Source organism: Rhodospirillales bacterium (assembly GCA_023898785.1).
In the GTDB taxonomy this organism is placed as follows: Bacteria; Pseudomonadota; Alphaproteobacteria; order Micavibrionales; family Micavibrionaceae; genus TMED27.
In genome coordinates this window covers 1,150,634-1,265,976 of the sequence record CP060239.1, presented here as the reverse complement: position 1 = coordinate 1,265,976, position 115,343 = coordinate 1,150,634, and the positions used below count along the sequence as shown (strand labels likewise).

The window sequence follows — 115,343 nt, the reverse complement described above, 5'->3', positions numbered from 1 at the left end:
CCGGGGGCTATGATTGGCGAAATGGCCATTTTGGACGATGCCCCGCGCACAGCCACTGTGCGCGCGACGGAAGATTGCGAGCTTCTTGAGATTACCAAAGAGGATTTCGCATTGCGGCTTGAAAATGCCGACCCTATCTTGCATATGATGACAAAAGTCATCCTCGCCCGCTACCGGGATATGCTTCAACGCTCTGAAATAACTGGAGAGCCGCCGAAGCTCAACGCGGCAGAGGATTTGGAACTTACTTATGCGGAAGGTTCCAGCGCTGTTGAAACGATTAAAATCACCAACGATTTTGAATCCGCTCTTAAACGTCATGAAATTTCACTATATTACCAACCTGTTATTATGCTGGATAGCGGTAAAATCGCAGGTTTTGAAGCGCTTATGCGTTGGGAACATCCTGAAAAGGGCTTCATCTCGCCTGCGGTATTTATCCCTATCATTGAAGATAGCGGCCTGATCGTCAAAGCTTCAGCCTGGGCGCTGAAAGAATCGCTGATGGCTTTATCACGCATTGAAAACCGCGCGGGATATGACCATGAGCTTTTTATGAGCGTAAACTTCTCCGGTAGGGATTTTGCTGCGGATGATTTTGTTGACAGTGTTTATGAAACAATCAGCCTCAGTGACGTCAGTGCGTCGCAGGTGCATCTGGAAATCACTGAGCGGCTGCTGATGGGCCAACCGGATAATGCCAAAGAAACCCTATCCATGTGCCAAAAGGCCGGAATGAGCATTTCAATCGATGACTTCGGAACAGGTTATTCCTCATTGAGTTATCTGCATTATTTCCCGATTGATACTCTCAAAATTGATCGTAGCTTTGTTAAAGACATGCTGGCAAATAACGGCTCGGCAGCACTGGTCAAAGCGATTATCGGTCTTGGAAAGAGCCTGAACATGGATATTATAGCAGAAGGCGTTGAAAGTCAGGAAGAGGCTGTCGCCCTTCGTGATCTGGGATGTGACAAAGCGCAAGGGTATTATTTTGCGAAGCCGATGCCGGAAAAAGAGATTGTAGATTTCATTATCAAGAATCGAAAAATAGAATTTTAGATCCGTTGATTGCGGACTTTATTTTGTCTTGGCTTCAAAAACACCGGTCCACTCTTGCTTTGGCGGATTCTTTAGAAGATCTTTAATCCGCTGCTTATAAAGATCATAGGCGACAGATAAACTATAAATATCCAAATTTTGGCAGGTTTTGAGCATAGCCTGCGCCTTTTTAAAATCTCCAGCCTGATAGGCTGTAATCATCTCAATATGTTGCTGTTTCAATGCCCTAAACTCAGAACTTGTTGCCATCCGCTCATCGCCGAGCAACGCGTATACACGCACGGGCTGCGTTTTTCCTTTGACTTGAATCAGGTCCATCTCCAGCGTTGCAAGATCCGGCACATGCGCGCAGGTATCTTCGCCAATTAAAGTCTGCACGCCGTAATTCTTGGTCTGACCTTCAAGGCGCGATGCCAAATTGACGGCATCGCCCAGCGTGGAATAGGCAAAGCGCTGGCGTGAGCCCATATTCCCGACCGCACACTGGCCGGTATTTACACCGATTCCTGCTTGCAATAAAACCGGCTCCTTAGCGTCTTCCTTTGCTTTCTCACTCAAGCTCTCATTGATGGGTTCCAGAGCTGCTTGCATTTTCAACGCAGCCAGGCAGGCGGCGCGTTCATGCGTTTCTACATCTTTAGGCGCGTTCCAAAACGCCATCATGGCGTCGCCCATGTATTTGTCGATCGTACCTTGATGTTCCATGACGATGTCGCTCATCGCTGTTAAAAACTCATTCATGAGATGAATAAGTTCCTCTGGTTCCAGCCCTTCTGAAATGGTGGTGAACTGGCGAATATCCGTAAACATCACCGTGAGGTCTTTATTCTCCCCACCAAGCTTTAGCTTATCGGGATTTTTTTCTAGATCGCGCATCACGTCTCGCGAGACGTACATACCGAAGGCGTTGCGCACCTGATGCTTTTCGTTTTCCACGCGCAGGTAAGTCAGAAGCGCCGACACCATAAAAATCACGAACACGGACAGGCTGGGGTAAAAGGGATCGAGCAGGATTTTGTAATCAACATAAGCCACAGTGGCTCCAAAAAATGCCAACGCGATCAAGCTTATACAAACCAGCCCTAGAAGTATCGCGTTCACAAAAGGCACCAGCGCAATCATCATCAATCCGACTATGAAAATAAAGATCGCCTCAACTCCGGTCATAATATCCGGGCGCAGAAGATACTGCCCTTGAAGAATCTGCTCGATAATATTGGCGTGTATTTCTACGCCGGGCTGAAATGTTTCCAACGCTGTCGTGCGAAGATCCTTGAGACCCTCAGCGCTGGAGCCAATGAGAATATATTTGCCCTGCAGCCTTTTTCTGATCTCGTCGTGATAGTTTGGTTCTATGACCTTATATGCCGATAAATAGTCCTTGCCATTTTCGTCAAAACGGCGGTAATAGGGGCGAAGAATTCCGTCTCTTTCAACAGGAATGATGTGATCGCCGACGGTTATAAGATAGCGCGTATTGATCTTTTTGATTTTGTAATCGGGATTTTCTTCAATCCTGATATAGGATTTGGGGTCGTGAGCGACACGCAAAGTCTCGAGGCTTAAAGACGGATACAGTTTTTTTCCATCGTTAAAAATCATACCCGTGCGGCGCAAAACTCCATCAAAATCCGGGCTGGCCATAAAGCTGCCGTTCCCGGCAGAAGCTTTTTCGAGGTTTGGCAAAAATACTGCAGCTTTTTCAAAACCTTCCGAGTGTTTTAGAAATTCTTGCTCTTGCGTTTTTTTTACCAATATCTGTTTGGATAATCTGGGTTTACGGGGGGTCTGAGAATAGGTTGCATAGGTAAAAGCAGATATAAAAATTCTGGAGTCCTTTATAGCCTTAGCCAGAATATCGTCATGATCGGGCAGTCTCCTGATCTCTTCTTCAAGAGCCTTAAAACGTTCTTCGCGCGGCAAGTTCTGCGCAACAAAACGCGGTGAAGAGCGATCGGCTTCGGCCAGCACACCATCAAAAGCGATGGCCTTTGCTCCTAATGTCGTAAGGTTCGTAACTAAATCTGCAACATAGGTACGTGGCCACGGCCATTGGCCGATTTTCATCAGGGAATCGTCGTCGATATCAATGATCAGCACCTGCCCGCTTTCTTCGCGCGGATACATGGTGTTCAACTCATCAAAAACCAGTGCCTGCATTTCCTTGCGCCAGCGGGCTTGTGAGCCGCTGTAATAGACCGCGCCAAGCAGGAGGACAAAAAGTAATATAAAGTGTATCCAGCGATGTGTGAGAAGACGACCCATCGTGCTCTATTGCTCCGTAAAGGCGCGCTGGCGGGCGCGCAGAACGGGCTTAAGAAGATATTCAAGGATCGTACGCTTGCCGGTGATCACCTCGACATCGGCGACCATACCAGGCGTTATCGGCAATGGATTTTTTGCGCTGCCAAGATAGTTCTTGTCAGTGCGCACTTCGATTTCGAAAAACGTTCCCCCCTCCCGATCACGGCCTGAGGTCGCGCCAATACGCACTAACTCTCCTTCTAGTGCCCCATATTTTTGTGGATCATAGGCCGTGATTTTAACCTTGGCGGGCTGGCCGGGGCGAATGAAGGCGATTTCATTGGGCTGGATGCGGGCGATGATTTTAAGCTCTTCATCAACGGGTACGATTTCGACCAATTGCATTGCCGGTTCGACCACGCCGCCGAGCGTTTTGACGGCGATATTATTGACAATGCCATCAACAGGGGCTTTAACCTCGCGCCTATCAACGCGATCGCCAATGGATTTGAGACTTTCGCGCAGTGAGGAAATTTCGGTTTCAACGGCGCCCAGTTCGCCTAAAGCCTGCGAACGAAACTTATCAAGCTGGCTTTCGCGTTCTTTTTTCGCCACGGCCAGTTCAGCCTGCAAGGATTTGCGGCGTTGACTTTGCGCGTTGATCTGGCCGCTTATATCGGCAATTTCGCGGTTCAGGCGAATTTCGTCGAGCTTTGGCACGGCGCGTTTTTTGACCAGATCGCGCGTGATGGCAAGTTCATCATTGAGCAATTTACGGCTGGAGGAAAAGCGATTGATCTGCGCGTTTACTTCCGCCATATCAGCATTGGCCTTGGCGATGCGGTCATCCAGAATCGCGTAGGCATTTTGCAGTTCTTTTTGTCTGGACTCGTAGAGCGCTTTTTCATTCTCTGCGACTTGCGGCGCTTTTCCCGCGACCTTTGGCGGCACTTTAAAATCTTCACCACTGGCCTCAGCAGTGAGGCGCGCCTTCTTAGCCTCCAGTCCCAAGAACCGGGCTTCGGTGCCGCGTGCTTCGGATGAGAACTGCACGTCGCTCAGACGCATGAGCACTTGTCCTTTGCTTACAAGATCGCCAGGCCCTACTAACAACGCTTCAACAATCCCACCTTCAAGACTTTGAACGATCTGAACATCCTGAGATGGAACCACCTGCCCCTGCCCGCGGGTCAAAACCTCAACATGGGTAAGCCCGGCCCAGACAATTCCGAACACAACCAGCGCCATAATGGAAAACAACATTAATGTCGCTGAAGTCGCAGGGCGCATTTTCGTGGCCGCGTCGAGTTCGGACATGAAATCGGTTTCTTTGATTTTCGGTTCAAACAGGCTCATCCTTGCACCTGCACTTTTCCAGATTGCAGCGCGGCGACGACCTCTTCACGCGGACCGTCCATAATCAGCCGCCCCTGATCGAGCAAAATCAGGCGATCAACCATTTCTAACATTGTGTGTTTATGGGTGATCAGGATAAAGGTTTTGCCCTCAATTTCATTTTCAACATAGGATTTGAATGCGACCTCGGCCTGCATATCCATAGCGTTTGTCGGCTCATCGCAAATCAGGACTTTAGGTTTGATCAGCATGGCGCGGGCCAGTGCGATGGCCTGGCGCTGTCCACCAGAAAGCCCTTCGCCATGTTCACCGACAGGCGCATCGTAGCCCATCGGATGGCGGGAGACGAATTCATGCACACCTGCGGCCTTGGCGGCGGCAAGAATGTCCTCTTCACTGGCCGAAGGGCAGCTGGCAGCAATATTATCGCGCACAGAGCCGGTAAAAAGCACGACATCCTGAGCGATATAGGCCAAAGAGCGCCGCAGATCCGCCGGGTCGATCTGCTGGTAATCAGTATCATCGGCGAGAATGTGCCCGGCGGTTGGTTCGTAGAGCCCCATCATTAGCCGCGCGGTTGTGCTTTTGCCAGAACCGATGCGGCCAATAATTGCCACGCGCTCGCCGGGATTGATGGTGAAGCTGACCTTATCGAGCACGGCGCGTTTAACTCCGGGATATTCAAAACCAACCTGATCGAAAGTGATCTTTCCTTTAATGTCAGGGCGATGCAGAAAGTTGCGGCTTGCAGGACGTTCCACCGGCTTGTTCATAATGCCATCGAGCGTCGCCAAAGCGCCGCTGGCTTGATGGTAACGCGTGAGCAGGTTGGCAATCTGGCCGACAGGGGCAAGAGCGCGGCCCGAAAGAATGACGCAGGCAATCAGTCCGCCAACGGTCAGCGCTCCATCGGCGACCAAGTACATCCCACTCAGCACAATCACCACAGAGGCGATTTGCTGAATAAAGGTGGCCGCGTTAATCCCCAAGCCAGAAACCATACGCGAAGATTGACCGTAAGCTGCGTTTTCTCCAACCAGAGCACCGTAGCGTGCACGGAACGCTCCGTCGGCGCCGATGGCCTTAATCGTTTCCAGCCCGTGAATGGTTTCAACAAGCATACCGTGCTTGGCTTCGGCAGATCGCGCAGCCTTGCGTACCAGTGCTTTTAACGGGACTTGCAGAATGAGACCAATCACTGATACAGCGCCCAGCAGACCGAGCAAAATAAAAGCGATGATGCCGCCGAGCTTGTAAATAATGAACAAGAAGAACAACGTGAAAGGCAAATCGACCAGCGCGGTGATGGTGGCAGAAGTAAAGAAATCGCGGACCGAATCAAAATCGCGCAACATATTAGCAAACGCGCCGCTGGATTTAGGCCGCTCGCACAAACGCATATTCAGGACCTGATCGTAAATCCGGCGCGTGGCGATAACATCCACCCGGCGACCGGCCAGATCGAGGAGATACGCACGAAGGGAGCGCATAATCAAATCAAATACGAACACAACCAACGCACCAATGCCCAGAGCCCAACCGGTTTCGATGGCATTGTTCGGGATAACGCGATCATACACATTCATAATAAAGAGTGGGCTAGCCAGACCGAACAGATTAATAAAAACCGCGCCAAGCAGCACCATAGCAAAAATGCCTTTGTTCTGATTGATCAGTGACCAGAACCAGTGCCGGTGATCCTCTTCAGAGGCGGCGGCATAAGGATTTGTGAATTCGGGCAGTGCCTGAGTGAGGATGCAATACCCGGCGTAGTCTTGCTGAAGCTCGCGCAGTTTGACCTGTTTTTTCCTCCCCGTACCAGGGTCGTAGATTTCCGGTGTTCTGGAACCGGAAAGCAGCACACAGGCACGCTTGCCTTGCAAAATTAATACTGCAGGCAGTACAGCTTCGGATATATCGGTGATTTTCGCTTTTTTTACCACTTGTGTGCGCAAGCCTAACCGCTGCGCCGCTTCAGTGAAAAGGTCAGGGTGCATAGAGTGCCCGTTGTAGGCCAGCCCCGAGGTCAATGCGCGGGCGGATTTGGCGCGGCCATAATGCGCTGTCAAAAAAACCAAACACTCTAAGAGGTCGTCTGTTTTTTGCGACGGCTTCTTTTTTTTATCTTTTTTATCTGGCGCATTTTTTGTCATGGATTCTTAAAAAAGCCAGACGGCCCCTTATTTTAGACTTTATTTTTCATGGCGCGGATGCGAAGCGGCAAGCTGAATATTCATCGCCTCTTGCAAGCGCCCCATCGCCGCCAATATACCATATTGTGCAATCAAAACGCGGCTTTTCGCGTTTTCTGTTTCCAGCTTGGTGAGCAGCGCCTGATTGTCAGCCTGCATCAATTGCAGCACCGAAATACGCGCGCCTTCGAACTGCACCTCATAGGTTTCAAGGAGTTTTTTGTTCAGGTCCTGGCGCCGTTTCTGGTTTTCAAGCTGGCGCTGTGCAGTCTCTTGCTCTGCATAGGCCTGACGAATTGCGCGTTCAACCTGACGCTCAATCTCCGTGATACGTGCCTGTGATTCTTTGTAATCGTAGGTGCGCTGCTTGATGCGCGCCTTTTGGGCGCCTCCGGTCTCAAACCCCCAATTCATGCGTACAACGGCTCGCCCGTCTTCGACTTCACCGCCTATCACATCGGCTTTATCACTTTTCAGAAACGAGAGCTCCCCGTCAAATTTTGGGACATAGGTGCTTTTTTCCGCCTCCATGCCCTGCTCGGCCGAGCGTGAGCGGAACTGCGCCGCGCGCAACAGTGGATGTTTTTCTTTTGCAAAGATCAAGGCGTTTTCAAGGTCTTGCGGAATCTGATCAACGGCAAGTTCAGGATTCGTCAATGCGCTTTCCGGCAAATGACCGGTCAGTTCCAAATAATCAGATTCGAGCGCTCTGGCCTGTCCTTCATAATCGGCAATAAAATTATCAAGGATGATAGAGACATCGCGCGCCTGCTGCAGTTCCGCCTCATCGGCAGCGCCATCCTCAACCATCGTGCGGATGCGCTGTAGATATTCGGCAACGGTTTTTTGCTGACCATTGAGCAACGCGAGTCCTTTTTGTACACGCAGCAGGTTTAGATATGTTTGCGCCGTTTGATAGGCCAGATTTTCACGCACATCAACCAGCGCCAGTTCAGCGGCTTTGACCTGAGAACGCGCCGCGCCAACGCGGTTACGGGTTTCCATACCGTCAAAAATCTTTTGGCGCGCAGAAACAGAGCCTTCCCACAAGTAAGAATAACCCGTACCTCGCGTGACGCTTAAACCCCGAGAGGTACTATTGTCACCATAAATCCGTCCACCTGTGGCTGTAACGTTTAGCTCAGGAAAATAAGCGGAGAATTCTTCCTTTTGCTCTTGCTGGGAACGGCCAAAAGCAGCCTGCGCGCTTTCCACCTGCGGATGCTGCGAAAGTGTGATGGACACGGCCTGTTGGAGTGTTTCTGCGAAAGAGGTGCACGGCACACCCACAAGGCATACTCCACTGAAAAGCGATAAAAATTTTAAACGCATATTAAAAACAACGCACGTTAGACATAAACCAGAGCAGTTTAATGAAGCGGAGGCGAACGCCCATCGCTATATTAGAATCTAAATAAAAACGCACCGTTTTACAAGGGCTAAGGCACATGAACATCTATAGCGTGTATTATGTTGTGCCAGCGCAGATCTAAAATAAGGCTTGAATTGGTCTGGATATATTTTGTTTTGCCCCTTCACAAAGCTATAAAGATCGGGCATCTTTTACCTCATCTCCGTAGAAACTCTAAGTGCATGTAACTGCTCTTAAACTTAACAAGGACTAATTACCGTGGGATTAAAAATCGCCATACCAAAGGAAACGGCTGCAAATGAAAAACGCGTTGCGGCTTCTGCTGAGACTGTTAAAAAGCTCAAAGATATGGGCGCACTTGTTATGATAGAAAGCGGTGCTGGCGAAGCCGCGTCTATCACGGATGAGACTTATAAAGCCAGTGGCGGCACAATCTCAAAAGGATTGGAAGATTTATACAAGAATGCCGATATTGTTCTCAAGGTACAGGCCCCTAATGAAAACGAACTTAAAAGCATTCCCAAAGGGGCACTCCTCATTGCTTTACTTGCGCCGTACAGCAATGCCGATCTTGTCTCCAATTTAGCCAGAGCCGGGATTAACGCCTTTGCGATGGAACTGGTGCCGCGCATATCACGCGCGCAGAGCATGGATGTTTTGTCATCCCAGTCCAATCTGGCCGGGTATAAGGCCGTTTTGGATGCTACTGAGCATTATGCGCGGGCATTTCCGATGATGATGACAGCGGCAGGCACTATTCCTCCAGCCAAAGTTTTTGTGATGGGTGCAGGTGTTGCGGGCTTACAGGCCATTGCAACTGCGCGCAGGCTTGGCGCGGTTGTCAGCGCTACGGACGTGCGCCCGGCGGCGAAGGAGCAGGTTGAATCACTCGGTGCGTCTTTTGTCGCTGTGGAAAATGAAGAGTTTAAGGAGGCTGAAACTGCCGGTGGTTACGCCAAGGAAATGTCGAAAGACTATCAGAAGCGGCAGGCCGAACTGGTTGCCGGGCATATTGCCAAGCAGGATATTGTGATTACAACAGCGCTTATTCCTGGGCGCCCTGCCCCACAACTCATTGATGAGCCTTCCGTTAAATCGATGAAGCCCGGCAGCGTCATTGTGGATTTAGCCGTTGAGGCCGGCGGCAACTGCGCCGGTTCAAGCGTGGGCAAAGTGGTGCAGAAACACGGTGTTTCTATTGTTGGTCACGCAAACGTACCGAGCCGATTGGCGGCAGATGCCTCTGCTTTATATGCCAAGAATTTGTTCAATCTTTTAAAACTGATTATTGATTCTGAAACTTCCAAGCTTGCGATTGATTGGGACGATGAAATTATCAAGGGAATCGCCCTGAGCAGAGATGGCGAGATTATTCATCCTAATTTTGCGGTTAAAAAGGCTGAAGCCAAAACAGCTAAAAAGCAGGCCTCTGAAGAAAAGCCATCCGAAAAGAAAACAAAGCCAGCGGCTAAAAAAGCTCCTGCGAAGAAAACCTCCGCCAACAAAAAGGAGAAAAAATAATGCCTGATACTCAACGCACACCAAGCGAAAGCCTTAAAGAGCTTATAGAACAGGGCAATGCGGTTAAGGACCAGATTGAACAGGCAACGATTCAGGCGGCTGAAGCTGTGCAGGCTGACATGGTTCACGGCCAGCCGTTTTTGATTACAGGCCTGACGGTTTTTATTCTGGCATGTTTCGTCGGCTATCATGTTGTGTGGCGGGTAACGCCTGCCCTTCACTCACCATTGATGGGGATTACGAATGCGATTTCTTCGGTGATTATTGTCGGGGCGATTATGGCCGTCTGGCCCAAGGAAGAAGGCTTTTCGCTGCTGGGGTTTCTGGCCGTGATCTTTGCTTCGGTGAATATTTTCGGCGGTTTTATTATTACGCGCCGGATGCTGTCGATGTTTAAGAAGAAGGGATCATAAGCGATGGAAACCTTTTCAGCTCTTGCCTATATCGCTTCTGCCATGCTGTTTATCCTGGCTCTGCGCGGGTTGTCGCATCCTGAAAGCGCGCGTCAGGGCTTAACTTTTGGCATGATCGGCATGGCGCTGGCGATTGTCACGACATTGTTATTGCCGCAAGTTGGCGGCACATTCTGGATTTTGATAGGAATCGGCATTGGCGGCGCTGTTGGCGCGCATATTGCCCGCACGATCGACATGACCAATTTACCGCAACTTATGGCCGGCTTTCATTCACTCGTGGGATTGGCTGCGGTGTGCGTGGCGGCGGCGGCCTTTTACACACCAGAAGCCTATGGGATCGGCACAAAGAACGATATTCATTTTGCGAGCATGGTTGAAATGTCTTTGGGGCTGGCGATCGGGGCGATTACCTTTACCGGCTCGATCATTGCCTGGGCGAAGCTGGAGGGGCGCATGTCAGGCAAACCGATTACATTCGGCGGGCAGCACGCACTGAACGGCATGTTGGGCGCGCTGCTTTTGCTACTCATCCTTATCCTGTGCACCACTGAGAGCAGCTTTATATTCTGGCTGGTGGCCCTGCTGTCTATGGCTTTGGGCGTTTTGATGATTATCCCGATCGGCGGGGCGGATATGCCCGTGATCGTGTCGATGCTGAACTCCTATTCCGGCTGGGCGGCGGCCGGGATCGGCTTTACGCTGCATAACAATTTGCTGATTATCACCGGCGCACTGGTCGGGGCATCCGGGGCAATTCTATCCTACATTATGTGTAAGGGTATGAACCGGAGTTTCATGAACGTTATTCTTGGTGGGTTTGGCGGTGAGCAGTCGGCCAGTACCGAGCACGATCATGGGGACCGTAATGCCAAAATCGGCTCAGCTGAGGACGCGGCCTATATCATGAAAAATGCCTCGAAAGTTATTATCGTTCCCGGCTACGGCATGGCAGTGGCGCAGGCTCAGCACGCTTTGCGAGAAATGGCGGATATCCTTAAAAAAGAAGGGGTGGATGTCAAATATGCGATTCACCCGGTGGCGGGGCGTATGCCTGGGCATATGAATGTGCTGCTGGCCGAAGCCAACGTGCCTTATGACGAGGTGTTCGAGATGGAAGACATCAACCGTGACTTTGCACAGGCAGACGTGGCTTATATCATCGGGGCAAACGACATCACTAACCCTGCGGCCAAAAACGATTCGGGTTCGCCGATTTATGGTATGCCGGTGCTGGACGTAGAAAAAGCTCGAACAGTCCTGTTTGTGAAGCGCTCCCTGGGCAGCGGTTATGCCGGAATCGACAATCCGCTCTTTTTTGAAGACCAGACCATGATGCTCTTGGACGATGCCAAAAAAATGACCGAGAATATTATCAAGGCTTTAGAGCATTAAGCTTAAATTTTGGGGCTGAAGTAGCTAAGACCTGATCAAGGTTGTATAAATGGCTACGATGTACGAACGCAAAAGCAGATTAACGCCCCGCCAACAGGCAAGGTTGATAGAACATTTCGTTGCTGGTTCAACGGCACGTGCGGCAGCGGAGATTGTCGGCGTTCAGGCCAACACAGCGATCCGTTTTTACATGCGTCTGCGCCAACTGATTGCGAGCAAGCAGCCAAGTTATGATCTGTCTGATGAAGTCGAAGCGGACGAGAGTTATTTTGGCGGTGTACGCAAAGGCAGACGCGGTCGTGGCGCAGCAGGGAAAGTTGCGGTTTTTGGCTTGTTAAAGCGCGGCGGCAAGGTTTACACCGCCATTATTCCGAACGCAAAGACGGAGACGTTGCTACCGATCATTCAGGAAAAAGTCACGCCCGACAGCATCGTTTATACAGGTGCTTTCAGGGGGTATAACGCACTTGATGTATCAGATTTTCATCACCGGCGCATCAATCATTCAAACCTGTTTGCAGACGGACGCAACCACATCAACGGGATAGAAAATTTTTGGAATCAGGCCAAGCGCCAGATGCACAAATTTAACGGCATCAAACAGGAGAATTTTTACTGGTTCTTGAAGGAGGCAGAATGGCGCTTCAATGGCGGCAACCACGAACAGCTTCTAAAGCAGCTAAAATACTGATATAAACACTCTAAACATTAACTCTTAAATACTTTAGCCCCAACACTTTTTCTTGTATGATCGTAAAAGCGGGATTGCATTACACATCTTGCCTTGGTTACCTTGAATAAAGTTTTAAACACGTAAATCATAAAAAAGATTTTTACCGTGAAGCGCCGTACAAAAAAAATTGGTGGTGGGTTAGGTTCAAAAGCCTTTTCAGGTGTAGCGCTCCCTCCTTTATTCTCTGCCGTAGGGGCGACGGGGCTTCTGGTTCTAATGTCTGTAGGGTTGCTTGCGGTCTCAACATTTCACCCCCAAGCGCTTTCTGGTCTGCGTGTGAACGCGGCAGATGCGGCGGCGCCCGTCCTGAACATTGTTTCTGCGCCCCTGCAAAAAGCGGCCATTTTCGTTCGCGATGTCACCGGGCTGGCCGCGCTCCAGGCTGAAAATGCCCGTCTGCTTGAAGAAAACACCAAGCTGCGCGAATGGTATCAAACCGCGCTTTTGCTCGAAGCGGAAAACAAATCCCTGCGCGAACTCATGAATGTAAAACTCGATACGCCGCACACATACATCACCGCGCGCATTTTATCGGACAGCACGAACACCTTTGCCAAAAGCCTGCTGGTTTCCGCCGGACGCGTCGATGGCGTACAAAAAGGTCAGGCCGTTATAGCCGCCGACGGCCTGATTGGCCGGGTTGTTGAGGCGGGAGAACGCAGCGCCCGTGTATTGTTGATCACCGATATGAACTCGCGCGTACCGGTTCTTGTGGAAGGCAGCCGCCAGCACGCGATCTTCGCCGGGCAGAACGACCAAAAAGGCACTCTGGTTCACTTGCCACCCGAAAGTAAGGTCTCAAAGGGTGCGCGGGTGGTGACATCCGGCGTTGGTGGCGTATTCCCGGTCGGCTTGCCCGTTGGTGTGGTCAGCGACACCCGGGGAGAAATCGTGATCGAGCCGTTCGCCAATTTCAACCGCCTGATGCATGTGCGCATTGTCAATAAACCCGAAGATCCGAACTTGCGCCCCGGTGGGTTTTAGGAATATTTCATGCTATACAAGGAGAGACTTGTCTATATTTATACACACCAAAATAATACTGACATGTGCGCTTTCAATAGCGCTCTTTATTGTATCTTCGGGAACAGTCGAAGCGGAAGATAAAACTAGCGACTATGTGTTTCTCTATCTTCCAGACCCTGTTATGAAATACCGGTTAAGCGATCAAGCTGCCCATCTTGACTATGTTGCAAAAATAGATCGTCTTCTGCACTCAGAACTCGAAAACATCCAATCTGAACCTGTTTCTGGCGCGATCATCATTACTTCGCGTCCGAAAAACGAGAGTAAGGTCTGGTAGAGGTGGTCCCAAGAATTCGGACAGTGAGTTAAGCTACGATCTATGACCGAAGGAGGGTCATGGATTATGAGTAAGACAAGGAAGAACTACCCGGCGAAGTTTAAAGCGCAGGTTGCGCTGGCGGCGTTGCGGGAGGACGCGCCGATCACGGAGCTGTCATCCCGTTACGGGGTGCATGCGACGGTCATTCACCGTTGGAAGAAGGAGGCTCTGGCTGCGCTGGAGGCGGGTTTTGCGGGCAAGCTGGAATCGCGAGCGGACGCGCATAACGCCGAGGTCAGGGACTTGCACGCCAAGATCGGACAGCTGACAGTGGAACGTGATTTTTTAGCCGATGCCTCCGCCCGGTTGCGGTCCGGGGGCGGCAGGAAATGGTAGACCCGTCCAATGACAATATCGGCATCGCGGCGCAGTGCCGGTTGCTGGGGATCAGCCGCTCTGGCTGGTATTACGAGCGGCGCGGGGAGAGCGCGGACAATTTGGCGCTGATGCGGCTGATTGACGCGCAATTCCTGCAAACCCCGTTTTACGGGTCCCGTCAGATGGCCCGGCATCTGCGCCGTCAGGGGTACGAGGTAGGCCGCACCCGCGTGCGGCGTCTGATGCGCCTGATGGGAATCGAGGCGGTCTATCAAAGGCCGCGCACTTCGATGCCGCATCCCGGCCACCGGATTTATCCCTACCGGCTCAAGGGGCTCACGATCACCCGCCCGAACCATGTATGGTGCGCGGATATCACGTACATCCCTGTCAAACGCGGGTTTTTGTATCTGGTAGCGATCATGGACTGGGCCAGCCGGAAGGTGCTGGCCTGGCGGCTGTCGAACACGATGGAAACGCGCTTTTGCGTGGAGGCGCTGGAGGAAGCCATCGCCCGCTACGGGCCGCCGGAGATCTTCAATACCGATCAGGGCAGCCAGTTCACGGCGGACGCGTGGACGGGCGTCCTGAAAGAAAACGGGATCGCGATCTCGATGGACGGCAAGGGCCGCTGGATGGACAATGTGTTCATCGAGCGGCTGTGGCGGAGTCTGAAATATGAATGCGTGTATCTGAACGCGTTCGAGAGCGGCCTGCAAGCCAGGCGGGATATCGGGCGCTGGCTGGCGTTTTACAACGCGCAGAGGCCGCATTCGGTATTTGATGGACAAACCCCGGACGACGTTTATGATGAACGAAATTTTGTTTCTCCGGCCTCGGGCTTGCCGCCTCCGCCTAACGGCTCCGGCGGCCGCGCCCTTCACCCGGAGAAACAAAACCACAGGCAGGCGGCATGACAATAACCAACCGATCGTAGCTTAACTTCGCCGCAAAGCTGGCCGAAGAACCGAGACCACCTCTGTTGTCGAAGACAAAACACATAAATACGCATTTAATTTTACACCTGATGGTGAAAAACTTTTCTGGATAGAAAATATAAGCACGCCTTGTATGTACTTTGCCCAGAGCGGGAAAAGTTTGACACCTTGCATGTGTATGGATGTCACGGACGACTACCAACCTGTTTTCACCAAACCCGAAAATAGTTGTCCTTAACACTCGCATCATGAGGACCTGTTACAAAATTATCCTACTTTTGCAATAGGCTTAGTGTGAGAGTTGACAGGACTTTTTTAAAACCTTTTTCAATGAAAAATCGTCGAGAGCCTGATAGGCTCTTTTTTATTGTCCAAAACCTGAGCAGGCAAACTTGATATGGGCCCTTATGAATCCCTGACAGACAAAATGGAGTTCATCGCGCGCATGCTCGTGCCCTACGCCGTGCTGGCGATGATCTTCATTCTCAGTGTTGTGAGCGTTCCCTACCCATTGGCCGTTTTTTTTCAGGCGCCATTATTGTTGATGGCAATTTATTACTGGTCTGTTTACCGCCCTACATTGCTGCCGCCCTGGCTCGTTTTTGCTATAGGCCTGTTGCTTGATCTCATCACAGGCATGCCATATTTGGGTTTGAGTGCCATTTTGTTCCTGCTGGGGCGCATAGTCGTCGTCGATCAAAGACGATTTCTGACCGGTCAGTCCTTCATGGTTATATGGATGGGCTTTGCCGCATTGGCAGCAATCTTCCATATTTTTCAATGGAGCATGTCATGTTTACTAAGCCTGCAATGGATGCCCGTGCGCGATTTCGTCTCATCCTATGTTCTGGGTATAGTACTCTTTCCGGTGCTGTATCTGTTCTTGCATCTTTCACACAAGATTTTGCCCGCACCAATCAGCCGCAGTAAAACCAGAATAGGGTCGCAAAAAACCGATATGACCTTATAATTAGACACATGAAAAAAAATCAGGATCAGGTTCGGGTTTTTACACGCCGCGCATTTGTCATCGCCGGATTGCAGGGCGCACTGCTCGGCGTACTCGGCGGGCGGCTGGCGTGGCTGCAGATTTCACAGGGAGCTCGCTACAAAACCTTATCCGATAAAAACAGAATCAACCTGAAAGTGCTCTCACCCGTGCGCGGTGAAATTGTCGACCGTTTTGGTGTGCCTCTGGCGGTCAATGCCCAGAATTTCAGGGCGCTGATTATTCCCGAGCAGGCCGCGAATATCGAGCAAACGCTCCGGCGCTTGCAAGGGATGATTGAGTTGTCCGAAGACGATATTCAGGCCGTTCTTAAAGAAGCCGGGAAAACCGCAAAATTCGTGCCGATTGAAATCACCGATGATTTGAGTTGGAAGGATGTCGCAAAAATTGAGGTCAATTTGCCGGATTTGCCAGGCTTAAGCACCGATGCAGGCAAACGCCGGACCTATCCGTTTAAGGAGGCTACAGCCCATTTGGTCGGCTATGTCGGCGCAGTCAGCAAAAACGATGTCGGTGATGATCCGCTCTTAAGCCTTCCTGGCTTTAAAATCGGTAAAACCGGAATCGAAAAGCGCTTTGATCTGGAAATGCGAGGGAGTGCCGGTCAGGCTGAAGTCGAAGTGAACGTCGTTGGACGTGAAGTGCGCGAGCTTAAAAAAAATCAAAGCCGCAACGGTAAGCGCATAACGCTCACGATTGATGGCGAGCTTCAACGTTTTATGCAAGGACGTCTGTCACAGGAAAAAAGCGCCTCGGCTGTGGTCATGGATGCCCATAGCGGCGCAGTTTATGCGCTGGCCTCCGCACCGTCTTTCGACCCCAACGCTTTTACCTCGCGCATTTCGGCGGCCTTTTGGGAGGAGTTGCTGGCTAATCCCGCCCATCCGTTGACCAACAAGGCCGTTTCAGGGCAATACCCGCCCGCATCAACCTTCAAAATGATCAGCCTGCTGGCGGGGCTGCAAGCAGGCGCCGTAACAGAAAACACCACAGCCTTTTGCAAAGGCCATTACGAACTCGGGAGTGATCGCTTTCACTGCTGGAAGCGTGGAGGCCATGGTTGGGTTGATTGTCGTAAAGCGCTGCAAATGTCTTGCGATGTATATTTTTACGAATTGTCGACAAAAGTCGGGATAGACAAAATTGCGCATGTCGCCCGCATGATGGGTTTGGGGCAAAGTCTTGACTTTGAACTCACCGAAGAACGCGCCGGGCTGGTGCCTGATAAGGCTTGGAAACGCGGCAAAATCGGTCAAAAATGGCAGCCAGGTGAAACCGTTGTGGCCAGCATCGGTCAGGGGTATTTGCAGGCTACACCGCTCCAGCTTGCTGTTATGACCGCGCGCCTCGTTAATGGCGGTTATGCCGTTAAACCTTGGGTCACGGCCGATGGGCTGGCGAAAAATATTATGCCTGAAAGTGGGTGGCCAAAACTGGGTATTAGCCCGGAGCATTTGAATTTGATCAAAACCGGAATGGACCGCGTGGTTAACGATGAAAAGGGCACAGCCTATGGTTCACGCGCAGAGGATCCGGCATTGGCCTTTGGTGGAAAGACCGGTACCGGACAAGTTCAGCGCATTACCATGAAGCAGCGCATGTCCGGCATTAAGAATGAAGAACTACAATGGAAAAGCCGTCATCATGCGCTGTTTGTCGGCTATGCGCCGCTGGAAAATCCCCGTTATATAGCCTCTGTCGTGGTAGAACATGGCATTGGTGGCTCGCGCACGGCGGCGCCTTTGGCGCGAGACCTGCTGATTGAAACGCAAAAGCGCAATCCTGGCGCCACGCCTGTTCACGGGCAGACGCAAGGTACCGCATCGCGGCTCAAATCGAAGGAGCCAGCATAATTATGCGCCATTCCATCAGACTCCACACCGATCAAAACATGTTCGAAAAACTCAAGCATCTCAATTGGGGGCTTATACTATTAATTACAGCGGTATCTTGTATCGGTTTCGCTGCACTCTATTCTGCTGCGGGGGGCAATTTTTCACCTTGGGCATCCAAACAGATGATGCGCTTTGGCATCGCAGCAATAGGGATGGTGATCATTGCGATGATCGACTTGAAATGGTGGTTCCGTTTGACATGGCCTTTGTATTTTCTGGGGTTGGGACTGCTGATTATTGTTGAAATTATGGGCCACGTTGGCATGGGCGCGCAGCGTTGGATTAATCTGGGTTTTATGCAGCTTCAGCCATCTGAACTTATGAAAATCGTGGTGGTTATGGCCCTGGCACGCTACTTCCACGCGGCCACGATTGACGATATGCGCCGCTTGCCGTTTCTGGTGATCCCGACACTGATTATTCTCGCGCCTGTTGCACTGGTGCTGTTACAGCCGGACCTGGGAACTTCACTGATGATTGTGATGGTTGGTGCGGCCATGCTATTCATGGCCGGCGCTTCAATCTGGCTTTATATCGGCGGTGGCGTTTTGGCGCTGGCAAGTATTCCGGTAGCTTGGCATTTTATGCATGATTACCAGAAACAACGCGTGCTGACTTTCCTCAACCCGGAGAGCGATCCGCTTGGCGCCGGCTATCACATCACCCAGTCGAAAATTGCGCTCGGCTCCGGCGGGATAAACGGCAAAGGCTTCTTGGAAGGCACGCAAAGCCGCCTCAACTTCCTGCCTGAAAAACAAACCGATTTTATCTTCACGCTTTGGGCGGAAGAGCAGGGGCTCTTTGGTGGAGTAATCCTGCTTATGCTCTTTGGTTTGATTTTGCTCTACGGGTTGTTGATCGCACTTAAATCGCGCCAGAATTTCGCACGTTATCTGGCACTGGGCCTGAGTGTGAATTTCTCGCTCTATGTGTTTATCAATATCGCAATGGTGATGGGGTTAATCCCGGTTGTCGGCGCGCCCTTGCCGCTGATCTCGTATGGAGGTACCTCAATGCTCGCTGCGCTCATCGGTTTCGGCCTGATGATGAGCTGCAGTCTGCATCCCGATACGAAGGTGAGCCGTTAGGCGGCTTTAACGCCTTTTTCATCGAATAGATGCTGTAGTTCGCCGCTTTCATACATCTCGCGGACAATGTCGCACCCACCGATAAACTCGCCCTTCACATAGAGCTGCGGAATAGTCGGCCAGTTGGTAAAATCCTTGATCCCCTGACGTAGATCGCTGTCTTCCAGCACGTTGATGTCTTTAAACGGGACGCCTAGCTGCGAAAGAACCTGCACCACCAGAGAGGAAAAGCCGCATTGTGGAAAAGCCGCTTCACCCTTCATGAACAAAACCACATCATGATCATCCAGTTCCTTTTGAATGCGTTCAAATAAAACATTTTGCATCGTTAAAATTCTTTCCTTGTAAGTGTTAACCTTCTTTTGGAGCGCACGTTTTGATCGACAGCGCATGGAGATCGCCCCCCATTTTACCTTTTAGGGCCCCATAAACCATCTGGTGCTGCTGTATCCGGCTTTTACCCGCAAAACACGGTGCCGTGATATGAGCCGCATAATGATCGCCATCACCGCGCAAATCTTCAATACGCACTTCTGCGTCCGGAATATTGGCGGTGATCATGGTCTTGATCGCTTCTGCATCCATAGCCATGGTATTTTCTTTCACGTAAGGGCTTGTATCATCAAAAGATGTAAGGTGCTTCAAGCGTAATGACAAGTCAAATGCAAAACGTTTTTATGCGAACCGAATAAAAAATGCAGAAGAGTGTTTAAATTATAGAATTTAACTAAACCATTCTATTAAAATATATTTTTTATTGCTTCTATAAATTGGAAAGAGTATAAAGACACTGCAACATGTAAAGAGTAAGGCAAAAAGCTAGGCGTGTTGAATGGGGAGATTACCCGATCTTATTGCAACCAAGTGCGGCAAGATTGGGTTTGAGTGGGAAAAATAAAAGCCTCGAAATTTTCGAGGCTTTTTTGATGTTTAAATGCGGAAATGGGATGATGGCGCTTTTCATGCGCCTTCCTCCTTAATCTGCTTCCTCGCTTTTTCAAGCGCAATATCAAGCTGTGTGTTGAGCATATGATCCGATATTTCAATGTCTTTTCCTTCGAGATCGCCTTTTACCTTGCGTAAAACATCATCAAAGCCGGGCTCTTCAAGATTGGATTCAACAACCTCCATCGCATATGTCTTAGCATCCGCACCCTCAAGACCAAATTGCTCGGCCACCCAAAGGCCAAAAAGCTTCGAACAACGGGCTTCTACAGCAAAATCCAGTTTTTCTTCATGCGCAAATTTATTTTCAAATGCGTCTTTCCGTTCGTCAAATGATGACATTTCTACCTCTTGAATGTGCGTTTATCACTGAAAATAACATTCTAACATGGTTTGTAGCATTGGAATCGCCTAAAATCCATTGTTATATACATGTAAATGCTTTAATGATGCAGCCTTGGAACAAAGAAGGAGCGAGCTATGCCGCGCAGAAAAATGATTTATGATGGCAAGGCCAAAACGCTTTATGAGGGGCCGGAGCCGGGCACGGTTATACAATACTTTAAGGATGATGCGACTGCAGGAAACGGCGCAAAACATGACGTTATCGCGGGCAAAGGCGTATTGAACAATCGCATTTCCGCACATCTGATGACAAAGCTTGAAGGTATCGGTATCCCGACGCACTTTATGCGCTCCATTAATATGCGCGAGCAACTGGTGCGCGAAGTGGAAATTATCCCGCTTGAGGTGGTTGTACGGAATATCGCCGCCGGGTCTTTGTGTAAGCGCCTCGGCGTGGAAGAGGGCACAATCCTGCAACGCCCGCTGGTTGAATATTACTACAAGAAAGACGAACTGGGCGATCCGATGGTCAGCGAAGACCACATCATGACCTTCGGTTGGGCCGATCCTTACGAGCTTGAAGAAATGGTCGCAATGGCCTGGCGCGTCAATGATTACCTCAATGGCCTGTTCTCCGGCATCGGTCTGCGGCTGGTTGATTTTAAACTTGAATTTGGCCGCATCTATGGTGAGCATGGCGAGCTTTATATCGTGCTGGCCGATGAGATTTCACCCGACAATTGCCGTCTCTGGGATGCCAAAACAGGTGAAAAGCTGGACAAAGACCGCTTTCGTTTTGATCTCGGTGATCTGATTGAGGGCTACCAATATATCGCCCAAAGGCTCGGTCTGATCCCCGAAGGCGGCATCGTCAAAGGCGGCAGCATCAATGAACAACTTGCCGAAAAACTCGAACTGATAGAAAACGAACTGGCCGAAAAACGCCGTATGCGCGACGTCAAACCGGGTAAACCGCGGAAAGCTTAATTTTTTCCATGTCATCCCGAGCGTCTCGTTCTGCGGACCCCGGACTTGATCCGGGGAAAGCAGAAAGCCGAGGGATCTTATCCGCTATCAGTTTGATAAGATTCCTCCACGCGCTGTCGCTCGGTCGGAATGACAAAAGAGAGTTAACTAAAAAACGTTTTTAAAACCCTTGGAGTATATAACATGCATGCACTACTAGGTGTTGTAGGGGAGTTTTTGTTAATAGGGTGGGCTTTTACAGCCGTCACCGCGCCATTGCGATGTATCATTTCTGATGAATACAGAACCCGGCGTTTTAAACAAAAAAACTACGCTTCCCAAAAGAGATTTTACGCTGGCTTGGCGATCGAGTTTGTATTTGGAAGTTTGTACTTTTTGTTTATAGGCGCTGTAGCGTACATCATTATTCACGTCTTATAAAAACGCCAGAGTACGAACAAAAATCTTAAGAAAAAAACTGTTCCTTGAAAATCCTTTCTTGCAGCGGGTTTTCAGGATCGAAGAGCAGCGTTTTCGAAATCTTTTTAGATTCGTGAATGTCGACGCTTTTCACATCGCGTACCTCTTTGGAGTCGGCTGTCGCACTGACCGGGCGTTCAATAGACTGCAGAATTTCAAACGTAATTTTGCTCTTGTTGTGGAGCAGTGCACCCGGCCAGCGCCGTGGCCGGAATGCGGAAATAGGCGTCATGGCAACAATATTGGATTGCAGCGGCAAAATCGGCCCGCCCGCAGAGGAGTTATAGGCCGTGCTGCCCACTGCCGTAGAAACCATCACCCCGTCACAAACCAGCTCTTTAATCCGCACGTCATCATTAACATGCACTTTGATCTTGGCTGAGTTGTGAGTTTCACGCAAAAGCGAGACTTCATTAAACGCCACCTCGTTATGCTTTTGACCATCGCGGTCGATCGCTTCCATCACCAGTGGATGAATGGTAAAACGTTTGGCGTTTTCCAGCCGCTCTTCCAGACCGCCTGTACGGCTTTCATTGAGCAAAAACCCCAGCGTACCCAGATTCATGCCGAACAACGGCGCCTGATAATCGGCAAAGGCATGCAAGGCGCGCAGCATCGTGCCATCGCCCCCCAAAACGATAATCGTATCGGCTTCTTCGGGCGGCACAGACCCATAAGCGCTTTTCAACTCTTCTAACGCTTTTTGCGCGCGCGGTTTTTTTCCGGCAAAAAATCCTAATTTCATGCAGCGCCCTCTTGATGAGTAGGCTCCCAGCTTTCCGGATCGTTCAAAAACGCATCAACGGACGCCAGAGTTTCCTTGTCAAAATAGTTTTTCTCTTTGGCCATTGCCAGCACATCCCACCATGTCGCCAAGGCGTGCAGCGTAATGCCCATATCTTTCATATTTTGTTCGCTGGCAGCAAAAATCCCGTAATGAAAAACGACAAAGGCATGTTCAACCTGTGCGCCTACTTCACGCAATGCGTCAACAAAGATCTTTTTACTGCCACCATCGGTTTGTAAATCTTCAATCAGCACCACTTTTGGCGTACCTTTATCCGGCAAGTGCCCTTCAATCTGTGCCATGCGCCCATAGCCCTTAGGCTCCTTGCGCACATAAATCATAGGCTTTTCCAACCGCTCGGCCACAAACGCACCATAAGGAATCCCGGCTGTTTCTCCGCCTGCAACCACGTCTATATTTTCTACGCCGATGTCATTGGCTAGCATCTGCGCGCCCGCATCCATCAGGAATCTACGCTCTTTTGGAAAAGAAATCAGCCGGCGGCAATCAATATATACCGGGCTTGCACGGCCTGATTTGAGTGTGAAAGGCTCGCGCGCATTAAATAAAACCGATTTTGTGTTGAGCAAAATCTGTGCGGTTTTTTTGGCTATTCCTTCCTTGTCCATGGCCGATATGGCCTTATAGTGTTCGTCATCATCATCAATCAGCGCGATAAATTCACTCATCGTCGCGCCCGTTACAGACAGGATCTTAGAGATACTTTCCGTCGAAGGCCAGCGCGGTTTTTCATCTGGGCTATGGCGCTTGCTTTTATTAAAAGACGTGGGGTCTAGCCCGGCCTGCTTGGCCAGTCCCGATGGGGAGTAACCAAATGCATTGGCCAGTCTGTCGATCGCCAGCCAGATTTTCTTGTGAGTCAACATAGGACAATAGTCCCATTTGCACGCGCAAAAATAAATAGGAATAAATTCTTATTTTATTCTTGACTCATAACAAAATTTATAGCACAAACGAGAACATAAAGGGAACAGTTATATCTAAAATAAGGGGGAAGAATGCAGATGAGTTCAGAAAATAAAACAAAAACAGAAGGCTGCAACGCTTCGCACACTGTACCATTTCACAATGCGGAAGAAGCTTGGTTCTGGTTTATCGCCGCGCAGGAAGCTCGCACCGACGGCGCACGTTTTGTCGCCGGGCAAAGCCTGTATCCGCGTCCTTGCGAACCGCTCGATATTTTGAAAGTACTCGACCGGCTGTATCGCCAGCGCCGTTTGCTCCGGGATCACTTGCTGGTCCTGCGTCATTACGGGCGGCGGCATTTGGCGCCGGATGATCGCCGCGTCAAAGAAGCCCGCGCATTCCAGCTCTGGCACGAGGCTTTAGAGCGAATAGGCGTAGTCCTCGAAAAGAAAGGCATCATCGAGCCTGGGCCCAGCGCCAGCCGGGATTGGATGCAAGATGCCATGCTCTATGAGAATTATCATTTGAATTTAGAAGGCGCCGTACAATGAGTTCGCATGCTGAATCACAAGCCACGACCAAAGCCTGGGTCATGTTTAGTGGCCATGCCGACCTAGCATGGCTGAAAATACTCAAACCGGGTTTTCGTCATTGTGCAGTTTTACTGAATGACGGTCACAACTGGATAACCATTGATCCGCTGTCGAATTATACCGACATCACCGTCCACCGTGTGCCGCTGGAATTCGATCTGCCGCTCTGGATGAAAGACCGTGGTCATAAGGTTGTGCCCGCACCGATTAATCGCACGCCGCGCCCAGCGCCTTTCGCTGTTTATAGCTGCGTCGAGGCCGTCAAACGTGTGCTGGGGATTCACCAGCGCCTGATCCTGACGCCCTGGCAGCTTTATCGCTATTTAAAACGCATTCAAACCGTTCAGACATTTACCCCGAAAGGAGATTTAGCATGGGAAGTTTAAGTTCAAGGTCAAGTGTGCCAAGGCCAACGCCGCAAGTCGTCTATGTTCCGCAAACCACCAACACGACCACAAGCGCGGCTGAAAGTGCCGCCAGCGCGGTAAGCGTCGGGGAAATGGCATCGCAGGTACGCACCCAGAATTTACTGGGTCGTGAACGCAGCCGTTTCGGCACCGTTCTGACTGGCTTTCGCGGTCTGCTCAGCACACTCGAAGATCATAGTCCGCGTAAAACTTTGCTCGGCGAATAGGAAAGAGGTTTAACCAATGCAAAACACTATAATAACAAAAGACCAACCTTTGGAACCCGAAGAAATTCAGGCCCGGCTGGCGCTCATGTTAAATCGCTTCAAAGCCGCGCAAAAGAAACGAAGCAATTGGGAAAGCCTGTGGGAGGAGTGTTATAATTACGCTCTGCCGCAACGCGGCGGTTTTACCGGCCAGCCAATGGCAGGTCAGCGCAAAACTGATCAGATTTATGACGCCACCGCCATGGATGCCGCCGATCAACTGGCTTCCAGCATGCTCGGCAATTTGACGCCGACATGGTCGCAATGGTTTGGTCTGAAGGCCGGCCCGGATCTAAGCGATGAGGAATCTGAACGCCTCGCCCCTGTGCTCGAAAAAGCAGCCAAGACCATTCAGGATCATTTCGATCGTTCAAACTTCGCCGTCGAAATCCATCAATGCTATCTTGATCTTATCGTCGGCGGCACCGCTTCGCTAGTGTTTGAGGAATCACAGCCCGGCAGTTTTTCAGCCTTTAAATTTTCCTCCACGCCGCTCACCCATGTGGTGTTGGAAGAGGGCGATAACGGCCATCTCGACGGTGCATTCCGGTTGATGAAACTCACGCTGGAGCAAATTAAATCTCGTTATCCGGCCTCTGAGCTTCCCTCTGAAATTATGCGCCGCGCCGCGCGCGATCCGCAGGAGCGTTTTAAAATTCTCGAAGCCGTCCTACCAGATGGGCTGATTTACAGCTATCATGCGTGTTTGATTGAACAGGACGATCAACCTGTCTTGCTCAGCGCCGGGTCGTTCGAACAATCGCCGATGATTTCTTTCCGCTGGCTGAAAAGCCCTGGCGAAATCTATGGTCGCTCACCGATTATGAAGGCGCTGCCCGACATTAAAACCGCAAACAAAGTCGTCGAGTTGATCCTGAAAAACGCCTCTATTGCCGTGACCGGAATCTGGCAAGCCGACGATGACGGCGTACTTAATCCAGCCAATATTGAACTCACTCCCGGCAGCATCATCCCCAAAGCTATTGGCTCCAAGGGATTGCAGCCTCTTGATATGCCGGGGCGCTTTGATGTCTCACAGCTTGTTCTCGATAGTTTGCAGGCTCGCATCCGTCATGCCTTGCTTGCGGATCGTCTCGCGCCGATTGCTTCGCCCAAAATGACAGCTACCGAAGTGCTGGAGCGTAGCGCCGAAATGTCGCTTTTGCTGTGCGCAACCTATGGTCGTCTGCAATCCGAGCTTCTAACGCCGTTGATAAAACGTGCCTTTATGATCCTTAAGCGCCGCGGTGAAATCCCTGATATTGCACTCGATGGTCGCCTTGTCGCAGTCGATTACCGCTCACCGCTTGCGCGCTCTCAAGGGCAAAAGAATGTCCAAAATACGCTGAGCTGGATTTCTTCCGTACTGGCCATGGGGCCGGAGGCCAGCGCCGCAATTAACCTGCCGCAAGCAGCGCGTTTCCTCGGCGATGCGCTGGGAGTACCCAACGATTTAATCCGCAAGGATATCCAGCAGATTGATCTGTCACAGTTCATACAACCCGCGCCAGTCGTTGAGCCGCCGCCCGTTGATGACACGCCCCAACAACAAGGAGACCAAGCATGATATTCGACATTTTTAAAAAAGACACCGCATTGCCCATGACTGCCGCCGAGCGCGGTCTGGTTTATACCCCGGCTGAACCGGGTAAAACGGAGCTGCGCGAAATTGAAAAGGCTTTTGCACGCCTGTTTTCATCCGACGACGGCCAAAAGGTGCTGGCACACTTACAGGTCGTGACGTTTCAACGGGCTCTGGGGCCGGGGGTCGGTGACGATCAACTGCGCTACCTCGAAGGCCAGCGTGCCATGGTTGCCACGATTTTACGCCTCATCGACCGTGGCCGTAAGCCGCAATAATTTTCTGACTGTCAAATAAGGAGACTAAAAACCATGACTACCAACCTACTTATCGAAGATATCGACCCGGAGATTATTCCGGAGAAATTCAAAAACCCGGAAACCGGCGCACTTCGCCTGGATGCGCTGGTCAATTCCTATGCCGAATTGGAAAAGAAAATGTCCGCCGGTCCAACTGCACCAAAATCACCGGAAGAATACTGTGTGAATTGTGATCATGGCCTGTTTGAACCCGACGGCGAAGTGAACCGGCGTCTCCACGCCAAAGGTATGACCCAGGAGCAAGTGCAGGAAGTCTATGACTTGGCTGCAGAAAAAATGGTGCCGATGATCAAGACCGTCGCCACGGATTTCAGCGCCGATCGCGAAGTGGAAAAACTCGTGAATCATTTCGGCGGCCCGGAAGCATGGAAAGAAGTTTCGCGTCAATTGCTGGCGTTCGGTCAGAGAAATGTTCCTGCCGATGTTTTGGAGAATCTTTCCAGTTCCTACGAAGGGGTGCTTGCGCTCTATAAAATGATGAAGTCTGAAGAGCCAAGCCTCAAGAAGCAAAGCGAAAATCCTTCTGTGCTAGGCGAGCAGGATCTTCAATCCATGATGCGCGACCCAAAATACTGGCGCGATAAAGACCCTGCGCATATCGCCAAGGTTACCGAAGGCTTTAAGAACGTTTATGGCGAATAGAAATTAAGACATGGGGCGCGGATTTAATCGCGTCCCTTTTTAAAGCGTTTAACGAAACTGACTTTGCGAGGCGGCAAACTGGGAAGCAACGTGATCATCAACGACATTTTGAAAATTACTGCGTATCTGTTGTGTTAAAGGCTTGAATCGGAATGCCACTTTGTTTTTGGTCTTGCGCACAACTTCGGCGGAGTGGGGTACATCAATGATATTATCCCGTAAACGAAACCGCATTGTCACGCCGACTTCATCTTCAAGGCCGAACTGGCGTTCGTCGGAACTGATAAGAACGCCGCCCAAAGACCAATTCTCAACCGGGTAAGTTTGTCCGTTGATAACCGTAACGCAACGATCGCAATCACGGCGCGCATGACGTCTGCGCACACTTTGCTCTTCGTTGTTATTATCAGCCTTAAGTGATGAAAATAATCGACCAAACATTTTTTATATCCCTGTCCTCTCAGAGCACAGTCTAAGCGTTTTTAGTAAAAATTACAATTCTATACAGTGTCTAGTATCCACATAATTATGGCAATTATAGGGCTTGTGTTAGAAAAAAGTCAAATACGGGCTTAATTTCTCCTTGACAATAAAGGAATAAATTCCTACAATATATTCAATCAACGCCAGGAGTCTATCCCGTGGCGTCTTTATAAGAATTCACCCCAGGACAACATAAGGTGCTGTAATAGCATAAATATGCCTTGCGGGTCCCGTGATAATGGCCGTTCACTGCGCTGAGCGACAACCTGTTTTGAGGGCCGGGCCTCAAACTCCTTTAGCAACTTTAAAAGAAAAGGTTATCGCCTATGTCTACAACAATAGATCAGGCTTTCATCAAGCAATTCGAACGCGAAGTGCATGAAGCCTACCAGCGTCAGGGTTCCAAACTGCGGAACACAGTGCGCACAATTTCCAATGTCAACGGTTCATCAGCGGTCTTTCAAAAGATTGGCAAAGGCACCGCCTCCACCAAATCCACCCACGGCATGGTGCCGGTGATGAATTTGGATCACTCCAACGTCGAAGTCACATTGCAGGACTATTATGCAGGCGACTGGATCGACCGTCTTGATGAACTCAAAGTCAATATCGATGAACGTCAGGTGATCGCCAGCGCCGGTGCTAACGCGCTGGGTCGCAAAACCGATGAACTGATCATCGATTCTTTGGCCAGCGCATCGGCCAGCACGATTGCCGATGGCAATGTCGGCATGACCAAGGATAAAATTCTCGAAGCTTTCGAAACTTTCGGTGAAAAAGATGTGCCTGATGATGGCCAGCGTTTCTGTGTCGTCGGCTGGAAACAATGGAGCGAATTGCTTGCCATCGATGAATTTGTCAACGCAGATTACATCGGTGCTGATGCGCTGCCATTTGCGTCCATCACACAAGCCAAGATGTTCCTCGGAACAATCTTTATTCCGCATTCCGGTTTGCCGGTCGATGCCAACGATATCCGCTCTTGCTTCTGGTATCATAAAACTTCCGTCGGTCACGCCGCAGCCCAAGATGTTGAAACCGATGTCTCGTGGCATGGCGACCGCGCCGCCCACTTCGTCAATAACATGATGAGTCAGGGTGCAGGTTTGATTGACGAAAACGGCATCATCACCATCGATTGTGATGAAACACCCGACTAATCGCGCAGTACACAACTTCAAACATTAAGGAGATAAATCAATGTCTTTTACAGCATCTGATTTGAGCGTGCTCGCGTACGCCAACAATTTCACACTTTGGCACTATGTCACCATTGATGCAGATGTCACGGTAGCTTCTTACTTTGATAAGGCTTCCGATATGCTGCGTGTGAATGATCTGATTATTGCGAATGTCGATACCGATGGAACCCCTGTGACGAAATTCTACATCGTCACGGCCAATTCCGGCGGCAGTGTCACGATCGCAGCCTATGCGTAAAACATAGCTGCGGATCGTTTTCTCTCTGTTGTAAAACACTGCTTAAGGCTTTGAGCGCTGGCCATTATCCGGCTTGCACAAATGCGCTCGCCAAGCCCGGCTTTAGTGAGTTTCAGGAAGTATCGATCATGAAGCAAAACCGGAGATTTTGTTCGTTTCTTTTAGACGCAAACAACTACTCTGGACTCGCTTCGCAAGGGTGCAGTCCACGCTCTTGCCTTTCCTCTTCATGGCAAAGGCGGGGCTGCACCCACCCTTTAACACATAAAGAATTTGGAGATTTCCCATGGCTCTCAATGATGTCGCGCTGGCTTCGCGCGCACTTATAAGAATTGGCGCCGCGCCAATCACAAGCTTTGACGACGGCACAGCCGAATCCGAAATCGCCGGCGCGCTCTATGCCCCTGTGCGCGATGGCCTGCTCTCTGCTTATCCGTGGACCTTCGCCACCGGCCAGGTCGCGTTGACCCAGCTAAGCACAGCCCCCATCGCCGATTACAGTTTCGCCTTCGGCCTGCCTAACGATTATCTGCGCGCGATCAGTGCCGGAACCGGCACAAAAGGACGCGGCCTCAATTATCGCATAGCCAACGGTGCGCTGCACACAAACGCCAGCGCCGTTGTGCTGACCTATGTTTTTCTTCCTGATGAAAGTGAATTTCCACCGTTTTTTGATCAGGCGCTCATCGCAAGACTATCGGCGGAATTTACAATTCCCGTGACGGAAAGTACATCCCGCGCCGAGGCGCATTTCCGCATCGCCGATCAGGAATTCCAGCGCGCCCGCCAGATCGACGCCCAGCAAGACACCCCCAACAAAATCGAAAGCTTCACCCTTGTCGATGTGCGGAATTAAATATTGGACATAACATCGATGGATTCACGCCCCTGTTATTCGATAAGAGAATTTTTACGCCGGGCTGAAATGGCAGGGGCAGCAGGACTTGAACCCGCGACCTACGGTTTTGGAGACCGTCGCTCTACCAACTGAGCTATACCCCTTTAAACGGACTTCACAGATAAAGGATTAAGGGACAAAAAGTCAAGCATTGCTCCTTTTAAGACAGAGATTTTTATTACCAAAGCGATCTAGAGATGGATTGCCGCGCCGAGGCACATTTCCGCATCGCCGATCAGGAATTCCAACGCGCCCGCCAAATCGATGTGTAGCAAGACACCCCCCAACAAAATCTAAAGCTTCACGCTTGTTGATTACGGGGATAATAATTTAACATAATTATTGACTTCGTGCTTCATATGTGCTAGCGTGCCTCATCGTAATAAACAGCACGGAGAGCGTAATGGCGCATTTTTTGAGAAATGCAATTTTAACAGCCACGTTGACACTTGGTACAAGCGCAGCTTTGGCTCAAGATCAGGCTAACGATGGCAGCGCCAAAGGAAACCATCTATCCAGACAATTTACCCCTTGCACAGGAGGATCGGCTGCGGAAAATGAGGCATGCCAAAGAGTGCATGATGCACAATCAGAGATTGAACGACAAGTCGTAAAAAGAATTGGTGAGTTGAAAGCATCCGATAATTGGCCTCCTAAAGTTGGCATAGAACTTCTTGAGAGAATGTTAAAATCGGAATGCAGGGGAGTTAAACCCGCAAAAGATGGTCAGGAAGCTACAGAACATTCTCCATGTCTACCTGGGCCTTTTCAGTATTGAAAATTTTTAGAAGTTAAATTCCCCAAACCCGCCCCTCGGCAAAAGAGCGGCGGGTTTTTTGTTGCCCCATTTTTGTCATCCCCGCTTTATGCGGGGATCCGGATGCCCGCGTAAAGCGGGCATGACACCTTAAATTTAAAGGAAAAACCATGACACGCATACGTGAAATCAAAACCAACTTCACCGCTGGTGAGATCAGCCGTGAGCTTTTGGGACGCGGGGATTTGCGCGCCTATGACAATGGTGCCTTGGCCCTGCGCAATGTTTTTATCCAGCCCACCGGGGGCGTGACGCGCCGTTCTGGCCTGGCCTATATAGACACCGCCGCCGGCGACGGCAAGCTGATTGCCTTTGAGTTTAACACCCAGCAAACTTCGCTGCTGGTTATCACCGATGAGCAGATCGATGTCTACACAAATGGCGCCAAAGAAACCACCATCATCGCGCCGTGGACGAGTACCCAAATCGCGCAGCTCGCCTGGACGCAAAGCGCCGATACGCTGCTGCTTACCCACCCGGATGCGCCGCCGAAAAAACTCACCCGCTCGGGCGCGGGCACATGGGCGCTGGAAGACTGGAGTTTCTTCACCGATGGGGGGATCATCGCCCAGCCCTATTTCAAATTCGCTGGCTCCGAAGTCACCCTCACGCCGAGCGGAACAACAGGCTCTATTACGCTCACGGCTTCGGCTGATGTATTTGCGCTGGGCCACGAAGGCACTCGCCTGCGCGTACATGGTAAAGAAGTCGAAATCACAGATTACGACTCCCCCACGGTCGTGACAGTCACAACCATAGAAGACCTGCCAAATACCGATCCCACAATCGACTGGTTCGAGCAGGCCTTTTCCCCTGTGCGGGGATATCCGGTGACGGTTGCTTTCCATCAGGACCGCCTTGTCATTGGCGGCAGCCGCGATTTGCCCAACCGCCTGTGGTTTTCCAAAAGCGGCGATCTGTTCAATTTCGATCTTGGCGAAGGCCTCGATGATGAATCTATTGAGTTCGCCATCCTGTCCGATCAGGTCAACGCTATTCGCGGTATCTTTTCCGGGCGGCATTTACAGGTCTTCACCTCCGGCGCGGAATGGCAGGTCACCGGCGACCCGCTCACCCCCGCCAGCGTCCAGATCCGCAGGCAAACCCGCATCGGTTCGCTGATTGATCGCTATATCCCGCCGACCAATGTCGATGGTGCAACGCTCTTTATAGCGCGCAATAAACAAGAGGTGCAGGAATTCCTCTATACCGATTTGGAGCAGGCTTATAAATCATCTGACCTCGCGCTGCTCTCAAAGCACGTGATCACTGGCCCCGTCGATATGGATTACGATTCACGCCGCCGCTTGTTATTTTTAGTTCGCGAAGACGGTCAGTTTGCCGCGCTCACTGTTTTTCGCGCTGAGGCTGTTGCCGCCTGGACCCTGCATAATACCGATGGCGCAGTGAAATCGGTTGCTGTCGTTGGTGATGAAGTCTATATGCTGATCCAGCGCGGCGGCGATTATTTCGTAGAGCAATTCGACGATGCGCTCAATCTCGACTCTGCATTGACCGGAGAAGTCGGCAGTCCCGCAACCGTATGGTCCGGCCTTGATCATCTTGAAGGGCAAAGCGTTTCAATCGTTGCCGACGGGCAGGTCGTTGCCGATCAAACCGTCACCGGCGGGCAGATCACACTCGCCGAAGCCGCCAGCACCATCGAGATCGGGCTGCCCTATACGCATATCGTTGAGCCCCTGCCGCCCAGCGAATTGGGAAGCGCCGGAGGAGGGCGGCGTGTGCGCCTGATTGAAGGCATTTTCCGCCTTCAGGATACGCAAAGCCTGCGGCTTGATATTGGACGGGGATTATCAGACATTGCCCTGCGTCAGCTCGGCGAAGATGAAATTCTCGATGCGCCGCCGCCAAAAGTCAGCGGCGATATCAGCGTCCGCAGTCTCGGCTGGCAAACCGATAGAACGAAGGCCCTGTGGCGGATCGAGCAGGATGTGCCGTTAAGCTTCACCCTGCTGTCCGTAACAACGCAATTAAAAGTTAATGATTAGCTTATTAATGTAGTTCAGCTATAAGCTTCGTTGTTGCCGCTTCTTCTTGATCACTCCCAGGGGAGGAAGCCCAGATTGTGCGCGCAGGCTTTTGAATGGCTTTTGTCCGAGAATTTCTGTCAAAAGCATCGTTTACTCTAACGGGCGTTTCAATTTTGTCACAACTCACACAGCTAGGAAGGCGTCCACTTGTCCATGTCATCGTTTTTTCCTCTCTTAAGGTTATAGGATGCAAATTATTTACCATAATAATGTTCTGTGTGTCAATATAAAAAAGAGCATTCGATGTATTTTAAATACCGTAAAGATTTTTTATAAAAAAAACAACCGTAAAACCGCAAGATTAATTCAAAAATATAAAATTATTCACAATAATCGGAAAGGAGGTTCCCATGGGAGCCATTACCCCCATCGCCAGCAGCCTGTCCGCCGCTGTCAGTACACTTAACACCGTCGGTCAGGTCGTCGGCGCGGTCCAGACCTTAAGCGGCAACAGCAACGCCCGCCAGGAGCAGGAACTTGCCCTGCGTCAATTACAGGAGCGCCAGAAATTGCAGGCCGCGGGGCTAGCCCAGTCCAATGCTTTGGAACGCGAAAAAATCGCCGCGCAGGCCGCGCAAGATGAGGAAGAACGCCGCAACGCTCTGCGCCGGGCGGTCGCACGCCAACGCGCGCAATTTGGCGGATCAGGCGTCAGCGCCAATAGCGGATCGGCCCAGGCCGTCCTGCTCGGCCTGTTCGACGAAACCGAAGACGAGATCAATCGGCGTACACAGCTCGACTCTTTACGGACCCGCGCACTCGATCTGAATGAAACGCAATCCCGCAGCCTCAACCTCCTGCAAGCCACCCAGCTCCAGCAGCGCCAGAAGCTCAACGATCAGGTCACACTCTTCGACCGCTTGTTTTAACCCGCCGTCATTGCGAGGAGAACCGATAGGTTCGACGCGGCAATCCATATCAACTGGATTGCTTTGCGAAGTTTATGCCCTGTGGGTACTCGCAATGACAGATACAAAACCAGTTTTAAGGAAGCCTCCCTTCATGACCGAACACATCAAAATGCCGGACGTAACGCCAATTGTGCGTTATGTCGCTAATGGCACGCAAGACACATTCACCTACCCGTTTCCCATTTTTGCCAGCGAGGACTTGAGCGTCTATATAGACGGCGCGAAGCAGACCAGCGGTTTCACCATTAACGGCGCGGGGAATACGGCGGGCGGCGATGTCACTTTCGACACCGCTCCTGCAATGGATACCATCATAACGCTCGCCCGCGAGCTGCCCATAGAGCGCGTAACCGACTTTCTCGAAGGCGGGGACTTCTCCGCCCAATCCATCAATAACGAGCTTGATTACCTCATCGCCGCGCTCCAGCAGGTCAGCCGCGAAAACGACCTCATGCTCAAATATGGTGACCACGAAACCCCCGGCAATGTAGAGCTGCCATCGCGCGCCACCCGCGCAAATAAAGGCCTAGGCTTTGACGGAAGCGGCAACCCCGTCGCGCTCGATCTCTCCGGCGCTTCCGCCTCGCCGGATTTTACCCCTACCGGCACCGGCGCGGCCACGCGCACCGTGAATGACAAGCTCGCCGATGCGATCTCAATCAAGGATTTTGGCGCTGTTGGTGACGGCCTCACCAATGACACGGTCGCTATCCAAAATGCAATAGCCGCGCACGATATGGTTTATATCCCGCCCGGCGAATATCTGATCACGGGAACAATCACCCTTACCGCGCGCAAAGCCCTGATCGGCGCGGGCCAGAAATCCGTGCTCAAATGCAACGCGCAAACATTCAACGCCATTGAGATCACCGAGGATCATTGCACCGTGCATAATTTCCGCATTGAAGGTGGAGATATCGGAATTAAGCTTTACGGCGCAACGCGTCCGGTCGTGCAAACGTCCGTGAGCGACATCACCATCGTTTCGTCCAATATCGGCGTCCAGCTTGATGGCGGCGCGAACCCGAGCTTTCCATGTTACTGGAACAATTTTGACCGCGTGCTGGTTGAACAGTTCGCCGTCCATGGCTTTCACCTCTATCGCAGCGGGGCAGGGGATACGCCCAACGCCAATAAATTCCATGCTTGCCGCGCCTATTCTCTGGGCACGACCTGTACGGGCGCCGGGTTTTATATCGAAGAAGCACGCTATAATAACGCCTTTGTCGATTGCGAAGCCAATGTCCACGGCTCCGCGCAAGGCTGTTTCATCATCGGGTCTGGCTGCGATAAAACGCTGCTCATCAACCCCTATGCCGAAAGCTATAACAGCGTCCCTAATATCAAACTCGAAGCCGGCTCCATTGAAACCTCTATCTTTAATCTACTCTCCGCCAGCGACGGCGCGGCGATCTGGGATCTTTCAGGCGGCGAATACACCGCCTATAACGCAGGGTATCCGAATAAGAACCGCCTGCAAAAAACCACCTGTATCGACATGAACGCAACGCTCCAGCGCTTCGATACCGAATATATCAATAGCGCCGGGACCATCACGCTCGACACTTCACACTCCGTGCATCTGGTTTCCAGCTTTGGCGGGGCCCTGACGGTCAATCTGCCCGCCGCCGCCGATGCAACGGGCGCGATGATGGTCGTTAAGAAAATTGACAGCTCCGCGAATGTTATCACCATTAAGGAAGTCAGCGGCAATGGTCCCGATGCGCGCGATTATTTTTTAGGGGCGGAAAATGATTACATGATGGCGCTGTCCAACGGCGCGGAATGGTTTGTCATTGCTTCCAACCGCTCCCCCGGCAATACCCGCTATTTCGATGGCACTGGCACCTATGACATCGATATGGCCGTAGATACTTATTTGCTCTCCAGCTTTGGTGGTGCGCTCACCGCTCGTCTGCCCCCGGCCAATTCCTCCCAGGCTGTCGGGCGCACTGTGACCATCAAAAAAACCGATGTCTCGGCCAACACCATCACGGTGAGCGAGCAGGGCGGAACCGGCCCCGACGGCTTCGCTCAACCCTTAAACGCGCAATACAACGCCATCACTGTCGTTTCTGATGGCGGCCAGTGGTTCATCGTCAATAAATTTTAATTTATGCGTCATTGCGAGGAAGGCCGAAGGCCTGACGCGGCAATCCAACTCCTATAGATGGATTGCTTCGCTGTCGCTCGCAATGACGTCAAGGGACCACATTGTGGTTCAAAAACCAACAAGGAAATTATATGGAGAACTATACGAAACGCATCAAAACCCGCATTGCACAATTTCTCAACAGCGCCACGGCAGTGGTCGTGCAATCCTACGAACGTTATCTCAGCAGCGATTTGCCAAAAAATCTTGATGATGAAAGTAAAGGCCCGGCGGAATTTAAAAAATTCCACGATGCCGGGAAATCCGCTGCCTCCCATCTCGAAAGTCTCCTCAAACTGGCCGATGCCACGGACGACAGCGAACAGCAGGAAAAAATCGCGTCCAGGCGCGAAGAGCAGGAAAACATACAAGCCCGGATACAAAGCGCCCGCGCAGAATTGGAGGAGGGCGATGAATGAACGAAATCGTAAAGCCGACCAGCCTGCAAAGCACGAAATTCGACATCAGCGAAGCCGATTTCCCGCTCTTCGTGGTGCTGTGGAACCAGCGCATGGGGCTGCGCACACCACAAATCCACCTGAAAATGGCGCGCTGGCTGGAATGGAATTGGACCCGCAAGAATACACGGCTTCTCCTGATGGCCTTCCGCAGCGCAGGCAAAAGCACGATCACCGGCCTGTTTTCGGCCTGGCTTTTATATCGCAAGGCGGATTTGCGTATCCTTGTGTTGGCGGCGGATTTTACGCTGGCGAAAAAGATGGTGCGCAACGTGCGGCGCATTATCGAGCGCCACCCGCTGACCACAAAAATGAAACCGGAAAACGCCGACCAATGGGCCTCCGACCGCTTCACGGTCAAACGCACTTTTGAAGCGCGCGACCCCTCCATGATGGCCAAGGGCATCACCGCCAACATCACCGGCTCACGCGCCGATATTGTCATTTGCGATGATGTCGAGGTTCCCAACACCTGCGACAGCGCCGAAAAACGCCGCGAATTGCGCGAGCGCCTGGGCGAGATGGAATATGTCCTCGTCCCCGGCGGAACGAAAATTTACGTTGGTACGCCGCATAATTACCACACGATCTACGCTGATGAGCCGCGTACGCAACTGGGCGAGGAAAAAGAATTCTTAAACGGCTTTGAACGTCTCAAAATTCCTATTCTGGACGAAAAAGGGCAAAGCGCATGGATTGAGCGCTATAGCGAGGCCGATATCGCCGGTATGAAGAGGGCCGCCGGGCCGAATAAATTCGCCTCCCAGATGATGCTTCAGCCCGTGAACATTGCCGAAGGGCGATTAAATCCCGATCTGCTGCGCCATTATGATGAACCGCTGGATTACTGTAAGGAACTGCAAACCCTGTTTTTGGGCCAAACAAAGATGGTCTCCGTCAGCGCCTTTTGGGACCCGGCCTTCGGCGCAGCTAAAGGCGACCACAGCGTTATGGCCGTCATATTTAGCGATGCGGAGGGGAATTTCTACCTTCATCACATCGAATATATTCGCACCGACGCTGGTAATGAGCAGGACGAAGCAACGCAACAATGCCGTATCGTTTCGCAGATTGCTAAAAATCATTACCTGCCCGCCATGACAGTTGAGACGAACGGCATCGGGCGGTTTCTTCCCGGCATCTTGCGCAATGAGCTTGCCAGGGCCAAAGCGCCGTGCGGTGTACAGGAAACCAGCCAGAGCCGTGCCAAAGATCTGCGTATTTTGGAGGCCTTCGATGCCGTGCTCGCCGCCCGGCGGTTGCACATTCACAAATCGATCCTAAGAACGCCCTTCATGACTGAAATGCGCGAATGGCGGCCCGAAAGTAATAAAGGGCATGATGATGGACTCGATGCCGTTGCAGGTGCGCTTTCCCAAGCGCCTGACCGCCTGCCGCGCCTCTACGGCCGTGGCGGCCATAACTGGATGAAATCCGCCCGGACTCACAAGGCGGACACTGATTTCAGAGTTTAGGAGTGGTCGCCGGGAGTACAGTTAGCAGGCAGTGTGGTGCAATAAACGAGTTCTCTTTTAAAACAATTGATCCAGCGTTGTGCCTCCCGACCGCAATGGCGGTTAAAAGAGGCTTGAAGAACACGGAAACTCAAAGGGCTGGAGCCTTGTGAATGGATCTCCATGAAATCAACGGCTTCCTGAAGTTGGTCATTAAAAGGAAGGCCTGCGTCTTTCGCGACTTGGACATAGCCATGCGCACGGCTCAGAAATTCTTTTGTTCGTTTGTCACCGGGAACAAGCACGGACGTATTAGGCATTTTAATCCCCTTTAAAAAAGTAGCCAAAAATTAACATAACAAAACATTTTATACAAGAAAAAAGATAAGGGAAATTATGAACCTGCTTTCACAAGATCTGGTCTGGTGGATCACAATTTTCGATCTGCCGGCCATGGCCGGCCTTTTGGCTTTTTCCTGGCGGACGCGCCGCGAAGCCGAAAGAGCCATCAACAATTTAGAGCACATGCTTGAGCACCGCTCGGATCAGCTCCGCGATGCGCTCAGCGGATTCAAACTTGAAGTTGCCAAAACTTATGCCTCGCAGACCGATTTACGGGCGCTCGAATCCCGGCTGGTGGAGCATTTGCTGCGCATCGAATCCAAACTCGACGCCACCGCTCTTAAGGCCGAGGCTCTTAAGGCCAAATCTGAATAACCCCCGTCGTCATTGCGAGGAAGGCCGTAAGGCCTGACGCGGCAATCCAGCTCTGAAATTCGCGTAAGAGATGGATTGCTTCACGAAGTTTATGCCCCAGAGGGTGCCCGCAATGACGCAGAACTTAATTACAGGAGAACACAATGAAAAAACCAACCCTGACTGCAATTGGTGGTTCAGACGTGCGCCCGCGCGCTGACGCCGAAGAATTTTACCGCGCACTTGAAATTGATGTTCTGGCGCGCACTCTCTGGGGTGAAGCCCGGGGACAGGGTCATATTGGAATGGAAGCGGTCGCCAGTGTTGTGCTCAACCGCGTGAAAGTCGCGCAAGGTCATGGCGGTAAATACTGGTGGGGAGGCAATATCATTCAGGTCTGTCAAAAACCGTATCAATTCTCGTGCTGGAATCGCTCTGACCCAAATTTTCAGAAATTACAGGCCATCGATGATAAAAACCTTTATTTCGCCAGCGCCCTGCGCATTGCCCGGCGTGCCGTGGCCGGGGTTTTGCCGGATCATACTGGTGGGGCTACCCATTACCATGCCGATTATACCTCGCCATATTGGGCACGCGATGAAATCCCCAGTGCCAAAATCGGCCATCACATCTTTTACAAATTGCAGGAGGCCTGATCCATGCTCGAAACCATACTCGCCCGCATCGGTCTACCGCTGCTGATCACCTTCGTATCAGGAGCCTTAAAACAGATCAACACGCCCGTCACCAAAAGTGCGGCAAAAGCTTTAGAAGATGTTGATAAAGCGCTGAAAGCAGGAGATATTTCACCGGAAGCTATAGCGGAATCGAACAGGCACATGGAGGCACTTTCTCTAATGAAATCAGAGGAATACCGTGAAGCTTTTAAACAGGTTAATGAATCGCTGCGCACCGAAATTGCCTCCTCTGATAAATACATTCGGCGGATGCGTCCCACTTTCGGCTACCTGATGGCCATCACCTGGGCCGCGCAAATGCTGGGGGTTGCATACATTATGATATTCGATACGCAACGTGCCGGATATATAATGTCGTCTATGTCATCGCTCAGCGCAATCTGGGCTGTCGGCCTTTCTGTGTTGGGTATTTACGTTTATAAACGTAGTGAAGATAAAAAGCTTGTCTCACCCGAAACCATCTTTTGGAATGCATCGCGTTAATGTGTTGGTGCAGGTTCCTCAATATGTGTCGTAACATCAATTGCATGGATCGAAACATTCATTAAATGAGAATTAATGAGGAAATGTACACCGATCGCCGAGATATATCCCAAAACGATAACCGGCGTCCATTTCAGGTGGCTCATAAATGTATATTGCCCACGCGCCACACCCATCAACGCTACGCCCGCCGCAGAACCAATAGAAAGCATGCTGCCACCTACGCCTGTGGTCAGAGTAATCAGCAGCCATTGGAAATGATCCATTTCCGGATTCATGCTCAGCACCGCGAACATCACCGGAATATTATCAATTATGGCAGAAGATACCCCCAAAACGATATTTGTCGCGCTTGCGCCAAACTCCTGATACATCGCAGCAGAGGCCAGCTCCATATACCCTAAAAAGGCCAGGCCGCCGACAGAGAAGATCACACCAAAGAAGAAGAGCAGCGTATCCCATTCCGCCGCCGCGACATTTTCAAGAATGTCAAAATCCTTATCTTCGTCTTTGTTGACCCACACGTGCCGGATGACGTAAGCAGCGATCATCAAGAAAGACAGACCAAACATCATGCCGACAAAAGGTGGCAGACCAAGTGTCTGTTCGAACCCAACGGCCATGGCAATGGTGAAAACTCCCAGGGCGATAATCATCCGCGCCCCATGGCGAAGCGATACGTCTTCTTTCAGGGCTTCCGGATAATCACGCGGAATGAAAACGCTCATAATGGCAGCCGGTATCAGGAAGCAGATAACGGAAGGAAGGAATAAATTAAAGAATTCAAAGAAGGAGACGTTCCCGGACTGCCAGACCATCAGCGTTGTAATATCACCAAACGGGCTGAACGCCCCCCCTGCATTGGCAGCACTAACCACATTAATACAAGCCAGAGAAACAAAGCGCGGATTATTGCTACCCACGGCCACAACCACAGCCCCCAACACCAATGCTGTGGTTAAATTGTCCGCCACTGGAGATAAAAAGAAGGCGATAAGTCCTGTCGCCCAGAAAAGCTGTCTAAAATTCAGCCCCGACCGGATCAGGTTGCTTTTTAATACGGCAAAAACATTGCGCTCTTCCAGTGCGCTGATATAAGTCATTGCGGCAAGAAGAAAAAGCAGCAAACTCGCATATTCTTCCAGCCCGTGAAAAATCGCGCTATGAAGGGTATCGTGGTCAATGCCGTAAGACGGCGCGATCATGCCGATAATGACCCAGATCAAGCCGGCGCCCAACAGCACAGGCTTGGATTTACGCATGTGGGTGTATTCTTCCATCAACACCGCAACATAAGACAAGACGAAAATAACCAGACACAAAATTGCCGCCGGGTGCGTAACAGCGTTCAGGGTTTGGGCCGAGGCATTGCTGTTTGATGCCGCCCAAATCGAGGCGGTAGGAAGGCAAACAGCAAATAATGTAGCGACGATTAAAAGAGATAAATATCCGGCGCGTTTGAGCATGTGTGGGTTCCCCAAAAGTATCAAGCGGTAAAGATCACGCCAGTGTAACTGGCTATTCGCATTTGATGCTTCTTATATCATAAAAAAAAGCCCGGGGAAATGCCGGGCTTTTTTAAGAGAAAGCTTTATACCGCAATCATGCGTGCAATCTAACCGTGATGCTCCGTTTTTTCCATTGCGTGAGCCGCTTTTTCATGCATCTTGGCCGCGTGCATCTCCGCCGTCGGCAGGGGATGAGCGAAAAAGGGGAAAAAGAGCCACATCGCCAGCGAACAAACGCACAGCGTCAACAGCATGACCGGCGTACCTTTGCGAAACCATACGCCTGGCGTTATGCGCAAAGAAGGCTTGTTCTCCTGTTGGGCTAGGCGTTCGCTCAGTGTCACGATGAACACGTTTGCGGTAGAGCCGAGGTGAGAACCGTTACCGCCCATACCTACGCCGATCGCCAACGCCCACCATAATGGTGTGACTGGAATGCCTTGCGCCTCCATGCCCATGATGATCGGGATCATAGCTGCTGTGAACGGGATGTTATCGATCATGGCCGAAAGGATTGCCGCGACCCACATCAGGACCAGACAGGCCAGCAGCATGTCTTCACGTACGATCGGGGTGATGAACTGACCGATCCATTCCAGAAACTGCGAGCCTTCAACCCCGCCGACGATTACGAACAGGGAAACGAAGAACATGAGCAGCGAAAGCTCGACTTCCGTCAGGTATTTGTCCGGATTGGCTTTGTAGGTCAGAGCCAGTAAAACCGTCAGCCCCAGGCAGGCCACGACCCACGCTTCCCAGTGCAGCGCGCCGTGCATGACAAAGAGCACGACCATCACGCCTAAAACGGCCAGGGAGGAAAACCATGTTTTCTTGTCGGTGATCATGTCCTCGGATTCAAATTCCGGTTTGTCCGGCGTTACAGACAAGGTCTTGCGAAAAAGGAGTTTCAGACCGAACAGGGTCACGAGCCATGCGGCGAAGACGATCCCACCCATACGGATGAAGAAGGTATTGAAGTCGATATCCGCGGCCGAGCCGATCATTAGGTTGGGCGGATCCCCGACCAGCGTGGCCACGCCGCCCGTATCGGACAGAAGCGCGGCGGCCAGAAGATAGGGAATCGGGTTGACCTTCAGCGCCTGGCAGATCAGGACGATCAGCGGGCCGAAAATCACCACCGTGGTCACGTTGTCCAGCAGCAGGGAAATGACCGTTACGGCCGTTCCCATCAGGGCCAGAAGCAAAAACAGCCGCCCCTTGCTGAAATCCGCGATCCAGTAGGCTATGGCCTGAAACCCACCCGTCGGGATCATGATGGCGACGATGGTCATCATCGCGCCGAGCAGGAACACCACGTTCCAGTCGATGGCTTCAATGGCTTTTTCCGGGTTATAAAACCCGAAGACCTGCCCGATGATCACCATGGCCGCTGCGCCGAGCATCGCGATTTTTGTGCGGTGGATATGGTGAAGTCCTTCGGTAAAAATGCCTGCAAAGGTCACGATCAGAATGATCGCAGAAATAAGCATCGGCGTATCAAATACTAATTCATGCATTATCTTGTGACTTTCTTTTTTTGTTTTGAATTAAACGATTTCCAAACTTTGAGTGCAGTTTATTCGTGCACTTCTTTGCCTTTTTCCAGATGTGAAGCGATTTCCGTTAGAACGCCAAGCACGGATTGGGAGGAAATCAGGCCGACCAGTTTCCGGTTTTTTTCGTCCTCCACAACCGGCAGGGGGCTGTCATATTTAACCATCAGGCGAATGCCTTCGCGTATCGGTGAGTCGACCCGGACGCAGACGGGATTTTTTAACATGACTTCTTCCATCGTTTTCGGCAAAATAATGTTCAACCGTTTTGCAACCCAGGGAGAAGCGCCCAGCAGGTGATCGAGACTAATATCCATGTGTTTGAGCCGCATCATGTGATCGCCGAGCGTCGCCGGAACGGGAAGTAGGCTGTACAACAGGTGCGAAAAGCTGAACAGGCCGACAACGCTCCGATTTTCATCAACGATGGGAACGCTTCGGATATTGTATTTGCTAAAAAGTTCGAGCACCTCGGAAACTGTTTGGTTTGGACGGGCTGTCACGACATCTTCAATCATTGCATCATTGCAGGGCATGATATTTTGCCTTTCTTTTTTTGACGTTAATATCAAATGAATTTAAAAATTATCGCGGAACATGCTCCTCTTAACATTGCAATGCAACAGAAAATTAAACGTAATAACAGATTTTTCCGAAAAATCTCGAATGTGTCTGTATGAAAAGAAATAAAAACGCTTAGATTTATGCCGCTATGATGCTACGATTCTCAGGCGAATTTTCAGGTTCTTTAAGGGGAAAACAATCATGACCAAAACACCAATCACAGTAGCGCGCGGCGATGGAATCGGTCCGGAAATCATGGACGCGACTTTGCAAATTCTTGAGGCTGCCGGTGCGCAGCTTGAGATTGAAGAAATAGAAATTGGTGAAGCGGTCTATAAATCTGGAATAAAAAACGGTATCGCAGAAGAATCATGGGAATCCCTGCGTCGGACAAAAGTGTTCCTCAAAGCCCCCATCACCACCCCCCAGGGCGGCGGTTTTAAATCCCTCAATGTGACAGTCCGCAAATCCTTAGGGCTTTTCGCCAATGTACGCCCCTGCGTATCTTACCACCCGTTTGTACGCACGAATCATCCGAAAATGGATCTGGTGATTATCCGCGAAAACGAAGAAGATCTTTACGGCGGCATCGAATACCGCCAGTCGCGTGACGTAATGGCTTCGCTCAAAGTTATCTCCCGTCCCGGTACAGAGCGCATTATGCGCTACGCTTTTGAATATGCCCGCGCCAATAATCGCAAAAAAGTTACCTGCATGTCCAAAGACAATATCATGAAGATCTCGGACGGTCTGTTTCATCAGGTCTTTGATGAAATTGCCGCCGAATACCCGGATATTGAAAATGAACACATGATCATCGACATCGGCACAGCTAAAGTCGCCAACCGCCCGGATTTATTCGATGTCATCGTTACCACGAACCTGTATGGCGATATTATTTCCGATGTAGCCGCCGAAGTCACCGGCTCCGTCGGTCTTGGCGGTTCGTCCAATATCGGTCTTGATTTCGGCATGTTCGAAGCCGTCCACGGCTCTGCGCCTGACATTGCCGGGCAGGGCATCGCCAACCCCTCCGGGCTTATTCTCGGCTCCGTCATGATGCTCACTCACATCGGCCAAGGCTCCGTTGCAGCCAAAATCCACAACGCTTGGCTGCGCACAATCGAAAATGGTGTTCATACCGGCGAGATTTACCGCAAAGGTATTTCAAAAGAACAGGTTGGCACCGAAGGTTTCACCAAGGCCGTTATTGAGCGTCTGGGACAGGAGCCGGAAGTTCTGCCTGTCAAATCCTACCCCGATGTTGCCGGCGGACTCAAATTGCCGCCGCTTAAACCATCCGTCGAAGTTTCGAAAGAACGCGTTGGCGTCGATATCGGCATCAACTGGGATGGCAGCGCCGATGACTTGGCCGCCGCTATCAATGCTTGCGTCAATGACAATCTTAAGCTCCAGATGATCTCCAACCGCGGCACCAAGGTCTGGCCCGACGGCCAGCCTGAAACATTCTGCGCCGATAACTGGCGCCTGCGCTTTATGTCCGACAACGGCGAAACCGTAAAAACTTCGCAGGTCATCGCTCTGATGGATCGCATGAACAAGGCCGATCTCAACTTCACAAAATCGGTCATGCTGCATAATTACGACGGCAAACCCGGCTTCACGGTCGCCCAAGGGGAATAAGCGCTGTTGGCGATCACCGTCAAAAACCTGTACAATATATGCATGAGACATCTACTCTACGCATTGATAGCACTGGGCTTATTGGTATCGGGGTCTATGACACCTGCATCGCAGGTTTTCGCTCAAAATGGTCCGGCTTACAGATCATTCCAGAAGGCAACGCCGCAAACGCTCGAAGAAGCCATGAGGGCCCCGCGGGTTCCGGGAATGCCCCAGCAGCTCAAATTCCCTTATAAACAACCCCTTGAACCGGTTTTTGACAAGGTCCGCTTCATCAAGCAGGAACCGCCAAGCACGTTGCGCGAGCGTATTGAGCGCCTTATTCACGGCATCTATGTGGATATTCCTCCCGAATATGACCTCTATGGCTATGAAATTCGGCGCTATATGGCCCATATCGGCGGACAGGCCGTGCTCAATTCGTCTCAAAACATTCAAGGGCAGCTCAAAAATATTAAAACAGCAGAAATCATCCTTAGATATTGGCATAAAGAAATTGATAAAGAAGCCAGTGCCATTGAGGCTGAAATCGAAGAGACGAAGGCTTCCCCTTCCATTCGTAGCTCTTTTAAGTATCATCGCGGTGTAGCGCAGGCCTTCTTTGTCGAGGCCAGTAGCTGGCTGGGCAATAACCGTAAACTCCTCGAATATCTTGATGGCATTGGTGTAGACGCATACGAGTTCAAAGATCCGGACATGACATTCAAAAATTTCATGCAGCTACAGCAATATGCCATCCACCTTAAGGCGCGCAACGATGCCCTTGAACAAATCCAGGGCTACACCCCGTTCCTGAGAATGGTTTATTAATGCGGATGTGACAAAGTAAAGCCACTATCCGCTGATTTCAAAAGATTATTGAGATCGCGCGCGAATTTATCCTGCTGATCATGAGCGACGATTTCATAAAATTGTTCAAGATAAGCCAAGCGTATACCGAAAGGAATTGTCGCACCCTGTTCCTTAAATGTTGCATAAAGCTTGGCATCTCCAGCCAAATTCCCCAAATTGCCTTTCTTTGTGTAACAGGCAAAAGCCAGTTGAAAAATCTGGTCATGGACGCCTTCGTGAAAAACGATGCTCAAAGCCTTTAAAGGGTTACGAAAGCCGGCATCGTCATGCGTATTAATCTTAATTTTTCTCGATCCGGTTTTCAGATTACAAGCAGAGGAGCCATTTAAGATACGAATCGCATTGGATTGTTTGTAGTAACGCTTCGCTTCTTCAAAAAATACAATATTCGTCTCCCCAAAATCAAAATCGCTTGCTTCGCAGGACGCAGCAGCCTGATATAAATTCACGGCTTGAATAACCGCTTTTTGATCATTCTCACAAGAAACCGGATAATGCACTATGCTTTCAAGAAGACCACGGTCATCTTGAATCGAGCGTAAAGTAAGATCGCGGCTGTTTTCCAAAAAATCCAGATACGTCTGAGAATGGCGGATTGTTTCCGATATATGCAGCATCGCTTCTACATGAGGGCGTACATTTTTATGCTTGTCCCATGGGTCAACGGCAAAACCGGAATCTTCTGAAAATTCCGGAACATTGTTCCTTACACCTCTGACAAGAGTAGCAATATCGGAAAAACGCTGGGAAAGTGGACGCTCGCTAAGCGCTTTTTTACTCATTGATGTTATGGATCGAATAAAAGCTTTACTAGCCATGGCACATTATAAACATTTACATAAAAACAATGTTTATACAGGGCGAAACACATAAATAGCAAGAAAAAGATTTCGGCTAAATCATTGAAAGATGCTATGCGCCCTCAATTTTTAGCCTTTTTCGCGGCTTCGACGGTGTTTTTCAGCAAGCACGCAATCGTCATCGGCCCGACGCCGCCCGGCACTGGCGTAATTGCGCTCGCTACGCCGCGTGCCTGTTCATAATCAACATCACCGCATAATTTCCCGTCATCCTGGCGATTAATGCCCACATCAATCACAATCGCGCCCGGCTTAATCCACGCACCCTGAACCATTTTAGGACGCCCGACGGCGGCCACCAGAATATCGGCCTGCTGGCAAATCTCCGGTAAATTTTGCGTTCGTGAATGCGCGCTTGTTACCGTACAGTTTTCGGCCAAAAGCAACTGCGCCATTGGCTTTCCAAACAATAAGCTTCTCCCGATCACCACCGCATGTTTGCCGCTCAAATCTTCCTCAACACTCTTGATGAGCATCATCGAGCCTTGCGGCGTACACGGCACCAACCCGCTTTTATCGCCTGCAATCAACTTGCCCTGATTAATGAATGTCAGCCCGTCCACGTCTTTTTCCGGCTTGATATGCTGGATCAACACATCGGCATTCAGCGGGTAAGGCAGCGGCAATTGCAGTAAAATCCCGTGCACATCCTTATTATCATTAAACGCTTCGATTTCGGCCATAATCTCCGCTTCTGTGGCCTGTGCAGGCAACCGCGATTCAAAGCTTTTAATTCCGCACGCCTCACAAGCCTTAATTTTGTTGTGTACATAAACCTGAGAGGCTGGGTCCTCGCCGACCAAAATCACAGCCAAACCGGGCTGTATATTCAGCCCCGCGACTTCATCTGCCAGTTCCTCGCGCAGGGTCTTGGCCACCGCCTTGCCGTCAATATTCTGTGTCTCGCTCATGGCGTGTGCCTCTTTCTTTGCCAGCATTATATCAAAACCCCTACAACGATATTTTGTAACAGTGATAGCCCCAAAATAACCACAATCGGAGTGACATCAATGCCGCCAATCGGCGGGATATACTTCTGTAAGGGTTTGTAAATTGGATCAGTCGCACGTTTCAAAAGCGCAACCAGGTTTTGCGCCTGCGCGTTTTCAGCATTGATGACGTCAAAAATAATCAGCCAACTCACCACGACCTGAATAACAATGATGCCAATATAAATGTCAAAGGCCAGACTGACCAGATATGCGATCATGCCCATGGTGCAACCTCCTGAATTTCTTCAAATATTAACCTTTTTCCTGATATACTATTCGGAAGAGTTTAACAAGAGCAAGCAGACAGCATGATTCCTTTTGACCCTGTAACAGCAGGCACGGCCTTAATTCTTGCGGTATCCAGCCCGCAAATTTGCCAAATGACGACGTCGGCTGATATCTCTGTTGTGCCCAAAACCGCTGAATTAGTAATAGACACCTCACGTAGCGCTGCATCGCTGCAAGGCCAAAGCATCGATACGATTAACCCTTATGGCTACAACAACGTTACGCATACGAACGGTTTTATGGAGGGGCAAATCAATATGCGCTCATCTGTAGAGCTTGATTACAAGCTCACATCAAGGGCAAACGCCTATTGCATCTATTATAAAAAAGTCACCATAACGCTCGATATTACGCCTAAAATTGTAATTGCGAAGGAAGTTTCAGAAGATTCCTGCATGTATGGCGCCGTGCTTGAACATGAAATGAAACACGTTAATGCTGATCGCAAAATCGTCAATAAATATGCGCAAACGATCGGAAAAAAAGTTTTTGACGGGCTCCGGCAGCGCGGTTTTATTGCCGGGCCCATTGCAGCGGAAAATGCGCAAACCATCATGGACAGAATGAAAAACACCGTTGCTCAGCTTGTTCAGTTTGAATATAAGAAAATGGAAATCGAACGCACAGAAGCCCAGCAAGCTATAGATAATTTGGCCGAATACCAGTTTGTGCAGGGCCAATGCCCGGATTACGAATCACCTTTAGCTGCCAGCAGAGGGCAATGATTTACCAAACGTCATTGCGAGGAGGACTTAGTCCGACGCGGCAATCCACTTAGATTGCTTCGCTTCGCTCGCAATGACGATAAAATTAAGCAACGTTGAGCGCCGCTTCCAAATCACTTAATAAATCATCAATATGCTCTATCCCCACGGACAGGCGCAGAAGATTATCGGTAACGCCAGCTTTTGCACGCGCTTCAGCGCCCATAGAAACATGCGTCATGCTGGCTGGATGGTTGATCAGGCTCTCCGTCCCGCCCAGCGATTGCGCCAGTGAAAACATCTCAAGCTTTGACAAAAACCCGTCCATATCGCCTTCAAGCGTAAAGCTCAGCATTGCCCCAAAACCTTCCTGTTGGCGTTTTGCGATCTCATGGCCCTCATGGCCGGGCAAACCGGGATAAAAGACTTTGGAAACTTTAGAATGCTCTTGCAGATAATGCGCAATCGCTGCGGCGTTCTCTTCTCCCCGGTGCACCCGCACCTCCAGCGTTCGCATCCCGCGCAGCGTCATATACGCATCAAACGGCGCCCCGATGGTGCCCAGCGAGTTGTTCCATAAATGTAAATCGGCCAAAAATTGCTCATCATCTTTCACGATCACGCAGCCCCCCACAACATCGCTATGGCCGTTCAGGAACTTGGTGGTGGAATGAAAAACGATATCCGCGCCGAGCTTTAAAGGATTTTGCAAAATAGGAGACAGGAATGTGTTATCACACACTGTGAGTGCACCGCAGGCCTTCGCTCGTTTGGAAATATCTGCAATATCGGCAATCCGCATGACCGGGTTGCTGGGCGTTTCTAAAATCACCATGCGCGGGTTTTTGTCAAAGGCTTGCGTCAAGGCGCCTTCGTCGTAACAATCGATAAACTTCAGCCGGAAATGCTTTTTCTCCGCCAGTGCGCGCAAAAGCCAATAAGAGCGCCCATACATATCATAAGGTGCCAGCACCAGATCATCCGGCCCTAACAAATGCAACAAGAGCGTCAACGCCGCCATCCCCGAAGCTGTAACCGCACAACCAATACCGCCTTCAAGGGCTGCCAAAGCGTTGGCAAGTTCATCGCGCGTCGGGTTGCGCGTGCGCGAATATTCGTAATCCCCGCGCTTGTCGAGCCCGTCAATCTGAAAGGTGGAAGATAAATAAAGCGGCGGCATCACCGACCTATAGGCCGGGTCCGTCCCCACGCCTGCTCGAACGGCTGTTGTGCGTCGTCTTTTATGCAAGGGCTTTTGAATGCTCATAAATATAGTTGTATCCACGACGGCGCTCCCGCGTCAATCCGCTTCGCGATAATTATTGACATATTTGGAGTATTTATTGTAATAAACTATGCGCTTACAGCAACAAGCAGGCAGATGTAAAAACATGTCAGACGAAACAGCAGATAAAAAGTCAGAGACTTCCGATACAGATAAAAAATCGGTGCCGGAAAGAGTGTTTAAAGAGTATAATTTGAAACGTATCCAGGCAGAATCCGTCAAGATAACGGCCGAAAGGGCTATTGAGATAATTCCAAAACTCGCTGAAAATAAAACGCGTATAATACCGTTTAATATTGCAAAAATATTTAGTTTTAATGCGCCGCTTTTGCAAAATGATGCCGTGCGTCATTGCACGATTGAAGCGTTCAAAAATTTTCCAGGCGCGGCGTCTCACGTGGCAGGTTTACTGAGTATTGAAGGTGAATATTTGAACCTGGCTGCGCTTTATTCCAGGGAGAGCTTCGTTCAAACGCACGAGGATGATTATATTGCAGCCTTGCAGGACATTGGCGGAAAAGAGGCTGTACAGGAATTGGCGACCACTATTGCCAGATGGTGCCCGGAAAAAGCTATTGCCGCTCTTGAAACCATGGATGATGAAAATGCGCCAGAAGCGATCTTCCTGAGCGGTAAAGTCGATTTTGAAGCGGGCCTTGGTCAGCATAATGCGGATGCGCTCGGCGCTATGGCCTTGCTCCACAAAAGAGCAAAAGCCGGAGAATTTAGGAGCATTAGCACCGATAGCGTTCAAAACTTTACACGGGCGCTGGTCAAAAGCCTTCTTGATGCACCGTCGCTTCTGAAGGCGCTTGAGGGTTGCCGACCGTATCCTTCAAAAGGATCATATAGCAGTTTTGACATTGATGATCGTGAAGATATCCCTGTTCCGGACGAATTAATTGCAAGTTTTAAGGCCGCGCTAAAAGCGGTAGATGATCAGGGAATGCTTTCCCGAAAAGTATCCCGCGTTTTTAGTGACGTTGTCAAACACCATAAAAGAACGCAAAAGTCTGAGAACAGTCTGCAAAGCCGAATTGAAAAGATGGAGCTTTAAAAGTCTGCCCAAAACGTAAAACCGCCGGGGTGGTAAGGCCCGGCGGTAAAATTACGGTAGTGAGCTAATTTAGACAGTAGAGGTCTGAATTCTTCTAATTCCGATCTGGTTTGTCTATACTTTAAAGTATCTCTTCCAAATGTGGCAAAAAAAAGGGCAGACTATGCTCATTTTAAGGATTTTCATAACACATTGAATTCTCACGTATTTTTACAGATTTTAAACCATTTCAACTCATGATATGCTCTTGCAACGGTCTAATTCAGGCTCAAATTTCAAGGGATAAAAAAATGACACGCACCGGCCACGATTCTCTGCAAACACGTAAAACACTCGAAGTTGATGGAAAAAGCTACGATTATTTCAGCCTTAAAGCCGCCGCAGACAAGATTGGCGACATATCGCGCCTGCCTTATACCCTCAAAGTCCTGCTCGAAAACCTGCTCCGGTTTGAAGATGGCCGTTCTGTAACAACAGAAGATGTGCAGGCGCTGGCCGATTGGCTCAAGGCCAAAAAATCAAGCCATGAAATCGCCTACCGCCCCGCGCGCGTATTGATGCAGGATTTCACCGGCGTCCCTGCGGTGGTTGATCTGGCCGCAATGCGTGAGGCAATGAAAGCCCTTGGTGGTGATCCACAGAAAATCAACCCGCTGGTGCCCGTCGATCTCGTGATTGATCACTCCGTTATGGTTGATGAATTTGGCACTCCATCTGCTTTCCAAGCCAATGTTGAACACGAGTTTGAGCGCAACGGTGAGCGCTATGAGTTCCTCAAATGGGGGCAGGGAGCCTTTAAAAATTTCCGTGTTGTCCCGCCGGGCACCGGTATCTGCCATCAGGTCAATCTTGAATATCTTGCCCAGACTGTCTGGGAAGACGGCGGCGTAATCTATCCTGATACGCTGGTCGGCACAGATTCTCATACCACAATGGTCAACGGATTATCTGTTCTGGGCTGGGGCGTCGGCGGTATCGAGGCCGAAGCTGCCATGCTTGGCCAGCCAATTTCTATGCTCATCCCTGAAGTCGTTGGCTTTAAGCTGACCGGCAAAATGAAAGAAGGCAACACCGCCACCGATCTGGTCTTGCGCGTGGTTGAAATGCTTCGCGAGCTGGGCGTTGTTGGTAAATTCGTTGAATTCTACGGTGATGGTCTCGATCATCTCACACTGGCCGATCAGGCCACGATTGCCAACATGGCTCCGGAATATGGCGCAACCTGCGGCTTCTTCCCGATTGATGAAGAAACGCTCAACTACCTGCGCTTCACGGGCCGCGACGAACACCGCGTAAAAATCGTGGAAAGCTATGCAAAAGAACAAGGCATGTGGCGCGACGCAAAGACACCTGATCCTGAATTTACCACCACGCTGCATCTGGATTTGGCCGACGTGGTTCCCTCTATCTCTGGCCCGAAACGCCCGCAAGACCGCATAGCTCTGACTGACTCTGTAAAAGCATTCGCCAAAGTCTGCCCTGAAGAAAAATCTGTTCCTGTCAAAGGTGCGGACTATACGCTGGATAACGGCGATGTTGTGATTGCCGCGATTACCTCTTGCACAAACACGTCCAACCCGGCCGTAATGATGGCCGCGGGCCTCGTAGCGCGCAAAGCCCGCGAAAAGGGCCTCACCGCCAAGCCATGGGTAAAAACATCCCTTGCGCCCGGCTCACAGGTTGTGACCAGCTATCTTGATAAGGCGGGCTTGACCGAAGACCTCAACGCCCTCGGCTTCGATACGGTCGGCTATGGCTGCACCACCTGTATCGGCAATTCCGGCCCCTTGCCCGGCCCCATTGGCGCAGCGGTGGAAGCAGGGGATCTGAACGTAACCTCCGTCCTGTCTGGTAACCGCAACTTTGAGGGGCGCATTTCACCGCATGTAAAATCCAACTATCTGGCCTCCCCGCCATTGGTTGTGGCCTACGCCATTGCAGGGTCCATGAAGGTCGATCTGTACAAAGAGCCATTAGGCCAGGACTCCGCCGGCAACGATGTGTTTATGAAAGACATCTGGCCAAGTAATCAGGAGGTTGAAGAACTGATGCGCACCTGCATTACGCGTGAAATGTTCCTTGACCGCTATGGTGATGTCTTTAAAGGCACAAAAGAATGGCAGGCCATCGGCACAGCGGCTGCCAGTGAAACCTATAGCTGGAAAGACAGCTCTACCTATATTCAAAACCCGCCATTCTTCGAAGGCATGAGCAACCAGGCTGGAGATGTGAAGGACATTAAAGGCGCACGTCCATTAGCCATTCTTGGCGATTCTGTGACCACGGACCATATCTCTCCCGCCGGATCATTTAAACCCGACCACCCTGCCGGTGCCTATCTGGTCGAACATGGCGTCCAGCCCAAAGACTTCAACTCCTACGGCTCGCGCCGGGGCAACGACCGTGTGATGACTCGCGGCACTTTCGCCAATATCCGCATTAAAAACGAAATGGTTCCCGGTACCGAAGGCGGCTATACCAGATATATGCCATCAGGCGAAGAGATGAGTATCTATGATGCGGCCATGAAATACCGCCAGGAAGGTGCGCAGCTCGTTGTGATTGGCGGCAAGGAATACGGCACAGGCTCATCGCGAGACTGGGCGGCCAAGGGCACGCGTTTGCTCGGCGTCAAAGCTGTCATCACCGAAAGTTTCGAGCGTATTCACCGCTCCAACCTTATCGGCATGGGCGTCCTGCCGCTGCAATTCAAGGGCGGTGTAAACCGCGAGACCTTGAAACTGGACGGCAGCGAAACTTTTGACATCACTGGCATTTCCGGCGGTCTCAAACCCGCCCAGGATGTCGCCATGAGCGTGCATTACGCCGATGGTTCAAGCAAAGACGTAACACTGCTCTGTCGTCTCGATACGCTCGATGAAGTCGAATATTTTGAAAATGGCGGTATTTTGCATTATGTCTTGCGCAGCCTGGCCGCGTAATCTAAAGCCCGCTTGGCAGGGTTTTAAGGCTCTATATCGGGGATAGGAAACGCAAGAGCCGCCAGGATAGCCTGTTCTTCGTATTCACGCGTGAGTCCATCATATATTTTGGGTTTCCATGGATAGAGTGTGCTCACGCCCCGATGCTGCGCATCCGGCGTTGGCATCTGCGCTGCCTCTTGCTTGATGCGCCGCTCATATATTTCCAAAGCCTCACTAAAATCCACATCAGCCAGCACGTCTTCGAGTGAAAGTTTATAACGGCCCTTGGCACTTTTAAGAAAATTATCAACCATTTCCCAATCAAAATCGGGATGATTTGGCAAGGCTCCGCTGTCTTTTTCAGGAATTTCGCCTTTTAATCTCGCGTGGCATATTGCTTCTTCTTGTATGGCAGCGCATATGCGCTGTTTGAGTGTCATACCATCGCTTAAGCCCCGGCACCTCGCCTGTCCTGCCATATCAAGGGCACACCAGTTTTCACTGGTTTTATCAAAAACTTCACCGGAACGTTTGTGAGGAAATGCACCAAATTTTTCAAGATGCGACCAAATATGGCCAACAATAATATCGTGGCTGAGTTTGGGATATCGTGGGCTGCATTTACTATCGACAGAAACGGTCTTGGCGATAGGGGCTTTCTTTTTCGGCTTTTTCATTGTTTTGGTAAGTTGTAAATCTATCCCGCGCGCCGCGCATTCCTCCTCTATATGTTTCTTAGCTTTGAAAATTCTTGATTTAACGGTTCCTTCTAAAATACCGAGAGCGGCGGCTGTTTCTTCACAGGATTTCATCTCAATAATTCTTAAGCGGAAAGTTTTTTTCATATCGTCAGGCAGTGCCTCAAGAGCCGCAATGAAAGCCTGCAGAGTTTCCCTGTCTTCCCAAAAAGCTAAAACATCACTGCCAGCCTCAAGAGACAGGCCATACAGATCACTGTCAAAAAGATCATCATAGCTAGTGCCATCGTATGTTTTATTGGTTTTTGAAAAATTTATGCTCGCGTTACGGGCTATCGTGTATATCCATGTATGAAAGCAGCTTTCTCCTCTAAAATTTCTGAGGCCACTCCAGCCTTTCATATAAACATCTTGCAAAATGTCATCCGTGTTCGCAGCTGTTTGAAAACGCATAAGAAGCCGCCTCATGCTTGGCTCATATTTGAAGAAAAGCGTATTGTAGGCGGTCTCGTCTCCGTTTTTTGCGCAGGCTAATAGGGCACCTTCTTCTGCTTTGTCATAACCATAAGGTGTGCTTTCATTTGCATCGTTAGAGGGGTTTTCCTCGGCGCAGGCCCAAAATGTCGCCGACGTATCAAATTGCTTCGAAAAATCGTCTGACAGACCATTCTGTTCCCAATGCTCAGCCTCTTGGGAAAAAGCGATGTTTATGGACTCAGAATACGCAGTTTGACTCATGGCAATATAAAGACGTCAGCATCCTAAATAAACGAATCCACAACAATTACATAATCATAAGCAAAAAACAATAAGTTTTTCTAATATACCTAAAAATACAATGGAATAAGGATGTTTTAAACCTCTTCACCATCTGGAGTGTTTCCATCAGTAGGGGCATCAAGCTCATTACCTTCTGGCGCTTTCTCAGGCGGCTCCAAAATCCGTTGTCCCAGCTCTTCAGCCTGCGCCATGAGCAAATAAAACTCTGGCTTTTCAGGGCGATACCGCACTTCGTGCGCTGCCTCCATGTTGGCGATTTCATTGGCTAGCCGGCCCAGCCGCTGCTTGCCCTCACGGGTTTGCTTCTCTTCCTTGGAAAATCGTTCAATCAGACCGATACGGATTTTCTCTGTATTCATTCCCATCAGAAAGGCCATTTGTACACCTTCCAAAAACGCCGCCGCGCCGCCCAGGCACTGTGGAATGTTAATGGCATGGCCGGATGATTTTGACTTTGCAACAAAACTAAAGGTCGTTGTCTGATTTGAACCGCGCAAAATCACGCCGCATCGCCCTTCACCTCTCTCAAAATGTACAGATAACGCCACATTGGCATCATGATCAATATTCAAACGTTTTCCCGCAGCCTCAAACATCTTTTCAGCCATCGGAATAGCGTAATCGTAATCTTGATTGTTGCCATGGTCGCATTTTTCAATCATGTCCAGAAACGGGTGATACTCTCCGGCAGAAAAAATGCATTTTCCGCCATGGTAAATCGCAATCCAGCGCTGTGGATTATAAGCATATTCATAATCATTGACGATAGAGCCCCACGCTTTTTCCCAATCAAAAGGCGGTTGACGCCGGGCAATTGGCCCCAATTGCTCAAACTCACGAATAATGCGCGCCGCCATACGCACCACGGAATGCATGTTGTGCCCCCGGACAATAAAGACCTCATCCAAACTGTCTTTGGGGGTTTCAAGCTCAACGACAAAACGATTGCTCAGCGCGATAATCGCACTCTCTTTTTTGTTTCCGGCCTTAGGGTCGTGAATAACAAATTTTTCGCGCAGTAATGATGAAGTAAAATTTTGCATAAGAGCTCGTTGCGTGGGGCTGAATCTACAAATCCAAATTCATCATATCTTAATGAGAAGAAGGGGCCAAGCTTTTCAATTCAAAGGTGTTTTAAGTGCAAAACTCTAATATGGGCGCGGTGTGCGTGTTGCGTTTTGCTACGCCTAATGTTCGGCTGAGCGCCGCCAGCGCCTCTTCAATCTGCAGGCGGACCGGGTGATTAGCCGCAAAGCTGTCGCATTCTTGCATCGTTGAAAATTGATTGCACAGACTCTTATGCTCTGTGCGTGCAAAGCTGCCCTGACCGCGGGCTTGTTTTTCATGATCTTTTAAATATTCACTGGCCGCTTCACCTAAAAAATCCATTTCCTGTGTACCGCCAATTTCAAACATTCCGGAGGAGGTATTATCGTTGCCGGCATCGGCAAATGCCGTGCCCAAAAAACTATCCAGCATCATGCTGCCAAGCATGCCGTCATACTCAGCGGCAGGTTTAAATGCGCTATCCAGGGAAATAAAAAGTGGGCCACGCTGGTGCGGAGCTTGTGGATCTGCTGCCAGTTTATAAAGCCTGCATGCAAGTCCCCTGATCCGTCCCTCTATTGTTTTTTGTGTAAATTCTGCTTTTAAGGCAGTTATATTCACCATCGTGACCCTCTTTTTTCTTAGAGGATACGAAGACGAAGTAAATATTTGCTGAATTATGGATAAAACTTTAAGTAATAGTTACAAATATTACTTAAACTGTATTTATATAAAATTTTATATATTTACTTTCGGTATATAAAAACCGCCGCAAAACAGATGCGGCGGGAGCAGGTATAAAGGAGTAAGTATAAAAAAGCGCAGAGCTATGCCCTTAAGCTAATTCTCACCTTTTTTTGTTTGGAAGAAATTATCAATATCGTTTTGCGTAGAAAGCTTGTTTTTAATCGCAACATGATCTTCTGGGTTTACATCTATTTGAATGCCCATTTTGTCAAGTGCGCTGCCGAGACGATCTTCGATAATACGCAAATTCTCCAGCGTTTTACGGATACGCTGGCCGGTAATATCCTGAAACGAACATGCCATATAAATTTCTTCGACGTCTTTTCCCATCTCTTCAAAGGCTTGCTTGCGCCCTTCATCTGTAGAAGAGTTTTTTTCCTCTTCAATCCGGCTGGTTAAATGATCCGCCGCATCCAAAATCCGGTTAGCTGCTTGTTCGGTCATTTCCACAACCGCGTCCAGCTCTACCCCGGCATTGGCCGCTGTTGAGCCGTCTCCGGCATAGGAAACGGCCTTGAGAATTTCTAAAATCTCGGCAAACCGCTTGATAATACCTTCTTCAGCCATATCGACTTGCTGAGATGTCGCATTAATTTCCATCGAAATCTCATCAAAGCGCCGGGCGATAAACTGTTCAATGGTTGAGAGTCGTTGCGCAACACTGTCAACTGCGCTGAAAACGCCTTGCGCCGTTTCATCGTTATTTTTATCTGATTTTGGTTTTTCGCTCACGACTTCCACTGCTTTCTGCTGAAAAGTGATTAGCGTTGAAGGACTAATAAACTATATCATGCAGATATTAATAAAATTCTTCTATCCTGCCTATTACTTTCTTATTATTATACGGGCGTATTTAAAAAGACGCCGAGGTTGATTTTTCCCTTATGCCCCGTGAAGATCGTAGAATTATTTTTAGTCAGGATGAAGTTTACAAGGCTATATACGCCCTGAGTGTACAAAAACAGTTGCCAAAACCCCCACCGGGTGCAGTGACCAGTGTAAAAGAAAAAGATTCTGACACATCGCAGATTGTCTTGACACTTGAAAATCCAGCAGATCAAAGTATAGAAATTCGTGAATATGCCCGGGATTTTCTGGCCGCCGCGCTTATGATGTTTTGCCGGGGAGCAGGGATCCCGTTGCCCAAAAGCGCAAAAAAATCAGTGCTCATCCACGATGGCGAAATCATCCTGCGGGCGCAGATTTAATCTGTTTCCAAACCTGAATCCGTTGGAGGTTCTTGTGAGAGGGATGAATCAGGCTGCGAGTTTTCCGCTTTTTCAGCCTCGTTTTTAACCTCGGCAGGCGGCGTATCCGCTTTTTGATACAGATCAAACACATCAATAATCTCTAAAATCTGCTCGATCTCGCGTTTGCATTGCATCGCATGCTGTTTCGTCGCAACCGGAATATGAATGTTGGAGGCTTCAAACATATCGCCCTTATATGGAATCATAAGGAATACAAATTTCCTTTTGAAAAACGACGCGCTAATATCCGCATTGTCAAAAATATCAGCCGCTTCTGCAAGTTCCTTGAGCAGCCGCTCACCGATAAAAAGCTTTGCGCCCTCAGGATTATCGGAAAGAATTTGAAAACGATCCCAGCTTTTGTTGCCGGTCGAAATCGGAACGTCTTGAAGCTTTCCCCAGCGTGATGATCGCCACATGCGATAGGCGTTCCGATCAGCCGTTAGAATTGTATGCCCCTCGATTGCTGCATTAGGAATTTCCAGCAATACAAACACGCCATCAAAAACAGGCGCTATATATTTTTTCTTGGTTTTAAGGCGCGCTTCGGAAAACAACACCTTAACGCCCTTATAATGCCCCAAAAAACAATCTTCAGCTTCATAAATGTCATGAGCCGGGATCAACCCGGTTCTGGCGATAATTTTACGCCCGATCCCGCGTGAAGGATGAAATTTAAACCCGCCCAGAGCCTGGGCAAGGCGCGGCAAAAACTCTCGTTTATAGCTGCGCTCGTAGTCTTTCAAAATCCCGTTGTTCCAGATTTGCAGTAAGGCCGGGATCATAACCGCAAGCAACATAGAGCCAACAGCGCGCAGGATGTCGGCTTCCATAAACAAAAACCAACCAAATCCGGTCGCGCCAATTGTCAGGCTGATAAGCCCCAATGTCATGGTCACGTTCCCGCGTGTGCGGTGACGCTTCATAAACGATAGCCGCATATCTTCCGCATCGCGGATTAACCGTTCAACCATCACGGAAAAATCGTCATCCCGGCTGCGCGAAACCTCCTGCGCTTCAGGCTCCGGTGATGGCGTATCTGTATGCTCTGGAGTGTCATTCATAGGCTAAATTAAACACGCTATTGTCATTATGGACAAGAAATCTTTGCCAAAGAGTGCTTGAATTCCTTTTGTCTTTTAGGTCCTGAGTCTAAGCCACGTCTTCGAGATCATTCAACGCCTCGGCCAGCGGTTCATACCAATCGCGGATCATCCCAGCCTCTTCGCGAGAAGGGTGATTAAATGGGCGTTTAAGCTGCCCGTTGAAATAGGTGCGAACCAAATCCTGCCACGTTTCCTCAACGTCTTTTCCATGATGCGCGCACCATGCCTCAAACCAGCGCGTTCCTGCGCGCACATGCGTAATCTCGTCATCATGAATAATTTGCAGCATGTGGGCCGTTTCGGTGTCGCCCTGTTTCTCCATAGCGGCAATCATTCCCGGCGTCACGTCCAGTCCACGCGCTTCCAGAACCATAGGCACAATCGCAAGGCGCGCCGCAAAATCATGCGCCGTTTTCTCCGAGGATTCCCACAAACCGTCATGGGCAGGCAGGTCGCCATAAGAAGCGCCCAGCGCATTTAAACGCTCCTCCAGCATCAAATGATGCTTGGCTTCGTCATCTGCCACCTTAACCCAATCATCGTAAAAGTCTTTGGGGCGCGTAAAGCCGCCTAAATCAAACCCCCGCGCCATCACATCCCATGCCAGATCAATCGCATTAAGCTCAATATGCGCCAGCGCATGGAGTAGAGCGATTTTGGAGCGCGGGCTTCCGGCTTTCGCACGTTTAGGCATGTCTTTGGGAGCAAGAAGCTGCGGCCTTTCACTGCGCGCCGGTCTGGCAGGCAGATCAGCGTGCCCGATATTGCAAATATCGCCAGCGCGCCACGCCTGTGCATATTGCCTTGTCTTTTCTGCTTTTTTAACCGCTTCAGGCGTGCTCAACACATCCATTGCCGCTTCGCATAATGTTATCATCACTTTTTTACTCTACGTGAACCCAGCGATAGCAATTTTCGCTTTTGTTAAAATCAATCTGTGCATGCTGGTCAACAACCGTAATCCTGCTTGGATAAATAAGCCTGTAATACTGCGCACTTTCACCGTTGTTTAGGGCTATGGTTTCACGCATGTATTCCTGACCTTCAAGCTCAAAAGCATCAAGCCGACGTAACAGATCGGTGCCCGCATCATATAACTCCCCGGCGATATGGCTGTGTCCGGCAATAACGCCCGGAAACGGATAAGGAGGATCAACACATGCCACCATGCTGCACTCCTCTCTGGCCGTACGCACCGGGCCTAAAAAATGCCCGAGATCAAGCTGCGCGGCATTGCGAAACCCCCGCATTAATGTGCCGTAAAGAAACAGCAAGGCCATGGATTCATATTGCTCTTAATTAAGGTTTCAAAACCGCAGTTGCACTCACGCTCAGGCTGATTGTTGTCTCTCCGGCTTGGGCAACCGGCACAGCCATATCCATTGCCGCATCGTCCGCTACCATACTGCGTTCATACATTTGTAGGTTAGAGTAGGAGGCGTCCTCATTCACAATTGTAACCTCACGCAAAGAAGCGCTGGACTTTCCAAGCGCCTTCGCCGCGCGATCCGCTCGCTGTTGGAGCTGTATCAGCGCTGCTTCCATCAAACTATCCTTAACGCTTGCAGCCGTTTCAGGGTCAAGCGTATAGCTAAGCCCATGCGTTGCCAGCTTCATATCCTGCAAATCTCCGCTAAGAGCCAGCAAGTCATCCGCATTTTTGGATTTGAGCGTAATATTCTGAGATCCGCGCCAAAGCCGTTCTTTCGTATGTGGATCACTGGTTTCATACACCTGATACGCTCCTGTTTGCGCTTCAACTTCCTTTTCTCGTTTGACGCGCTCAAGTGCTTTTTTCATGGTGCTATTAACTTCGTTTTGCAATGCGCGTACATCACGGTTGGTTGCACTATAAGACAGCGTCGTCACCAGCAGATCCTGCTCAACATCGCGCCGCTCGGTCGCCGAGAAATTCATCATCAAATGCCCGTCCGGCAGATCGGGCGCAGGACTGGCGCCGCATTGCGCCGCCACCGTTTGGGGGAATGAGAAAACAGCGGCCAAGGCCAGTATCAAAATTACACGCATGAAAGTCCTCCTGATTGCTGGAAAAGCCAGCATAGCGATTTGAAAAAGGAAGAGCAATCTTTTGAAAAGTGAGCGGACCCCTATGCAGCTTTGGGAATATTCTCTTTTGCTTTTTCATCCTTGGTATAGGCCTCATAAACGATCACAGGAATCTTAAGCCCGCCCAGATGCTCTTCGATCAACGGCTTGACATCCTCCCAGTCCTGTCCGCCGACACCGGTTGCCAGCCGCGGCAGAGCAACGGAACTCAGACTCTCCGCATCGATAATCGCGCAAAGTTCTTTCAAAGCATGAGAGATATTTTTAACACTGGCCTTGCCTGGATGCGCATTATGATCCGGCGCAGGGTCCTGCGTCATCAAATTAATAATCACCCCGTCCGGCCCGGCCCACAGCCACGCCCCACCGGCCGGTGGATTGCTTTGATGACAATAATGACGAAAATCCTTTGCCATCGCCGGAAAACGCTCACGCAGCGTCAACGCCAATCCCTGATTAAAATGATCGCCCGGCGCAATGCCGTGTGCAATGGCTTGCGCATCGCTAAGAAGAATATCACCGGAAACATACTTAATCATGGATTTGTCCTTGTTTTGAAAGAGCGCGTTGAAAGAGCGCAAAACTGCGCCTGACGAACTCCATTCTATGCGATTTCTTAATAATGGGGAAGGGGGGTTGGTGTCTATTTTGCCGCGCTTGATAAATGTCAAATCGCAGGCCAGCAAACAGGCATACGCTGGGACCATATCCATGCAAAAAGGAGTAAAGACAATGTTTAAACAAATAGAAGGCCTTCCCGAAAACGTACTGGGTATAGAGGTGAGTGGCAAATTGACGCACGAGGACTACGTTGACGGCATGTTGCTGCTGTGCGACGAGATGCTGGAAAAACACAAGCCGTTGAAAATGATGCTTGTGATCGCTAGGGATTTCGGCGGCATGGAACTTTCCGCCATGTGGGATGATATGAGCTACGGGATCAGACATTGGAATGATCTTTCGCATATCGCTTTTGTCACAGACGAGGGCTGGATTCGCAATATGACCGCGCTGTTTAAGCCCTTCTTCCCTGGTGAAGTAAAATTCTATGGGCTGGACGAGGTCGAACAGGCGAAAGACTGGATCGTCGGCGCCCGGGAACTGGCAGCCTAGGACGCCATCGTCATTGCGAGGAGTGCAACGACGTTTACTTCGGCATCGGCGTCAGCGTCTCATCTACGGGCGCATAGGTCTTCGGCGGAGCAGGGCGGTAATCCTTATCAATCAGAATTTCGCGCTGCGGCTTTGCGGTGACGGCGTCATATATAAACGCCCCGGCCACCAGCACCGCCAACACAATCCCCGCAATCACCAATCTACGTTTCATCGCTCACCTTCCGTCTTCCCGGTGCACTTACCTGGCACTTCACACGCCCGGCACTTATCGCGCTGTGCCTCCCACTTCTTGTGTAAAGCCTCGCTGTCGCCATACTCAAGATAACCGTAATAACGCGCTGGCGGGTCCTTGAGCTTTCTGGCGTGTTTAATCGGGCACCAATATTGCTCCGTCCGGCTGGCGATCTCGCGCACATAGGCAATCACCCCGTTGGCATATTCACAGTAAATGCAGTTCATCTTCTCAATGATGTTGAGATAGGCTAGATATTTGCGATCCATCACCACATACTCGCGGCGCTTGACCTTGGGAATGCCGTAAATCGGAAAACAGATCGCTTGATAAACGCTGACAAACAGATCGCAAATCATGATCGGAAGTATCATACTGTAGATGAGCGGCGAGGTCAGCACGACCAGCAACCGTGATTCCCGAAGGTATCGGATCAGGCCCATTTTGGCCTCGCGCTGCAGGGCCAGCGCCTCTTGCTCGAAAATCACCTTACGGCGTTCCAACCGGTATTGGAACTCATCACGCTTCTCGGACAGCTCGGTTTCAACCTCACTTTGCAGCTCACGGATCTTGTCACGAATTTTATGCGCGAGATTGGTCATGTGGGTTAATTCATTCCCTTATCTTTTTGGCTGTGCTGAAACAATATCATGTCATTGCGAGCGCAGCGAAGCAATCCAGAAACATTAACCACAGATAAACACCGATGAACACAGATTATTTCTCTCGCAATCTCATCTGTGTGTATTTGTGTTTATTCGTGGTTCAAAAGGCTGGATTGCCGCGTCGCCTGCGGCTCCTCGCAATGACGAAAAGGAATGATATTTTTGGGCAGGGGACGGTTCCAAAGATTTATTTTGATATTTCTTTTAACATGCTTTGCATCTGAGGCAGGACATGCTTAATCCATGTTTCATCGGCCATTTCTTTTAAGTCACTGTTAGAAAATATTTTCTTTGTTATTTCGAAGTATTCTTTGTATTCGATCAAAAACCACGTAGCGGCAATCTGCTCTGGTAAATTAGAGGGAGAACTATCTTCTCTTTTTCCTGAAATTACGCTAATCAACTGCATGTACTTTGAGTAACGTTTTTCTTTGAGTTCTCTATTTCTGGTGTCTAACCATTTTATAAAAGCGAAAAGTCCCGCAAAAGTAACTGTAAGGACGCTTAAAAATTGGCTGTTTTCAGAAATAAAATCTAACATCACTCCCCCCTCCCCATCTTGAGCGCCTTAAAAAAATCAACGCCGTGTTCGTCGATATGCGCTTTGAAGGGCGGATGGGAGATGGTTTCATACTGCACCACGTCAATCTTATAAGGGATCGGTAGATCTTGCAGCCCGGAGCGGATACGGCTAAACAGGTCGGGATCTATAGCTTCGCCCCAGACGCAGATATCAATATCGGAGTTATAACGGTAATTCCCCATCGCGCGCGATCCGAAAATCTCTATGCGCTCAATCTCCGGCCAGCCCATAAGAAACCGGCGGATATTGTCAATCGTCAGCGGCGGCAGGCCGAAAGGCTGGTCTTCATAACGGTTCGGCTCAACCATCATGCCGCCCTTTAAGATAGTTATAAAGCGCCGTAATATGCGGTAAGTAATCTCTTTCAATCATCTCAACACCGCTCAAAATATGCGATTCATCATAGGTGTGTGATGTAAGATTGCGGTTTTTAAGCATGCTCATCCACATATCACCGTCCTGAATAAGCCCTGCTGCCATCGCTTCCTGAATCACTTTGCGCGGGCTAATCTCGATCAAATTGATTCCTGAGTAAACCAGATAATCTTTCATCACTTTCCACGATAGCTCGAACGTAATCTCAAACGCCTGAATGCATCCCATCTTCTCCAGATCGGACAGGTCACTGAAATTAGCATCAAGCGCATCAGCCAATACGCTATAAGCCTTCTCAAAGTTTTCAAATCGTTGCTTCCAACGCTCGCTCATCACTCATCCCCCATTTTCAGCGCGGCGATAAACGCGCTTTGTGGAATTTCTACATTACCATATTGGCGCATCTTGGCTTTGCCTTTTTTCTGCTTTTCCAGCAGCTTCTTCTTGCGCGTAATGTCCCCGCCGTAACATTTCGCGGTCACGTCCTTGCGCAGCGCGGAGACATTTTCCCGCGCGATAATCTTGCCGCCGATTGCCGCCTGAATGGCGATTTTGAACATCTGGCGCGGGATTAACTCTTTCAACCGCTCGCACATCTGGCGACCACGCGATTCCGCATTATCGCGGTGGCAAATCATCGCCAGCGCATCCACCGGCTCTTCATTCACCCGGATTTCCAACTTCACAAGGTTGTTCTGCCCATACCCGTCCAGATCATAATCAAAACTGGCATAGCCTTTGGAAATACTCTTCAGCCGGTCGTAAAAGTCAAACACCACCTCGTTGAGCGGCAGACGGTAGATCAGCATCGCCCGCCCCCCGGCGTAAGTCAGGTCAAGCTGCACCCCGCGCCGCTCCTGACACAGTTGTAACAATCCCCCCAGATATTCATCGGGCACCAAAATGGTTGCCTTGATCCATGGTTCCTCAATCGTTTCAATCCGCTGCACCTCTGGCATATCAACCGGATTATACAGCTCCATCTTCTCGCCATTGGTCAGGTTCAGCTTATACACCACGCTTGGCGCGGTCGGGATCAGATCAAGATCAAATTCCCGCTCCAGCCGCTCCTGAATAATCTCCATATGGAGCAGGCCGAGAAAGCCGCAGCGAAAACCAAGGCCGAGCGCTTGGCTGCTCTCCGGCTCATAATGCAGGCTTGCGTCATTGAGTTTTACTTTGCCTAAGGACTCGCGCAGCTTCTCAAAATCCCCCGCATCGGCCGGATAAAACGAACAAAACACCATCGGGATCGACGGTTTAAAGCCGGGCAAACGCTCTGCGCAAGGGCGCTTCTCATCGGTGATTGTGTCGCCGACATTGGTTTCCGAAATATCCTTGATCGAGGCCGTGATGAACCCCATCTCGCCGGGCCCCAGCACGTCTAACTCCACCTTTTTCGGGGTGAACATCCCAACGCGGTCAATCTCACGCACCCGCCCATTGGACATAAATTTGATCTTTTGGCCCTTGCGAAGATATCCGTCCACGACGCGCACCAGCACCACCACGCCCAGGTAAATGTCATACCAGCTATCGACCAGCAAAGCCTTGGTCGGCTTGTCCGCACTCCCCTCATGCGGCGGCGGCAGGACCTTGACGATCGCTTCGAGTAGCGCATCAATGCCTTTCCCCGTCTTGGCGCTAACCTCAATTGCCTCTGAGCAATCCAGTCCGATGACATCCTCAACCTCGGTCTTAACCCGGTCCGGGCAGGCCGCTGGAAGGTCGATTTTGTTAATGACCGGCACAATCTCATGATCGTTATCCAGCGCCTGATAGACATTGGCCAGCGTCTGTGCTTCCACGCCTTGGGACGCATCCACGACCAGCAAAGAGCCTTCGCACGACGCCAGCGAGCGCGAAACCTCATAAGAAAAATCTACATGTCCCGGCGTATCCATCAGATTAAGCTGATAGGCAATCCCGTTCTTGGCGATGTATTCGAGGCGCACCGTCTGGGCTTTAATGGTAATCCCGCGCTCGCGCTCAATATCGGTGTTATCCAGCACCTGTTCTTGCATTTCGCGCTCTTCCAGCCCCCCGCAGGTCTGGATCAACCGGTCCGCCAGCGTCGATTTCCCATGATCAATATGGGCGATAATCGCGAAGTTACGGATATGTTCGAGTGGTTTGGTCTCATGTGTGCTCATGGACAAAAGGAATAGGCGAGGGAACAGCGAAAAGCAAGCGTGGATTTATGAAGGCGTGGAATCTGATCCCGGACCGTTAAGGTCTTCATCGGTATAATTATGACCTTGAGACATTGCACGTATCGCATCCATGGCGCGTTCATTATTTTCATCTGTGCCCGGTGTAAAGTCTTTTGGAGTGGTATCATAGCATGTGATAACGCCGTCCCCCCAGGTGTTAACCTCTATTTCCTTTAACGTTAGGCTTGTGTTATCGGTTTCAGACAAACAATGTAGTTTTTCAATCGGCAGGAACGTTCGAACAGAGATGACATCTCCTTCTCGAAGCGATTTTTTTGCTTCTTCAGTATTATAGGTTGGAACAAATGCCACAACGCCAGTAAAGCGATTTCGCTCATCAAAGCTCGTGAAGACATCAATCACATTTAAAACAACATTTTTTACCAGTGTTTTTGTAAATTTGTGCTGGGCCGGTGGCAGGCCGTTTATGCTGAGGCGCATCTCATTCGTCAGATCGCCTAGTTCGAAGCGTTTTTTAGCCATAAATATATACCCTTATCTCCGCGAAATAAAATTATGGGAATTATAGCATTTTCATCTTTACGTCAAGGGAAACATGAAGGAAAGATAAAGTATGCTTGAGTGAAAAGTGCAAAACGCTTAACGTAAAACAATGGACGAAGAACGGAAGCAGCCTGAGAAAAAGATTATCCTGCAAGATCGGACCGCACCCAGCCCCTCCAGCCCGGCGCTTTGGCTGGCCTTGTTGGCTGTGCCGCTGGTCTTCGGCCTTATTGTCGGGCTAGGGCAAAAGGAAGGCAGACAGCGCCTGCCCGATACGCTGGAGGAAATGATCCCCGATGTACCGGTCAGTAACCGTGGCCGGGGAGGTACGACAGTTGCGCCAGGGAGAGATCCTGTTATTGGCGCAGCGATAAAGACTGCGACCCCGCCGGAATTAAAAAGCTATACATGTAACTTTGAACCCTGGATAGGGTTGAAACTGTCGCAAGAGATGTTGGATGCATTAAAGGGCGCCTCAACGGGTGAGCGCCCTTACCGTATTTTACGCCCCGGTGATGCTAAGACACAGGACTACAGCCCCACCCGGGTGAATTTTGAAATTGATAAAGCGGGTACAATCACCCGCGTGTGGTGCGGTTGATCTTAACCGTTGGTGAGATCCATGGCATTGGTCACCACAGGGGCAGCGCATGAATCAAGTTGTTGCCCACCAAAGCAAGCGGTCCTGAAGGTCCCCTGAAAATCTATGCCGAAGCTGTCGCTGGCAATTGTTTTCATATCGATAACTGACATGTCACACTCCTCTAATTATCTATTATGTTAATGTTTTTTTATTAATTTTTTATTAATGACGCAGACGTTTTTAGTTTCGATGAATAATCAACGGGATATAATTTCCTTCCTTTGCTTCTCCGGTTTCTGGGTCCAACAAAACCATCAGAATCTGGTGAGAATTCTGCATATGGACCGCAACGCTCTGTGACAGAGGAAGGCCAATATCGCGTATATCACCGTCATCCATGACAAAATCCAGTTTGTTTGTATCTAGGTCAAATTCAAACCAGGCTATGTCATTTTTAAAAGGATGACTGTGAAAAACAACAACACGACCATCCTCTTTGATAGCAACTTCAATATCCAGACGGTTATCTTCATTTACACCATAAACAAAGTCCGTCAGGTTACCGACGCTCGGGCGATCTGAAATTTCATTATGGGTATCTTCTGTCATAACAGCAGTATAACCACATTTTTATTGAAAGACCACATCTGCCTGTGTCCGCCTTTAACAAATATATTGTACCATGACATTTTTCAAAAAATCAAAGAAAATATCTATATTTTTCAGTAATTTACATGCGAACTTTAAGGTGAATATTAACCTTTTATTTACCTTTATGTGTGATGGGTACGAATGTCCCGTCAATCGCCTCGCCGTCTTTGGTTTGAACAATCTGCACTTCCTCGGCTTTGGTAAAATAAGGCCGGATTAGCCACTGGATTTTCACGCCCAGGTCCAAAACGCTGCCATCCTTTAAGAAAACATCAACCTCGTGGGTCTTGGGGTCATATTCCATGCGCTCTAAAGCGTCGTAATCAATGGCCTTTCCATGAAAGATAAATGTTTCTTTGGTAATTTTGTTACAGTAAATATCCATCTCGTCCGGCAGGAACAAAGACGGCTTGTCCTTGGCTTCACCGGGCGTGAAGGCCTTCTTGATACTGTCTTTTTTATGCTCAGGTTTGTCGGTCATAATTTGAATGTGCCCGGAAAAAAGGGCGAAAGGATGGATGCATAGAAACCGGGCGCATATGCACCCCAACACAATATCATAGCATCTAGACAAGGGCGGATAAAGGGCTTGATAAGCTTTGCCTGTAAGAGCTTAAGCAACCGCCGGCGCGTCATATTCGAAATCGTTGGCACTGGTGCGGCGCAGCGCTCTGTTGTCATGCGTGATACCGTCAAACGCGCTGTCCTTGGCGGAGATCACATTTTTCAGCCCGACCGGAATATGGCGCGCCGTCTTCGCCTGATCTTCCAGGGCACTATCGCCAATGCCGTCATTGGTCATTAGATAGACGACATTCCGGGGCGCAAAGCCTTTTTTGCCGGAAGTATTAGCCTGCACGGCATACATACCGGTCTCGATTTCACGCGTATCCGTAACTTTTTGACCTTTCATGACTGTAAACTTACCAGTGGTCTTAACGCCTCCCATCGTGGCTTTTTTCTCGCCATGTTTCTGGCTGTCTTCGGTTGGATTGGGGTTAAAACCGTTCGTGCCCTGCACGCTGCCTTTTTTCGGGCGGTTCATGTAGGCATGCGCTGCTTTACCGGTGAGCGCAAAGCCGATCAGCCCAAGAATAAGCCCGACAAACGGAAGATTCCCAAACGCGCCGAGCTGCTTTTTCAAAAACTTGCCAATGCCGAAAAAGCCCGCAACGCCAATAATGCCGGCCTTCCACGGGGTGGAAAGGTCGCCCCAGAAGCCCCCAAACGCCCGGCCCCAATCGCCAAGCTTGTTAAACGTCCGGCCCAGCCACCCGCTCTTGGCATCTGCGCCGGTCCAGTCCAGAGCCCAGTTAACACCGTCCTCGGCCATCTTGCCGAAGCTCTCGCTCGGGCGCGTACCGCCCTGGCTATAGGGCTGGTTTTCCTGATCGTTCTTGCGGCTCTTTTTATCAGCCGGGAAGACCTTGGTAATGGCCCCTTGAAGGTCTTTTTTCGTGTACTCGCCCTCTTTACCGGCCAGGTCCAGAGCCCCGGTAAACAACGCGTCGTCCAGCAAGTCAAATTTTTTGCTGATCTTCGGCCCGGCATCTTGCATGTCCCACAAAATTGCGGTGATCTTGCTTTGAAGGCCGGGATCATCCTTAAACTTCGAGGCTCTAAACGCAATCACCGCCTTTGTGCGCTCAAACTGGAGAGCTTCCAGAGTGGTCTCATGCCGCTCCAAAGCAGTTTGAGCATTCTTTTTGGCAGTCTCCGCATCGTCACGGGCCGTTATGTTCACGTCAGAATCGTCCTTACCGGCGATTTTCTTCAAACGGGCATGGTCTCTCTGCGCGGTCTTCAATGCGCTTTCGGCAATCTCCACCTCGGTTTTCCGCTTCGCAATGTTGGGGTCCAGCGTGTTTCTGATAAACGCCGCGTCCACATCAGGCGGCACATCAATCGCCTGCTGCTGGTCTTTCGCTTCCGGAGTGGAAGCATCGGAAGGGGTGCTATGATTTTCAACATCATCCCAGCGGTCTCCCAATAGGGTTACAAAACCACTCGCAAGACTGTGCTTTTTGCCAAAAAGATCTTTTGTATAAGGAAGGTCTTGATACAAAGAAAGGTGTTTGGATTCCAGCCCCGTGCCGAACAGGCCATCATTTTCCTTCCCTAACGCTTTTTCAATCGCCCAATCATACGCACTAAAAGTCCAGCGAGCAGGCGTCAGAGCGGCCTCGACCGGCCACATAACAGCATATTCTGCAAAGCGATTTGCAATATCGGGCCGGAACCCCAATATATCGATATTCCCTTCCTCGTCGGTTATCCAGGTATCATTCCAGTATTCTGGAATGAAATATGAACCGGCCGCTTCAAGCCCTTCTTCCACAGCCCAAGCCTGAAGGCCAAAATAACCGACATTTATAGCCATTTCATGCGCAAAACGGTTAGTCATCAGGTACTTAGTGGTATGGTAGCCTAATCTTAAAGGGTCCGTAGCAAGGTTGTATCCAGGGATACGCGAAAGCCGTGCGCTCCATTTTGCCCACCCTTTTGCATCTTCTCCCACCAGGCCTGCATACTTCCATGTCGGGTAGAAGATGCTGTTTTCTTCATCGATTTTTTGCTGCTTAATCTGTCCACCAAAGAGCCTGCTTTTGATATAAGCTTGAGTAGCTTTGCTTCGCCACGCAGTGACGTACATCTGCCCGGGTGTTGATATTGCGCTGCCTCTACCTACAAATTTGCGCGCGTGGTACGGTATATAACTGCCTCGGGCATACATGGAATGCACTTCTCGCTGCGCATATTCATAGGGAGAATGCGTTGCATCTTCCAGAGCGCGTATCGCTTTCTCGTAATGTTCATAGTGGGGTCCGGCAGCCTTACGCAAAGCCCTCATCCCATTCAGTTTGGATATAAACGCTTTGATGAGGACTCGCTCACCGCTTACTACGCCGTCAGAGCCTTTTTTGATGGACCGTTGGTTGAGGCGTTTAAAGGCCTCAAGGAACAAATGTTCATTGCCCTGTGTATATGCCGTGTCAGAAATCCCAAGCAATTTGTCTGCCAGATTCGCATCTGCCGGATCCATCTTCTCGACATCCATGATCGACCATTCCATATTGTTGGGCTGCCCGCCAGGCAATGTTTCATGGTAGGTACGCTTATAGGGGTTATCATATCCTATACTTAGAACATTCACTTTGCGGTTGATCTCAATAAGGTCGGTATCGGGCTTGGCGGCACCCCGCATAAACCAGAACAGATTTTGCGAGGCATCACGGTTTTCTCTGCGCATGCGGGCGCCACGGGTTTGGTTGATCAATAAATCAACGGTATTGGTGAAGGCATGGCTTTGAACGTCGGTTTCCGGGTGTTTAAGGCCTTCGGCAAGCTCTTTGGCGTATTCACCCGTGGCGAAATTATCGTCAAGCAAAGAATGCACGGTCGCTTGTAGGCCCTTCGCATCTTGGAACATCGCATTGGCCTGATAGCTCGGAAGATAAAAATACTGATTTTTACCGTCCATTCTATCAATGCGCCACTGCTCCCATTTTTTATCAGAGCCTCTCAACTGCGCACCGTTTCGAATAAATTGGATGCGCTCTTCTTTGCCTATAAAATCTCGCCCGGTTGTTTGTTCGTAGCGGTCTATAAGGACTTCAGCTTCATCGGCCAGTTTACCGGGGTCGGGCTTGACGTCACTACTTTTTTGCTGTCCGAATTTGAGCAAGTCTATTTTTTCGGCAAGCTGGCTTTCCAGTTTCATTTCCGCTGTAATGCCGGAAAGGGCGTCATTGAACTCTTTTAAGGCGACTTTGTGGTTTGTTGTAAAGTTTTCTACAACGTCAATCGCCATTTCCTGAGCTTGCTTTTTCGTCAGGCTTTCCGGTCCGCCAACATCGACCCGGCTGGCGATATTTTTCAAATCCTCGTCTAACTTGTTAAAGATGACATCAAGATCTTTTAACGTGCCGTTATCGCCGATAACGCTCTTGGTTCTTTTAGCAATGTTTTGGGCTGTTCGCTGATTTGCCCCGCCAGCGCCTTCCCCGGCTGATTTACCAAGAATGAGATCGTCAACTGTATTGATATAGCTGTTGATATATCTTTTGAAACTCAACTCCTGTGGAAGGTGGCCTGCCGGGTTTACGGAGCCCGGAATCCATGCGCCGATTCTGGTCACAGGAAACCAATGAATGACTTTGTGTATCCAGCTACGCTCAGGAGCATCGATAAGGTTTGCCTTGTTATTCGCCTTTTTCGGTGGTGTGTGTGTGAGGGGAACCTCATCTGCACCAGCGGTTGTCGCTTCCGGTTTTTTTGTCACCGCTTCCGGCTCCACCGCTTCCACCGTCTCTGTCGCTTTACCATCATCCGCAGCTTTGCCGGGCTTTGCCCCTGCCTCTGGCGCTGGCGCGCCCGTCTCAACTTCCGCCGCGCGCGTCGTCCCTGCTGTCTCCGCCGGAGCACCACCACTGCCACCACCAAGACGATCAATAACTTTATTAACCTGCTCTCTTGTTCCCGTGAGTGTCACTTCAACGTGATCATCCTGATTTACATCTCTAGAGGAATTGTTTTTTACGCGTTCTAGGTGATCAACGACATCCTTGGGCGAAACCCTATCCTTGGGTCCGCTTGTGGGGAAATATTCACTATATTTTTCTTCATTCTCCGCCTTGGTATCAGGAAACTCAACCTCTGGCGGTTCAGTCGCAATATTGTCGGCTTCCGGCGATGTTGCCACCGGCTCATCCGTTTTGACAGGCTCCACCACCGGCTCATCCACCTTCGGCGTATCGGTTTTCAGCGTCTCGGCTTCGGCTTTGGCTTCGGTTTTGGCTTCGGTTTTGGCTTCGGTTTTGGCTTCGGCTTCAGGTGCCGCTGCTTCATCGGCCACACCATCGGCGTTCTTTTTGAATTTTTTGCCAAGGCTGTGCCCAAGAGCGCCACCACCGCGTCCAAGGACCCAGCCAAATGTACCGCCCATAACCAGAGCATTCACACCGCGCCCTAAACTATATTCATAGTTATTGTCACCAAGCGCCTGATGGCCTTTATTCTCAATTTCATATGTCAGATATCTGTCTGAAAGCAAACTTTCAACAGCTGCGCCTGTAATAGCGGCTTGTCCGGCTGTAACGGCTGCCTCACTCGTCAAGGCCTTGGTCACCGCATGATTGGCAATAAATTGTGTCGCTTTGTGCTGGGCAATGTTTTGTACAATGGCCGTGTTTGCAACTTTAGTGGTAATTTGTTGCGTAACTTTGTTCTTAAGGGCTAAGCCAAAGGCGCTGCCGGCCATTTTCGGAGCAAGCGCTGCCGCACGTGCAGCCAAAGCAGTACCACCAGCAACCCAACCTGCGCCACCTGAGAAAAAGCCTGTTACAAATGATGCACCGGCAATGCCCCAACTCACGTAGTCCGTGGCCATGGATTTGATGCCACGCCACACTCCTGACATTGAAGTGTTTTTATGGTCGATAACATTCATCATATAGAGCATGGCAACGTTTTGGTCAGCCGTTCGATTATTCAAATCGCTATATGTGCTGATACCATCGGCAATGCGGGTTTGCACATCGGACATGTATTGCATGCCCCATTCGCTATAACCTTTTTTGGGTGCTGCCGCGCCTTTACCATGCTCCATCTCATAAAGAACTTTGGCGGCCTCTTCGAAGCTTTTGTTCTTTAAGAGATCGTCTTCTTTCAATTCTCCAGAAAACAGACTGGTATCAACTTCAAAAGAAAGCTTGGCCGCGTCTTTTTTCTCTTGCCAGAAGTCAAACAGCGCTTTATCCGCGCCATTATCAATATCTTCCTTTGTCAATGTCAGGCGCGGATCATTACTCGCAAAACGATGCCGCGCCGCCAGCGGCCCTTCAAGAACCGCCGGATCAAGAGCTATAAGCTGGCCATCGCTTCCGCGCAGCTCCATAACCGTTTCCGTTGTTTCCGGTTCTGTCTGTTGAGTAGCCACAGCCGCGCCTGCTGCCCCGGTCGTAACGGCAACAGGGGTAACCGCGTCTGCAGCAGGGCTTTCATTGTCATCAGAGGTAAGGACAGCAGGCCTGAAAGAGGCAGGGCGATAGTAGGCGTAGCCGCCGCCATATAGCATAGACATAATATCCGTTATGCTCTCTTCGTCCTTCTTTCTCTTTTCTTCTGCCGTATCGGCCATTTCAATACCCTCTTAAATTACTCTTTTTATTCACGCCCTTTTTTACGGACTTATTATTAAAATTCTTATGATGGCTCCGCTTCCGGCGCTCTAAAATCAATTCCCAAATCAAAGGCCCCGTTTTTGTTTTGCAGGACATATTCAGGGTTATTCCGTGAAGGAACATTAGGCAAAGCCAGTTCCTGCGTATCGGCCCCGGCGACCTCAAAATCACCCTGAAGTTTTTCCGATGAATAATGTTGTACGATCGTGACAAGACCGATAACCACAGCTGCGGCCATAGCAAGGCCGCGTAAAGGTTTGGGGAGTTTCATCGCGCCGAGCAAGCCGCCCGCGCCTAAAAGTGTTTTGCCCCAGTGGTCTTTAAAGAAATTGCCCATAGCGGAATCATCATCCAGCCCGGCTTTATCGAGCGCGCCATCAACAACCTTTCCTCCAAGGTTCGAGGCGCTGTCGCTGATAAACGCGCCAGCCGTTTCGTTCAGCGCACCATCGCTCAATTTGTTGGCGCCGTACCAGCCACCGCCTGCGAGTGCCAAGAATGGTAACCAAAATCCCATATAAAACCTTTTTCATCTTTGCAGACATCTATCTATGGTGTCTGCGGGTTATTCTTTAGTAAGGGGGAATGAAAGGGGATTTCGTGTATTAAGCCTTGAAAACCTGTCTTTTTCATACCCTCTTATTATCTTGGATTTTCAACCTCTTAACCGGGTTTTTCATCCGTCCGGACGCACACTTAAAACACTGCGCCCTTATATTTCAGTTCTCATGGTATAGATGCAGGGTTAAAAAAGTCTTAACAAAACCGTTAAGAATTATAAAAATATGGAAAAAGTTTACGGGGCGTCATCCCCGCAGCGACCGCGAAGCGGTCTGGCATAGCGGGGATCTGGGAAAAGAGAACCGCTAAAAGCGGTTCGCATATGGATCCCGGATGTTTAAGCAATGCTTCCGCCTACGCCAAGACTTCGGCGGACAAGTCGCATCGCCTCCGGGATGACATCATAAGAAGGGATATTAATGCCTAAAGTGCCGCATGCCAGTCATCACCATGGCAAGGCCGCGTTCATTCGCCGCTTCGATGACTTCCTCATCGCGGATAGACCCGCCCGGCTGAATAACTGCCGTAACGCCGGCTTCCGCCGCGCTTATCAGCCCATCGGCAAACGGGAAAAACGCATCCGAAGCCACAACCGAGCCTTTGGCCAGCGGTTCATCAAGGCCCAGCTCTCTGGCTGCTTCGGCGGATTTCCACGCCGCAATGCGTGCGCTGTCCACCCGGCTCATCTGTCCGGCGCCAATACCCACAGTCGCGCCACCTTTGGCATAAACAATCGCATTGGACTTCACATGCTTGGCCACGCGGAAAGCAAACAGCATGTCTTTAAGTTCTTCTTTGGTCGGTTCGCGGTCCGTAACCACCTTCAAATCGTCTTCCAATGTTTGCCCGTTATCGGAATCCTGCACCAGCAAGCCGCCCGCAATGCGCGTGACCATCCGGCGTTTTTGCGTCAAATTCGGCATCCCGCCTGTGGTCAGCACCCGCACATTCTTCTTGGCTTTCAGGACTTCAATCGCATCGGCGGCAATATTGGGTGCAATAATTACTTCACAGAATTTCTGCAATATGGCTTCAGCCGTGTCTTTTGTTAAAGTGCGGTTTAGCGCAATAATCCCGCCAAAGGCGCTCACCGGGTCGCAGGCAAAAGCGCGCTTGTAAGCCTCCAGCATATCATCAGCCATCGCTACGCCGCACGGGTTCGCATGTTTGATAATCGCCACCGCCGGCTCATCAAATTCGGCTACAAGCTCAAACGCCGCATCCGTATCGTTGAGATTGTTATAAGACAGCTCTTTCCCCTGAGTTTGCGTTGCGCGCGCAGCGCCGGGACGTACAGAGCCATCAACCGTATAAAGCGCCGCATTTTGATGCGGGTTCTCGCCATAGCGCAGCGTTTGTTTCAGCGTCCCCGAAAAGCTGATCCGTCTTGGAAAGCCAAAATCATCCCCCATCTGCTCAACAAACCAACTGGCAATATTGGAATCATATGTTGCGGTAAGCGCATATGCTGTCGCAGCCAAAGCTTTGCGTGTCTTATATGTCACCGCCCCGTCATGGTGATCCATGTCCGTCAAAACTTTATCATAATCCTGCGGATCGGTAATCACAGCGACAAACTCATGATTCTTGGCCGCTGCGCGGATCATCGCCGGACCGCCAATATCGATATTCTCTATACATTCATCATAATTTTTGCCGCTTTGAACCGTTTCCATGAACGGATAGAGATTAACGACAACCATATCAATATCGACAATATCATTGTCTTCCATCGCCTGCACATGCGCCTTGTCACTGCGCCGTGCTAAAATGCCGCCATGCACACTCGGGTGCAATGTTTTAATGCGCCCATCCATAATTTCAGGAAATCCGGTATGTTCGGATACATCCTTGACCGCTATGCCTGCATCTTTAAGCATCTTGGCCGTGCCACCAGTAGAAAGAATTTCCACCCCGTGTGCTTCAAGTTTTCGTGCGAAATCCTCCATGCCGTTTTTATTGGATACCGATATTAAAGCACGCTTGATTTTGACCGCGCGCGGATCGCGGATAATATTTTCTTGGAAATCATTTGGGGCGGCAGCTTGTGAAACTTCGGAAGAACTCATGGACACGTCTCTTATGTTTTTAAAGATTGCAGACGTGATTATTTAAGCCTTTAAGCAAACTTAAGCAAGAGCTTGCGTATCGGTTTGTGATATTTTCAAAAGAGGACTGCCTTCAACGGCGTAAAGACCGCGCCTATCGGGAATAGGTTTGAAAGAGTCGGTAATGCCCAAAACTGTTTCCGCCCCGCCCAAAAACAAAAAGCCGTCTTTTTCAATTTGCTGGGCCATTTTGTTCAGCACGGCGCCCTTCGTCTGCTCATCAAAATAGATCAGCACATTACGGCAGAAAATAATATCAAACGTACCAAGTTTGGTCATAGGGTCCAGCAAGTTGAAATAGTCATATTTGACCATTTTACGAATATCGTCTTTAATCTGCCAGCGATCACCGTCTTGTGTAAAATATTTCATAAGCAGTTGAATAGGCAGACCGCGCTGCACTTCAAATTGCGTATATCTCCCCTCACGGGCAAGGTTGAGAATGTCATGCGAAATGTCTGTAGCGATAATCTCAAAACTCCAGCCTGGAAATTCCATCGCCGCTTCTTTTAAAAGCATGGCAATCGTATAAGGCTCTTGCCCGCTTGATGCAGCGGCGCACCATATGCGCAGACGTCTACGCGGAGCACGGGCCTCTTTCATATATTTTAAAACCGTATCTTTAAACAGATCAAAGGGACGGGAATCACGAAAGAACGAGGTCTCATTGGTTGTCATCGCCTCTACAATATCACGAACCAGCTCTTTATCTGGTACGCCCTGCAGGGTCATCGTCATCGCCTCAAGTGAATCGTAACCCCATTTTTTAGCCACAGGGTTAAGACGAGATTCCACCAAATAGGATTTATCCTGACTTAAAACAAGTCCGGATTTTTCCTTGAGCAAATCTTTATAAATATCGAAGTCTGTAATCTTCATAATGCTATCCTGCTATGGTCTTTCTAACATATGGCCCAATCTCGCTAAGTGGCAACACATTCGTACAATACCCGGCTTTGGCAACGGCGCCTGGCATTCCCCAAACAATACTGGACGCCTCGTCTTGCGCAACCAGACGCGCCCCGCAATCGGTAAGAAGCTTACCCGCACCAATACCATCATTGCCCATTCCGGTGAGAATAATGCCGTAAACCTTATTGCCAAAAATGTCGATAACACTACGAAACATCGGCTCAACAGATGGTTTGCAGAAATTCTCAGGTGGGCCATTATCCAGTCTGGCAACCAACCCCTCAGCTTCCTTGGAAATTTTCATGTGAAAACCTCCCGGAGCAACATACGCTTTGCCGTTTTCAATACGCATGCCATCCGAAGCTTCATGCGCCTTGCAACCCGTATGTTGTGTGATGTGCTGGGCCAGGATTTTTGTGAAAGTTGCGGGCATGTGCTGCGTAATGACAATAGGAATACGAATGCCAGCAAAATTTTTGATGACTTCAAACAATGCTTGAGGCCCCCCGGTTGAAGAACCAATGGCGATAATAGAAGGGCTGCCGGGATAAACACCAACGCTTGATCGCAAAGAAAATTCTTTAAGCGTTGTTTGCGCCGGAGGGGTGCTCGCCGAAGGGTTCGTTACATCTACAGCACGGCGCTCACTTTCAGGGACAAGGCCGCGGATAATTTTCAACAAATTGCGCTGAAACTCTGAACCTTCACCAACGCCTTGTGTGCTTGATGGTTTGACAATACATTCGACAGCGCCCAGAGAAAATGCTTTAAGCGTCACGTCTGCGCCATTTTCCGTCAGAGAAGAGAACATAATGACTTTTGAATTTGGGCTTGCTTCCAGAATTTTGGGAAGGGCTGTAATACCGTCCATCACCGGCATTTCAATATCCAGAATGACAATATCCGGCTTATATTTTTCTGCAGAGCGGATCCCCATCTCGCCATTCGCAATCGAGGCCACAACGGTCATATCCGGCGCAGGATCTATAATGCGCCCCAAAGCACCGCGAATAACCGCAGAATCATCAACCAGCATGATATGGATTTTTTTATTTGAAGTCGTACTCATAAGTTGAAGCCAATAATCCTTCTATTGAATCTTATATGTTAGCTGGATTGTTCAAGTAATCCGATTTGTATGAATTTAGATTCGATAATTTCACTATCAAAGGGCTTCATAATATATTCATTGGCTCCCGCCTGAATCGCGCGCTGGATATGGTTCATGTCATTTTCAGTTGTACAAAAAACAACCTTGGGATGGCTGCCATTCTCCATTTGGCGTAATTTTTCTAAAAACTCAATACCGCTCATGATGGGCATATTCCAGTCCAGCAATACGGCATCAGGCATTTTGACCTGACAGGCATCATAGGCTTTTTGACCATCCTCAGCTTCATCACATTCAAAGCCCAGATCTTCGGCTATGCGCCGCGCAACCTTTCGTACAACGCGGCTATCATCAACAATAAGGCAAGATTTCATGAATAGGGCCCTTTCAGATTTTAATCATTATGAGCAGTTTACACTTAAAAAACATTTAATATAGAGGCGAGTTAAAAAGATTGATCAAGAATGAACACTGCTGACAAAATTTGGAACATCCAAAATGACCAAAAGTTCATCGTCAAGACGATAAACACCGGATGAAATTTCACGCCAAAGTGAATCCAGTGTCGAGGGAGTTGATTCAAAACTTTCATTACGCAAACGCAATACATCGCCCACTTCATCAATAATCAGGCTGTAAAGCTCATTTTCATGTTCGACAACAACCCCCATAGTCGATGAGGTGGTTTTACTGCACGGTTCAATGCCCAACCGGCAGCGCATGTCGATAGCCGTAACAATCCGTCCGCGTAAATTCAAAGACCCTGCAACTTCCGGCGGAGCCAGTGGGATTTTTGTAACGGTCTGCTCACCCAGAACATCTTGAACTTGCAAGATAGGGATTCCGAAACGCTGACCAGCTATAACAATAGTCAGAAATTCTTTTGACTGCGTGTCATGCTGGTTTTCTGAACCCTCATAATCCAAGGCATCTGCATTTGCGCTCATGCCACATCTCCTTGTTTTGTCAGATCATAGTTTTGTTGCTGTTCAGCTATCGTTTGTGACAACGTATTGAGCAGTGTATCGCGGTCAAATTTTGCGATATATTTCGAAAAGCCAACGCTCATGCCCCGGTCAATATCCTGAGGCGTGGCGTGTGAGCTGAGGGCCAGCATCGGTGTTTCTTTCCAGTTGGTTTCGCTTTTCACCTTCTGCGCAAATTCAAACCCGTCCATATCGGGCATTTCGATGTCACTGATGATCACATCAAATTCCGCGCCTTTATCACACATTTTTAAGGCATCATGAGGACTTTCCAAAGAAATTACATCATACCCGGCGACACTGAGCAGGGGTGTGAGCATATTACGGAAAAATGGGCTATCATCAACCAGCAATACCCGTTTTTTAGCGTGGCCATTGTTTTTGCCGTTGGTCGTATCTTTCGAAGAGCCGTAAGGTGTGTCATCATGGTCTTTAAACCAATCCGAACCATTGGCCTGAAGGAAATGCCCGACATCAACGATGTCCGTGGCTTTACCACTGATAATGGCGCTGCCCATCATCCCACCTTGCCCGCCTTCAAGCTGTAGGTTGATATGTTCTTCGGTAATATCGATAATTTCATCAACAATAATGCCCAAAGAACGTCCCTTATCGGCAAAGACCAGTACAGGTTTCTCCCCCGTTTCCCCTATTTGCACTCGTGGATCAAGCGGCATAAGCGGCATAAGTTTACCGCGATACTGCACCATCATCTGCCCGGCAGAACGCTCAATGTTGCTGACATCAATATTTTCAAGGCGCGCGACCAAGGAAAGAGGAACGGCCTTTGGCGTTTTGTTGCCTGCGGTAAACAACAACAGAGAAGTTTTCTCTCCGCGCGCAGAATCAATGGCTGCATCCTGATCAAGCGTGCGTGCGCCGTCTGTAGCGTCAACCTGCCCGATATGTTTGGCAATACCGTTCGGGTCTAAAATCATGATAACGCTGCCATCACCCAAAATAGTATTTCCTGAAAACATCTCAATATTGCGCAAAATTTTGGCCACGGGCTTGACAACAATTTCCTCCGTATCAAACACGCGATCAACGATAATGCCAAAATCGTTATTCCCAACCTGAGTAACAACGATATATTGGTGACGCTTTTTCGGATTGGAAACCGAATCAATCTTAGGCGAACTATCCTCTGGCGGCGTATCATCACTTTCAGCAGAATTGCTCTCTTGAGATGCATCGGCAACAACCTTTTTATCTGGCGGTGAAAGTTTGAGAAGATCGGAAAGGGAGATAAGCGGCAACAGACGATCACGCAACCGGAAGACAGGCGTACCTTTTATAGTTTCAATACGGTTTTCGCCGTCTTCGGAGGCCATCACCAGCTCACGCACCGCCAACTGCGGAATCGCAAAACGCTCCTGCGCAGACTCAACAATTAGCGCCGAAACAATTGCAAGGGTCAGCGGAATCTTAATTGTAAAGGTGGAGCCTTTTCCTTCCATGGACTGTAAGTCAATTGAGCCGCCGATTTTCTCAATATTGGTGCGCACAACATCCATGCCAACGCCGCGCCCTGATACGGCTGTAACTTTTTCAGCCGTAGAAAAACCGGCGTTGAAAATAAACTGATTGATCTGATTGGAGGACATTTCCTCAAGCTCTTCTGCTGTTGCCAGCCCATTTTCCAAGACTTTGGCCTTGATTTTATCGAGCGGCAACCCTTTACCATCATCAGAAATTTGGATGATAATATGCCCGCCTTCATGAAAAGCATTCAGTAGAATTTTTCCGGTTTCCGGTTTCCCGGCCGCCTTGCGCGTTTCCGGATCTTCAATGCCGTGATCACCGGAATTGCGCACCATGTGAGTCAAGGGATCTTTGATAAGCTCAAGAACCTGACGGTCAAGCTCAGTATCCTGACCTTTCATTTCCAGCTCGATTTTCTTATTCACCTCAATCGCCAGATCGCGAATAATACGCGGCAACTTTGACCATGCGTTGCCAATCGGCTGCATGCGTGTTTGCATTACGCCTTCCTGCAATTCGGATACCACATGGTTGAGTCGTTGCAACGGCACAGAAAATTCACTGTCGGAATTCTGGCGCAAGATCTGGATGAGCTGGTTACGCGTCAGCACCATTTCACTAACCATCGTCATAAGATTCTCAAGCACGTCGACGCTTACGCGCAAAGACTGCGCAGAAACAGGCTTTTCAGCCGTTTTTGCTACGGAAGCGTCATTAGCCGGAGCGGCAGCTTTTGGCGGTTCTTCCTTGATAACAGTTGCTTCTTCCGGTGCGCTGGGCGCATCAGCGCCGGGCTCTTCACCAACGGTTTTAAGCGCAAATTCCTCCGGTCCCTCAGCATTTTGGAAGGCAGCCTCCAGCGCATCAAGTTCTTCCTGAGTAAGACAATTTCCACCTTCCAAAGGTGTTTCAACAGCTTCTTTTGGGGAGACTTCAGCGCCGGAGGAAGCTGCGCCGCCGCCGTCACGTCCCTCATAAACGGCATCAAGCTTTTCAATCAACGCGCTGTCATCACCTTCCGGCTCTGAACCGGTCTCCTCTAATCCTCCGACGATGAGCTTAATGCGGTCAATCGATTCAAGAATCAGCGTGACGTAATCGGGCGTAACTTCCAGATCGCCATCGCGAAAACGCCCCAAAACATTTTCCGCGTGGTGTGCAACTTTCTCCAACCGCGGCAAACCCAAAAAACCGCACGTCCCTTTAATGGTGTGCATCAATCGAAAAATTTTAGACAACAGATCTTTATCATTAGGATTTTGCTCAAGATTAACCAGGTCCAGGTCAAGCTCATCCAAACTCTCATTAGTCTCGGTCAAGAATTCATTGATTAGATCATCCATAGTATCATTCCTCCTACATCATCTTCTATGACGTGGTTTTCGCATATAAAATTCGGGTGATCTTACACCTTAACACAAAGACGTTAGCCAAGGCTTAAAACGCCTTTCTATTTGTAAAATCACGAAATACGCAGCTAAACACAGCGGATACGCAGAAATGAAGTACAGATTAAGTCTATACGATCTCTTTGCAATTCAGAATAGCAGAACCGAAAAAATACTAAAAATCTTTATTTATGTGTGCAGTGGTATGAGTATCAAGCGTCAGGAAGGGTAAGGACAATATGTACACTACTCTCATGTTTTAAAATCGTAATCTTATAGCCGTAGCTTTGTGCCAGCAGTCCAGTGATGTAAGGGTGTACATATTTCGGCTCCAGCATCTTGCGGCTCATAGAAAGGTCAAGAGCCTGCGCAGTTTGTTCGCGAATGCCCGCATCTTGTCCGCTGCCACTTACCAATGTCGATCCGTTATTTTCACCGGCCTCAACCTTAAGTATTCCTCCTTTAGGCAGGCAATCCATCACCAGCAACAACGCGCAAATAAGCATCTTGCAAAAAGCTTTCGGACGATCCTCATACCCCAATGGGGCATACGGGTCCCATTCCTGAACAATCTTTTTTTCTGCCCCGACAATATCCTCAATCGCCCGGTGCACCTCTTCGGGCTTGATGGAATCATCTGCGCCGCCTGCGCCATAGGCCATCCGGTAGGCCTTAAGCTTGGCTGATGCCTGAGACGCGCTAAAAGCAATTAAATCCGTAACCTCTTCACCCGCATCCGGCCCCATTTCGGTTAAAAACTCAATACCATTATTTACAGCGCCAATAGGGCTGATCAAATCATGGCAGATTTTTGAAGCCATAAGCTCCAAAATATCAGTATCAATTGTAACGCTCATGGAAATTTATCCTTTAATGATCAAAATTGAGTTGAAAACCAAGTTTCTCGACTTCGTTTTTTGCCATGGTTTTTAGTCGCTCCAGCCCTGCCTCGCTATGGCTTTCGGCGCGGAACACCAAAACAGCCTGCGTATTGGATGGACGCAAAAGCCACCAGCCGTCAGGCGAAGAAACGCGCATGCCGTCAATATCATCCAGGCTGTGATCATCGGGCAGGGCAGGTTTTAAGTTTTCAATGATCTGCGGCACAACGCCAAATTTATGCTCCTCATCCACATCAACACGCACTTCCGGCGTATTAAAAAGCTTTGGAAGGTTCTGCGTAAGTGAAGAAAGCGGTCCCTGCGCTGCATCAACAGCATTCAACAGACGGATCGCACAATAAAGCGCATCATCAAAGCCGTAATATTTATCGGCAAAAAAGATATGGCCCGAAAGCTCGCCGGCCAAAGGCGAATTCATATCCAACATTTTATCCTTAATCAGAGAATGCCCAGTCTTCCACATTATAGCCTGGCCACCCAGAGCGTTGATTTCATCGAACATAACTTGCGAACACTTCACATCGCCAATGATGGCCGCCCCCGGATGCGTTTCCAGAACCTCTTGTGCGTAAATCGTCATCAAAATATCACAGCGCAAAACGCTGCCATTTTCGTCAACTACGCCGATCCGGTCGCCATCCCCGTCAAACGCAATGCCCAGATCGCAGCCATTATCTCTCACGGCTTTTTGAAGGTCGATCAGGTTTTTATCAACAGTGGGATCAGGGTGATGATTAGGGAAATTCCCGTCAATTTCATCAAACAGCAAAATATGTTCGCCCGGCAGCTTTTCGCATAAACGGCGCATAATTTCGCCTGCCGCGCCATTCCCGGCATCCCACGCAACTTTCAAATCACGCCGGCCCGTAAAATCTTGCAGAAGTCGTGCAATATAATCTTCACGCACATCGATCTGGCTGGCCGCCCCTTCACCGCTTTCATAATCACCACTGCGGGCAATTTCTCCCAATCGCTGGATTTGATCGCCAAAAACCGGCCCGCTAGCCAACATCATCTTAAAACCGTTATAATCGGCAGGGTTATGAGAACCCGTAACCATAATGCCTGCCGCCGCGCCGCTATCTTTCGTGGCGAAATACAGCATCGGCGAAGGGCCAAGGCCGACATTTTCGCATGCAACGCCTGTCTCGGTAAGGCCTTTGATAAGAGCCTCGGCCAGCCCCGGCGAAGATATCCGTCCGTCATAGCCGATGCACACACGTGCATCACGCGGGTTTGTCCCTAAATCACGCAGCAAATATGTCCCAAAAGCCAGCCCCAGCGTATAGGCATCTTTCTTGCTCAAATTTTTACCGATTTGACCGCGAATATCATATTCGCGCAAAATTGTAGGCGAAAAAACATGGTGATCAAAGGTGGCATGGGGATCATTCAGCGACTGCATTGGTTTGGTCCTTTTTTCAATATTTCTGCAAATTCAATAATGCTTCTACGCGCATCTTTGGCAATATTCGAATCTTGCGAGGCATAGGCCATATTGGCCTGAAGAAAGCCCAAACGACTCCCGCAATCAAAATGCTGCCCGTCAAAACGCAGGCCGTGGAAGGGCTGCTGCCCTATAAGCTTGGCCATGGCATCAGTCAGTTGAATTTCACCTGCCGCACCTTTTTCAAATACGGCCAGATGGTTAAACGCTTCTGGCTGTAAAATATAGCGGCCAATGATGGACAGTGTGGAAGGCGCGTCTTCCGGCTTTGGTTTTTCGACCAGTCCTTTGATATTCACTGTTTTACCGTCGTCAGTATCAATATCCAAAATGCCGTATTTAGAGGTATCCGCACGCGGCACATCCTTCACGGCCACCACATTGCCGCCAAATTCGTTATAGGTCTCGATCATCTGCGCCAGGCACCCTTGCGGATGGTTGACGATATCATCCGGCAGTAAAACTGCAAACGGCTCATCACCGATCAGTTTGGCCGCGCACCACACGGCGTGCCCCAGCCCCAGCGGGCGTGGTTGACGTGTCAGGAATAATTGCCCGGCCGGGATCTCCGAAGCACACACTTTTTCAAGCATATCGGTCTTCCCGCGCGCCTCCAGTGTCTCTTCCAGTTCAGGCTGAAAATCAAAATGTTCTTCCAGCAATTCCTTATGACGGCCTGTTACAAACACAAATTCTTCAATGCCAGCCGCGCGCGCCTCTTCATACACGTGCTGGATTAACGGACGATCATTAATCGGCAACATTTCCTTGGGCATCACCTTTGTTGCAGGTAAAAATCGTGTACCCAAACCGGCAACGGGAAAGACAGCTTTGCGAACGGGGCGTTTATATAAATCACTCATGGCTTCTTATCTCGCATTATGCGCATGGCTTTGCAAGCATATCACTTATTTTTCAATAAGATTTCTCGCGCCTGGTTGAGCTTGGCTGCCATCCACTGCGATCCTTCATGATCAGGGTGGACTTTTTGTATGAGCCTTTTATAAGCGTCCTTGATGTCCTTGTCACTTGCGCCTTCGTACAAGCCTAACACCTCCAGAGCTTCCGCGCGTGTGCGTACCTCATCATGCAGACCCGGTTCAAGCGTTTCAGCATGTTCATCCCGGCGGGCTTTCCACAGGCCGGCCGCCAGCGGCGCCACCGCGACCAAAATGCCCAGCGCCGCGGGCAATCGCCCGGTCACAGCCAGCGTAAACAGCGCTGCACAAAGCACCACCATAATGGCGAGGATAAAGGCGGCCTTAACCTGCGCCACATCGGCATTGATAAAAAACCGGTACAGCGCATACAGGCCGATTATAAGTCCAAGTAAAAGAAGTAAATATGGCATAGCTTCAAAAACACTAGCAAAACATATACGCCTGCGCCAGTATAAGAAGCATGAAAAATACAAAAGAAAAAATAAGCGCCCTACGTGCTTTCATGGCAGAGCAAGGGCTTGACGGTTTTATCGTTCCCAAGGCCGATGAATATCAGGGCGAATTCGTTGCCCCTTACGCCGAGCGCCTGAAATGGCTCACAGGTTTTACCGGGTCAGCCGGTGTTGCTATTGTGTTACAAAATAAAGCCTGCGTTCTGACTGATGGGCGCTACCGCATCCAGATTACTGGGCAGATCGACAACGATATTTTTGCCGCCGGCGACAGCATTAAAACCGGTCTGCATGGCTGGTTGCTTACACATGCTGAAAAGGGCTCTAAAATAGGCTATGATCCTTGGCTTCATACCCCAAATCAGGTGCAAAAACTTAAAGAAGAATGCCCGGAGATTGAACTGATTCCGGTTAAGCACAACCTGATTGATGAAATTTGGCTGGACCAGCCGGAAAAACCGCGGGGCCGTGTCGAAATTTTTCCGCAAAGTCTGGCCGGTGCATCGTTAAAGGAAAAAAAGGCACGTGTGGCTGAAAACATAAAAGCAGCAGGCGCTCAGGCGGCCATGATCACTTTGCCAGACTCTATCGCCTGGCTGCTCAATGTTCGCGGCAGCGATATTGAGTACATTCCCTCCGTTTTATCCTATGCGGTCGTTTTTGCGGATGAGGCAGAGCCGGTTTGGTGGATTGTTGATCAGGCCAAAGTCGGTGCGGATGTACGCGCTTATGGCGACGGCGCTTTCAAACTCGCCACTCTTGAGGACTTACAGAGCATAAAGGCCAGCCCTATCATGTTTGATTGCGCCCACAGCCCGGAATATTTCCATACACAATTATTGGCGCAAGGGCAGGAAATCATAGACAAGAAAGATCCATGCATTGATTTGAAAGCTCTGAAAACGGATGCAGAAGTTGAAGCAATAAAAAAAGCGCATATCATTGATGCATTAGCGCTGACGAAATTTCTCCATTGGCTTGATAAAACTGTGCAGCGCAAGGAAATCACCGAAACGGATGTTGCCGATCAGTTGCAAAAGTTTCGCGCTGAAAACTCAGCATACAAAGGGCCAAGCTTTGCAACCATTTCCGGCTTTGGTTCCAATGGCGCGATTGTACATTATCGCGCCGATGATCAGACAAATAAAACGCTGGAGGAGGGCAGCCTGCTGCTTGTTGATAGCGGTGGGCAGTATTGTGAAAATGATGCCGCAGGAACGACCGATATTACGCGCACTATCGTAATTGGTCAGCCGAGTGATGAAATGCGGCGTAATTTTACACTGGTTCTCAAGGGGCACATCGCACTGGCTATGGCGAAGTTTCCCGCTGGCACAACCGGTGCGCAGATCGATACGCTTGCGCGCCAGCCTCTTTGGAACGAGGGTTTGGATTACGCACACGGTACAGGCCACGGAGTTGGGTGCTATCTCGCCGTGCATGAAGAAGCCGCAAGTATCTCACCAAAAGGAACGGAAAGCTTTAAATCCGGCATGCTCATTTCAAATGAGCCGGGATATTATAAGGACGGCGCCTATGGTATCCGCATTGAAAACCTGGTGCTGGTGAAAGAGGCAGGGCAGTGTGCCGACACCGGCGGACAAATGCTCAGGTTTGAAACAGTGAGTTTCGTGCCAATAGATCGCCGCTTGATTGATGTAAAAATGTTAAATGTGCAGGAGCGTGATTGGCTCAATGATTACCATGCAAAACTGTACGAGCATTTACATGAAGGCTTATCAAACGAAGTGTCTGATTGGCTGCATACTGCAACGTTGCCCGTTTAATCTTTTTCAGGTTTAATTCCTCGCCGCTTGCGGTGTAATCGTCATCGCGAGCGCAGCGAAACGATCCAGTGCCACAAGGATAAATTCTGGATTGCTTCACCGCCTTTGGCGGTTCGCAATGACGCGATACCTCACGGCTTGCGGCGATATTGTTCATTGGAAAGCAGGATTGCCCGGATTATTCAGAAACGGGTTGGTCTTCTTCTTGCTGCTCGCTTTCATTTTGATCCAGAGATTCTTGCAATTGCTGCCCTGGATGAAAAACAACACTTTGCATGACATAATCCATGAATTTTGACGTAACAAAATGACTCGCCGCTATGATTTCATGCACAATGATAGAATCGCCAAGAAACTGAGTTCTCAGCCTGACTTTATCCACATAAGGATAATTTTTTGGAGGTTCAATAGGATAAGAAGTCTCAATGACAGGCAGATTGTTATTCATAAATCTGTCCATTCTGAGATTAGCAGCATACTCAGACAAATGTCGTGAAACATATTCTTTTTCAAGGAAAGCCTCAACATCAAGAAAATTCAGTTTCTTTTTCGGGAGTTTGTGACCGTAGATATTATAAAATATCATTTCACGCCAGATAGGGTCATAAAATCTGAAACTCATACGCTCAAATTTATCTGTCTGGATAATATCAACATTTGCCGGGACATAAGGAGAAACCTTATCGGGAAGAAAGGCTGTAAACATACCGGAAGGGGAGGTATGCGCGGGCCATTCCTTTTGTATACTCCCGCCATTTACTTTGTAGCCATCTTTGGCGTACAAGGAGTCAAAAAACTTGCGGGCTGCAAATGAGTTCATTTTGCCCTCATCCCCCATCACAATTTGTTGAATTTTACTTATGCCCAAGAAAAACGTGCGCATACGAATATGCTGTCGTCCCATATTTGGATCATCGTATGAAATTTTGATTTCTCCACCAGGAACGCCGTATTGATACAGAAAATTCTCACGACTATGAACCTTCCCGTTCATATTGCTATAATAACTCGCAAAAACATCCAGATCTTCTATAATGAACCTTCGAATATAACTGTCATGAACCGGAACTCCCAGACTTTGATCAAAACGCACAATGTAATGGGTAACAGAATCCTTGTAAGGTCTTTGGTCCGAAACTGCGACAGCCTGACCGGATTGCGCCACCGTTTTTGAATTGATTCTAAAGTTTAGTGCGGTTTCTTCTACGTTATCGAGTATACGCACGTCAAAAAGCGAGCCTTCGGCGCTATAATTATGCCAATTTTGCGCTTGCGCGAATGGCGATAAAATACCGCTGAATGTCAATGCAACCAGACCAAGCCAGACAAAGTGCCTGAATCCTGGGCGGTATATACGACGACGAGAGAGAGAGAATGAAATGTTCATACGATTCAGTATAAAGCATAAAAAAACCGCTGAAAAGAAAACAGCGGATTTTTTGGAGTTTTAAATTACAAAAAACTGCTTTTAGAATCCATCGCGTTCACGGCGCTTACGATCCATCTTGCGCGCGCGGCGCACAGATTCAGATTGTTCGCGGGCTTTCTTTTCAGAAGGCTTTTCGTAATGACGACGAAGCTTCATCTCACGGAAAATGCCTTCACGTTGCATTTTCTTCTTGAGAACCTTCAAAGCTTGATCGACATTGTTGTCGCGTACACTAACACTGACCACAGTGCATCACTCCTTTCAAGAGTGTTAAAGTTAAAATTGTCCCTGTACACCGCCGAAGCAGCGCAAAAGGCCCACATTCCTACCATCTCGTACAAGGAATGCAAGGGAAAAATGCCTCAAGCTTTAATTATACTAGTTTTTCTAAGCCGTTTTCAAATCCAGCGCCGCCGCCAGCAGAGCTTTTGTGTAGTCTTCCTGTGGATTTCCGAAGATCGCTTTCGCTGGTCCGGCTTCTACCACGCGGCCCTCTTTCATGACAATCAAATCATGCGCCATGGCTTTGACCACGCGCAAATCATGGCTGATGAACATATAGGAAATATTGTGCCTCTCCTGCAATTCACGCAGCAAATCGACAATCTGCGCCTGCACAGACAAATCCAGCGCGCTTGTCGGCTCATCCATCACGATAAATTTCGGGTGCAAGGATAGCGCACGGGCAATCGCAATACGTTGCCTTTGCCCGCCGGAAAATTCATGCGGATAGCGATGTCGCGTCTCCGGGTCCATATGCACATCTTCCAGGGCCTGCACCACCAGCGCATCGCGTTCTTCACGGCTTAAAGCGCTGCGGTGGATTTTAAGACCCTCGCCAATAATCTGCTCCACGCTCATTCGCGGGGACAGCGAGCCGAACGGGTCCTGAAACACGATCTGCATCTCTTCACGCAAGGGCAGCATCTCTTTCGCGTTATGGCTCGAAATATCACGCCCCTCAAACACAATCCGCCCCTGCGCCCCCAAAAGCTTAAGCAACCCAAGCCCCAGTGTTGTCTTGCCCGAGCCGCTCTCGCCGACCACGCCGATAGTTTGCCCTTTTTTAGCAACAATGTCGATATTATCGACTGCTTTGACCCAGTCCAGCGGCTTGCCAAACAGGTTTTTCGCCTTGGGGAAATAAATCTTGATATCCGAGCCTTCCAAAATCACTGGCGCGTTCATATCTGCGGGGATTGCATCCCCCTTCGGCTGGGCCGAAAGCAGCATTTTCGTATATTCATGCTGCGGCTTGGCAAACAGCTTCGCCGTTTCGTTCTGCTCAACGATTTTCCCGCGCTGCATAACACACACATGATCGCTCATTTTCTCCACAATCGTCAGATCATGCGTGATGAGCAGCAGCGCCATCCCCAGCCGCTTTTGCAAATCTTTCAAAAGCTCCAGCACTTGCGCCTGCACGGTGACATCCAACGCCGTTGTTGGCTCATCGGCGATCAATAGCTCCGGGTCATTCGCCAGCGCCATGGCAATCATCACCCGCTGGCGCTGTCCGCCCGATAGCTCATGCGGATAGGCATTCAACCGCGTTTTTAGCCCCTCCAGTCCCACCAGTTCCAGCAATTCCAAAACCCGCGCCCGCGCTTGCGGCTTATTCATCTTCTGGTGCAAAAACAGCACTTCCGAAATCTGTTTTTCAATCGTGTGCAGCGGATTGAGCGCGGTCAAAGGCTCCTGAAAAATCATCCCGATCTTCCGCCCGCGCACCGTGCGCATAAAGCTTTCACCCTTACCGACCAGTTCCTCGCCGTTAAACTGGATCGCCCCGCCATCCGGGTGCACAGCGCGCGGGTAGGGCAGCAATTGCATGATCGACAGCGCCGTAACCGATTTTCCCGACCCTGATTCTCCGACCAGAGCCATCGTCTCACCCTTCTGGATTTCAAACGACACATCATCGACCGCGCGCAGGCCGCCGCCTTGCGTCTTAAAATCAACGGAAAGATTTTTGATTTGGAGGAGTGTTTCGGTCATGTCGCCCTTATCTCTTTAGTCATCTCATGGAAATGAGATGCCCGCTGTTTTCTTCTTTCTTCAATCCCATCTCTTTTCTTTTCCAAAAATTTTCTGGCGTTCCAATCAGGATTAATTTCAAAATTTTCATCCGGTATTTCGTATTTTTTTCGTAACGCCTCTTTCAGCTCTATAGCATCTAGGCCAAGATTCGCATAGCCGTCCTGTCTTGCTTCAAAGAATTCTTCATAATCAGGCTGTCCCATGATAGTGCCGTCATCGCCGACAACTTCGCAGCATTTTCCGACATATTCATCAAGGACACATATTATCTGAACGGCCAGATACGCAGCATGTTTTTCGCGCAGCCGTTTTTCATTCAGCCACTCTCTTACCCAAGGGATAAATGACCCGATAATAACCCCAAGAAAGCCGAAAATTGCTTCGCTCATGCTGTTGATTCCTTATTCATCGGCGTTTATCTGTGTCAATCTGTGGTTATTTAACCGACAGAACAGAATAAATCTCATCCGTGATCCGGCCTTCCACAGCCTGCATATCGGCCAGATCAAGCTCATCCAGCTTACAGCCCTTCTCCTCGGCGAGCTTCACAATCGCCCCCGTCACATGGTGCGCATCACGAAACGCCATGCCCAGCTCCATCACCAGCCAGTCAGCCAGCGCCGTAGCCGTCGTAAACCCATCCTCGGCAGCTTTGAGCATATTTTCGGTGTTAAACGTAGCGGTTGAGAGCATCCCCTCCATCGCCTCAATACACAGCATGACCGTATCAAAGCTCTCGAACACCGGTGCCTTATCTTCCTGCAAATCCTTGTTATAGGCCAACGGCAGGCCCTTTAAAACGGTCAGCATCTGAATCAAATTCCCGTTCAAACGCCCGGTTTTTCCGCGCACCAGCTCGGCCGCATCAGGATTTTTCTTCTGCGGCATAATGCTACTGCCTGTGCTCCACTGATCCGAAAGCTGGATAAACCCGAATTGCGGCGTCGCCCACAAAATGATTTCCTCAGCCAGCCGCGACAGGTGAATGCCGGTCTGCGCACAGCAAAACAAAAACTCGGTCGCAAAATCCCGCGCGCTTACCGCATCAAGCGTATTGAGCGTCGGTCGGTCAAAACCTAGCTTTTGAGAGGTAAATTCCCGGTCGATAGGGTAGGGCGTTCCAGCCAGAGCCGCCGAGCCCAGCGGGCATTTATTCGCCCGGCTTTGACAATCACGAAACCGAAGCTTGTCGCGGTTGAGCATGCAGGCATAGGCATCCAGATGCAGCCCCAGCGTAATCGGCTGCGCGGCTTGTAAATGCGTAAAGCCCGGCATAATGCTGTTTTTGTGCGTGTCACTTAAATCACCAAGAGTATCTTGAAAAGCCTCAATTTTAGCGACAATGTCGTTAATAGCATCACGAATCCACATTCTGAAATCTGTGGCCACCTGATCATTCCGGCTGCGCGCGGTGTGTAGCTTACCCGCCGCCTCACCAATAAGCTCGCGCAAACGGCTTTCGATATTCATATGAATGTCTTCCAGCTCGCGCTTGAATTCAAATTCCCCGGTCTCAATCTCCCCGGCAATCTGGTCCAGCCCCTTCAAAATTGCCTCACCGTCCTTGGCCGGAATGATCTTCTGCTTCACCAGCATCTCGCAATGCGCCTTCGATCCGGCAATATCCTGCCGCCACAGGCGTACATCCACATCAATGCTCGCATTGATCTGCTCCATAATGTCGGACGGCTTTTCGCTAAACCGCCCCCCCCACATTTTATTGGCTTTATTTTTGCTCATTCTCTTTTTTAAATTCCTGCCTTAACATTTCATATAGGCCGACAATAAAAGTGCATGCGACCATCCAAAACCATATAGAGATCCCTAAAGTATAGAATAAATAAGAAGAGAAATATAAAGGTATAAAAAGCACTGCTGCAACAAAGCCTGTTGGTATGGCCATAATTATCTTCTTAATTAGGTTTTTCATATTTTTTTTAAGTCATCCCCGCCTTGTGCGGGGATCCGGATACCCGCATAAAGCGGGCATGACATGGTTGTGCTAGCTACAAATATCTTCGTATAAATCTTTCCAGTCTGGGTTCATCTCTTCAATGATTTTCATTTTCCATTCTCTGGGCCATTTTTTCAGGCGCTTCTCACGGCGGATGGCTGTCTCAGGATCATCATGAACCTCATAATAAACAAGCGTTTTGATACCGTACTTTTTTGTAAAGCCGTCTGCAACCTCGTTTTTATGTTCCCATATGCGCCTTGGTAAATCCGAGGTTATGCCGACATAAAACGTACTGTTGCGGGCTTTGGACAGAATGTAAACGTAATATTGTTTTGGCATTTACATCTCCGGATGCCCGCACGGAAGCGGGCATGACGGCGCAGAGGTTATGCCGCCGCCTTGCTCGGTTTACTCGCAGGCGTCTCCCCGCGTACCTTGGTGTTATTCCGCAACCGCACGGCATTAATCTTGATAAAGCCTTCAGCGTCTTTCTGGTCATACCCGCCTTCTTCATCCATCGAGGATTGCGCCGGGTCATACAGTGCATTCGGCGATGTACGCGCCACCGGATAGGCGCTGCCCTTGAACAACTGCACCTGCACCGTCCCGTTCACGGTTTCTTGCGCCTTGTCCATCGTCGTCATCAGGAGTTCAAATTCCGGCGAGAACCAAAACCCGTTATAAATCAATTCCGCTACTTTTAGCGACAATGTATCGCGCAGCTTCATTACCTCACGGTCCATGGCCAGCCCTTCAAGGTCGCGGTGCGCATTATGCAGGATCGTTCCGCCCGGCGTCTCATAAATCCCACGTGATTTAATCCCGACAAAGCGGTTTTCAACCATATCCAGACGCCCGATCCCGTGCTTGGCCCCCAATTCATTGAGGAACTGAAACAGCGCCAAAGCGCCCGTAACCGTTTTGCCCTCGGCCTCAACCTTGACTGGCACCCCGGCCTTGAACTCGATCGAAATCAGCTCCGGCTCATCCGGCCAGTCTTTAATCGTCGATGTACGCGAATACACATCCTCGGCGCAGGGCGCATTCGGGTCTTCCAAAATGCCCGCCTCATGAGAAATATGCAGCAGATTATCATCCTCGGAATAGGGCTTCTTGCGCGTCGCGCTCACCGGAATGCCGTACTGGTCACAGTAATTGAGCATATCCTGGCGTCCTTCAAACCGGGTCAGAAACTCGGGCATCTTCCACGGCGCCAGCACTTTAATATCGGGCTTGAGCGCATAATAAGACAGCTCAAAACGCACCTGATCGTTGCCTTTACCGGTCGCGCCGTGACCGACAAACTGCGCGCCTTCTTTTTCGGCAATCTCAATCTGGCGCTTGGCGATGATGGGGCGCGCCACAGAGGTGCCGAGCAAATAGCGCCCCTCGTAAACCGCTTGCGATTTAAACGCCGGGAAGATGTAGTCGGTAACGAATTCTTCCTTGAGGTCCTCGACATAAACCTTCGCCGCGCCGATCTTCAGCGCCTTTTCCCGCGCCGCTTCGAAATCCTCTTCCTGACCGACATCGGCGATATAGGCGATAACCTCATAGCCTTCTTCGATAAACCATTTCAAAATCACCGACGTATCCAGGCCGCCCGAATACGCCAGTACGATTTTACCTTTGCTCACTTGTTACCTTCCTTTTCGTTTTTGAACCACGAATAAACGCGAATAAATACAAAATTAAAAATATATAACTACAGAGCACGCGAGAGAAGGCAAGGCCTCAAAGACTCCGAACTACAATAATTTTATAGAATTTATATCTATCTTCCTAAAAAAACTACTTTTAAAATTTAGACAGACAGAAACACAAGAAAAGCGTGAATCATTCTAGCCGGCAGACAATGTGGGCACAGGCTGATCATTTGATGAACATTCTGGATTTGTTTTATTATCAAGGGATGAGCCCACGTAAATCATGCCCGCCAAGCTTGCCGCAGTAGTAAAATCAAGAACTCTTCTGACGACAAATTTTTTATAGTTGGGGACTTTACCGGCTTCGCCGCAATCATCAACAGGCACTTTCGTGAAGTAATTTTTTGCACTTGTTACGCTACTTGCGGCGATTTCTTGACATCCCTGAAAGAAAGCACTTACCCCTTCTTTATCTCCATCTTGACGATTGGTATCATCTAAATAACGAGTCATTTCCTATCCTCTTTATAGTTGTATTGTTTCGTAAAATATATCTTTTAAAACAAAAAAGCGACACGTCAACATGTTTTACGGAAATATATTATGTTTTAAAAGTAAGCAAGCTGTTTCTCTTGCGCACTCTGCGATCTCTGTAGTTACATTCTATTCGTGTCTATCTGTGTCCATTCGTGATTATCAATCACGCATTCCCGAAATTAAAACTGCTCTGGCTGACGCTCACCCCGGCCTCTTCAAGGCACCAGGCCAGAATGGCTTTTTGCGCATGCAGGCGGTTTTCCGCTTCGTCGTAAATCACATTCGCCGGACTGTCCAGCACGCCTTGGGCCACTTCTTCGTCCTTGTGCACCGGCATGCAGTGCATGAAGATCGCGCTGTCTTGCGCTTTTGCCATCAAGGCCGGGGTGACCTGATAATGGCGGAACTTGTCAATCGCCTTGCCTTCCTGACCCATCGAAACCCATGTGTCAGTGACCAGAACATCGGCATCCCTGGCCGCCGCCTCCGGATCTTCGAAATAGGCCACATAATCGGTGAGATCATCAGGCTTCAGCTCCAGCGGCACCGACAGCGCCAGCTCAAAACCGAAAATCGGCGCGGCCTGCACGAATGTGTTGCTGACATTGTTGCAATCGCCAAACCACGCAATCTTGCGCCCGGCTATGCTGCCCAGCTTTTCTTCGATGGTCAGCATATCGGCCATGATTTGACACGGATGCGTCTTATCCGTCATGCCGTTAATCACCGGAATGGAGCAATGCCCGGCGAAGTCTTTCAGAACATCATCATCGCTCATCCGGATCATGACCCCGTCAACATAGCGCGACACCACATTGGCCGTATCCTTGACGCTTTCGGCCCCCGTGATTTGCATTTCATCCATGCTCATCACCAGCGTATGCCCGCCGAGCTGTTTCATTGCAATTTCAAAGCTCATCCGTGTGCGTGTCGAGCGCTTATCAAAGACCATCGCCAGACTCAGCCCCGTAAAAATCTGCGGCGGATTATATTTCTGCGCTTTGAGCGCATGCGCTTTCTTTAGGATAGATTTCAGTACATCAGGATCAATGTCATCCAAATCCAGAAAATGTCTAACGTCGCCCATATTTTTCCTCTTTTGTATAATTGGCAAAAACCATCTATCTCGGCCATGAAATACACAGATGTTTAAAAGAGCAAGTGCTTTTTGTCCTACAGGCCAAGAGTATCTAGCCGTTGTCCAGCTATAGAGGTCTTCAGGTTGGCTTGAGAATCACCCGCAAAACTGATGGCCTTTCTTAAGCTATCGGTCTCAGGCAACCATCTTTCTGCTATATCAAGAGTGCGCTCGGAAAGCTCATCGCCATAATGTAGAAAAGCAAATAAACAATCTTTGTGATGGCACGAACCTGCTATGATTTGGGCACGCTGCTTGTCAGGACCTGTTTCTTTACCAAAAAAGCCGTTTCGCACAAGGTCAGGAACAATCATATCAGCCCATAAAACAAGATTTTCATGAAAAGTTTGGGGATGCCGCAAAGACATGTAGCGGCCTTCCACAAGCTTGTGTGAAATTCCGTTTTCACCTCGTTGAAGGTTAAAAAAACTGCAAGAGAGGTCGCCCGACATAATGACTTCTCTCTGGTTTGTATGAAAACCTTTTTTGATAGCGCGAACGGCGGTCTCGAAAACCTTTTCATTGCCGTAATATAAAGACTGACCTAAAAATAAATGACCATCTATAGCTTCGCCTTCAGTTTTATACATAGCCGCATCTTTCAGTTGTGTTAAAGGAGGGCAAAGTATAGAAGGGCGCAAGTTATGTCAACAAAAAAGCCAGCTACTCTCCCATCTCGCTCAACGTTTTCTCGATGATTTCCAGCGCTTCTTTCGCTTCGTCCTCGCTCAGGATCAAGGGCGGGGTCAGGCGCAAAGTCTCTTTACCCGCTTGCGTTGTCATCAGCCCGTTACTCTGCAAAGCTCTCATCAGGTTTTTAATATCAAAAACCGTATCCACGCCGATCATCAGCCCCTTGCCGCGAATATCGGTGATTTTATTAGAAGAGCGTTTAATCTCATTAAGGCCATCAAATAAAATGCCGGAGATTTTATTAACATGTTCCATGAAACCGGGCTTAAGCATTTCCTCAAGCACAGTGACCACCACGGCGCACGCCAGCGGGTTCCCGCCATAGGTCGTGCCGTGCATGCCAACCTCAAGAGCATCCCCAAATTTTCTCTTCGCAGCCATCGCACCAACAGGAAAGCCTGATCCCATCCCCTTGGCCCATGTCACGATATCCGGCTCAACGCCAAAGGACTGATAGGCATAGAGCGCACCCAGACGTCCAAAACCGGCCTGCACCTCGTCGAAGATCAGACAGATATTTTTTTCATCACAAAATTGCCGCAGCGCCTTCAAAAATTCGGGGTTGGCCGGTGTTAATCCGCCTTCACCCTGTATAGGCTCAATGATAACAGCGGCCGTTTTATCTGTGGCCAAGGTTTTAACGCTATCAATGTCATTGAAGGTAGCAAAATGCACCCCTGGTAAATACGGTGCAAAAAACGGCTGGGAATTGCGTTTTTCTGTCACGCTGGCGCTACCATAAGTCCGCCCGTGAAAGCTGTTATGAAACGCGATGATCTCGTTGCAGTCTTCGCCTTTTTCATCATAAGCCCATTTGCGGGCACATTTTAATGCCGCTTCAACGCTTTCAGTCCCGCTATTGGAAAAATAAACCAGGTCAAAACAGCTTGTTTCTACCAGCAACTTGGCCGCCTTAAATTTTTCTTTTGTGGTATAGGATGCTTGACACGCCATCATTCGTGCCGCTTGCTCATTGATGGTTTTGAGCATCGCCGGATGCGCGTGTCCTAACGATGCCACCGCAATCCCAGCAGCGCAATCAACATATTTCTTGCCGGAAGTATCAAACGCGTAGCAGCCCTTGCCGTGGTCCATCACCACGGGCTGCGGCGCATAAGTCTTGACCAGATATCGAAATGAATCATCAATGATTTTTTTTGCATCTATGCTCATGATTTTTGGGCCTTTCTATCCTGCTATAAGTTTATGGGCCTGTACTTCATTTTCGTAAGATTGACGTTCGCTGTCTTTAAACAGCATCGTGCCCGGCCCAACAGGCTCATAAATTTCTTTCTTAAGCGCATCTTGGCGTAAACCGCTCAGCAGATGAATGCGCCGCACGCCCGCATCCAGAGCCGCCTTGCAATTTTCCAGCTTAACCTGCATCCCGCCCGTGGCCGTGCCGTCGGCGATATACCCGTCAATCTGCTCTGCGGTAATAATCTCCGCCGTGCGCCCGCCAATTTTCACCCCGTCAACATCGGATAGAAAGATGAGCTTATGCGCCTGCGTGCCAATCGCAATCTCTGTCGCAATCGTATCAGCGTTGATATTGCACGTCACGCCATCGCCTGTTTGCGCCAGACAGGTGCAAGCCACAAAATTGACACTGCGAAACAGCCGGTTTATGGGACGCGCGTAAACATCTTCAACCGCGCCAGCAAAGTCATCGCCTTCGGTCTTGGGTTTGAGGACGACACGCATCCAACTCGGCGGCACACAGTTAAAAGACAGCCCATCAAGCTTGATCTTTGCCATCATCGCTGAAACGCTCAGCGATAAATCCCCGCCCAAAACATGCCGGGCAATCTCCATATTGGCGGCATTGGTTACGCGCTTGCCGCCGATTTTATTAACCTTAACGCCGCACTTTTCAGCCTCTTCATCCATCGCGTGCCCACCGCCGTAAATCAACAGCACCCGAATACCCTGCAGTGTCAAATCACGAATATTCGACAGCAAATTCTCCAATGCGCCTTCGTCTTCGATAATTTTACCGCCAGCCTTAATGACAAAAAAGTTGTCCTTAAATTTGCTTTCATAAAAAGCATTGATAAAAAATTCCGGCATTTTCGTTTTCTTGCTCATAGGACCTCTTACGGGTATAGCGGGGTGAGCGTGTCTAGCCCCGCGGTTTCATCTAAACCAAACATTAAATTCATATTTTGTACCGCGCACCCCGCCGCGCCTTTTACAAGATTATCCAGAGCGCCTTGCACAATTACGCTTTGCCCCACACCCTTTACGAATGACAAATCGCAAAAATTCGATCCTACCACGTTGGCTAGCGCAGGCGTATCTTGTAATCGAACAAACGGCGCCTCGTTATAAGCCTGCTCTGCCAGATCCAAAGGCTCAATATCAGCTTTCAAATGCACAAAGGCGCTCGCAAAAATCCCGCGGCTAAACGGCCCCGATGTTGGCACAAAGTTCAACTGGCTTTCATCGATTTGCGCGCTGCGCGTAATCTCCGGAATATGCCGGTGCTTGTTGATGTTATAACTCTTCATATTGTGGTTGCGCACCGGGTGATGCGTTCCGTCACTTGCGGATTTGCCAGAGCCGCTGGAACCCGTCACCGCCATAATATCGGCGCGCTCAATAAGTCCGGCGAAAGGATATAGCATGAGCTGTGCCAGCAGTGCAAAACACCCCGGATTAGAAACCGTTGAGGCTACTGCAATTTTTTCAGCATTAAATTCCGGCGCACCATAGACCACTTCTTTGAGTAACTCCGGGTGATTGTGTGCCGTATAATATTTCTCATACACCGCCGCGTCATCCAGCCGGTAGTCCGCCGACAGATCAATCACCTTCACGCTGCCATGCAAATCCGCCACAATATCCTGCGCGGTTTTATGGGGCAGGGCGAGGAACACCACATCACTATCCTCCGCCACCTTCATATGATCGGTATTCGTAATAGTTAAATCCAGATGCGCTAAATGAGGATACACTTCGCCAATAGCAACGCGCTGATGCTGACGCGAAGTCAGGTGTACAATCTCCACATTAGGATGCGCCAGCAGCATCCGTAGTTGTTCCAGACCTGTATATCCAGTAATGCCAATGATCGATGCTTTAATCATTTTGTTTCTCCCGTCATTGCGAGGAGCGCAGCGACGCGGCAATCCAGTTTTACACATTCTTCTCTGGATTGCTTCGCTATGCTCGCAATGACGTTGTATCTATAAGGACTAGGCCGCATCCTGGTACTCCACGGCCCAGCGGGCAATCACCAGATCCAGCCATGCATTGTCCGGACTAAACGCGTTATAGGTCATCATATTTTTCCGTTCTTTCAAAATATCTTTCCCAACCTGGTTGTCCGTCACCGGTCCGCTCATCAAATCAATCGGCAAACCGATCTGTTCGCAAAAATCAGCCATCCCAATCGCCCCGACCGGATCACGCGCACAGCCAATATGAAAGCGCACATTTTTCTGAATTTGCGGATCGCGCAAGATGGCTTCAACGCCATATTTCCCCATCAGCCCGTCACCGAATTCAATCATAATTGCATCAGGATTGGATTTTGATAAATGATCAATTGCGCCCTTGGCCACGGCAACCATCTCGGCGTCAGGCATCTGTGCAGTTGATGTAATCCCACAATCAACAAACGACACACCGTTATAAATGCCGTAATCATGCATCTTAAACAAATCGCGCGCCGCCCCGACACCCGTCAGTTTTGCCCCGGCCAGCTTCATACCCATCCGGGTCAGCGTCTTGACAATCTCAATCGCCACCGTTGTCTTTCCGCTATCCATCGAAGTTCCGGTTGTAATGATTAGCGGCACGTTGCTCTTCATGCTCTGCACCGGCTTGTACAAGGCGGCTTGCCCGATATTGAGCAGTTTGCCTTTACGCTCAATTCCGCCCAATACACGGATTCGCAGCGGTTCGCCAACCTCGTGCACATTGGCGCTCGTGCAAACGCCTGCTACGCCGCCAAAATTCAACAGATGAATAATATCGTCAACTTTAAGCTTCTTCGGCAGCCGTCCGACAAAGCCTTTCAACGCCATCCTGTTACCCAGCGCCACGGCAAGTATATCACCTTTCTTAAGTTTGCTCATCCGCCCGGTAGGCAGCTCCAGCTCATTATAAATGCTCTTGTCTTCCAGTACCTGCACCGCCAGTACCGTCCCCATCTCGCATGAGAGTTTATCGGTAAGCTTTTCCTCGTGCTTAAGCGCTAGATTGGTTGTCACGGACGCGATTTTATCAATATTTATTTTTGTCATGTTTTCAATTTCTTATAGGTTACGACACAATGCAACGCTTTAGCCTCTCATTCAAGAGTCCATACCGTTTAAGCGTTCATATTTTACCGAAAAATGTTAAGGCAACAAAAAACGCCCGCTTAAATCGATATGATTAGCGAGGGCGTCGTCGGGTAGTTGTATGTGCAACAGCGTTGTTCATAAACGCTATAAAGCGTAAAAGGTCTGTACTTGTCAATTTTATTTTTCCAACGGCAGTGTTTTTTCAACGATCCGCGCCCAGTATTCAATGGCTAATGGTATAATCTCGTCATTGAAATCATAGCACGGCGTATGCAGCCCCTGGCTATGGTTTGATTCAGGGTCTTCTTCGCCTTGCCCCATCCAGATATAGCAGCCCGGTATATCAAACAGCATCCGCCCAAAATCCTCTCCGCCCAGTGAGGGCGTTACATCCGCATCCACATTATGCTCGCCAAAAATCTCTCTCGCTATATTCGCGCAAAACTCAGTTTCCTGAGGAGTGTTGATGGTCGGATCAAGAACTTCCAGAAATTCATATTCAATATCTCCGCCCATGGCCTTGGCAATTCCGCGCGCGGTCTCACAGATTTTAATCTTAAGAGCCTGACGTAAAGACTCGTCATAGGTGCGCAAAGTTCCGGTCAGCCTGGCTTCATTGGGGATGATGTTATGCGCGCCGGTTCCGGCATTAAAATACGTGATTGACAGCACGACCGGCTCGGTCGGAGGTCTATAACGACTGACCAGTGTTTGCAACGTCGTGATGATGTGAGATCCTGTTACAATTGGATCAACCACCTTGTGCGGCATAGCGGCATGCCCGCCTTTACCCTTAACCACGATATGCAGAATATCCACACTGGCCATGACCGGGCCTGGCCGCGTCGCCACCGTACCTTTAGGAAGCTGCGGCCAGTTATGCAGACCGTAAATGGAATCGCAAGGAAAGCGCTTAAACAACCCTTCTTCAATCATACGATGTGCTCCGCGTCCACCTTCCTCGGCCGGTTGAAAAATCAGATGTACCCTGCCGTCAAAATTCCGGTTTTCGGACAGATATTTTGCCGCACCTAGCAAACAGGCCGTATGCCCGTCATGTCCGCACGCATGCATCTTGCCCGGATTTTTTGATCTGTGCGGCTTGTTATCAGCCTCTTCAATATCCAGTGCATCCATATCGGCGCGCAGGCCAATCGCTTTGCCGGAAGTATTCCGTTCGCCCTCAATCGTTGCAACAATCCCTGTCACAGCAATTCCGCGTTCAAAAGGAATTCCCCACTCTGTCAGCTTCTCAGTCACGAGGCCTGAAGCAAAGGTTTCCTCATACGCCGTTTGCGGATTTTCGTGCAGTGCCTGCCGATACTCTGCGATCTCGTCTTTTAAAGTCTGAATAGAATTACGAATAGAAGCGCTCATAAAGACTTAACTAATCTGATGTGGGGCAAAGTTCAAGCAGGCTTTTAATTATAAAGAAAAACGCTAGGTCAGAATTGGAGATGCCGCATTTTCAGCCATATTTAAACTAGCTTCAGATGATTCTTCAGCGTCAGAGGGGGCTGTGGCTGTTTCAGAAGGGGAGGGAGCAACGCTAAGGCGTTGGTTTTTTTCTAGTATCGCGAGAATTTGTTGTTTTTTAAAATACTCAGCCAAGGGGTTCACGATGCGCTCCAAATAAACTTAAATACATTAGGGTCACCTGATATGTACATACATTAGTGATGTAATGCAACGATTTTATAGCGTTTATGTTGTAAAAAATTACAGTGTTGTCTTCCGCGGGTCAAACGCATCACGCACCGCTTCACCGATAAAAGTCAGCAGTGTAAGCATTAAAGAGAGGGAAACGAAGGCTGTGATTCCCAGCCATGGGGCCTGAAGGTTCGTTTTTCCTTGCCGGAGCACTTCCCCTAAAGAGGGCGAACCGGGCGGCATGCCTAGGCCTAAAAAATCAAGCGCTGTAAGGGCTGTAATCGCTCCAGTCAGGATAAAAGGCATAAAGGTTATGGTTGAAACCATTGCGTTGGGCAGCACATGGCGCCACATAATCACCGGGTTGGACACGCCCAGCGCCCGGGCCGCGCGCACATAATCAAAATTCCGCGCCCGCAGGAATTCTGCACGGACTAGATCCACTAATGAAATCCAGGAGAAAAGCAACAGGATCCAAAGAAGAACCCAGAATCCAGGAACAAATATGGATGAAAAAATAATAAGAATGTAAAGTTGCGGCATGCTGCTCCAGACTTCAATGACGCGCTGCATAATAAGGTCAATCTTGCCGCCATAATATCCTTGGATAGCGCCTACAGCGATTCCGATAATGGAACTGATAAGCGTTAGAATCAGGCCAAATGTTGAGGAATTACGAAACCCGTATAAAACCCGCGCCGCCACGTCGCGCCCTTGGTCATCGGTGCCGAAAATATTCTCTCCGGTTGGCGGGGAGGGGGCCGGTTGGGGCAAATTATAATTAATCGTGTCGTACGAATAACGGATCGGCGGCCAGACCATCCAGCCTTTGGCTTCAATCAATTCCATGACAAACGGATCTCGATATTCCGTTTCCGTCTCAAAATCTCCGCCAAAGGTGGTTTCCGGATAATGTTGAAAGGTTGGAAAATAATACCCACCGTCATAACGGATCAGGATCGGCTTGTCATTGGCGATAAACTCCGCCCCCAGACCAATCACCAAAAGCGACAGAAAAATCCAAAAGCTCCAAAAGCCACGCTTATTGGCTTTGAATTGTGACAGGCGACGCTGTGTGATAGGGGAGAAGGTCATTCTTTTTCCCCCGTCATTGCGAGGAGGCCTGCGAGGCCGACGCGGCAATCCAGACTGGATTGCTTCGCTGCGCTCGCAATGACGATATAAAAACTCTGTGCCTCTGTGTCTCTGTGGTTTAAATTCATCACGCCGCCTTCGCTTCAAAATCGATGCGCGGGTCGACCATCACATAGACAATATCGCGGATCAGATGCATGACCAGCGAAATCAGCGCAAAGATATAAAGAGTGCCCAAAACGACCGGATAATCACGGTTAATCACACTCTCATAGCCCAGCAGGCCCAAACCATCCAGTGAGAAAATCACCTCAATCAGCAACGCCCCGGTAAAGAAAATCGACACAAACGCCGCCGGAAACCCGGCAATCACAATAATCATCGCATTACGAAACACATGCCCGTACAGCACCTGCTTTTCACTCAAGCCTTTAGCCCGCGCGGTCAGCACATATTGCTTGTTAATCTCATCCAAAAAGGAATTTTTCGTCAGCAGCGTCAGCGACGCAAAACCCGAAATAACCATCGCGGCAATCGGCAATACCATATGCCACATATAATCCAGCGCCAGCTCGATAAAGCTCATTTCCTCCCAGCCGTCGGACACCAGACCGCGCAAGGGGAAAAGGTCGAAATACCGCCCTCCGGCAAACACCACGATCAACAAAATCGCAAACATGAAGGACGGAATCGCATAACCGATAAACACCGCTGCGCTGGTCCAGATATCAAACGGCGTCCCATCCCGCACCGCCTTCTTAATCCCCAGCGGAATCGAAATCAGATAAATAATCAGCGTACTCCACAGCCCCAGCGAAATCGACACCGGCATCTTTTCCAGCACCAGATCTAAAACGCCAATATCCCGGTAATAGCTCGTCCCCAGATCAAAACGCGCATAATTCTTGAGCATAATCCAGAACCGCTCATACGCTGGCTTGTCAAAACCATATAAAGCTTCCAATTCGGCGATAAATTCCGGGTCCAGTCCCTGCGCTCCGCGATATTTGCTGCCTTGACCCGTCGCCGTTTGGCTCATCGCACCCACAGCATCGCCACCGCCTGAGCTGCCGCCAAAACGCGCCGTGGCTTCCATGTCATGGCCCTGCAACTGCGCGATCATTTTCTCCACCGGCCCGCCGGGCACGAACTGGATAATCACGAACGAAATCAGCAGTATCCCGAACAATGTCGGGAGCATCAATAACAAGCGTTTAAAGATATACGTAGCCATGCTTAAGGTTTAACATTCCAGTCCAGCACACGCCAGAGTCCATCTTCATGTTTCAACAGCCCCAAGGCGCCTGTGGCGAGCTTAATGCTATGTCCGGCCGCAAAGCCCTCAAAATCCCCTGTAATATGCGGGGCGAAGCGCGCAATGCCGTTCGAGGTCACAACCAACACTGTTTCATCGTCATCATGCGCGGCAATCTGATCGGCAAAATTATGCCAGTTCTGGATAATTGCATCAGGATCAACCTTCCACCCGTCGGGCACAAGGCCATGCTCATCCCAATCCGAAAGGGCCTGTTTGCCAATCCGCGCGATCACATCGGCCTCGACCTTATTCTCATCCGGCCCGTAATCAATTTCATCAAAAATACCAAGCTGATAAACCGGATTGCTTACACCTGATTCTTGAATAGAAATTTCCGCCGTTTCAATCGTACGTTTTAAATGTGAAGCATAAACAACATCCGGGATCATCTTGTTTTCTTTGAGGTAATGTCCAATCGCTTTAGCTTGCGCGCGCCCCTTTTCGACCAGCGGCAAATCGGTATGCCGCCCCACCCGTGTCGGCGTATCCCTAGGGCCGAACGTGTTTCCATGGCGAGCGATGATCAGCGTGGTCATGACAAGGCCTTCAACATCTCTTCTGCCCGTGCCAAATCTTCCGGCGTGTCGATTCCCGATTGAATTTGGCCTTGATCAATATCAACGGGCACAGCCGTGACCTCAATTTCGTTTTCCAGCATTCTGAGTTGCTCCAGCCCCTCAAGCTGTTCGTAATATCCTTGAGGCAAGGCGCAGAACCGCTCAAGAATATCAACACGAAACCCATACAGCCCCATATGCTGATAGACGGGAGAGAGCAAAGCGCTGCGGTCTTCTTTGCGGATCGCCGGGATAATGTTTTTTGAAAACCACAAAGCCCGCCCGTCTTTGACAATTGCAGTTGTACCGCTAAACGGCGTTGTTTTTTTTGCTTCGCGCAGACGATCAAAATCATCCCAACTCAGGCGGTGCACAGGCGTCACCACTTCCGGGTTGTTTTCAAAAGCTTTAATCAGGGCTTGCAAAACACTTAGCGGTGTAAACGGCGCGTCGCCCTGAAGATTAACCACAAAATCGGGCATTTCATCGCATTGCCTTAGCGCAGCCAAAACCCGATCCGACCCGGTTGGACAATCATCGGGTGTCATCACGCACTCCACGCCCAACGCGGTCGCATGATCGGCAATACGCCGATCTTCCGTAGTTACAAATACATCCGCATTTTCAATGCTGCGCGCTAAATCCACGACGCGCGAAAGCATACTCTGTCCGCCGATCTGCGCCAAGGGTTTGCCCGGAAACCGTGTTGAGCCGTAGCGCGCAGGAATAACAATCGCTGTTTTCATCTACTGCGCACCTTTCCGCTTTGCCCACCATGTGTCAGAAATGAGCGGGCTAATGTCTGACAGTGGATCGGGGCGCTCGATATGTGTCCAGCGCGCAATCCGCCATTTCGGATAATGCCACATCGGAATCACATAATGATTCCACAGCAAAATTCTGTCCATTGCCCGGACATGCGCCACCAGATCCTCGCGGCTGGAAGTCTGGATCAGCTCTTCAATCAACTGATCAATCACCGGGTCCTGAATGCCGATATAATTGCGCGAACCTTCAATCGCCGCCTTTTCGCTGCCCCAGAAATCACGTTGCTCGTTGCCCGGCGAGCTTGATTGCCCAAACCCGCTGATAGTCATATCAAAATCAAATGCATTCATCCGGTTTTGATATTGTGCACTGTCCACCACGCGGAAATTCGCCTTCACGCCAATCCGCTCCAGATTTTTGATAAACGGTAATACCCAGCGCTCAAACATCGGGTTTGCGTCTAGAATTTCAAACTCGAGCTTGGCGCCGTCTTTTGCAAGCACACCGTCGGTTTCTAAAACCCATCCGGCTTCATTAAGGAGCCCTGTGGCTTTACGCAGATTCGCGCGCGCATTGCCTGACCCGTCGCTCACAGGAGGTGCATAGGTTTTTGTAAACACCTCATCCGGTATTTTCCCGCGAAAGCGCTCCAGCAATTCCAGCTCTTTCCCTTCCGGTAATCCCGAAGAAGCCAGTTCCGAATTCTCAAAATAGCTATCCGTGCGCGTATAGGTGCCGTAAGCAAATTGCTTGTTCGACCACTCAAAATCAAACGCGTAAGACAAAGCTTCGCGCACGGCTCTGTCTTTGAACACATCGCGGCGGATATTATAGATAAACCCCTGCATCCCGGCAGGGCGCGCATTGTCTATCTCTTCCTTCACAATCCGCCCGTCTTTCACAGGCTGTGCATCATAGGCCGTATTCCACAACTTGGCGGTATTTTCGATCTGCACATCAAACTCGCCTGCAAAAAAGGCTTCCAGTGCGACATTACTGTCACGGTAATAATCATATTCAATCCGGTCGAAATTATAGAAACCTTTAAACAAGGGTAAATCCTTGCCCCACCAATCATCGCGGCGGAGATATTCAATCTTTCGTCCGGCTTCAACCGTGCCGATTTTATATGGCCCGCTGCCTAAAGGCGCCTCCAGCGAAGTTTGATTAAACGCGCGTCCATCTGTCATCCAGTAATGCTTCGGCAAAATGGCCATTTCCGCAACGATCAGAGGCAACTCGGCATTGCCTGCGACCTTAAAGGTAAATTTCACCCGCCGCTCATTCATCGCCTCAACCATTTCAACATCACCGTAATAGGCTTTGAAAAACGGCTGGCCTTCACTGGTGAGCGTCTCAAACGTCCATACGACATCCTCAGCCGTAATCGGCTCACCATCGGCCCACTTGGCTTCCGGGCGCAAATTAAACGCCACCCAGCCCTTATCCTCAGGCATCTCAATGCTTTCGGCCAGAACGCCATACAGCGTGAAGGGCTCATCCCACGCATTTTGCATCAGGCTTTCATAAACAAGACCTGAGCGCAAAAAATTCAGCCCCGCTGCTGGCGTACCTTTTACAATAAACGGATTAAGAGAATCAAAACTGCCTATCGCGTTAAGCTTGAGCGTCCCGCCTTTAGGCGCATCCGGATTCACGTAATCCACATGCGTAAAATCGGCGGCGTATTTCGGCATGCCGTGCAGCGCAATAGCATGTACCGGGGCAGGCGCGGGTGCATTCTGCATCGGCGTTTCCGCCCGAGAAGGAAAACTCACAAACAGCAACGCAAAAACAGACAGTAAAAATCTCATCTCAAATCCTTTAATATTTTCCTGAAGTGAAAACACACTAACGTAAATTTATTCTCGCACAAGCAGGTGATCACGCCACATCCGTATTGCCGCCACGCCGTGTTCGGGTGCGATCCTTATACGCGCCTTCCAGCTCCGGCTTGCCAAATAAATACCCTTGCCCGTAATGCAAATCAAAATCGAGCAATTTCCGCATTTGCTCTTCGTTCTCTATTTTAGTCGCAATCACGCCGATGCCATTAGCTTCAAGTTTTCGTTTTGCTTTATGGAGCGCGCTAAATTCTTTTCCGCCATTTTGCGCAGCAGCTAGCAATTGCGCCGCGTCAATCTTTACATAGCGCACTTTGAAGTGCTGTAAATCCGCCACATCGATTTGCAAGCTGCCGACATGATCGAGCGAAAAGCTGCATCCGAGCCTTCCCAGCCCGCGCATAATTTCCAGTAACGCCGGAGGCATATCATCAAAATCACGCTGACGGATTTCAAAAATAAGCCGTGGCGCCAGTTCGCGGTTTTTCGCGACAAAACCAAGCAGGCGTTTCATAAACGCTCCATTCTTTAATGTCGTATTTTTAACATTAATAAAAAACGGTGCGGCGCGTTTGATATGTGCGCTTTCGCTTAAAGTTTTCAGGCAATGCAGCAACAATAGATTATCAACTTTATCATCAAGATGATCCTGCTCGGCAATCGCCATATAACGGCTGGCAGGCAGATATTGACCGGGCCGTGCACGAATGCGTGCAAACATTTCATAAAAACGTGTCTGGCGTTGGGGCAGGCGCTGTATAGGTTGCACAAACACATCGACGCGCTCTTCATGCAAAGCATGATGGACCAGCTCACGCACAATGCTATCGCTCAAATCTTCAAAATTTTCGCGGCTATTTTGTGCCGGTATGATTGGAGCGCGGCTACGCGGTTTGACCGCCCGTGGAGAGCGAGGCAATTCTTTGTAATCCAGACCAAGGGGTAAAGGTGCACGCTTGCTCGGCATATCTTCGCTTGCCACGGCGGCTTGCGGTTGCTCACATGGGTCGTCATTACGGACCTTGCATTTAAGCGCTTCAATGTCGCGCGTATTTTTTGCCATGTCTTTTACAAGTGCGTCTTGTCTGTCTTTCAGTGTTTTAAATTTAAACGATGCGGCCTGTTGCCAAAAGCTGCGCTCATGCGCTTCGGTTTCAATTATGCCCATCAGCCCGAAAATCCCCAGTCCCAAGAGCGCCAGCGGGATGGAAATAAAACTCAGCAGCATAATGCAGAGCGTCGCCCCAAACACGCCCGCAACCAGCCACGCCCGCGGCCAGTTCTTAAATCCGCGCTTTGTTTGCTTTTGCCTGCGCTGTTGTTTTTTACGCGCCATGATCGGCCCCCACGGCTTGAGCAATGTTGTCGAAACCATCAGCTTTCAGCAGTGATAATAACCCGCGATTAATAGCGCTGGCTACATATGGCCCTTCATAAACCAGGGCGCTGTAAAGCTGAACCAGACTCGCCCCGGCCTTTATTTTCTCATAGGCCTGAGCAGCATTGCCCACACCGCCTGCGCCAATTATAGGGATTTTCCCCTTGGTCAGGCGATAAAAATTGCGCACGATGCCCGTAGATTTATCGCCCAAAGGCTGGCCGCTCAGCCCGCCTTTTTCGGCGGCAAAATCGCTGGGCAAGCCAGCTGGCCGCTCCAGCGTCGTATTGGTCAGGATCACCCCGTCTATTTCAGCTTCTAACGCAACCTGCGCCAGTTCCTCCTGCTGTCCCTCATCCAGATCAGGCGCCAGTTTCACCAGCACCGGCGGCGGATGTTCGCCGCAGGCTTTGTGCCGCTCTTCTTTGACAATGGCCAGAAGCTCAAGCAATGGCTCCCGGCTTTGTAAATCGCGCAAACCCGGTGTATTGGGTGAAGAAATATTAATCACCATATAATCGGCCATCGGCCCCAGCATCCTGATGAGTGCGCTGTAATCCTTCGCCGGGTCGCTTTGACTTTTATTCATCCCGATATTAAGGCCGACAACGCCGCGTGGCCGATCTTTTTGGCTAAGGAATTTTTCAAGATTGGCCTTAAACGCGTTCATCCCGGCATTGGGAAACCCCATCCGGTTGATCACCGCTTCGCTGGAAGGATCACGAAAAATGCGCGGCTTCGGGTTGCCGTGCTGCGGTCTGGGTGTCACTGTGCCGGCCTCAACAAATCCAAACCCAAGCTTGAAGGCCGGACCAATAACCTCGGCATTCTTATCAAATCCTGCGGCCAGCCCGACCGGGTTGGGAAACTTTAACCCCCATAAGGTCTGCTCCAGCTCGGGTGCATCAATCTTCGGCGCAGACGGGACCAGTCCGGCTTTCAAAGCGTGAATTACTGCCTTATGCGCCTGTTCAGGCGCCATCAAAAATACAAACGGACGAGCAAGCTTATAAACGTCAACCATATTACTGGTTTAAGGCATTTTTCTGATAAAATCCATGCCCGTCTTCACGTATCCCCAGCCGGTGATGAGCGTCAGCACCGCCGCGCCCGCCAGCGTGATATTTCCGATCAGTGTCGCAAGGAAAACATACGGCCCGACGATCAAAAAACCCAATGCCGCCATCTGCAGCGTTGTTTTCCATTTCGCCAGCCTGGTCACGGGAAGCTTGACGCCTTTTGGTCCAAGATATTCACGCATCCCCGAAACGGTAAATTCCCGCACGATAATAATAACGACCGATAAAACCATCAGCCCGTCGATCCGCCCCACCGCCACCAGCATCAGCATAATGGTGACGACAAAAACCTTGTCGGAAATCGGATCGATCATCGCGCCGAATTCGCTCTGCAGGTTAAAGCGCCGCGCAATCCATCCATCAAGAAAATCCGTCACCGCGCCGATGATATAAAGGCCAAGGCACGTCCACGCCGCCCATGCGAACGGCAGGAAGAACAACGCCACCATCACCGGCAGCAAAGCCATCCTGCCAATCGTCAATATATTCGGAATCGTCCACATCATTGGAACATTAGAATGTTGGAATTTTGGAATGTTAGAAAAAACGAAACATATTCGTTCCAATATTCTAAGATTCCAATGTTCCTAAATTCCATCACCCGCTCGCCGCTTGGCTGGCCGCTTGCGGGTCGCGCAGCACATAGCCGCGGCCCCAGACGGTTTCAATATAGTTGTCACCATCAGCCGCATCCTGAATTTTCTTGCGCAGCTTGCAGATAAACACATCGATAATCTTTACTTCCGGCTCGTCCATCCCGCCATAAAGATGGTTCAGGAACATTTCCTTGGTCAGCGTCGTGCCCTTACGCAAGGATAGCAGCTCAATAATCCCGTATTCCTTGCCCGTCAGATGCAAAGGCGAACCGGCAACTTCAACCGTGCGCGTATCCAGATTAACCTTAACCTTGCCGGTTTCGATAATGCTCTGTGAATGGCCCTGAGAGCGCCGTACAATCGCCTGAATCCGCGCAATCAACTCGCGCTTGTCAAACGGCTTTGTCAGGTAGTCATCGGCGCCATACCCTAAGCCTTTGATTTTATTGTCAAGCTCCGTCAGGCCCGAGAGAATCAAAATCGGTGTTTCCACCTTCGCATCGCGCAACGCCTTCAAAACATCATACCCATCCATATCCGGCAACATCAAATCGAGAATAATGATGTCGTAATCGTAAATTTTCCCGATTTCCAGCCCATCTTCACCCAAATCGGTCGTATCGATGATATAGCCTTCGGATTTCAGCATTAATTCTATGCTTTTGGCGGTTGAGGTGTCGTCTTCTACGAGGAGTACGCGCATGGTATTGATTCCCTTGTGTTTTTCGATCTGTTCAGTTCGTTTTCAAGTTTTACGAGGGGGGCGTTGCACCATGCCGCGTTAAACTTTCTTAACAACTATATTAACAAATATTAACAAGGTTAACAAATTCTTTATTTGGGATGGATATTCTTTACGGCGCAGGGGTGGTGGGTGGTTGTTGTGCAATTTTAAGAGCTTTCTCTGCAATCTGTATAGCCCCTTTTTCTATCAGCATAAAATCTTTCGCTCCGGCGTTCTTCGCCATATTTTCTGCGTCAGCAAGAATACTGCCGTCTGAAATAGCTAGAACGGGAACGTTCCGAACAGAACTAACAAGAAGTTGCAACGGAGTGATACCACCTGACAAAGCCCTCATATCAGCAACAACAACACCAACCGCATGTTGGGGTGCCTCAGTGATCCAGTCATACTCCCTGCCATCATAGCTTGCCATCCGATGCACAACGCCCCGCTTATTAAAGGCTTTTTTGAGGCAATTCAAAAAGCCATCTGAACCGCTTTGCGCGCGCTCTATGTCCGTAACAATAATGACGTCCATGTGAATATATCCAAATTATTAATATTATGTATAATAAAAAACCCATAACCAATGCAAGCGTTTTATGAGCCGTCATTTCCATTCGTTTTTTGAAAAGCGTTCTGTATACTGGAAACCATGGACCGTTTAGCACAGCAAATGGATGCCCGCATCAAGGGCCTCACGCAAACCGAAACCTATGGCGAGGTTACGAAGATCCTCGGCCTGCTGGTAGAAATCGTAGGCTTTGGCGCTGGCCTGTCAATCGGTGCGCATGTACATCTGCGTCCCAATAAAAATCTTAACGTCCCTTGCGAGGTTGTCGGTTTCAAAGACGGCCACGCGCTACTGATGCCTTTTGGCACCCTTGATGGTATTGGGCTGGGCTGCAAAGCCTATATTCAGGATACGCCTCCCGTCATTACTCCGGATGAACGCTGGCTTGGCCGGGTGATTAACGGTATGGGCGAGCCGATTGACGGTCTCGGGCCACTGCCCCAAGGCGGCTATCCGGTCCCGCTGAAAAACAAACCGCCGTCGCCCCATTCGCGCCAGCGCCTCGGCAAGCAACTTGATCTTGGCGTGCGTGCGGTCAACACCTTTTTGGCTACCTGTCAGGGCCAGCGTATGGGCATTTTCTCCGGCTCCGGCGTTGGAAAATCCGTTCTGCTCTCGATGATGGCGCGCTATACGGCGGCCGATGTTTCCGTGATTGGCCTCGTCGGCGAGCGCGGGCGCGAGGTGCAGGAATTCCTCGAAGATGATCTCGGTCCCGATGGCCTCGCGCGCTCGGTCGTGATCGTTTCAACCGGTGATGAACCGGCCCTGATGCGCCGTCAGGCTGCCTATATGACGCTGGCGGTCAGCGAGTATTTTAGATCGCAAGGCCGTCAGGTCCTCACTCTGATTGATTCTGTCACCCGCTTTGCCATGGCCCAGCGTGAAATCGGACTGAGCGCAGGAGAGCCTCCCACCTCCAAGGGCTATCCGCCCACCACTTTTGGAGAACTTTCACGGCTCTTGGAACGCGCCGGGCCCGGAGCGCCAGGCGAAGGCTCCATTACGGGGCTGTTTTCCGTGCTGGTCGAGGGCGACGATCATAACGAGCCTATCTCCGATGCGGTGCGCGGAATCGTCGATGGGCATATTGTGATGAACCGTGAGATTGCTGACCGTGGCCGCTACCCGGCGATCAATGTTCTGAAATCCGTGTCTCGCTCGATGCCCGCCATCCTCACCGACGAGCAAAACGAAATCATCAAACGCGCCAAACAAGTCGTGACCACCTACGAA

113 protein-coding genes, 1 tRNA gene and 1 pseudogene (2 of these 115 running past the window's edge) are annotated in these 115,343 nt (G+C 49.8%); 39 read left to right on the top strand and 76 right to left on the bottom strand.

Annotated elements, in window-relative coordinates; all coding sequences use genetic code 11:
• A protein-coding gene (locus H6859_06405) for an EAL domain-containing protein (GenBank protein USO04793.1) crosses the window boundary here: on the top strand, window positions 1-1,062 show its 3' portion. 156 nt of this gene lie to the left of the window's left edge; only the last 1,062 of its 1,218 coding nucleotides appear in the window; the start codon falls outside the window, past its left edge; the stop codon is at window positions 1,060-1,062.
• Window positions 1,063-1,080: 18 nt separating this feature from the next.
• Here the strand turns inward: H6859_06405 and H6859_06400 are convergent, their stop codons facing one another.
• From H6859_06400 to H6859_06385, 4 genes are read right to left on the bottom strand one after another with little or no spacing between them, the layout of a single operon-like run.
• The gene (locus H6859_06400) at window positions 1,081-3,327 is read right to left on the bottom strand and encodes an adenylate/guanylate cyclase domain-containing protein (GenBank protein ID USO04792.1); all 2,247 of its coding nucleotides are present in this window, start codon (window positions 3,325-3,327) and stop codon (window positions 1,081-1,083) included.
• Window positions 3,328-3,333: 6 nt separating this feature from the next.
• Window positions 3,334-4,662: an HlyD family type I secretion periplasmic adaptor subunit gene (locus tag H6859_06395; GenBank protein ID USO04791.1), complete on the bottom strand. Its 1,329-nt coding sequence runs from the start codon at window positions 4,660-4,662 to the stop codon at window positions 3,334-3,336.
• Window positions 4,659-6,815 (bottom strand): type I secretion system permease/ATPase, encoded by a 2,157-nt coding sequence (locus tag H6859_06390; GenBank protein USO04790.1) that lies wholly within the window; start codon window positions 6,813-6,815, stop codon window positions 4,659-4,661. The genes H6859_06395 and H6859_06390 overlap by 4 nt, the downstream gene beginning before the upstream one ends.
• Window positions 6,816-6,854: 39 nt before the next feature.
• A complete protein-coding gene (locus H6859_06385; GenBank protein USO04789.1) occupies window positions 6,855-8,144 on the bottom strand; it encodes a TolC family protein in 1,290 nt (429 codons plus the stop codon).
• A gap of 340 nt (window positions 8,145-8,484) precedes the next feature.
• On the opposite strand from H6859_06385, the gene H6859_06380 reads away from it, so the two are divergent.
• The 9 genes and pseudogenes from H6859_06380 (at window position 8,485) to rodA (ending at window position 18,881) form a co-directional block, all read left to right on the top strand.
• A complete protein-coding gene (locus tag H6859_06380; GenBank protein USO04788.1) occupies window positions 8,485-9,747 on the top strand; it encodes a Re/Si-specific NAD(P)(+) transhydrogenase subunit alpha in 1,263 nt (420 codons plus the stop codon).
• Window positions 9,747-10,160 carry an NAD(P) transhydrogenase subunit alpha gene (locus H6859_06375; protein USO04787.1) on the top strand — a complete coding sequence of 138 codons (414 nt, stop codon included), beginning with the start codon at window positions 9,747-9,749 and terminating at the stop codon, window positions 10,158-10,160. The genes H6859_06380 and H6859_06375 overlap by 1 nt, the downstream gene beginning before the upstream one ends.
• A 3-nt stretch (window positions 10,161-10,163) precedes the next feature.
• The gene (locus H6859_06370; protein ID USO04786.1) at window positions 10,164-11,555 is read left to right on the top strand and encodes an NAD(P)(+) transhydrogenase (Re/Si-specific) subunit beta; all 1,392 of its coding nucleotides are present in this window, start codon (window positions 10,164-10,166) and stop codon (window positions 11,553-11,555) included.
• 58 nt (window positions 11,556-11,613) lie between these two features.
• A complete protein-coding gene (locus tag H6859_06365; GenBank protein ID USO06719.1) occupies window positions 11,614-12,246 on the top strand; it encodes an IS1595 family transposase in 633 nt (210 codons plus the stop codon).
• A gap of 147 nt (window positions 12,247-12,393) precedes the next feature.
• On the top strand, window positions 12,394-13,272 hold the full coding sequence (gene mreC / locus H6859_06360) for a rod shape-determining protein MreC (protein ID USO04785.1): 879 nt from the start codon (window positions 12,394-12,396) through the stop codon (window positions 13,270-13,272).
• Window positions 13,273-13,657: 385 nt separating this feature from the next.
• Window positions 13,658-14,763, top strand: a pseudogene (locus H6859_06355) (IS3 family transposase).
• A 523-nt stretch (window positions 14,764-15,286) separates the two neighbouring features.
• The gene (locus H6859_06350; protein ID USO04784.1) at window positions 15,287-15,859 is read left to right on the top strand and encodes a rod shape-determining protein MreD; all 573 of its coding nucleotides are present in this window, start codon (window positions 15,287-15,289) and stop codon (window positions 15,857-15,859) included.
• Between the two features lie 8 nt (window positions 15,860-15,867).
• Complete coding sequence (gene mrdA, locus H6859_06345) at window positions 15,868-17,751, top strand: penicillin-binding protein 2 (protein USO04783.1); 1,884 nt, start codon at window positions 15,868-15,870, stop codon at window positions 17,749-17,751.
• A 2-nt stretch (window positions 17,752-17,753) separates the two neighbouring features.
• Window positions 17,754-18,881, top strand: coding sequence for a rod shape-determining protein RodA (gene rodA, locus H6859_06340; GenBank protein ID USO04782.1), 1,128 nt, complete (start codon window positions 17,754-17,756; stop codon window positions 18,879-18,881).
• Here the strand turns inward: rodA and grxD are convergent.
• The 3 genes from grxD to H6859_06325 form a co-directional block, all read right to left on the bottom strand.
• A complete protein-coding gene (grxD, locus tag H6859_06335; GenBank protein USO04781.1) occupies window positions 18,878-19,207 on the bottom strand; it encodes a Grx4 family monothiol glutaredoxin in 330 nt (109 codons plus the stop codon). The two genes, rodA and grxD, sit on opposite strands and share 4 nt — an antisense overlap.
• A gap of 25 nt (window positions 19,208-19,232) precedes the next feature.
• The gene (locus H6859_06330; protein ID USO04780.1) at window positions 19,233-19,472 is read right to left on the bottom strand and encodes a BolA family transcriptional regulator; all 240 of its coding nucleotides are present in this window, start codon (window positions 19,470-19,472) and stop codon (window positions 19,233-19,235) included.
• A 369-nt stretch (window positions 19,473-19,841) separates the two neighbouring features.
• Window positions 19,842-20,168 carry a DUF1476 domain-containing protein gene (locus H6859_06325; protein ID USO04779.1) on the bottom strand — a complete coding sequence of 109 codons (327 nt, stop codon included), beginning with the start codon at window positions 20,166-20,168 and terminating at the stop codon, window positions 19,842-19,844.
• Window positions 20,169-20,306: 138 nt separating this feature from the next.
• On the opposite strand from H6859_06325, the gene H6859_06320 reads away from it, so the two are divergent.
• A complete protein-coding gene (locus tag H6859_06320; protein ID USO04778.1) occupies window positions 20,307-21,158 on the top strand; it encodes a phosphoribosylaminoimidazolesuccinocarboxamide synthase in 852 nt (283 codons plus the stop codon).
• A gap of 445 nt (window positions 21,159-21,603) precedes the next feature.
• Here the strand turns inward: H6859_06320 and H6859_06315 are convergent, their stop codons facing one another.
• Both H6859_06315 and H6859_06310 read right to left on the bottom strand, forming a co-directional pair.
• Window positions 21,604-22,362: an NAD kinase gene (locus H6859_06315; protein ID USO04777.1), complete on the bottom strand. Its 759-nt coding sequence runs from the start codon at window positions 22,360-22,362 to the stop codon at window positions 21,604-21,606.
• Window positions 22,359-23,033: an orotate phosphoribosyltransferase gene (locus tag H6859_06310; protein USO06718.1), complete on the bottom strand. Its 675-nt coding sequence runs from the start codon at window positions 23,031-23,033 to the stop codon at window positions 22,359-22,361. Before H6859_06310 ends, H6859_06315 begins: the two co-directional genes overlap by 4 nt.
• 396 nt (window positions 23,034-23,429) lie before the next feature.
• Between H6859_06310 and H6859_06305 the strand changes: the two genes are divergently transcribed.
• From H6859_06305 to H6859_06280, 6 genes are read left to right on the top strand one after another with little or no spacing between them, the layout of a single operon-like run.
• Window positions 23,430-23,882 carry a hypothetical protein gene (locus H6859_06305; protein ID USO04776.1) on the top strand — a complete coding sequence of 151 codons (453 nt, stop codon included), beginning with the start codon at window positions 23,430-23,432 and terminating at the stop codon, window positions 23,880-23,882.
• Window positions 23,879-24,310, top strand: a complete 432-nt coding sequence (locus H6859_06300) for a hypothetical protein (protein USO04775.1) — start codon at window positions 23,879-23,881, stop codon at window positions 24,308-24,310. Before H6859_06305 ends, H6859_06300 begins: the two co-directional genes overlap by 4 nt.
• A complete protein-coding gene (locus H6859_06295) occupies window positions 24,298-24,558 on the top strand; it encodes a hypothetical protein (protein ID USO04774.1) in 261 nt (86 codons plus the stop codon). Before H6859_06300 ends, H6859_06295 begins: the two co-directional genes overlap by 13 nt.
• A 16-nt stretch (window positions 24,559-24,574) precedes the next feature.
• Window positions 24,575-26,164 carry a head-tail connector protein gene (locus H6859_06290; GenBank protein USO04773.1) on the top strand — a complete coding sequence of 530 codons (1,590 nt, stop codon included), beginning with the start codon at window positions 24,575-24,577 and terminating at the stop codon, window positions 26,162-26,164.
• Window positions 26,165-26,199: 35 nt separating this feature from the next.
• Complete coding sequence (locus tag H6859_06285) at window positions 26,200-26,457, top strand: hypothetical protein (GenBank protein USO06717.1); 258 nt, start codon at window positions 26,200-26,202, stop codon at window positions 26,455-26,457.
• A 33-nt stretch (window positions 26,458-26,490) separates the two neighbouring features.
• The gene (locus tag H6859_06280) at window positions 26,491-27,141 is read left to right on the top strand and encodes a hypothetical protein (GenBank protein ID USO04772.1); all 651 of its coding nucleotides are present in this window, start codon (window positions 26,491-26,493) and stop codon (window positions 27,139-27,141) included.
• A 48-nt stretch (window positions 27,142-27,189) separates the two neighbouring features.
• Here the strand turns inward: H6859_06280 and H6859_06275 are convergent, their stop codons facing one another.
• The gene (locus H6859_06275; GenBank protein USO04771.1) at window positions 27,190-27,582 is read right to left on the bottom strand and encodes a PilZ domain-containing protein; all 393 of its coding nucleotides are present in this window, start codon (window positions 27,580-27,582) and stop codon (window positions 27,190-27,192) included.
• Window positions 27,583-27,950: 368 nt separating this feature from the next.
• On the opposite strand from H6859_06275, the gene H6859_06270 reads away from it, so the two are divergent.
• The 3 genes from H6859_06270 to H6859_06260 all read left to right on the top strand — a co-directional run bounded on the left by H6859_06270 (window position 27,951) and on the right by H6859_06260 (window position 29,920).
• Window positions 27,951-28,784, top strand: coding sequence for a hypothetical protein (locus tag H6859_06270; protein ID USO04770.1), 834 nt, complete (start codon window positions 27,951-27,953; stop codon window positions 28,782-28,784).
• Window positions 28,785-28,824: 40 nt separating this feature from the next.
• Window positions 28,825-29,064, top strand: a complete 240-nt coding sequence (locus H6859_06265; GenBank protein USO04769.1) for a hypothetical protein — start codon at window positions 28,825-28,827, stop codon at window positions 29,062-29,064.
• A gap of 286 nt (window positions 29,065-29,350) precedes the next feature.
• Window positions 29,351-29,920, top strand: coding sequence for a hypothetical protein (locus H6859_06260; GenBank protein USO04768.1), 570 nt, complete (start codon window positions 29,351-29,353; stop codon window positions 29,918-29,920).
• A gap of 70 nt (window positions 29,921-29,990) precedes the next feature.
• On the opposite strand, the gene H6859_06255 is transcribed toward H6859_06260, so the two are convergent.
• A tRNA-Trp gene (locus H6859_06255) sits at window positions 29,991-30,066 on the bottom strand.
• Window positions 30,067-30,365: 299 nt separating this feature from the next.
• Between H6859_06255 and H6859_06250 the strand changes: the two genes are divergently transcribed.
• The 6 genes from H6859_06250 to terL all read left to right on the top strand — a co-directional run bounded on the left by H6859_06250 (window position 30,366) and on the right by terL (window position 37,826).
• Complete coding sequence (locus H6859_06250; protein USO04767.1) at window positions 30,366-30,740, top strand: hypothetical protein; 375 nt, start codon at window positions 30,366-30,368, stop codon at window positions 30,738-30,740.
• Between the two features lie 149 nt (window positions 30,741-30,889).
• Window positions 30,890-32,788 carry a hypothetical protein gene (locus H6859_06245; GenBank protein ID USO04766.1) on the top strand — a complete coding sequence of 633 codons (1,899 nt, stop codon included), beginning with the start codon at window positions 30,890-30,892 and terminating at the stop codon, window positions 32,786-32,788.
• 392 nt (window positions 32,789-33,180) lie between these two features.
• Window positions 33,181-33,699, top strand: coding sequence for a transporter (locus H6859_06240; GenBank protein ID USO04765.1), 519 nt, complete (start codon window positions 33,181-33,183; stop codon window positions 33,697-33,699).
• Between the two features lie 133 nt (window positions 33,700-33,832).
• Window positions 33,833-35,854: a hypothetical protein gene (locus H6859_06235; protein ID USO04764.1), complete on the top strand. Its 2,022-nt coding sequence runs from the start codon at window positions 33,833-33,835 to the stop codon at window positions 35,852-35,854.
• 131 nt (window positions 35,855-35,985) lie between these two features.
• Complete coding sequence (locus H6859_06230) at window positions 35,986-36,312, top strand: hypothetical protein (protein ID USO04763.1); 327 nt, start codon at window positions 35,986-35,988, stop codon at window positions 36,310-36,312.
• Entirely contained in the window at window positions 36,309-37,826 is a 1,518-nt protein-coding gene (gene terL / locus H6859_06225; protein USO04762.1) for a phage terminase large subunit, read from the top strand. The genes H6859_06230 and terL overlap by 4 nt, the downstream gene beginning before the upstream one ends.
• Here terL and H6859_06220 read toward each other — a convergent pair.
• Complete coding sequence (locus tag H6859_06220) at window positions 37,823-38,125, bottom strand: hypothetical protein (protein ID USO04761.1); 303 nt, start codon at window positions 38,123-38,125, stop codon at window positions 37,823-37,825. The genes terL and H6859_06220 overlap by 4 nt on opposite strands.
• Window positions 38,126-38,201: 76 nt before the next feature.
• Between H6859_06220 and H6859_06215 the strand changes: the two genes are divergently transcribed.
• The 3 genes from H6859_06215 (at window position 38,202) to H6859_06205 (ending at window position 39,682) form a co-directional block, all read left to right on the top strand.
• On the top strand, window positions 38,202-38,522 hold the full coding sequence (locus H6859_06215) for a hypothetical protein (protein ID USO04760.1): 321 nt from the start codon (window positions 38,202-38,204) through the stop codon (window positions 38,520-38,522).
• Between the two features lie 143 nt (window positions 38,523-38,665).
• The gene (locus H6859_06210; protein ID USO04759.1) at window positions 38,666-39,157 is read left to right on the top strand and encodes a cell wall hydrolase; all 492 of its coding nucleotides are present in this window, start codon (window positions 38,666-38,668) and stop codon (window positions 39,155-39,157) included.
• 3 nt (window positions 39,158-39,160) lie between these two features.
• A complete protein-coding gene (locus H6859_06205; protein ID USO04758.1) occupies window positions 39,161-39,682 on the top strand; it encodes a ribokinase in 522 nt (173 codons plus the stop codon).
• Here H6859_06205 and nhaD read toward each other — a convergent pair.
• The 3 genes from nhaD to H6859_06190 all read right to left on the bottom strand — a co-directional run bounded on the left by nhaD (window position 39,679) and on the right by H6859_06190 (window position 43,279).
• On the bottom strand, window positions 39,679-41,148 hold the full coding sequence (gene nhaD / locus H6859_06200; protein USO04757.1) for a sodium:proton antiporter NhaD: 1,470 nt from the start codon (window positions 41,146-41,148) through the stop codon (window positions 39,679-39,681). The two genes, H6859_06205 and nhaD, sit on opposite strands and share 4 nt — an antisense overlap.
• Window positions 41,149-41,297: 149 nt before the next feature.
• A complete protein-coding gene (locus tag H6859_06195) occupies window positions 41,298-42,710 on the bottom strand; it encodes an ArsB/NhaD family transporter (GenBank protein ID USO06716.1) in 1,413 nt (470 codons plus the stop codon).
• A 56-nt stretch (window positions 42,711-42,766) separates the two neighbouring features.
• The gene (locus H6859_06190) at window positions 42,767-43,279 is read right to left on the bottom strand and encodes a CBS domain-containing protein (protein USO04756.1); all 513 of its coding nucleotides are present in this window, start codon (window positions 43,277-43,279) and stop codon (window positions 42,767-42,769) included.
• A gap of 229 nt (window positions 43,280-43,508) precedes the next feature.
• Here H6859_06190 and H6859_06185 point away from each other — a divergent pair, with 229 nt between their 5' ends.
• Both H6859_06185 and H6859_06180 read left to right on the top strand, forming a co-directional pair.
• The gene (locus H6859_06185) at window positions 43,509-44,951 is read left to right on the top strand and encodes an NADP-dependent isocitrate dehydrogenase (GenBank protein ID USO04755.1); all 1,443 of its coding nucleotides are present in this window, start codon (window positions 43,509-43,511) and stop codon (window positions 44,949-44,951) included.
• 96 nt (window positions 44,952-45,047) lie between these two features.
• Window positions 45,048-45,761, top strand: a complete 714-nt coding sequence (locus H6859_06180) for a hypothetical protein (protein USO04754.1) — start codon at window positions 45,048-45,050, stop codon at window positions 45,759-45,761.
• Here the strand turns inward: H6859_06180 and H6859_06175 are convergent.
• The 3 genes from H6859_06175 to H6859_06165 all read right to left on the bottom strand — a co-directional run bounded on the left by H6859_06175 (window position 45,758) and on the right by H6859_06165 (window position 47,879).
• Window positions 45,758-46,621, bottom strand: a complete 864-nt coding sequence (locus H6859_06175) for a hypothetical protein (GenBank protein ID USO04753.1) — start codon at window positions 46,619-46,621, stop codon at window positions 45,758-45,760. The two genes, H6859_06180 and H6859_06175, sit on opposite strands and share 4 nt — an antisense overlap.
• A 104-nt stretch (window positions 46,622-46,725) precedes the next feature.
• Window positions 46,726-47,574 carry a bifunctional methylenetetrahydrofolate dehydrogenase/methenyltetrahydrofolate cyclohydrolase FolD gene (gene folD / locus H6859_06170; protein USO04752.1) on the bottom strand — a complete coding sequence of 283 codons (849 nt, stop codon included), beginning with the start codon at window positions 47,572-47,574 and terminating at the stop codon, window positions 46,726-46,728.
• 26 nt (window positions 47,575-47,600) lie between these two features.
• Window positions 47,601-47,879, bottom strand: a complete 279-nt coding sequence (locus H6859_06165; protein USO04751.1) for a YggT family protein — start codon at window positions 47,877-47,879, stop codon at window positions 47,601-47,603.
• A gap of 84 nt (window positions 47,880-47,963) precedes the next feature.
• Here H6859_06165 and H6859_06160 point away from each other — a divergent pair, with 84 nt between their 5' ends.
• Entirely contained in the window at window positions 47,964-48,668 is a 705-nt protein-coding gene (locus H6859_06160) for a hypothetical protein (GenBank protein USO04750.1), read from the top strand.
• A gap of 85 nt (window positions 48,669-48,753) precedes the next feature.
• Here H6859_06160 and metB read toward each other — a convergent pair whose 3' ends face one another.
• Window positions 48,754-49,914, bottom strand: coding sequence for a cystathionine gamma-synthase (gene metB, locus H6859_06155; protein ID USO04749.1), 1,161 nt, complete (start codon window positions 49,912-49,914; stop codon window positions 48,754-48,756).
• 124 nt (window positions 49,915-50,038) lie between these two features.
• Here metB and H6859_06150 point away from each other — a divergent pair, with 124 nt between their 5' ends.
• On the top strand, window positions 50,039-50,989 hold the full coding sequence (locus tag H6859_06150; protein USO04748.1) for a hypothetical protein: 951 nt from the start codon (window positions 50,039-50,041) through the stop codon (window positions 50,987-50,989).
• A 290-nt stretch (window positions 50,990-51,279) separates the two neighbouring features.
• Window positions 51,280-53,931 carry an aconitate hydratase AcnA gene (acnA, locus tag H6859_06145; GenBank protein USO04747.1) on the top strand — a complete coding sequence of 884 codons (2,652 nt, stop codon included), beginning with the start codon at window positions 51,280-51,282 and terminating at the stop codon, window positions 53,929-53,931.
• Between the two features lie 23 nt (window positions 53,932-53,954).
• Here acnA and H6859_06140 read toward each other — a convergent pair whose 3' ends face one another.
• The 4 genes from H6859_06140 to H6859_06125 form a co-directional block, all read right to left on the bottom strand.
• Window positions 53,955-55,349, bottom strand: coding sequence for a sigma-70 family RNA polymerase sigma factor (locus tag H6859_06140; GenBank protein USO04746.1), 1,395 nt, complete (start codon window positions 55,347-55,349; stop codon window positions 53,955-53,957).
• A gap of 116 nt (window positions 55,350-55,465) precedes the next feature.
• A complete protein-coding gene (locus H6859_06135; protein ID USO04745.1) occupies window positions 55,466-56,434 on the bottom strand; it encodes a hypothetical protein in 969 nt (322 codons plus the stop codon).
• 91 nt (window positions 56,435-56,525) lie between these two features.
• Complete coding sequence (locus tag H6859_06130) at window positions 56,526-57,062, bottom strand: hypothetical protein (protein ID USO04744.1); 537 nt, start codon at window positions 57,060-57,062, stop codon at window positions 56,526-56,528.
• 216 nt (window positions 57,063-57,278) lie between these two features.
• Window positions 57,279-57,917 (bottom strand): hypothetical protein, encoded by a 639-nt coding sequence (locus H6859_06125; protein USO04743.1) that lies wholly within the window; start codon window positions 57,915-57,917, stop codon window positions 57,279-57,281.
• A 152-nt stretch (window positions 57,918-58,069) separates the two neighbouring features.
• On the opposite strand from H6859_06125, the gene H6859_06120 reads away from it, so the two are divergent.
• Complete coding sequence (locus H6859_06120; GenBank protein USO04742.1) at window positions 58,070-58,393, top strand: hypothetical protein; 324 nt, start codon at window positions 58,070-58,072, stop codon at window positions 58,391-58,393.
• Here H6859_06120 and H6859_06115 read toward each other — a convergent pair.
• The 5 genes from H6859_06115 to H6859_06095 form a co-directional block, all read right to left on the bottom strand.
• Complete coding sequence (locus H6859_06115) at window positions 58,390-59,499, bottom strand: DUF3137 domain-containing protein (protein ID USO04741.1); 1,110 nt, start codon at window positions 59,497-59,499, stop codon at window positions 58,390-58,392. The two genes, H6859_06120 and H6859_06115, sit on opposite strands and share 4 nt — an antisense overlap.
• An 88-nt stretch (window positions 59,500-59,587) precedes the next feature.
• Window positions 59,588-60,418: a ferritin-like domain-containing protein gene (locus H6859_06110; protein USO06715.1), complete on the bottom strand. Its 831-nt coding sequence runs from the start codon at window positions 60,416-60,418 to the stop codon at window positions 59,588-59,590.
• A gap of 7 nt (window positions 60,419-60,425) precedes the next feature.
• A complete protein-coding gene (locus tag H6859_06105) occupies window positions 60,426-60,821 on the bottom strand; it encodes a gamma-glutamylcyclotransferase (GenBank protein ID USO04740.1) in 396 nt (131 codons plus the stop codon).
• 19 nt (window positions 60,822-60,840) lie between these two features.
• Complete coding sequence (locus H6859_06100) at window positions 60,841-61,569, bottom strand: SIMPL domain-containing protein (GenBank protein ID USO04739.1); 729 nt, start codon at window positions 61,567-61,569, stop codon at window positions 60,841-60,843.
• 80 nt (window positions 61,570-61,649) lie between these two features.
• Window positions 61,650-62,147, bottom strand: a complete 498-nt coding sequence (locus H6859_06095; GenBank protein USO04738.1) for a macro domain-containing protein — start codon at window positions 62,145-62,147, stop codon at window positions 61,650-61,652.
• Window positions 62,148-62,247: 100 nt separating this feature from the next.
• Here H6859_06095 and H6859_06090 point away from each other — a divergent pair, with 100 nt between their 5' ends.
• Window positions 62,248-62,721 carry an STAS/SEC14 domain-containing protein gene (locus tag H6859_06090; GenBank protein USO04737.1) on the top strand — a complete coding sequence of 158 codons (474 nt, stop codon included), beginning with the start codon at window positions 62,248-62,250 and terminating at the stop codon, window positions 62,719-62,721.
• Window positions 62,722-62,755: 34 nt separating this feature from the next.
• Here the strand turns inward: H6859_06090 and H6859_06085 are convergent, their stop codons facing one another.
• The 7 genes from H6859_06085 to H6859_06055 form a co-directional block, all read right to left on the bottom strand.
• On the bottom strand, window positions 62,756-62,935 hold the full coding sequence (locus H6859_06085; GenBank protein ID USO04736.1) for a hypothetical protein: 180 nt from the start codon (window positions 62,933-62,935) through the stop codon (window positions 62,756-62,758).
• Window positions 62,932-63,558, bottom strand: a complete 627-nt coding sequence (locus H6859_06080) for a hypothetical protein (GenBank protein USO04735.1) — start codon at window positions 63,556-63,558, stop codon at window positions 62,932-62,934. Before H6859_06080 ends, H6859_06085 begins: the two co-directional genes overlap by 4 nt.
• 250 nt (window positions 63,559-63,808) lie before the next feature.
• Window positions 63,809-64,162: a hypothetical protein gene (locus H6859_06075; GenBank protein USO04734.1), complete on the bottom strand. Its 354-nt coding sequence runs from the start codon at window positions 64,160-64,162 to the stop codon at window positions 63,809-63,811.
• Window positions 64,162-64,515: a nucleotidyltransferase domain-containing protein gene (locus H6859_06070; protein USO04733.1), complete on the bottom strand. Its 354-nt coding sequence runs from the start codon at window positions 64,513-64,515 to the stop codon at window positions 64,162-64,164. Before H6859_06070 ends, H6859_06075 begins: the two co-directional genes overlap by 1 nt.
• Complete coding sequence (locus H6859_06065; protein USO04732.1) at window positions 64,505-64,912, bottom strand: nucleotidyltransferase substrate binding protein; 408 nt, start codon at window positions 64,910-64,912, stop codon at window positions 64,505-64,507. Before H6859_06065 ends, H6859_06070 begins: the two co-directional genes overlap by 11 nt.
• Window positions 64,912-66,732: an elongation factor 4 gene (gene lepA / locus H6859_06060; GenBank protein USO04731.1), complete on the bottom strand. Its 1,821-nt coding sequence runs from the start codon at window positions 66,730-66,732 to the stop codon at window positions 64,912-64,914. The genes H6859_06065 and lepA overlap by 1 nt, the downstream gene beginning before the upstream one ends.
• Window positions 66,733-66,777: 45 nt before the next feature.
• Window positions 66,778-67,275 (bottom strand): hypothetical protein, encoded by a 498-nt coding sequence (locus H6859_06055; protein USO04730.1) that lies wholly within the window; start codon window positions 67,273-67,275, stop codon window positions 66,778-66,780.
• A gap of 130 nt (window positions 67,276-67,405) precedes the next feature.
• Between H6859_06055 and H6859_06050 the strand changes: the two genes are divergently transcribed.
• Window positions 67,406-67,897 carry a hypothetical protein gene (locus tag H6859_06050; GenBank protein ID USO04729.1) on the top strand — a complete coding sequence of 164 codons (492 nt, stop codon included), beginning with the start codon at window positions 67,406-67,408 and terminating at the stop codon, window positions 67,895-67,897.
• Window positions 67,898-67,899: 2 nt separating this feature from the next.
• Here H6859_06050 and H6859_06045 read toward each other — a convergent pair whose 3' ends face one another.
• The 15 genes from H6859_06045 to H6859_05975 form a co-directional block, all read right to left on the bottom strand.
• On the bottom strand, window positions 67,900-68,049 hold the full coding sequence (locus tag H6859_06045; GenBank protein ID USO04728.1) for a hypothetical protein: 150 nt from the start codon (window positions 68,047-68,049) through the stop codon (window positions 67,900-67,902).
• 70 nt (window positions 68,050-68,119) lie between these two features.
• Window positions 68,120-68,488 carry a hypothetical protein gene (locus H6859_06040; protein ID USO04727.1) on the bottom strand — a complete coding sequence of 123 codons (369 nt, stop codon included), beginning with the start codon at window positions 68,486-68,488 and terminating at the stop codon, window positions 68,120-68,122.
• Window positions 68,489-68,642: 154 nt separating this feature from the next.
• Window positions 68,643-69,011 (bottom strand): hypothetical protein, encoded by a 369-nt coding sequence (locus H6859_06035; protein USO04726.1) that lies wholly within the window; start codon window positions 69,009-69,011, stop codon window positions 68,643-68,645.
• A 132-nt stretch (window positions 69,012-69,143) separates the two neighbouring features.
• Complete coding sequence (locus H6859_06030) at window positions 69,144-74,669, bottom strand: hypothetical protein (protein USO04725.1); 5,526 nt, start codon at window positions 74,667-74,669, stop codon at window positions 69,144-69,146.
• A gap of 65 nt (window positions 74,670-74,734) precedes the next feature.
• Window positions 74,735-75,229 carry a hypothetical protein gene (locus tag H6859_06025; GenBank protein ID USO04724.1) on the bottom strand — a complete coding sequence of 165 codons (495 nt, stop codon included), beginning with the start codon at window positions 75,227-75,229 and terminating at the stop codon, window positions 74,735-74,737.
• 460 nt (window positions 75,230-75,689) lie between these two features.
• A complete protein-coding gene (purH, locus tag H6859_06020; protein USO04723.1) occupies window positions 75,690-77,342 on the bottom strand; it encodes a bifunctional phosphoribosylaminoimidazolecarboxamide formyltransferase/IMP cyclohydrolase in 1,653 nt (550 codons plus the stop codon).
• Window positions 77,343-77,402: 60 nt separating this feature from the next.
• Window positions 77,403-78,260, bottom strand: a complete 858-nt coding sequence (locus H6859_06015; protein ID USO04722.1) for a protein-glutamate O-methyltransferase — start codon at window positions 78,258-78,260, stop codon at window positions 77,403-77,405.
• Window positions 78,261-78,264: 4 nt separating this feature from the next.
• Entirely contained in the window at window positions 78,265-79,329 is a 1,065-nt protein-coding gene (locus tag H6859_06010; protein USO06714.1) for a chemotaxis response regulator protein-glutamate methylesterase, read from the bottom strand.
• Window positions 79,330-79,400: 71 nt separating this feature from the next.
• A complete protein-coding gene (locus H6859_06005; GenBank protein ID USO04721.1) occupies window positions 79,401-79,778 on the bottom strand; it encodes a response regulator in 378 nt (125 codons plus the stop codon).
• 84 nt (window positions 79,779-79,862) lie between these two features.
• Entirely contained in the window at window positions 79,863-80,351 is a 489-nt protein-coding gene (locus tag H6859_06000) for a chemotaxis protein CheW (GenBank protein ID USO04720.1), read from the bottom strand.
• On the bottom strand, window positions 80,348-83,218 hold the full coding sequence (locus H6859_05995) for a chemotaxis protein CheW (GenBank protein ID USO04719.1): 2,871 nt from the start codon (window positions 83,216-83,218) through the stop codon (window positions 80,348-80,350). The genes H6859_06000 and H6859_05995 overlap by 4 nt, the downstream gene beginning before the upstream one ends.
• Window positions 83,219-83,475: 257 nt before the next feature.
• Window positions 83,476-84,120, bottom strand: a complete 645-nt coding sequence (locus tag H6859_05990) for a hypothetical protein (GenBank protein USO04718.1) — start codon at window positions 84,118-84,120, stop codon at window positions 83,476-83,478.
• A 13-nt stretch (window positions 84,121-84,133) separates the two neighbouring features.
• Window positions 84,134-85,570 (bottom strand): phosphomannomutase/phosphoglucomutase, encoded by a 1,437-nt coding sequence (locus H6859_05985; protein ID USO04717.1) that lies wholly within the window; start codon window positions 85,568-85,570, stop codon window positions 84,134-84,136.
• The gene (locus H6859_05980) at window positions 85,558-86,475 is read right to left on the bottom strand and encodes a UTP--glucose-1-phosphate uridylyltransferase (GenBank protein ID USO04716.1); all 918 of its coding nucleotides are present in this window, start codon (window positions 86,473-86,475) and stop codon (window positions 85,558-85,560) included. Before H6859_05980 ends, H6859_05985 begins: the two co-directional genes overlap by 13 nt.
• Before the next feature lie 41 nt (window positions 86,476-86,516).
• Window positions 86,517-86,963, bottom strand: a complete 447-nt coding sequence (locus H6859_05975; GenBank protein USO04715.1) for a DnaJ domain-containing protein — start codon at window positions 86,961-86,963, stop codon at window positions 86,517-86,519.
• 50 nt (window positions 86,964-87,013) lie between these two features.
• On the opposite strand from H6859_05975, the gene H6859_05970 reads away from it, so the two are divergent.
• Window positions 87,014-88,792 carry an aminopeptidase P family protein gene (locus tag H6859_05970; protein USO04714.1) on the top strand — a complete coding sequence of 593 codons (1,779 nt, stop codon included), beginning with the start codon at window positions 87,014-87,016 and terminating at the stop codon, window positions 88,790-88,792.
• 178 nt (window positions 88,793-88,970) lie between these two features.
• On the opposite strand, the gene H6859_05965 is transcribed toward H6859_05970, so the two are convergent.
• From H6859_05965 to H6859_05840, 26 genes are all read right to left on the bottom strand, one after another.
• Window positions 88,971-90,179 carry a hypothetical protein gene (locus H6859_05965; GenBank protein USO04713.1) on the bottom strand — a complete coding sequence of 403 codons (1,209 nt, stop codon included), beginning with the start codon at window positions 90,177-90,179 and terminating at the stop codon, window positions 88,971-88,973.
• 81 nt (window positions 90,180-90,260) lie between these two features.
• Window positions 90,261-90,467 carry a 30S ribosomal protein S21 gene (locus H6859_05960; protein ID USO04712.1) on the bottom strand — a complete coding sequence of 69 codons (207 nt, stop codon included), beginning with the start codon at window positions 90,465-90,467 and terminating at the stop codon, window positions 90,261-90,263.
• Between the two features lie 141 nt (window positions 90,468-90,608).
• Window positions 90,609-92,219, bottom strand: coding sequence for an ABC transporter ATP-binding protein (locus H6859_05955; protein ID USO04711.1), 1,611 nt, complete (start codon window positions 92,217-92,219; stop codon window positions 90,609-90,611).
• Window positions 92,216-92,650, bottom strand: a complete 435-nt coding sequence (locus tag H6859_05950; protein ID USO04710.1) for a hypothetical protein — start codon at window positions 92,648-92,650, stop codon at window positions 92,216-92,218. Before H6859_05950 ends, H6859_05955 begins: the two co-directional genes overlap by 4 nt.
• A 46-nt stretch (window positions 92,651-92,696) precedes the next feature.
• Window positions 92,697-93,977, bottom strand: coding sequence for an argininosuccinate lyase (gene argH / locus H6859_05945; GenBank protein USO06713.1), 1,281 nt, complete (start codon window positions 93,975-93,977; stop codon window positions 92,697-92,699).
• Window positions 93,978-93,987: 10 nt separating this feature from the next.
• The gene (locus H6859_05940; protein USO04709.1) at window positions 93,988-94,164 is read right to left on the bottom strand and encodes a hypothetical protein; all 177 of its coding nucleotides are present in this window, start codon (window positions 94,162-94,164) and stop codon (window positions 93,988-93,990) included.
• A gap of 99 nt (window positions 94,165-94,263) precedes the next feature.
• On the bottom strand, window positions 94,264-94,557 hold the full coding sequence (locus H6859_05935) for a GIY-YIG nuclease family protein (GenBank protein USO04708.1): 294 nt from the start codon (window positions 94,555-94,557) through the stop codon (window positions 94,264-94,266).
• Between the two features lie 47 nt (window positions 94,558-94,604).
• Window positions 94,605-95,855: an argininosuccinate synthase gene (locus H6859_05930; GenBank protein ID USO04707.1), complete on the bottom strand. Its 1,251-nt coding sequence runs from the start codon at window positions 95,853-95,855 to the stop codon at window positions 94,605-94,607.
• A gap of 204 nt (window positions 95,856-96,059) precedes the next feature.
• Window positions 96,060-96,377: a hypothetical protein gene (locus H6859_05925; GenBank protein ID USO04706.1), complete on the bottom strand. Its 318-nt coding sequence runs from the start codon at window positions 96,375-96,377 to the stop codon at window positions 96,060-96,062.
• A gap of 187 nt (window positions 96,378-96,564) precedes the next feature.
• Window positions 96,565-97,488: an ornithine carbamoyltransferase gene (argF, locus tag H6859_05920; protein USO04705.1), complete on the bottom strand. Its 924-nt coding sequence runs from the start codon at window positions 97,486-97,488 to the stop codon at window positions 96,565-96,567.
• Between the two features lie 86 nt (window positions 97,489-97,574).
• A complete protein-coding gene (locus H6859_05915) occupies window positions 97,575-98,129 on the bottom strand; it encodes a hypothetical protein (GenBank protein ID USO04704.1) in 555 nt (184 codons plus the stop codon).
• Between the two features lie 73 nt (window positions 98,130-98,202).
• The gene (locus H6859_05910) at window positions 98,203-99,405 is read right to left on the bottom strand and encodes an acetylornithine/succinylornithine family transaminase (GenBank protein ID USO04703.1); all 1,203 of its coding nucleotides are present in this window, start codon (window positions 99,403-99,405) and stop codon (window positions 98,203-98,205) included.
• Window positions 99,406-99,420: 15 nt separating this feature from the next.
• A complete protein-coding gene (locus H6859_05905) occupies window positions 99,421-100,320 on the bottom strand; it encodes a hypothetical protein (protein ID USO04702.1) in 900 nt (299 codons plus the stop codon).
• A gap of 8 nt (window positions 100,321-100,328) precedes the next feature.
• Window positions 100,329-101,321: an N-acetyl-gamma-glutamyl-phosphate reductase gene (gene argC / locus H6859_05900; protein ID USO04701.1), complete on the bottom strand. Its 993-nt coding sequence runs from the start codon at window positions 101,319-101,321 to the stop codon at window positions 100,329-100,331.
• Between the two features lie 108 nt (window positions 101,322-101,429).
• Window positions 101,430-102,482 (bottom strand): hypothetical protein, encoded by a 1,053-nt coding sequence (locus H6859_05895; GenBank protein USO04700.1) that lies wholly within the window; start codon window positions 102,480-102,482, stop codon window positions 101,430-101,432.
• Between the two features lie 219 nt (window positions 102,483-102,701).
• Window positions 102,702-103,901 (bottom strand): amidohydrolase, encoded by a 1,200-nt coding sequence (locus tag H6859_05890; protein ID USO04699.1) that lies wholly within the window; start codon window positions 103,899-103,901, stop codon window positions 102,702-102,704.
• 342 nt (window positions 103,902-104,243) lie between these two features.
• Window positions 104,244-105,269: an ABC transporter permease gene (locus tag H6859_05885; GenBank protein ID USO04698.1), complete on the bottom strand. Its 1,026-nt coding sequence runs from the start codon at window positions 105,267-105,269 to the stop codon at window positions 104,244-104,246.
• Between the two features lie 127 nt (window positions 105,270-105,396).
• Complete coding sequence (locus H6859_05880; protein ID USO04697.1) at window positions 105,397-106,503, bottom strand: microcin C ABC transporter permease YejB; 1,107 nt, start codon at window positions 106,501-106,503, stop codon at window positions 105,397-105,399.
• Window positions 106,504-106,505: 2 nt separating this feature from the next.
• A complete protein-coding gene (locus H6859_05875; protein USO04696.1) occupies window positions 106,506-107,123 on the bottom strand; it encodes a histidine phosphatase family protein in 618 nt (205 codons plus the stop codon).
• A complete protein-coding gene (locus tag H6859_05870; protein ID USO04695.1) occupies window positions 107,120-107,890 on the bottom strand; it encodes a 3-deoxy-manno-octulosonate cytidylyltransferase in 771 nt (256 codons plus the stop codon). The genes H6859_05875 and H6859_05870 overlap by 4 nt, the downstream gene beginning before the upstream one ends.
• Window positions 107,891-109,726, bottom strand: a complete 1,836-nt coding sequence (locus tag H6859_05865) for an ABC transporter substrate-binding protein (GenBank protein USO04694.1) — start codon at window positions 109,724-109,726, stop codon at window positions 107,891-107,893. It lies immediately after the preceding gene.
• A 70-nt stretch (window positions 109,727-109,796) separates the two neighbouring features.
• Window positions 109,797-111,131, bottom strand: a complete 1,335-nt coding sequence (locus H6859_05860; GenBank protein USO04693.1) for an EAL domain-containing protein — start codon at window positions 111,129-111,131, stop codon at window positions 109,797-109,799.
• Window positions 111,082-112,158, bottom strand: coding sequence for a quinone-dependent dihydroorotate dehydrogenase (locus H6859_05855; protein USO04692.1), 1,077 nt, complete (start codon window positions 112,156-112,158; stop codon window positions 111,082-111,084). The genes H6859_05860 and H6859_05855 overlap by 50 nt, the downstream gene beginning before the upstream one ends.
• Before the next feature lie 9 nt (window positions 112,159-112,167).
• A complete protein-coding gene (gene pgsA, locus H6859_05850; protein ID USO06712.1) occupies window positions 112,168-112,716 on the bottom strand; it encodes a CDP-diacylglycerol--glycerol-3-phosphate 3-phosphatidyltransferase in 549 nt (182 codons plus the stop codon).
• A gap of 94 nt (window positions 112,717-112,810) precedes the next feature.
• Window positions 112,811-113,512 carry a response regulator transcription factor gene (locus H6859_05845; protein USO04691.1) on the bottom strand — a complete coding sequence of 234 codons (702 nt, stop codon included), beginning with the start codon at window positions 113,510-113,512 and terminating at the stop codon, window positions 112,811-112,813.
• Window positions 113,513-113,663: 151 nt separating this feature from the next.
• Complete coding sequence (locus tag H6859_05840) at window positions 113,664-114,071, bottom strand: hypothetical protein (protein USO04690.1); 408 nt, start codon at window positions 114,069-114,071, stop codon at window positions 113,664-113,666.
• A gap of 117 nt (window positions 114,072-114,188) precedes the next feature.
• Between H6859_05840 and fliI the strand changes: the two genes are divergently transcribed.
• Window positions 114,189-115,343, top strand: the 5' portion of a protein-coding gene (fliI, locus tag H6859_05835; GenBank protein ID USO04689.1) for a flagellar protein export ATPase FliI. It continues 180 nt past the right edge of the window; the window shows 1,155 of its 1,335 coding nt (coding positions 1-1,155); the start codon lies at window positions 114,189-114,191; its stop codon lies off the right edge, out of view.

Bases quoted from the DNA above. Each gene is read 5' to 3' on its own strand.
- H6859_06400 (USO04792.1), bottom strand. From the start codon at position 3,327: ATGGGTCGTCTTCTCACACATCGCTGGATACACTTTATATTACTTTTT.
- H6859_06395 (USO04791.1), bottom strand. From the start codon at position 4,662: ATGAGCCTGTTTGAACCGAAAATCAAAGAAACCGATTTCATGTCCGAA.
- H6859_06390 (USO04790.1), bottom strand. From the start codon at position 6,815: ATGACAAAAAATGCGCCAGATAAAAAAGATAAAAAAAAGAAGCCGTCG.
- H6859_06375 (USO04787.1), top strand. From the start codon at position 9,747: ATGCCTGATACTCAACGCACACCAAGCGAAAGCCTTAAAGAGCTTATA.
- H6859_06370 (USO04786.1), top strand. From the start codon at position 10,164: ATGGAAACCTTTTCAGCTCTTGCCTATATCGCTTCTGCCATGCTGTTT.
- H6859_06365 (USO06719.1), top strand. From the start codon at position 11,614: ATGTACGAACGCAAAAGCAGATTAACGCCCCGCCAACAGGCAAGGTTG.
- H6859_06350 (USO04784.1), top strand. From the start codon at position 15,287: ATGGGCCCTTATGAATCCCTGACAGACAAAATGGAGTTCATCGCGCGC.
- mrdA (USO04783.1), top strand. From the start codon at position 15,868: ATGAAAAAAAATCAGGATCAGGTTCGGGTTTTTACACGCCGCGCATTT.
- rodA (USO04782.1), top strand. From the start codon at position 17,754: ATGCGCCATTCCATCAGACTCCACACCGATCAAAACATGTTCGAAAAA.
- grxD (USO04781.1), bottom strand. From the start codon at position 19,207: ATGCAAAATGTTTTATTTGAACGCATTCAAAAGGAACTGGATGATCAT.
- H6859_06330 (USO04780.1), bottom strand. From the start codon at position 19,472: ATGGCTATGGATGCAGAAGCGATCAAGACCATGATCACCGCCAATATT.
- H6859_06325 (USO04779.1), bottom strand. From the start codon at position 20,168: ATGTCATCATTTGACGAACGGAAAGACGCATTTGAAAATAAATTTGCG.
- H6859_06320 (USO04778.1), top strand. From the start codon at position 20,307: ATGCCGCGCAGAAAAATGATTTATGATGGCAAGGCCAAAACGCTTTAT.
- H6859_06315 (USO04777.1), bottom strand. From the start codon at position 22,362: ATGAAATTAGGATTTTTTGCCGGAAAAAAACCGCGCGCGCAAAAAGCG.
- H6859_06310 (USO06718.1), bottom strand. From the start codon at position 23,033: ATGGACAAGGAAGGAATAGCCAAAAAAACCGCACAGATTTTGCTCAAC.
- H6859_06305 (USO04776.1), top strand. From the start codon at position 23,430: ATGAGTTCAGAAAATAAAACAAAAACAGAAGGCTGCAACGCTTCGCAC.
- H6859_06300 (USO04775.1), top strand. From the start codon at position 23,879: ATGAGTTCGCATGCTGAATCACAAGCCACGACCAAAGCCTGGGTCATG.
- H6859_06295 (USO04774.1), top strand. From the start codon at position 24,298: ATGGGAAGTTTAAGTTCAAGGTCAAGTGTGCCAAGGCCAACGCCGCAA.
- H6859_06290 (USO04773.1), top strand. From the start codon at position 24,575: ATGCAAAACACTATAATAACAAAAGACCAACCTTTGGAACCCGAAGAA.
- H6859_06285 (USO06717.1), top strand. From the start codon at position 26,200: ATGACTGCCGCCGAGCGCGGTCTGGTTTATACCCCGGCTGAACCGGGT.
- H6859_06280 (USO04772.1), top strand. From the start codon at position 26,491: ATGACTACCAACCTACTTATCGAAGATATCGACCCGGAGATTATTCCG.
- H6859_06275 (USO04771.1), bottom strand. From the start codon at position 27,582: ATGTTTGGTCGATTATTTTCATCACTTAAGGCTGATAATAACAACGAA.
- H6859_06270 (USO04770.1), top strand. From the start codon at position 27,951: ATGTCTACAACAATAGATCAGGCTTTCATCAAGCAATTCGAACGCGAA.
- H6859_06265 (USO04769.1), top strand. From the start codon at position 28,825: ATGTCTTTTACAGCATCTGATTTGAGCGTGCTCGCGTACGCCAACAAT.
- H6859_06260 (USO04768.1), top strand. From the start codon at position 29,351: ATGGCTCTCAATGATGTCGCGCTGGCTTCGCGCGCACTTATAAGAATT.
- H6859_06250 (USO04767.1), top strand. From the start codon at position 30,366: ATGGCGCATTTTTTGAGAAATGCAATTTTAACAGCCACGTTGACACTT.
- H6859_06245 (USO04766.1), top strand. From the start codon at position 30,890: ATGACACGCATACGTGAAATCAAAACCAACTTCACCGCTGGTGAGATC.
- H6859_06240 (USO04765.1), top strand. From the start codon at position 33,181: ATGGGAGCCATTACCCCCATCGCCAGCAGCCTGTCCGCCGCTGTCAGT.
- H6859_06235 (USO04764.1), top strand. From the start codon at position 33,833: ATGACCGAACACATCAAAATGCCGGACGTAACGCCAATTGTGCGTTAT.
- H6859_06230 (USO04763.1), top strand. From the start codon at position 35,986: ATGGAGAACTATACGAAACGCATCAAAACCCGCATTGCACAATTTCTC.
- terL (USO04762.1), top strand. From the start codon at position 36,309: ATGAACGAAATCGTAAAGCCGACCAGCCTGCAAAGCACGAAATTCGAC.
- H6859_06220 (USO04761.1), bottom strand. From the start codon at position 38,125: ATGCCTAATACGTCCGTGCTTGTTCCCGGTGACAAACGAACAAAAGAA.
- H6859_06215 (USO04760.1), top strand. From the start codon at position 38,202: ATGAACCTGCTTTCACAAGATCTGGTCTGGTGGATCACAATTTTCGAT.
- H6859_06210 (USO04759.1), top strand. From the start codon at position 38,666: ATGAAAAAACCAACCCTGACTGCAATTGGTGGTTCAGACGTGCGCCCG.
- H6859_06205 (USO04758.1), top strand. From the start codon at position 39,161: ATGCTCGAAACCATACTCGCCCGCATCGGTCTACCGCTGCTGATCACC.
- nhaD (USO04757.1), bottom strand. From the start codon at position 41,148: ATGCTCAAACGCGCCGGATATTTATCTCTTTTAATCGTCGCTACATTA.
- H6859_06190 (USO04756.1), bottom strand. From the start codon at position 43,279: ATGCCCTGCAATGATGCAATGATTGAAGATGTCGTGACAGCCCGTCCA.
- H6859_06185 (USO04755.1), top strand. From the start codon at position 43,509: ATGACCAAAACACCAATCACAGTAGCGCGCGGCGATGGAATCGGTCCG.
- H6859_06180 (USO04754.1), top strand. From the start codon at position 45,048: ATGACACCTGCATCGCAGGTTTTCGCTCAAAATGGTCCGGCTTACAGA.
- H6859_06175 (USO04753.1), bottom strand. From the start codon at position 46,621: ATGGCTAGTAAAGCTTTTATTCGATCCATAACATCAATGAGTAAAAAA.
- folD (USO04752.1), bottom strand. From the start codon at position 47,574: ATGAGCGAGACACAGAATATTGACGGCAAGGCGGTGGCCAAGACCCTG.
- H6859_06165 (USO04751.1), bottom strand. From the start codon at position 47,879: ATGGGCATGATCGCATATCTGGTCAGTCTGGCCTTTGACATTTATATT.
- H6859_06160 (USO04750.1), top strand. From the start codon at position 47,964: ATGATTCCTTTTGACCCTGTAACAGCAGGCACGGCCTTAATTCTTGCG.
- metB (USO04749.1), bottom strand. From the start codon at position 49,914: ATGAGCATTCAAAAGCCCTTGCATAAAAGACGACGCACAACAGCCGTT.
- H6859_06150 (USO04748.1), top strand. From the start codon at position 50,039: ATGTCAGACGAAACAGCAGATAAAAAGTCAGAGACTTCCGATACAGAT.
- acnA (USO04747.1), top strand. From the start codon at position 51,280: ATGACACGCACCGGCCACGATTCTCTGCAAACACGTAAAACACTCGAA.
- H6859_06140 (USO04746.1), bottom strand. From the start codon at position 55,349: ATGAGTCAAACTGCGTATTCTGAGTCCATAAACATCGCTTTTTCCCAA.
- H6859_06135 (USO04745.1), bottom strand. From the start codon at position 56,434: ATGCAAAATTTTACTTCATCATTACTGCGCGAAAAATTTGTTATTCAC.
- H6859_06130 (USO04744.1), bottom strand. From the start codon at position 57,062: ATGGTGAATATAACTGCCTTAAAAGCAGAATTTACACAAAAAACAATA.
- H6859_06120 (USO04742.1), top strand. From the start codon at position 58,070: ATGCCCCGTGAAGATCGTAGAATTATTTTTAGTCAGGATGAAGTTTAC.
- H6859_06115 (USO04741.1), bottom strand. From the start codon at position 59,499: ATGAATGACACTCCAGAGCATACAGATACGCCATCACCGGAGCCTGAA.
- H6859_06110 (USO06715.1), bottom strand. From the start codon at position 60,418: ATGATAACATTATGCGAAGCGGCAATGGATGTGTTGAGCACGCCTGAA.
- H6859_06105 (USO04740.1), bottom strand. From the start codon at position 60,821: ATGGCCTTGCTGTTTCTTTACGGCACATTAATGCGGGGGTTTCGCAAT.
- H6859_06100 (USO04739.1), bottom strand. From the start codon at position 61,569: ATGCGTGTAATTTTGATACTGGCCTTGGCCGCTGTTTTCTCATTCCCC.
- H6859_06095 (USO04738.1), bottom strand. From the start codon at position 62,147: ATGATTAAGTATGTTTCCGGTGATATTCTTCTTAGCGATGCGCAAGCC.
- H6859_06085 (USO04736.1), bottom strand. From the start codon at position 62,935: ATGAAACGTAGATTGGTGATTGCGGGGATTGTGTTGGCGGTGCTGGTG.
- H6859_06080 (USO04735.1), bottom strand. From the start codon at position 63,558: ATGACCAATCTCGCGCATAAAATTCGTGACAAGATCCGTGAGCTGCAA.
- H6859_06075 (USO04734.1), bottom strand. From the start codon at position 64,162: ATGTTAGATTTTATTTCTGAAAACAGCCAATTTTTAAGCGTCCTTACA.
- H6859_06070 (USO04733.1), bottom strand. From the start codon at position 64,515: ATGATGGTTGAGCCGAACCGTTATGAAGACCAGCCTTTCGGCCTGCCG.
- H6859_06065 (USO04732.1), bottom strand. From the start codon at position 64,912: ATGAGCGAGCGTTGGAAGCAACGATTTGAAAACTTTGAGAAGGCTTAT.
- lepA (USO04731.1), bottom strand. From the start codon at position 66,732: ATGAGCACACATGAGACCAAACCACTCGAACATATCCGTAACTTCGCG.
- H6859_06055 (USO04730.1), bottom strand. From the start codon at position 67,275: ATGGCTAAAAAACGCTTCGAACTAGGCGATCTGACGAATGAGATGCGC.
- H6859_06050 (USO04729.1), top strand. From the start codon at position 67,406: ATGGACGAAGAACGGAAGCAGCCTGAGAAAAAGATTATCCTGCAAGAT.
- H6859_06045 (USO04728.1), bottom strand. From the start codon at position 68,049: ATGTCAGTTATCGATATGAAAACAATTGCCAGCGACAGCTTCGGCATA.
- H6859_06040 (USO04727.1), bottom strand. From the start codon at position 68,488: ATGACAGAAGATACCCATAATGAAATTTCAGATCGCCCGAGCGTCGGT.
- H6859_06035 (USO04726.1), bottom strand. From the start codon at position 69,011: ATGACCGACAAACCTGAGCATAAAAAAGACAGTATCAAGAAGGCCTTC.
- H6859_06030 (USO04725.1), bottom strand. From the start codon at position 74,669: ATGGCCGATACGGCAGAAGAAAAGAGAAAGAAGGACGAAGAGAGCATA.
- H6859_06025 (USO04724.1), bottom strand. From the start codon at position 75,229: ATGGGATTTTGGTTACCATTCTTGGCACTCGCAGGCGGTGGCTGGTAC.
- purH (USO04723.1), bottom strand. From the start codon at position 77,342: ATGAGTTCTTCCGAAGTTTCACAAGCTGCCGCCCCAAATGATTTCCAA.
- H6859_06015 (USO04722.1), bottom strand. From the start codon at position 78,260: ATGAAGATTACAGACTTCGATATTTATAAAGATTTGCTCAAGGAAAAA.
- H6859_06010 (USO06714.1), bottom strand. From the start codon at position 79,329: ATGCTGGTTGATGATTCTGCGGTTATTCGCGGTGCTTTGGGGCGCATT.
- H6859_06005 (USO04721.1), bottom strand. From the start codon at position 79,778: ATGAAATCTTGCCTTATTGTTGATGATAGCCGCGTTGTACGAAAGGTT.
- H6859_06000 (USO04720.1), bottom strand. From the start codon at position 80,351: ATGAGCGCAAATGCAGATGCCTTGGATTATGAGGGTTCAGAAAACCAG.
- H6859_05995 (USO04719.1), bottom strand. From the start codon at position 83,218: ATGGATGATCTAATCAATGAATTCTTGACCGAGACTAATGAGAGTTTG.
- H6859_05990 (USO04718.1), bottom strand. From the start codon at position 84,120: ATGAGCGTTACAATTGATACTGATATTTTGGAGCTTATGGCTTCAAAA.
- H6859_05985 (USO04717.1), bottom strand. From the start codon at position 85,570: ATGCAGTCGCTGAATGATCCCCATGCCACCTTTGATCACCATGTTTTT.
- H6859_05980 (USO04716.1), bottom strand. From the start codon at position 86,475: ATGAGTGATTTATATAAACGCCCCGTTCGCAAAGCTGTCTTTCCCGTT.
- H6859_05975 (USO04715.1), bottom strand. From the start codon at position 86,963: ATGCCATATTTACTTCTTTTACTTGGACTTATAATCGGCCTGTATGCG.
- H6859_05970 (USO04714.1), top strand. From the start codon at position 87,014: ATGAAAAATACAAAAGAAAAAATAAGCGCCCTACGTGCTTTCATGGCA.
- H6859_05965 (USO04713.1), bottom strand. From the start codon at position 90,179: ATGAACATTTCATTCTCTCTCTCTCGTCGTCGTATATACCGCCCAGGA.
- H6859_05955 (USO04711.1), bottom strand. From the start codon at position 92,219: ATGACCGAAACACTCCTCCAAATCAAAAATCTTTCCGTTGATTTTAAG.
- H6859_05950 (USO04710.1), bottom strand. From the start codon at position 92,650: ATGAGCGAAGCAATTTTCGGCTTTCTTGGGGTTATTATCGGGTCATTT.
- argH (USO06713.1), bottom strand. From the start codon at position 93,977: ATGTGGGGGGGGCGGTTTAGCGAAAAGCCGTCCGACATTATGGAGCAG.
- H6859_05940 (USO04709.1), bottom strand. From the start codon at position 94,164: ATGGCCATACCAACAGGCTTTGTTGCAGCAGTGCTTTTTATACCTTTA.
- H6859_05935 (USO04708.1), bottom strand. From the start codon at position 94,557: ATGCCAAAACAATATTACGTTTACATTCTGTCCAAAGCCCGCAACAGT.
- H6859_05925 (USO04706.1), bottom strand. From the start codon at position 96,377: ATGACTCGTTATTTAGATGATACCAATCGTCAAGATGGAGATAAAGAA.
- argF (USO04705.1), bottom strand. From the start codon at position 97,488: ATGGGCGACGTTAGACATTTTCTGGATTTGGATGACATTGATCCTGAT.
- H6859_05915 (USO04704.1), bottom strand. From the start codon at position 98,129: ATGTATAAAACTGAAGGCGAAGCTATAGATGGTCATTTATTTTTAGGT.
- H6859_05910 (USO04703.1), bottom strand. From the start codon at position 99,405: ATGAGCATAGATGCAAAAAAAATCATTGATGATTCATTTCGATATCTG.
- H6859_05905 (USO04702.1), bottom strand. From the start codon at position 100,320: ATGAGCAAGAAAACGAAAATGCCGGAATTTTTTATCAATGCTTTTTAT.
- argC (USO04701.1), bottom strand. From the start codon at position 101,321: ATGATTAAAGCATCGATCATTGGCATTACTGGATATACAGGTCTGGAA.
- H6859_05895 (USO04700.1), bottom strand. From the start codon at position 102,482: ATGACAAAAATAAATATTGATAAAATCGCGTCCGTGACAACCAATCTA.
- H6859_05890 (USO04699.1), bottom strand. From the start codon at position 103,901: ATGAGCGCTTCTATTCGTAATTCTATTCAGACTTTAAAAGACGAGATC.
- H6859_05885 (USO04698.1), bottom strand. From the start codon at position 105,269: ATGACCTTCTCCCCTATCACACAGCGTCGCCTGTCACAATTCAAAGCC.
- H6859_05880 (USO04697.1), bottom strand. From the start codon at position 106,503: ATGGCTACGTATATCTTTAAACGCTTGTTATTGATGCTCCCGACATTG.
- H6859_05875 (USO04696.1), bottom strand. From the start codon at position 107,123: ATGACCACGCTGATCATCGCTCGCCATGGAAACACGTTCGGCCCTAGG.
- H6859_05870 (USO04695.1), bottom strand. From the start codon at position 107,890: ATGAAAACAGCGATTGTTATTCCTGCGCGCTACGGCTCAACACGGTTT.
- H6859_05865 (USO04694.1), bottom strand. From the start codon at position 109,726: ATGAGATTTTTACTGTCTGTTTTTGCGTTGCTGTTTGTGAGTTTTCCT.
- H6859_05860 (USO04693.1), bottom strand. From the start codon at position 111,131: ATGGTTTCGACAACATTGCTCAAGCCGTGGGGGCCGATCATGGCGCGT.
- H6859_05855 (USO04692.1), bottom strand. From the start codon at position 112,158: ATGGTTGACGTTTATAAGCTTGCTCGTCCGTTTGTATTTTTGATGGCG.
- pgsA (USO06712.1), bottom strand. From the start codon at position 112,716: ATGTGGACGATTCCGAATATATTGACGATTGGCAGGATGGCTTTGCTG.
- H6859_05845 (USO04691.1), bottom strand. From the start codon at position 113,512: ATGCGCGTACTCCTCGTAGAAGACGACACCTCAACCGCCAAAAGCATA.
- H6859_05840 (USO04690.1), bottom strand. From the start codon at position 114,071: ATGGACGTCATTATTGTTACGGACATAGAGCGCGCGCAAAGCGGTTCA.